The organism is Neorhizobium huautlense (genome assembly GCF_030811685.1).
In the GTDB taxonomy this organism is placed as follows: domain Bacteria; phylum Pseudomonadota; class Alphaproteobacteria; order Rhizobiales; family Rhizobiaceae; genus Neorhizobium; species Neorhizobium huautlense_A.
Genome location: NZ_JAUSRF010000008.1, coordinates 1 through 111498, shown reverse-complemented (window position 1 = coordinate 111498; position 111498 = coordinate 1). Strand labels below are relative to the sequence as shown.

General features: G+C 59.7%; 113 protein-coding genes, 5 tRNA genes and 2 pseudogenes. 51 read left to right on the top strand and 69 right to left on the bottom strand.

What is annotated here, in order from left to right; all coding sequences use genetic code 11:
- Positions 1-189 precede the first annotated feature (189 nt).
- The 4 genes from gloA to J2T09_RS13605 all read left to right on the top strand — a co-directional run bounded on the left by gloA (position 190) and on the right by J2T09_RS13605 (position 2099).
- Positions 190-630 carry a lactoylglutathione lyase gene (gloA, locus tag J2T09_RS13620; RefSeq protein ID WP_306835480.1) on the top strand — a complete coding sequence of 147 codons (441 nt, stop codon included), beginning with the start codon at positions 190-192 and terminating at the stop codon, positions 628-630.
- A gap of 153 nt (positions 631-783) precedes the next feature.
- Positions 784-1503, top strand: a complete 720-nt coding sequence (locus J2T09_RS13615; protein ID WP_306835479.1) for a hypothetical protein — start codon at positions 784-786, stop codon at positions 1501-1503.
- A gap of 173 nt (positions 1504-1676) precedes the next feature.
- A tRNA-Glu gene (locus J2T09_RS13610) sits at positions 1677-1751 on the top strand.
- A 273-nt stretch (positions 1752-2024) separates the two neighbouring features.
- Positions 2025-2099 (top strand) — tRNA-Glu (locus tag J2T09_RS13605).
- An 80-nt stretch (positions 2100-2179) separates the two neighbouring features.
- Here the strand turns inward: J2T09_RS13605 and recJ are convergent.
- The 5 genes from recJ to J2T09_RS13580 all read right to left on the bottom strand — a co-directional run bounded on the left by recJ (position 2180) and on the right by J2T09_RS13580 (position 7654).
- On the bottom strand, positions 2180-4009 hold the full coding sequence (recJ, locus tag J2T09_RS13600; RefSeq protein WP_306835642.1) for a single-stranded-DNA-specific exonuclease RecJ: 1830 nt from the start codon (positions 4007-4009) through the stop codon (positions 2180-2182).
- Between the two features lie 113 nt (positions 4010-4122).
- Complete coding sequence (locus J2T09_RS13595; protein ID WP_306835478.1) at positions 4123-4332, bottom strand: hypothetical protein; 210 nt, start codon at positions 4330-4332, stop codon at positions 4123-4125.
- Between the two features lie 211 nt (positions 4333-4543).
- A complete protein-coding gene (locus J2T09_RS13590) occupies positions 4544-5860 on the bottom strand; it encodes a homoserine dehydrogenase (protein WP_306835477.1) in 1317 nt (438 codons plus the stop codon).
- A gap of 75 nt (positions 5861-5935) precedes the next feature.
- Positions 5936-7156, bottom strand: coding sequence for an LL-diaminopimelate aminotransferase (locus J2T09_RS13585; protein ID WP_306835476.1), 1221 nt, complete (start codon positions 7154-7156; stop codon positions 5936-5938).
- Positions 7157-7255: 99 nt separating this feature from the next.
- On the bottom strand, positions 7256-7654 hold the full coding sequence (locus J2T09_RS13580) for a hypothetical protein (protein WP_306835475.1): 399 nt from the start codon (positions 7652-7654) through the stop codon (positions 7256-7258).
- 124 nt (positions 7655-7778) lie between these two features.
- Here J2T09_RS13580 and J2T09_RS13575 point away from each other — a divergent pair, with 124 nt between their 5' ends.
- Both J2T09_RS13575 and sfsA read left to right on the top strand, forming a co-directional pair.
- Positions 7779-9632, top strand: a complete 1854-nt coding sequence (locus J2T09_RS13575; protein ID WP_306835474.1) for a PHA/PHB synthase family protein — start codon at positions 7779-7781, stop codon at positions 9630-9632.
- A gap of 13 nt (positions 9633-9645) precedes the next feature.
- Complete coding sequence (gene sfsA, locus J2T09_RS13570) at positions 9646-10353, top strand: DNA/RNA nuclease SfsA (RefSeq protein ID WP_306835473.1); 708 nt, start codon at positions 9646-9648, stop codon at positions 10351-10353.
- Here sfsA and J2T09_RS13565 read toward each other — a convergent pair.
- Both J2T09_RS13565 and J2T09_RS13560 read right to left on the bottom strand, forming a co-directional pair.
- Positions 10350-10631 carry a type II toxin-antitoxin system RelE family toxin gene (locus tag J2T09_RS13565; RefSeq protein WP_306835472.1) on the bottom strand — a complete coding sequence of 94 codons (282 nt, stop codon included), beginning with the start codon at positions 10629-10631 and terminating at the stop codon, positions 10350-10352. The two genes, sfsA and J2T09_RS13565, sit on opposite strands and share 4 nt — an antisense overlap.
- A complete protein-coding gene (locus tag J2T09_RS13560; protein ID WP_306835471.1) occupies positions 10621-10869 on the bottom strand; it encodes a type II toxin-antitoxin system Phd/YefM family antitoxin in 249 nt (82 codons plus the stop codon). The genes J2T09_RS13565 and J2T09_RS13560 overlap by 11 nt, the downstream gene beginning before the upstream one ends.
- A gap of 179 nt (positions 10870-11048) precedes the next feature.
- On the opposite strand from J2T09_RS13560, the gene map reads away from it, so the two are divergent.
- Positions 11049-11885: a type I methionyl aminopeptidase gene (gene map / locus J2T09_RS13555; protein ID WP_306835470.1), complete on the top strand. Its 837-nt coding sequence runs from the start codon at positions 11049-11051 to the stop codon at positions 11883-11885.
- 1 nt (position 11886) lies between these two features.
- Entirely contained in the window at positions 11887-12714 is an 828-nt protein-coding gene (radC, locus tag J2T09_RS13550; RefSeq protein WP_306835469.1) for a RadC family protein, read from the top strand.
- A gap of 21 nt (positions 12715-12735) precedes the next feature.
- Here radC and J2T09_RS13545 read toward each other — a convergent pair whose 3' ends face one another.
- From J2T09_RS13545 to J2T09_RS13520, 6 genes are all read right to left on the bottom strand, one after another.
- Entirely contained in the window at positions 12736-14556 is a 1821-nt protein-coding gene (locus J2T09_RS13545) for an ABC transporter ATP-binding protein (RefSeq protein ID WP_306835468.1), read from the bottom strand.
- Between the two features lie 2 nt (positions 14557-14558).
- Positions 14559-16343, bottom strand: a complete 1785-nt coding sequence (locus J2T09_RS13540; protein WP_306835467.1) for a gamma-glutamyltransferase family protein — start codon at positions 16341-16343, stop codon at positions 14559-14561.
- Between the two features lie 20 nt (positions 16344-16363).
- Positions 16364-17236, bottom strand: a complete 873-nt coding sequence (locus J2T09_RS13535; protein ID WP_306835466.1) for an ABC transporter permease — start codon at positions 17234-17236, stop codon at positions 16364-16366.
- Positions 17233-18180, bottom strand: a complete 948-nt coding sequence (locus tag J2T09_RS13530) for an ABC transporter permease (RefSeq protein ID WP_306835465.1) — start codon at positions 18178-18180, stop codon at positions 17233-17235. Before J2T09_RS13530 ends, J2T09_RS13535 begins: the two co-directional genes overlap by 4 nt.
- A 64-nt stretch (positions 18181-18244) precedes the next feature.
- Positions 18245-19753, bottom strand: coding sequence for an ABC transporter substrate-binding protein (locus J2T09_RS13525; protein ID WP_306835464.1), 1509 nt, complete (start codon positions 19751-19753; stop codon positions 18245-18247).
- Positions 19754-19836: 83 nt separating this feature from the next.
- Positions 19837-20604, bottom strand: a complete 768-nt coding sequence (locus tag J2T09_RS13520) for a FadR/GntR family transcriptional regulator (RefSeq protein ID WP_306835463.1) — start codon at positions 20602-20604, stop codon at positions 19837-19839.
- Between the two features lie 224 nt (positions 20605-20828).
- On the opposite strand from J2T09_RS13520, the gene sthA reads away from it, so the two are divergent.
- Together sthA and J2T09_RS13510 are read left to right on the top strand one after the other, a co-directional pair.
- Complete coding sequence (gene sthA, locus J2T09_RS13515; protein WP_306835462.1) at positions 20829-22316, top strand: Si-specific NAD(P)(+) transhydrogenase; 1488 nt, start codon at positions 20829-20831, stop codon at positions 22314-22316.
- Entirely contained in the window at positions 22313-22654 is a 342-nt protein-coding gene (locus tag J2T09_RS13510) for a hypothetical protein (RefSeq protein ID WP_306835461.1), read from the top strand. Before sthA ends, J2T09_RS13510 begins: the two co-directional genes overlap by 4 nt.
- Before the next feature lie 99 nt (positions 22655-22753).
- On the opposite strand, the gene rpsD is transcribed toward J2T09_RS13510, so the two are convergent.
- Positions 22754-23371, bottom strand: a complete 618-nt coding sequence (gene rpsD / locus J2T09_RS13505) for a 30S ribosomal protein S4 (protein WP_306835460.1) — start codon at positions 23369-23371, stop codon at positions 22754-22756.
- A gap of 388 nt (positions 23372-23759) precedes the next feature.
- On the opposite strand from rpsD, the gene J2T09_RS13500 reads away from it, so the two are divergent.
- Together J2T09_RS13500 and J2T09_RS13495 are read left to right on the top strand one after the other, a co-directional pair.
- Positions 23760-24740 carry a TerC family protein gene (locus J2T09_RS13500; protein ID WP_306835459.1) on the top strand — a complete coding sequence of 327 codons (981 nt, stop codon included), beginning with the start codon at positions 23760-23762 and terminating at the stop codon, positions 24738-24740.
- A gap of 323 nt (positions 24741-25063) precedes the next feature.
- Complete coding sequence (locus tag J2T09_RS13495) at positions 25064-25324, top strand: DUF982 domain-containing protein (protein WP_306835458.1); 261 nt, start codon at positions 25064-25066, stop codon at positions 25322-25324.
- A 13-nt stretch (positions 25325-25337) separates the two neighbouring features.
- On the opposite strand, the gene J2T09_RS13490 is transcribed toward J2T09_RS13495, so the two are convergent.
- From J2T09_RS13490 to J2T09_RS13455, 8 genes are all read right to left on the bottom strand, one after another.
- Complete coding sequence (locus J2T09_RS13490) at positions 25338-26861, bottom strand: ATP-binding protein (RefSeq protein ID WP_306835457.1); 1524 nt, start codon at positions 26859-26861, stop codon at positions 25338-25340.
- A 157-nt stretch (positions 26862-27018) separates the two neighbouring features.
- Positions 27019-27657, bottom strand: a complete 639-nt coding sequence (locus J2T09_RS13485) for a LysE family translocator (RefSeq protein ID WP_306835456.1) — start codon at positions 27655-27657, stop codon at positions 27019-27021.
- Between the two features lie 68 nt (positions 27658-27725).
- On the bottom strand, positions 27726-27854 hold the full coding sequence (locus J2T09_RS13480) for a hypothetical protein (protein ID WP_306835455.1): 129 nt from the start codon (positions 27852-27854) through the stop codon (positions 27726-27728).
- 261 nt (positions 27855-28115) lie between these two features.
- On the bottom strand, positions 28116-28586 hold the full coding sequence (locus tag J2T09_RS13475; RefSeq protein WP_306835454.1) for a GNAT family N-acetyltransferase: 471 nt from the start codon (positions 28584-28586) through the stop codon (positions 28116-28118).
- Complete coding sequence (locus tag J2T09_RS13470) at positions 28583-28822, bottom strand: hypothetical protein (protein WP_306835453.1); 240 nt, start codon at positions 28820-28822, stop codon at positions 28583-28585. The genes J2T09_RS13475 and J2T09_RS13470 overlap by 4 nt, the downstream gene beginning before the upstream one ends.
- Before the next feature lie 393 nt (positions 28823-29215).
- On the bottom strand, positions 29216-30016 hold the full coding sequence (gene murI, locus J2T09_RS13465; protein WP_306835452.1) for a glutamate racemase: 801 nt from the start codon (positions 30014-30016) through the stop codon (positions 29216-29218).
- Positions 30003-30845, bottom strand: a complete 843-nt coding sequence (locus J2T09_RS13460) for an RNA methyltransferase (protein ID WP_306835451.1) — start codon at positions 30843-30845, stop codon at positions 30003-30005. Before J2T09_RS13460 ends, murI begins: the two co-directional genes overlap by 14 nt.
- A gap of 93 nt (positions 30846-30938) precedes the next feature.
- The gene (locus tag J2T09_RS13455; RefSeq protein ID WP_306835450.1) at positions 30939-31469 is read right to left on the bottom strand and encodes a hypothetical protein; all 531 of its coding nucleotides are present in this window, start codon (positions 31467-31469) and stop codon (positions 30939-30941) included.
- 206 nt (positions 31470-31675) lie between these two features.
- On the opposite strand from J2T09_RS13455, the gene J2T09_RS13450 reads away from it, so the two are divergent.
- The 3 genes from J2T09_RS13450 to J2T09_RS13440 all read left to right on the top strand — a co-directional run bounded on the left by J2T09_RS13450 (position 31676) and on the right by J2T09_RS13440 (position 34109).
- On the top strand, positions 31676-32887 hold the full coding sequence (locus J2T09_RS13450; RefSeq protein ID WP_306835449.1) for an NADP-dependent isocitrate dehydrogenase: 1212 nt from the start codon (positions 31676-31678) through the stop codon (positions 32885-32887).
- 72 nt (positions 32888-32959) lie between these two features.
- Positions 32960-33412, top strand: a complete 453-nt coding sequence (locus J2T09_RS13445; RefSeq protein ID WP_306835448.1) for a GNAT family N-acetyltransferase — start codon at positions 32960-32962, stop codon at positions 33410-33412.
- Positions 33413-33479: 67 nt separating this feature from the next.
- On the top strand, positions 33480-34109 hold the full coding sequence (locus J2T09_RS13440) for a glutathione S-transferase family protein (protein WP_306835447.1): 630 nt from the start codon (positions 33480-33482) through the stop codon (positions 34107-34109).
- A 20-nt stretch (positions 34110-34129) separates the two neighbouring features.
- Here the strand turns inward: J2T09_RS13440 and J2T09_RS13435 are convergent, their stop codons facing one another.
- Positions 34130-35035, bottom strand: coding sequence for a S1C family serine protease (locus J2T09_RS13435; RefSeq protein ID WP_306835446.1), 906 nt, complete (start codon positions 35033-35035; stop codon positions 34130-34132).
- A 262-nt stretch (positions 35036-35297) separates the two neighbouring features.
- Here J2T09_RS13435 and J2T09_RS13430 point away from each other — a divergent pair, with 262 nt between their 5' ends.
- From J2T09_RS13430 to J2T09_RS13420, 3 genes are all read left to right on the top strand, one after another.
- Positions 35298-35588, top strand: a complete 291-nt coding sequence (locus tag J2T09_RS13430; protein WP_306835640.1) for a hypothetical protein — start codon at positions 35298-35300, stop codon at positions 35586-35588.
- A gap of 129 nt (positions 35589-35717) precedes the next feature.
- Positions 35718-36953 (top strand): peptidase T, encoded by a 1236-nt coding sequence (gene pepT, locus J2T09_RS13425; protein WP_306835445.1) that lies wholly within the window; start codon positions 35718-35720, stop codon positions 36951-36953.
- Positions 36954-37017: 64 nt separating this feature from the next.
- Positions 37018-37386 (top strand): GFA family protein, encoded by a 369-nt coding sequence (locus J2T09_RS13420; protein ID WP_306835444.1) that lies wholly within the window; start codon positions 37018-37020, stop codon positions 37384-37386.
- 15 nt (positions 37387-37401) lie between these two features.
- Here the strand turns inward: J2T09_RS13420 and J2T09_RS13415 are convergent, their stop codons facing one another.
- From J2T09_RS13415 to J2T09_RS13390, 6 genes are all read right to left on the bottom strand, one after another.
- Entirely contained in the window at positions 37402-39024 is a 1623-nt protein-coding gene (locus J2T09_RS13415; RefSeq protein ID WP_306835443.1) for an ABC-F family ATP-binding cassette domain-containing protein, read from the bottom strand.
- Between the two features lie 83 nt (positions 39025-39107).
- Positions 39108-39236, bottom strand: a complete 129-nt coding sequence (locus J2T09_RS13410; protein WP_306835442.1) for a hypothetical protein — start codon at positions 39234-39236, stop codon at positions 39108-39110.
- Entirely contained in the window at positions 39233-39481 is a 249-nt protein-coding gene (locus J2T09_RS13405) for a hypothetical protein (RefSeq protein WP_306835441.1), read from the bottom strand. The genes J2T09_RS13410 and J2T09_RS13405 overlap by 4 nt, the downstream gene beginning before the upstream one ends.
- A gap of 97 nt (positions 39482-39578) precedes the next feature.
- Positions 39579-41060: a trigger factor gene (gene tig / locus J2T09_RS13400; RefSeq protein WP_306835440.1), complete on the bottom strand. Its 1482-nt coding sequence runs from the start codon at positions 41058-41060 to the stop codon at positions 39579-39581.
- Positions 41061-41225: 165 nt separating this feature from the next.
- Positions 41226-41310, bottom strand: a tRNA-Leu gene (locus tag J2T09_RS13395).
- A 229-nt stretch (positions 41311-41539) separates the two neighbouring features.
- Positions 41540-41695, bottom strand: coding sequence for a hypothetical protein (locus J2T09_RS13390; RefSeq protein WP_306835439.1), 156 nt, complete (start codon positions 41693-41695; stop codon positions 41540-41542).
- 699 nt (positions 41696-42394) lie between these two features.
- Here J2T09_RS13390 and J2T09_RS13385 point away from each other — a divergent pair.
- The 3 genes from J2T09_RS13385 (at position 42395) to trmFO (ending at position 45197) form a co-directional block, all read left to right on the top strand.
- Entirely contained in the window at positions 42395-42541 is a 147-nt protein-coding gene (locus tag J2T09_RS13385) for a DUF1127 domain-containing protein (protein ID WP_153359088.1), read from the top strand.
- Between the two features lie 256 nt (positions 42542-42797).
- On the top strand, positions 42798-42941 hold the full coding sequence (locus tag J2T09_RS13380) for a DUF1127 domain-containing protein (RefSeq protein WP_132273419.1): 144 nt from the start codon (positions 42798-42800) through the stop codon (positions 42939-42941).
- 852 nt (positions 42942-43793) lie between these two features.
- Positions 43794-45197: a methylenetetrahydrofolate--tRNA-(uracil(54)-C(5))-methyltransferase (FADH(2)-oxidizing) TrmFO gene (trmFO, locus tag J2T09_RS13375; protein WP_306835438.1), complete on the top strand. Its 1404-nt coding sequence runs from the start codon at positions 43794-43796 to the stop codon at positions 45195-45197.
- A gap of 85 nt (positions 45198-45282) precedes the next feature.
- Here the strand turns inward: trmFO and J2T09_RS13370 are convergent, their stop codons facing one another.
- The 4 genes from J2T09_RS13370 to yajC all read right to left on the bottom strand — a co-directional run bounded on the left by J2T09_RS13370 (position 45283) and on the right by yajC (position 47565).
- Positions 45283-45753: a hypothetical protein gene (locus tag J2T09_RS13370; RefSeq protein WP_306835437.1), complete on the bottom strand. Its 471-nt coding sequence runs from the start codon at positions 45751-45753 to the stop codon at positions 45283-45285.
- Positions 45754-45897: 144 nt separating this feature from the next.
- Positions 45898-46752 carry a phytoene/squalene synthase family protein gene (locus tag J2T09_RS13365; RefSeq protein ID WP_306835436.1) on the bottom strand — a complete coding sequence of 285 codons (855 nt, stop codon included), beginning with the start codon at positions 46750-46752 and terminating at the stop codon, positions 45898-45900.
- A 23-nt stretch (positions 46753-46775) separates the two neighbouring features.
- Positions 46776-47162 (bottom strand): Mth938-like domain-containing protein, encoded by a 387-nt coding sequence (locus J2T09_RS13360; RefSeq protein WP_306835435.1) that lies wholly within the window; start codon positions 47160-47162, stop codon positions 46776-46778.
- A 49-nt stretch (positions 47163-47211) separates the two neighbouring features.
- On the bottom strand, positions 47212-47565 hold the full coding sequence (gene yajC, locus J2T09_RS13355; protein WP_306835434.1) for a preprotein translocase subunit YajC: 354 nt from the start codon (positions 47563-47565) through the stop codon (positions 47212-47214).
- A 200-nt stretch (positions 47566-47765) separates the two neighbouring features.
- Between yajC and J2T09_RS13350 the strand changes: the two genes are divergently transcribed.
- Entirely contained in the window at positions 47766-48638 is an 873-nt protein-coding gene (locus tag J2T09_RS13350) for an ATP-binding protein (RefSeq protein ID WP_306835433.1), read from the top strand.
- 63 nt (positions 48639-48701) lie between these two features.
- Here the strand turns inward: J2T09_RS13350 and J2T09_RS13345 are convergent, their stop codons facing one another.
- Complete coding sequence (locus tag J2T09_RS13345; RefSeq protein WP_306835432.1) at positions 48702-50186, bottom strand: peptidoglycan DD-metalloendopeptidase family protein; 1485 nt, start codon at positions 50184-50186, stop codon at positions 48702-48704.
- Between J2T09_RS13345 and J2T09_RS13340 the strand changes: the two genes are divergently transcribed.
- The gene (locus tag J2T09_RS13340; RefSeq protein ID WP_306835431.1) at positions 50179-50313 is read left to right on the top strand and encodes a hypothetical protein; all 135 of its coding nucleotides are present in this window, start codon (positions 50179-50181) and stop codon (positions 50311-50313) included. The two genes, J2T09_RS13345 and J2T09_RS13340, sit on opposite strands and share 8 nt — an antisense overlap.
- A 163-nt stretch (positions 50314-50476) precedes the next feature.
- Here the strand turns inward: J2T09_RS13340 and J2T09_RS13335 are convergent, their stop codons facing one another.
- From J2T09_RS13335 to J2T09_RS13280, 12 genes are all read right to left on the bottom strand, one after another.
- Positions 50477-51118 carry a protein-L-isoaspartate(D-aspartate) O-methyltransferase gene (locus tag J2T09_RS13335; RefSeq protein WP_306835637.1) on the bottom strand — a complete coding sequence of 214 codons (642 nt, stop codon included), beginning with the start codon at positions 51116-51118 and terminating at the stop codon, positions 50477-50479.
- Between the two features lie 42 nt (positions 51119-51160).
- A complete protein-coding gene (surE, locus tag J2T09_RS13330; protein ID WP_306835430.1) occupies positions 51161-51919 on the bottom strand; it encodes a 5'/3'-nucleotidase SurE in 759 nt (252 codons plus the stop codon).
- Positions 51920-51929: 10 nt separating this feature from the next.
- On the bottom strand, positions 51930-53210 hold the full coding sequence (gene serS, locus J2T09_RS13325; RefSeq protein WP_306835429.1) for a serine--tRNA ligase: 1281 nt from the start codon (positions 53208-53210) through the stop codon (positions 51930-51932).
- 101 nt (positions 53211-53311) lie between these two features.
- On the bottom strand, positions 53312-54139 hold the full coding sequence (gene tatC / locus J2T09_RS13320; RefSeq protein WP_306835428.1) for a twin-arginine translocase subunit TatC: 828 nt from the start codon (positions 54137-54139) through the stop codon (positions 53312-53314).
- Positions 54136-54906 carry a Sec-independent protein translocase protein TatB gene (tatB, locus tag J2T09_RS13315; RefSeq protein ID WP_306835427.1) on the bottom strand — a complete coding sequence of 257 codons (771 nt, stop codon included), beginning with the start codon at positions 54904-54906 and terminating at the stop codon, positions 54136-54138. Before tatB ends, tatC begins: the two co-directional genes overlap by 4 nt.
- A 56-nt stretch (positions 54907-54962) precedes the next feature.
- Positions 54963-55172 carry a twin-arginine translocase TatA/TatE family subunit gene (locus J2T09_RS13310; RefSeq protein ID WP_306835426.1) on the bottom strand — a complete coding sequence of 70 codons (210 nt, stop codon included), beginning with the start codon at positions 55170-55172 and terminating at the stop codon, positions 54963-54965.
- Between the two features lie 176 nt (positions 55173-55348).
- On the bottom strand, positions 55349-55999 hold the full coding sequence (gene scpB / locus J2T09_RS13305; protein ID WP_306835635.1) for an SMC-Scp complex subunit ScpB: 651 nt from the start codon (positions 55997-55999) through the stop codon (positions 55349-55351).
- Between the two features lie 79 nt (positions 56000-56078).
- Positions 56079-56918: a segregation and condensation protein A gene (locus tag J2T09_RS13300; protein ID WP_306835425.1), complete on the bottom strand. Its 840-nt coding sequence runs from the start codon at positions 56916-56918 to the stop codon at positions 56079-56081.
- Between the two features lie 23 nt (positions 56919-56941).
- Entirely contained in the window at positions 56942-57958 is a 1017-nt protein-coding gene (gene nagZ, locus J2T09_RS13295) for a beta-N-acetylhexosaminidase (protein ID WP_306835424.1), read from the bottom strand.
- A 108-nt stretch (positions 57959-58066) separates the two neighbouring features.
- Positions 58067-61024: an SPOR domain-containing protein gene (locus J2T09_RS13290; RefSeq protein ID WP_306835423.1), complete on the bottom strand. Its 2958-nt coding sequence runs from the start codon at positions 61022-61024 to the stop codon at positions 58067-58069.
- Between the two features lie 68 nt (positions 61025-61092).
- Positions 61093-62850: an arginine--tRNA ligase gene (gene argS, locus J2T09_RS13285; RefSeq protein ID WP_306835420.1), complete on the bottom strand. Its 1758-nt coding sequence runs from the start codon at positions 62848-62850 to the stop codon at positions 61093-61095.
- Between the two features lie 60 nt (positions 62851-62910).
- The gene (locus J2T09_RS13280) at positions 62911-64128 is read right to left on the bottom strand and encodes a deoxyguanosinetriphosphate triphosphohydrolase (RefSeq protein ID WP_306835419.1); all 1218 of its coding nucleotides are present in this window, start codon (positions 64126-64128) and stop codon (positions 62911-62913) included.
- A gap of 146 nt (positions 64129-64274) precedes the next feature.
- Here J2T09_RS13280 and erpA point away from each other — a divergent pair, with 146 nt between their 5' ends.
- The 3 genes from erpA to J2T09_RS13265 all read left to right on the top strand — a co-directional run bounded on the left by erpA (position 64275) and on the right by J2T09_RS13265 (position 66283).
- Positions 64275-64619, top strand: a complete 345-nt coding sequence (erpA, locus tag J2T09_RS13275; RefSeq protein ID WP_306835416.1) for an iron-sulfur cluster insertion protein ErpA — start codon at positions 64275-64277, stop codon at positions 64617-64619.
- A 77-nt stretch (positions 64620-64696) separates the two neighbouring features.
- Positions 64697-65485: an exodeoxyribonuclease III gene (gene xth / locus J2T09_RS13270; protein ID WP_306835414.1), complete on the top strand. Its 789-nt coding sequence runs from the start codon at positions 64697-64699 to the stop codon at positions 65483-65485.
- A gap of 21 nt (positions 65486-65506) precedes the next feature.
- Positions 65507-66283 carry a hypothetical protein gene (locus tag J2T09_RS13265; RefSeq protein WP_306835412.1) on the top strand — a complete coding sequence of 259 codons (777 nt, stop codon included), beginning with the start codon at positions 65507-65509 and terminating at the stop codon, positions 66281-66283.
- 102 nt (positions 66284-66385) lie between these two features.
- Here J2T09_RS13265 and exoR read toward each other — a convergent pair whose 3' ends face one another.
- The 5 genes from exoR to J2T09_RS13240 all read right to left on the bottom strand — a co-directional run bounded on the left by exoR (position 66386) and on the right by J2T09_RS13240 (position 74112).
- Positions 66386-67180: an exopolysaccharide production regulator ExoR gene (gene exoR / locus J2T09_RS13260; protein ID WP_306835410.1), complete on the bottom strand. Its 795-nt coding sequence runs from the start codon at positions 67178-67180 to the stop codon at positions 66386-66388.
- Between the two features lie 588 nt (positions 67181-67768).
- Positions 67769-69049, bottom strand: a complete 1281-nt coding sequence (locus J2T09_RS13255) for an OmpP1/FadL family transporter (RefSeq protein WP_306835407.1) — start codon at positions 69047-69049, stop codon at positions 67769-67771.
- Between the two features lie 332 nt (positions 69050-69381).
- Entirely contained in the window at positions 69382-72300 is a 2919-nt protein-coding gene (locus J2T09_RS13250) for a valine--tRNA ligase (RefSeq protein ID WP_306835405.1), read from the bottom strand.
- A 122-nt stretch (positions 72301-72422) separates the two neighbouring features.
- A complete protein-coding gene (locus J2T09_RS13245) occupies positions 72423-73304 on the bottom strand; it encodes a PopZ family protein (RefSeq protein ID WP_306835403.1) in 882 nt (293 codons plus the stop codon).
- Positions 73305-73464: 160 nt separating this feature from the next.
- On the bottom strand, positions 73465-74112 hold the full coding sequence (locus J2T09_RS13240) for a protein-L-isoaspartate O-methyltransferase family protein (RefSeq protein WP_306835401.1): 648 nt from the start codon (positions 74110-74112) through the stop codon (positions 73465-73467).
- 276 nt (positions 74113-74388) lie between these two features.
- On the opposite strand from J2T09_RS13240, the gene J2T09_RS13235 reads away from it, so the two are divergent.
- Both J2T09_RS13235 and J2T09_RS13230 read left to right on the top strand, forming a co-directional pair.
- Positions 74389-74682: a hypothetical protein gene (locus J2T09_RS13235; RefSeq protein WP_306835399.1), complete on the top strand. Its 294-nt coding sequence runs from the start codon at positions 74389-74391 to the stop codon at positions 74680-74682.
- A gap of 354 nt (positions 74683-75036) precedes the next feature.
- Positions 75037-75110 (top strand) — tRNA-Cys (locus tag J2T09_RS13230).
- A 251-nt stretch (positions 75111-75361) separates the two neighbouring features.
- Here the strand turns inward: J2T09_RS13230 and J2T09_RS13225 are convergent.
- Both J2T09_RS13225 and J2T09_RS13220 read right to left on the bottom strand, forming a co-directional pair.
- Positions 75362-75685: pseudogene (locus tag J2T09_RS13225) on the bottom strand (IS66 family transposase); the annotation flags it as partial.
- A gap of 55 nt (positions 75686-75740) precedes the next feature.
- Positions 75741-75971, bottom strand: a pseudogene (locus J2T09_RS13220) (IS66 family transposase); the annotation flags it as partial.
- Positions 75972-76215: 244 nt separating this feature from the next.
- Between J2T09_RS13220 and J2T09_RS13215 the strand changes: the two are divergent.
- The 3 genes from J2T09_RS13215 (at position 76216) to J2T09_RS13205 (ending at position 79289) form a co-directional block, all read left to right on the top strand.
- On the top strand, positions 76216-77325 hold the full coding sequence (locus J2T09_RS13215) for an acyltransferase family protein (RefSeq protein ID WP_306835396.1): 1110 nt from the start codon (positions 76216-76218) through the stop codon (positions 77323-77325).
- 287 nt (positions 77326-77612) lie between these two features.
- Positions 77613-78212 carry an adenylyl-sulfate kinase gene (gene cysC / locus J2T09_RS13210; RefSeq protein WP_373458460.1) on the top strand — a complete coding sequence of 200 codons (600 nt, stop codon included), beginning with the start codon at positions 77613-77615 and terminating at the stop codon, positions 78210-78212.
- A gap of 141 nt (positions 78213-78353) precedes the next feature.
- Entirely contained in the window at positions 78354-79289 is a 936-nt protein-coding gene (locus tag J2T09_RS13205; protein ID WP_306835393.1) for a hypothetical protein, read from the top strand.
- 157 nt (positions 79290-79446) lie between these two features.
- On the opposite strand, the gene J2T09_RS13200 is transcribed toward J2T09_RS13205, so the two are convergent.
- Positions 79447-79731, bottom strand: coding sequence for a hypothetical protein (locus J2T09_RS13200; RefSeq protein WP_306835391.1), 285 nt, complete (start codon positions 79729-79731; stop codon positions 79447-79449).
- Between the two features lie 515 nt (positions 79732-80246).
- Here J2T09_RS13200 and J2T09_RS13195 point away from each other — a divergent pair.
- Positions 80247-80891, top strand: a complete 645-nt coding sequence (locus J2T09_RS13195) for an exopolysaccharide biosynthesis protein (RefSeq protein WP_306835389.1) — start codon at positions 80247-80249, stop codon at positions 80889-80891.
- A 74-nt stretch (positions 80892-80965) separates the two neighbouring features.
- Here the strand turns inward: J2T09_RS13195 and J2T09_RS13190 are convergent, their stop codons facing one another.
- The gene (locus tag J2T09_RS13190; protein ID WP_306835387.1) at positions 80966-81253 is read right to left on the bottom strand and encodes a hypothetical protein; all 288 of its coding nucleotides are present in this window, start codon (positions 81251-81253) and stop codon (positions 80966-80968) included.
- A gap of 146 nt (positions 81254-81399) precedes the next feature.
- On the opposite strand from J2T09_RS13190, the gene J2T09_RS13185 reads away from it, so the two are divergent.
- Positions 81400-81474, top strand: a tRNA-Asn gene (locus J2T09_RS13185).
- 100 nt (positions 81475-81574) lie between these two features.
- Here J2T09_RS13185 and J2T09_RS13180 read toward each other — a convergent pair.
- Both J2T09_RS13180 and J2T09_RS13175 read right to left on the bottom strand, forming a co-directional pair.
- Positions 81575-81865: a hypothetical protein gene (locus J2T09_RS13180; RefSeq protein WP_306835386.1), complete on the bottom strand. Its 291-nt coding sequence runs from the start codon at positions 81863-81865 to the stop codon at positions 81575-81577.
- Between the two features lie 68 nt (positions 81866-81933).
- A complete protein-coding gene (locus J2T09_RS13175; protein ID WP_306835384.1) occupies positions 81934-82377 on the bottom strand; it encodes a MarR family winged helix-turn-helix transcriptional regulator in 444 nt (147 codons plus the stop codon).
- A gap of 315 nt (positions 82378-82692) precedes the next feature.
- Between J2T09_RS13175 and J2T09_RS13170 the strand changes: the two genes are divergently transcribed.
- The 3 genes from J2T09_RS13170 to J2T09_RS13160 are packed head-to-tail and all read left to right on the top strand — an operon-like array spanning position 82693 to position 86335.
- A complete protein-coding gene (locus J2T09_RS13170) occupies positions 82693-83238 on the top strand; it encodes a sugar dehydrogenase complex small subunit (RefSeq protein ID WP_306835382.1) in 546 nt (181 codons plus the stop codon).
- Positions 83239-83264: 26 nt separating this feature from the next.
- Positions 83265-84899, top strand: a complete 1635-nt coding sequence (locus J2T09_RS13165) for a GMC family oxidoreductase (protein ID WP_306835379.1) — start codon at positions 83265-83267, stop codon at positions 84897-84899.
- 2 nt (positions 84900-84901) lie between these two features.
- A complete protein-coding gene (locus J2T09_RS13160) occupies positions 84902-86335 on the top strand; it encodes a cytochrome c (RefSeq protein ID WP_306835377.1) in 1434 nt (477 codons plus the stop codon).
- Positions 86336-86398: 63 nt separating this feature from the next.
- On the opposite strand, the gene J2T09_RS13155 is transcribed toward J2T09_RS13160, so the two are convergent.
- A complete protein-coding gene (locus tag J2T09_RS13155; RefSeq protein WP_306835376.1) occupies positions 86399-87754 on the bottom strand; it encodes a GGDEF domain-containing response regulator in 1356 nt (451 codons plus the stop codon).
- A gap of 125 nt (positions 87755-87879) precedes the next feature.
- Positions 87880-88680 carry a hypothetical protein gene (locus tag J2T09_RS13150; RefSeq protein ID WP_306835374.1) on the bottom strand — a complete coding sequence of 267 codons (801 nt, stop codon included), beginning with the start codon at positions 88678-88680 and terminating at the stop codon, positions 87880-87882.
- A 348-nt stretch (positions 88681-89028) separates the two neighbouring features.
- Between J2T09_RS13150 and J2T09_RS13145 the strand changes: the two genes are divergently transcribed.
- Entirely contained in the window at positions 89029-89193 is a 165-nt protein-coding gene (locus tag J2T09_RS13145) for a hypothetical protein (protein WP_306835372.1), read from the top strand.
- A gap of 32 nt (positions 89194-89225) precedes the next feature.
- On the opposite strand, the gene J2T09_RS13140 is transcribed toward J2T09_RS13145, so the two are convergent.
- The 4 genes from J2T09_RS13140 to J2T09_RS13125 all read right to left on the bottom strand — a co-directional run bounded on the left by J2T09_RS13140 (position 89226) and on the right by J2T09_RS13125 (position 92290).
- Entirely contained in the window at positions 89226-89465 is a 240-nt protein-coding gene (locus tag J2T09_RS13140; RefSeq protein WP_306835370.1) for a hypothetical protein, read from the bottom strand.
- Positions 89466-89608: 143 nt separating this feature from the next.
- Positions 89609-90994 (bottom strand): sensor histidine kinase, encoded by a 1386-nt coding sequence (locus J2T09_RS13135; RefSeq protein ID WP_306835368.1) that lies wholly within the window; start codon positions 90992-90994, stop codon positions 89609-89611.
- 37 nt (positions 90995-91031) lie between these two features.
- Positions 91032-91709, bottom strand: a complete 678-nt coding sequence (locus J2T09_RS13130; protein ID WP_306835366.1) for a response regulator transcription factor — start codon at positions 91707-91709, stop codon at positions 91032-91034.
- 71 nt (positions 91710-91780) lie between these two features.
- Positions 91781-92290, bottom strand: coding sequence for a DUF1993 domain-containing protein (locus J2T09_RS13125; protein WP_306835364.1), 510 nt, complete (start codon positions 92288-92290; stop codon positions 91781-91783).
- 175 nt (positions 92291-92465) lie between these two features.
- On the opposite strand from J2T09_RS13125, the gene J2T09_RS13120 reads away from it, so the two are divergent.
- The 4 genes from J2T09_RS13120 (at position 92466) to J2T09_RS13105 (ending at position 96811) form a co-directional block, all read left to right on the top strand.
- Complete coding sequence (locus J2T09_RS13120; protein ID WP_306835361.1) at positions 92466-93539, top strand: ABC transporter substrate-binding protein; 1074 nt, start codon at positions 92466-92468, stop codon at positions 93537-93539.
- Positions 93540-93748: 209 nt separating this feature from the next.
- Positions 93749-94693, top strand: coding sequence for a Bug family tripartite tricarboxylate transporter substrate binding protein (locus J2T09_RS13115; RefSeq protein WP_306835359.1), 945 nt, complete (start codon positions 93749-93751; stop codon positions 94691-94693).
- Entirely contained in the window at positions 94690-95181 is a 492-nt protein-coding gene (locus J2T09_RS13110) for a tripartite tricarboxylate transporter TctB family protein (RefSeq protein WP_306835357.1), read from the top strand. The genes J2T09_RS13115 and J2T09_RS13110 overlap by 4 nt, the downstream gene beginning before the upstream one ends.
- 112 nt (positions 95182-95293) lie before the next feature.
- The gene (locus J2T09_RS13105) at positions 95294-96811 is read left to right on the top strand and encodes a tripartite tricarboxylate transporter permease (RefSeq protein ID WP_306835354.1); all 1518 of its coding nucleotides are present in this window, start codon (positions 95294-95296) and stop codon (positions 96809-96811) included.
- Positions 96812-96891: 80 nt separating this feature from the next.
- Here the strand turns inward: J2T09_RS13105 and J2T09_RS13100 are convergent, their stop codons facing one another.
- Complete coding sequence (locus tag J2T09_RS13100) at positions 96892-97536, bottom strand: ChrR family anti-sigma-E factor (protein WP_306835353.1); 645 nt, start codon at positions 97534-97536, stop codon at positions 96892-96894.
- The gene (locus J2T09_RS13095; protein ID WP_306835352.1) at positions 97533-97883 is read right to left on the bottom strand and encodes a hypothetical protein; all 351 of its coding nucleotides are present in this window, start codon (positions 97881-97883) and stop codon (positions 97533-97535) included. Before J2T09_RS13095 ends, J2T09_RS13100 begins: the two co-directional genes overlap by 4 nt.
- Between J2T09_RS13095 and J2T09_RS13090 the strand changes: the two genes are divergently transcribed.
- From J2T09_RS13090 to J2T09_RS13050, 9 genes are all read left to right on the top strand, one after another.
- On the top strand, positions 97882-98919 hold the full coding sequence (locus J2T09_RS13090) for a cysteine synthase A (protein ID WP_306835349.1): 1038 nt from the start codon (positions 97882-97884) through the stop codon (positions 98917-98919). The two genes, J2T09_RS13095 and J2T09_RS13090, sit on opposite strands and share 2 nt — an antisense overlap.
- 7 nt (positions 98920-98926) lie before the next feature.
- Positions 98927-99673 carry an alanyl-tRNA editing protein gene (locus J2T09_RS13085; protein WP_306835348.1) on the top strand — a complete coding sequence of 249 codons (747 nt, stop codon included), beginning with the start codon at positions 98927-98929 and terminating at the stop codon, positions 99671-99673.
- Positions 99674-99710: 37 nt separating this feature from the next.
- Entirely contained in the window at positions 99711-101129 is a 1419-nt protein-coding gene (sseA, locus tag J2T09_RS13080; protein ID WP_306835346.1) for a 3-mercaptopyruvate sulfurtransferase, read from the top strand.
- Between the two features lie 76 nt (positions 101130-101205).
- Complete coding sequence (locus tag J2T09_RS13075; RefSeq protein WP_306835343.1) at positions 101206-101673, top strand: DUF1203 domain-containing protein; 468 nt, start codon at positions 101206-101208, stop codon at positions 101671-101673.
- 109 nt (positions 101674-101782) lie between these two features.
- Positions 101783-102115 (top strand): PilZ domain-containing protein, encoded by a 333-nt coding sequence (locus J2T09_RS13070; RefSeq protein ID WP_306835341.1) that lies wholly within the window; start codon positions 101783-101785, stop codon positions 102113-102115.
- Positions 102116-102214: 99 nt separating this feature from the next.
- Complete coding sequence (locus tag J2T09_RS13065; RefSeq protein WP_306835339.1) at positions 102215-104203, top strand: bifunctional 2',3'-cyclic-nucleotide 2'-phosphodiesterase/3'-nucleotidase; 1989 nt, start codon at positions 102215-102217, stop codon at positions 104201-104203.
- 148 nt (positions 104204-104351) lie between these two features.
- The gene (locus J2T09_RS13060; protein WP_306835337.1) at positions 104352-105188 is read left to right on the top strand and encodes a PhzF family phenazine biosynthesis protein; all 837 of its coding nucleotides are present in this window, start codon (positions 104352-104354) and stop codon (positions 105186-105188) included.
- A gap of 36 nt (positions 105189-105224) precedes the next feature.
- The gene (locus tag J2T09_RS13055; protein ID WP_306835630.1) at positions 105225-105797 is read left to right on the top strand and encodes a DinB family protein; all 573 of its coding nucleotides are present in this window, start codon (positions 105225-105227) and stop codon (positions 105795-105797) included.
- The gene (locus J2T09_RS13050; RefSeq protein WP_306835335.1) at positions 105790-106209 is read left to right on the top strand and encodes a CopD family protein; all 420 of its coding nucleotides are present in this window, start codon (positions 105790-105792) and stop codon (positions 106207-106209) included. Before J2T09_RS13055 ends, J2T09_RS13050 begins: the two co-directional genes overlap by 8 nt.
- Positions 106210-106228: 19 nt before the next feature.
- On the opposite strand, the gene J2T09_RS13045 is transcribed toward J2T09_RS13050, so the two are convergent.
- From J2T09_RS13045 to J2T09_RS13030, 4 genes are read right to left on the bottom strand one after another with little or no spacing between them, the layout of a single operon-like run.
- Positions 106229-107086 carry an ABC transporter ATP-binding protein gene (locus J2T09_RS13045; protein WP_306835333.1) on the bottom strand — a complete coding sequence of 286 codons (858 nt, stop codon included), beginning with the start codon at positions 107084-107086 and terminating at the stop codon, positions 106229-106231.
- Positions 107087-107098: 12 nt separating this feature from the next.
- Positions 107099-108037, bottom strand: coding sequence for an ABC transporter permease subunit (locus J2T09_RS13040; RefSeq protein WP_306835331.1), 939 nt, complete (start codon positions 108035-108037; stop codon positions 107099-107101).
- A gap of 21 nt (positions 108038-108058) precedes the next feature.
- Positions 108059-109234: an FMNH2-dependent alkanesulfonate monooxygenase gene (gene ssuD, locus J2T09_RS13035; RefSeq protein WP_306835330.1), complete on the bottom strand. Its 1176-nt coding sequence runs from the start codon at positions 109232-109234 to the stop codon at positions 108059-108061.
- Positions 109235-109257: 23 nt separating this feature from the next.
- A complete protein-coding gene (locus tag J2T09_RS13030) occupies positions 109258-110223 on the bottom strand; it encodes an aliphatic sulfonate ABC transporter substrate-binding protein (protein ID WP_306835328.1) in 966 nt (321 codons plus the stop codon).
- Between the two features lie 227 nt (positions 110224-110450).
- On the opposite strand from J2T09_RS13030, the gene J2T09_RS13025 reads away from it, so the two are divergent.
- Positions 110451-111374 carry an NAD(P)-dependent oxidoreductase gene (locus J2T09_RS13025; RefSeq protein WP_306835326.1) on the top strand — a complete coding sequence of 308 codons (924 nt, stop codon included), beginning with the start codon at positions 110451-110453 and terminating at the stop codon, positions 111372-111374.
- The last annotated feature ends 124 nt before the right edge of the window (positions 111375-111498 follow it).

Here is a 111498-nt window from a genome sequence, read left to right as displayed (position 1 = left end):
CCTCGATACGCGTCACGAAGTTACGGTTAACTGATTCTTGAGAAGTCAGAATAACATTGCGCCGACCGTAGAGCGCAAGCCCCGACTTCTTTTATCTTCTGCTTAAGCTGCATGCCTTGTCCGAGGCTGACGGCTGATGCATATCCCAAGGCGTCGCCACGCCTGACATGACAAGCCTAAGGAGCCCTCATGCGCTATCTTCACACCATGGTCCGCATCAAGGACATCGACGCTTCGCTGAAATTCTACACCGAGATCTTTGGTCTTCAGGAAGTGCGCCGCACCGAAAGCGAAAAAGGCCGCTTCACGCTGATCTTCCTGGCAGCCTCCGAGGACGTGGAAGCCGCCCGCGCCAACAAGGCACCCTGCCTTGAACTCACCTATAACTGGGACACCGAGGATTATACCGGCGGCCGCAATTTTGGCCACCTCGCTTACGAAGTCGACAATATCCACGAGTTCTGCCAGCACCTGATGGACAAGGGCATCACCATCAACCGCCCGCCGCGCGACGGCAACATGGCCTTCGTTCGCTCGCCTGACGGCATTTCCATCGAAATCCTTCAGAAGGGCGCAGCGCTCACCCCGGCCGAACCATGGCTCTCCATGCCGAATACCGGCAGCTGGTAATCTGAAGCGCCACGGCGCTCAAACGGCTTTCCCGAAAGCCTGACACAGGCTTGCATGTGCATCATGCAGGCCTGTTTCTTTTTAATAAAGCGGGGAATGCCGGTGTCGCATCCGTCCACGTTCAAAAAAAGGCTCGCCGTATCGGCGTCCCTGATGATCCTCACCCTTGCCATGTCCGGCTGCTCTCTGACGGCAAAGACGCCGGAAGTCGCGGCAACGGCGGCTCCGGGTCCGCGCGCCTCCTCGGCCGCCGAAGCGATGCAGCAGGCCGCCGCCACCAAACAGCAGCGGCAGAAAAACGGCGCCTCCACCTACGTGGATCCGCTGGTCAGCGCCCGCCCCGGCCAGAATCAGAATGTCAGCCAGACTGACATCGCCGACGGCCAGAATGTTCGCGATTTCCGCGCCTCGGGTCGCAGCGCCATGGCCACCATGCGCTCCGAAAAAGCAACATCGGCAAGGCAGGCGCAGGCCCGCAACACAGCGACGCCATCCGCCGTGCCGGAACTGACGGAATCGGCCATGGCCGGTCTCGTCACCCAGCCGACGGTCATTCAGGCCGGACGCAACAGCATCTTCTCCGCAGCGGCAGCACCGGCAGCAGACCTTACGACCGCAAGCGAACCCTCCGCTTCGGCACAGAATGTCTCCAGCGCCACCGGATCGCTCAGCACGGATGCGGTTGCTTATGCACCCGTCCGCCGCATCAGTGGCACCACCGGCGGCCTGTTTGCCGGCGGCCCGCAAATGGCGTCGAATTCCGACAGCGCCAACGGTGCTGCACCCGCAGCCGTGAACCACACGCCGCCGGGCATCGCCACCCGCCCTGCCGCATCCGCCACCGCCGAACCGGTCGTTCAGGGTCTCTGGTAGGCACGCAGCTTTTCCACAGGCCACGGAAGCGGCTGAAATCCCTTTGTTTTCCGCGTTTTTCGACGGCGCTCACGGGCGCCGTCATTTTTTTGTAAAAAATCATCATTGGGCGCTTGCGGAAAAAAAAAGGCCTGACTATAAGGGCGCCACCGCAGCAAACGCGGACACGGCATGCGCCCTTCGTCTATCGGTTAGGACGTCAGATTTTCATTCTGAAAAGAGGGGTTCGACTCCCCTAGGGCGTGCCACTCCCTCCCTTTATCCTCACGATCAAAGACCGCTTTTGAAACTGGTTATCCCCAGTCCTTCAACAGGCTTTCCACGCTCTATCGCGATGCGGCTCGCTCGCATCAAGCACCTGTTTCCCTTGCAGAATCCCGAACTTCTGGCACCGCCATCCACAGCCTGTTCAGGCCGATGACATTTTTACGAATAAATTCGTGCGAATGATCATTTTACCGCTTGCGGCATTCACAGACCCTGACTATAAGGCACCCACCGCAGCAAACGCGGAACGGCATGCGCCCTTCGTCTATCGGTTAGGACGTCAGATTTTCATTCTGAAAAGAGGGGTTCGACTCCCCTAGGGCGTGCCACTCCCCTCTCCCAAGACAGTATTAATTGCGTACAAAGCAATTCAGGCTGCAGTTGGATTTCCGAAAAAAGATCGCCCCTTTCAGAGCGACCTTGCAGCATCCAGAATGCGCAACTGCACACGCCTGCTCGATTGCCAGTGATCGGCGCTCAGATTGCCGGCCACATGCACCTGCGTGCCGCGACCATTGAGCAGCATCTGCCCAAGAGGCGTGTCGGCCGAACGAAAACTGATTCCATCGAGACGGCTGCCATCGACAGCCTCCAGCGTCACTTTCACATGCGATGTGCCGACCGTGCGCGAATCGACGATTCGATGCGACGGCAGCGCAAACACCGGCTGCGAATGACCCGAGCCATAAGGCCCTGCCTGTTCCATGCGGTTGATCAGCTCCAGCGTCGCACCGGAGGCCGACAGCGCGCCATCTATCTTCAGCACATGATTGGCGACAAGCGCCGGCACATCCTTTTCCGCACGCGCCTCAAAAAAGGCGCGCAGCTTGCCCAGATTGGCGCGATCGACCGTCAGGCCGGCCGCCATGGCATGCCCGCCGCCCTTGGCCAGCAGGCCCTCATCCACGGCGGCGCGCACCATCCTGCCCATGTCGAAGCCCGGAATAGAGCGACCCGAGCCTGTGCCGCGCCCTGAGGGATCAAAAGCGATAGCAAAGGCCGGACGCTTGAACTTTTCCTTGATGCGGGCCGCGATCAGCCCGACGATGCCGGCATGCCAGTTCTGATTGGCGGTGACGATGACGGAGGCGTTTTCGCCATTGCCATATTCGGCCAGAACCTCACCCTCGGCTTCCGCCAGCATGGCGGCCTCCATGGCCTGACGCTCGCGGTTGAGCTCGTCCAGCCGTTCCGCGATCACATCGGCGGCAGGACCGTCATCCAGCGTCAGCAGACGGCTTCCGAGCGCTGCATCACCGATACGGCCGCCGGCATTGATTCTCGGGCCGATGAGAAAACCCAGATGATAGGGCGTCACGGGGCCGGCCAGCCCCGCCTTGCGAAATAGCGCGGCAAGACCTGCATTGCCCATATGGCGCGCCGCCAGCAGGCCCTTGACCACATAGGCGCGGTTCAGGCCCTTCAGCGGCACCACATCGCACACCGTCGCCAGCGCCACGATATCCAGCCATGCCAGCAGATCCAGCCCACCCGCCTGCGGATGTTTTCTCTCACGTAGAATCCGCGCCGTCGCCACCAGAACAAGAAACACGACGCCGGCGGCACACAGATGCCCCTGCCCTGAAAGATCGTCCTCGCGGTTGGGATTGACCAGCGCCAGGCATGGCGGCAGATCCTCGCCCAGCTGGTGGTGGTCGATCACCACCACATCGCAGTTTTCGTCACGCGCCACGGCGAGCGATTCGTGGCTGGTGGAGCCGCAGTCGACCGTAACGATCAATTGCGCGCCATTGACGATCAGCTGGCGGATCGCGGCTGGATTGGGTCCGTAACCTTCAAAGATACGGTCCGGAATGTAGATCTCGCTCGACAGACCAAAATGGTGCAGGAAACGCGACATCAGCGCCGAGGACGAGGCACCATCGACATCATAGTCACCGAAGATCGCTACCTTTTCCCCGCGCATGATCGCATCCGCCAGCCGAGCGGCGGCTTTTTCGCAGTCGGTCAGCGTGTAGGGATCCGGCATCAGGGAACGAATGGTGGGATCGAGAAAGGCCGGAGCCTCGTCCACACCAACGCCACGCCCCGCCAGAACGCGGCAGACCAGTTCGGGAATGCCATGCACCTGCGACATCGCTAAGGCACGGTTGAGACCCGCCTGATCGAGGCGCGCCATCCAGCGCTGGTCACTGACGGATTTTTCGACACCGAGAAAGGCGCGGGCAATCGGATCGACGGGTTCGGATGCGGTGGGCATGATCGGGCTTGGGCTCATGAAAGCCATCTAGCCTATTCAGCCCACACCCCACAATGGGTTCGCGAATCATGGCAACACTCCCTCAATCGAAGAAGTGGACCACGGAGAAATGAAAACGGACGGGAAAAGGCTTAGATCAGCCAGACGATGAGCGAGATTACCATCACGAAAAACGCTGGGATCGACAAAAGAACCAGAAGCGCCGCCCAGTTGCGCGTGCCCTGAAAATCGTCGTCGCTTTCGCTCCCCTTCCAGCCTTCGAGCAATCGAATATCAGCAATGGCGTCCGTTGCCGCTTCGACGATCAAACGTGACAGGTCTTCCGCCACACCCAAAGACATTTCAGAGAGCCTCCCGTATTTTCTGGTTGTAGGTTTTTATATATCAAACCCAAATACAAAACCAGCCCGAGGGATTTACGGGTAAGATCTTACCAAAAATAATCTTAATGCAGTTCGGGCCGCCTGCCGGAAAGCGGCACATGTCTGCATCTCATACTTTAGATGCAGACATGCTACAGAAGTAAAATATCCGTGAGGAGGCTGTTAAGTCTTAAAAAGCCTTGGGGCGCTCGATACGGATCACCTGCGGTTCGCCCGCCAGGTACGTACCCGACTTGATGGCATCAACCGCCTGACGGACGGATTGTTCCGTCGTCGCGTGGGTGACGAGGATGATCGTCTTGGAATCCGTCTCCGCACCCTTGGCGCGCTGCACGATCGATTCCAGCGAAATACCGTTATCCGCCATGCGGGTCGCCACATCGGCAAACACACCGGCACGGTCAAGAACCGTGAGGCGAATGAAATAACCACCTTCGTGGCTCTGCATCTGCGCCTGCGTGTAAGGCGCAAGCGACGCTGCCGGATTGCCGAGCACCGGCACGCGCTGCGCACCCGGGCGGCTCTTGGCGATGTCGGCGATATCACCCAGCACGGCAGACGCCGTCGCATTGCCGCCGGCGCCTGGGCCGACCATCAGCAATTCGCCGAGAATGTCGGACTCGATCGCCACCGCATTGGTGACGCCATCGACCTGCGCAATCACGCTGTCATGCGGCACCATGGTCGGGTGCACGCGCTGCTCGATGCCGGTATCGGTGCGCAGCGCCACGCCAAGCAGCTTGATGCGATAACCGAGGTCGGCGGCTGCCTGGATATCCTCGATGGAAATGTTGGAAATGCCTTCGAGATAGATCTCGTCGGCCGCGATCTGCGTGCCGAAGGCCAGCGTCGTCAGGATGGCGAGCTTGTGGGCCGTGTCATTGCCCTCGATATCGAAGGTCGGATCGGCTTCGGCATAGCCCAGACGCTGCGCTTCCTTGAGGCAGGCCTCGAAGGACAGTCCTTCCTTCTCCATCCGGGTCAGGATGTAATTGCAGGTGCCGTTCATGATGCCGTAGACGCGCGACACGGTATTGCCGGTCAGCGATTCACGCAGCGCCTTGATCACCGGAATACCACCGGCAACGGCTGCTTCGTAGTTCAGAAGCGCGCCCTTTTCTTCCGCCATGACGGCAAGCTCGACGCCGCAACGCGCCAGAAGCGCCTTGTTGGCGGTGACGACATGCAGACCGCGCGAAAGGGCTGCGCGCACCGACTGGTCGGCGGCACCTTCGGCACCGCCCATCAGTTCCACGAAGACATCGATATCAGCCGAATTCGCCATGTCGACGGCCGAATCGAACCACTGGATGGCAGACAGATCGACGCCGCGGTCGCGGCTCTTGTCGCGTGCGCTGACCGCCGTAATCGTAATCGGACGTCCACATGTCCTGGCGAGTTCACTTGCGCGTTCGCCAAGAATGCGCACCAGGGACGAGCCCACAGTGCCAAGACCCGCAATGCCGATTTTGAGGGCGTCTGCCATCTGTCTTTATCCTGATTTTTGATTTCAAAAGGCGGGAGTGGCCGGAAGATCATCCGGCCACGATAGAGATTCCTGTCAGCGATGCGCGTTGAGCGAGATCACGTTGTGCAGGGTTTCGTCTGCGGTCGACAGGAACTTCTTGATGCTGCGCGCAGCCTGGCGGATGCGATGCTCGTTTTCGACCAGCGCAAGGCGCACGTAATCGTCGCCCTGCTCACCGAAACCGATGCCTGGTGCTACGGCCACATCGGCTTTTTCCACCAGCAGCTTGGAGAATTCGAGCGAACCGAGATGGCGGAATTTTTCCGGGATCTTTGCCCATGCGAACATGGTGGCCGCCGGCGGCGGCACTTCGAAACCGGCCTTGCCAAAAGTGTCGACCATGACATCGCGGCGGCGGCGATAGACATTGCGCACTTCGGCAATATCGGTCCCATCGCCATTCAGGGCGTGGGTCGCGGCCACCTGGATCGGTGTGAACGCACCATAATCCAGATAGGATTTTACGCGGGTCAGGGCAGCGATCAGGCGCTCGTTGCCGACGGCAAAGCCCATGCGCCAGCCCGGCATGGAAAAGGTTTTCGACATCGAGGTGAACTCGACGCAGACATCGATCGCACCCGGCACTTCCAGAACCGACGGCGGCGGTGCCTTTTCATCGAAATAGATTTCCGAATAGGCAAGGTCCGACAGCACGATCAGCTCATGCTTCTTCGCGAACGCGATAACGTCCTTGTAGAAATCCAACGAGGCGACATGCGCCGTCGGGTTGGACGGATAGTTGATGATCAGCGCCAGCGGTTTCGGGATCGAGTGCTTGACCGCACGCTCGAGCGGCGGAAAGAAGCTTTCGTCCGGCTCAACCGACATCGAACGGATCACGCCGCCGGCCATCAGGAAGCCGAAAGCGTGGATCGGATAGGTCGGGTTCGGGCACAGGATGACATCGCCCGGTGCCGTGATGGCCTGCGCCATATTGGCAAAACCTTCCTTGGAACCGAGCGTCGCGACGACCTGCGTATCCGGGTTCAGCTTCACGCCAAAACGACGGGCATAATAGGCAGCCTGGGCACGGCGCAGGCCGGGAATGCCCTTGGATGAGGAATAACGGTGCGTGCGCGGGTCCTGAACCACTTCGCACAGCTTGTCGACGATCGCCTTCGGCGTCGGAAGGTCGGGATTGCCCATGCCGAGATCGATAATGTCCGCGCCACCCGCTCGCGCGCTGGCCTTCAAACGGTTGACCTGTTCGAAGACGTAGGGCGGTAGGCGTCGGACCTTATGAAACTCTTCCATGTCTCTCCCCTTGGAAGGATAAAAGCCTTGAACCGCAACCAATGCGGCTCACATCAGGCTGGAGGCGTGCTTTGCGTCCAAATTGGCGCAAACGCAAGCCTAATTACCGGAGATTTTCGCGTCCGCGTCGGTTACGTGACCGGCCGCAACTGCCTGCAGTTCCGCGACGCGTCTCTGGTATTCCTTTTCCGAGATCGAACCGTTGCCGCGCGCACGCGCCAAAGCCGACATCTGGCTTTCCTGACTGCTATATTCGGCATCGCCGATCTGGGTGTTGGCGGCGGTCAGCTTGCCGTCGAAAGTCGGGTATCCCGTACCCTGCTTGCGGGCCACCGGACCGTCAGTCACACTGCGTGCGGGAACCACCGTCGCCTGCGGCGCAGTGTTGGGAATGCCGTCATCCAGCGCAAAGGAATTGCAGCCGGACAGCCCCACCGGAATGGCAATCAGGGCAGCCACGAAAGACAGTCTGCCGAACCCATGCCTCATTTTTTCCATTCCCTGCGTCCACCTTTCATCGAAACGTCTGTTGGCGAACGCCAATCGCTGGACTTGTATTCGCTTTCGAGCGCCATATACAAACGAAAACAGACTTTAATTCAACAGAGACCGGACGGCCAGCGTGAGCGCGAAAAAAGACCAGACCGGCAAGTCGGAAAGTCAGGGTTTCCCGGGCTTTGATCCTGCATCTGTCGATGCCTATCTGGTGCGGGACCCGCAAGCTCTTGCGATGAACCTTGCGCGCGCCGCCGAAAATTTCGGCAAAGCCGCGACCGAATGGCTCGGACCACGCGAGCGTGGCGAACTGGTCGACACGCTCGATCCGCTGACAGACCTCATAAAAACGCTCTCGAAAGTTGCCGAATACTGGATGGCCGAACCACAGCGGACGCTTGAAGCGCAGACCCTGCTTCTCTCCAGCTACATGACCATCTGGTCGCGCTCCGTCGCGCGTTTTTCAGGCGAAGCGGTTCCGCCGGAACCGGAACTTCCGAGAGACAAACGATTCGCCGACGAAGACTGGAGCAAGAACCCGTTCTTCGCGGTCCTGCGACAGGCCTATGTCGTCACCGCCGCCTGGGCCGAACAACTGGTGAAACAGGCGCAGGACCTCGACGAGCATACCCGCCACAAGGCCGATTTTTATCTGCGGCAAGTAACGGCCGCCCTCTCGCCCAGCAATTTCGCCCTGACAAATCCCGAGGTGTTTCGCGAAACGGTAGCGTCTAGCGGCATCAATCTCGTGCAGGGCATGCGCATGCTGGCCGAGGATATCGCCAGGGGCGGCGGCGAGTTGCGCCTGCGCCAGACGGACGAAAGCCGCTACGTCATCGGCGAGGATCTGGCCATCACCCCCGGCAAGGTGATTGCCCGCAGCGAGATCTGCGAAATCATCCAATATGCGCCAGCCACGGAAACGGTTTTCAAGCGGCCGCTGCTGATCATCCCGCCATGGATCAACAAGTTCTACATTCTCGACCTGACCCCGCAGAAAAGCTTTGTCCGCTGGTGCGTCGAACAGGGTCATACCGTCTTCATGGTCTCCTGGGTCAACCCGGATGAACGCCACGCTGCGATGGGTTGGGAAAGCTATATCAACGACGGCATCGACTTCGCACTAAAGACAGTCCAGACCGCCACCGGCGAACGCGACATCAACGCCGTCGGTTATTGTGTCGGCGGCACGCTGCTCGCTACCGCCCTTGCCCGGAAAAGCGACAAGCCGAAATCGCGCCTGCCTCGCGTCGCATCCGCCACGTTCCTCGCCGCACAGGTGGATTTCACCCATGCCGGCGACCTGAAGGTGTTCGTTGATGAGGAGCAGTTGGCCATCCTCGAAAAACACATGAGCGATGTCGGTTATCTGGCCGGCTCGAAAATGGCGACGGCTTTCAACATGCTGCGTGCCTCCGAACTGATCTGGCCCTATGTCGTCAGCAATTATCTGAAGGGCCGCGATCCCCTGCCCTTTGACCTGTTGCACTGGAATGCCGATTCGACACGCATGACACCGGCCAATCACGCCTATTACCTGCGCAACTGCTATCTCGATAACGCGCTCAGTCAGGGACGGATGGAACTGGCCGGCAAACCGATTGCGCTGTCCGACATCAAAATCCCCGTCTACAGCCTCGCAACCCGCGACGACCATATCGCGCCGGCAAAATCCGTCTTCAAGGGCAGCATGCTGTTCGGCGGGCCGACGGAATTCGTGCTGACGGCTTCCGGCCACATCGCCGGCGTCGTCAATCCGCCGGAGCGCAAGAAATATCAATACTGGTCCGGCGCCCCCCTGTCAGGCACGCTCGATGACTGGATCGATGCCGCCTATCCCGAAGATGGCTCGTGGTGGCCGCACTGGCAGGCTTGGATCACCGCGCAGAACGACGCAAAAGCGCCGGCCCGCCAACCGGGGGACGGCAAGCTGAAACCGCTCGGCGATGCCCCCGGCGCTTACGTTCTCGTCCGCAGTTAAGTTCGTCTCAAAAATGCGCTTTGCCTCCCCCCTCGTGCCGGCCACGCTGATCAGCCGTTACAAACGTTTCCTGTTCGATGCCGTTCTGGAAGACGGCACTCATATCACCGGATCCTGCCCCAACACCGGCTCGATGCGCGGCCTGACGACACCCGGCTCCCGCGTCTGGCTCTCCGAACACGACAGCCCGACCCGCAAATATCGCCACATGTTCGAAATGATCGAGGCGGATGGCACCACCGTCGGCATCAATACCGGCCTGCCCAACAAGCTGGCGGAAGAGGCAATCCTCGCCAGCATCGTGCCCGCGCTTTCCGGGTACGATCTTTTGAAGCGCGAACAGAAATACGGCCTGCAATCGCGCATCGATTTCCTGCTGTCCGGCCAAGGGCGGCCGGATTGTTATGTCGAGGTCAAGAACGTGCATTTCATGCGCACACCCGGCCTTGCCGAATTTCCCGACACCACCACCAAACGCGGTGCCCGCCATCTCGATGAACTGGGGGATATGGCAGAGGCCGGTCATCGCGCCGTGATGCTCTATGTCATCCAGCGCAACGACTGCGATGCCTTGCGCATCTGCGGCGATCTCGATCCCGTCTATGCCGCCGCCTTCAGACGGGCCGCGTCGCGCGGCGTCGAAGCCTATGCACTGGCCTGTGAGGTTTCGCCGGAGGAAATCCGGGCAACAAGGTTGGTTGCGGTGGAAGAGTTGATCTAACGGTCTTCGGCGGTGCGATAAGCTGCATTCTTATCGCGCCGACCGATGGCAACGACCAGCACGATCAGTTGTGCGTCACGAACCTCATAGACCACTCGATAACCGGCGGTCCGCAGCTTGATCTTGTACCGGTCCTTGGCGCCGTGCAGTTTCGCGGAGGGTACGTGCGGATTCTCCAGCCGCTCGGCCAGCTTTTTCCTGAACTGGTCGCGAATATTGGCGTCGAGTTTTCGCCATTCCTTTAGCGCTGCATCCAGAAAGGCAAGCTCATAGCTCATCCAGAGCGACCTTGATCACCGGCTCACCCGCCCGGCTGTCGGCAATCGCATTCAGTTCCAGATCTTCCAGACGATCCATCATCGCCTCATATGCTTTGGCCGGAATGCAATAAAAAGCAGGCTCGTTGCGATTGAGAATGGCGACAGGCGCACCGTCACCGGCCGCAACGGTCCCCATCGGATTACGCTTCAACTCGGAAACGCTGGCGGTGATTTCAGCGAGAACGATACTGACCATGCTCTTTTCTCCGCACTCTAAAGAGTACCTTAAATAGCACTCGAACGACCAAAACGGAAGTCGTCGCACGGGTAGCCTTGCCGAACCCCAACACAAATCCGCCTCCCCTAAATCAAGGTAATGGACGAACCCCGTCCCACTCCTTTATGAACGGAGGGAAATCTCATGAAGGCACGGCAATGGTAAGTTACATCGACGCGGTTTCCGCACCCTTGAAGAACACTGGCGCGATCCGGCTTTACACGGCCGAGGATTTCGCCGGCATGCGCAAGGCGTCGCAGCTGACTGCCCGTTGCCTCGATGAACTGGCCGCACTGGTCAAGCCGGGCGTGACGACCGCTGCGCTCGACCGCTTTGTCTTCGAATTCGGCATGGATAACGGCGCGCTTCCGGCCACGCTCGGTTATCGCGGTTACAAATATTCGGTCTGCACCTCGCTCAACCATGTCGTCTGCCACGGCATGCCGGATGACAAGCCCCTGCGTGAAGGCGATATCGTCAATATCGACGTCACCTACATTCTCGACGGCTGGTACGGCGATTCGAGCCGCATGTATCCGGTCGGGCAGATCAAGCGCGCCGCCGAGCGCCTTCTGGAAGTGACCCACGAATGCCTGATGCGCGGCATTGCCGCCGTTCGTCCCGGTGCGCGTATCGGCGCCATCGGCGAAGCGATCCAGACCTATGCGGAGGCTCAGCGCTGCTCGGTCGTGCGCGATTTCTGCGGCCATGGCGTGGGAAAAATCTTTCACGATACGCCCAACATCCTGCATTACGGCCGCGCCGATGAAGGCCCGGAAATGCGCGAAGGCATGATCTTTACCATCGAGCCGATGATCAATCTCGGCAAGCCACATGTGAAAGTTCTGGCGGATGGCTGGACGGCCGTCACCCGCGACCGCTCGCTGTCGGCGCAATACGAACACGCCGTCGGCGTCACCGCCACCGGCTGCGAAATTTTTACGCTGTCGCCCGGCGGTCTTGATCGCCCCGGCCTGCCACCACTACAGGGCTGACATGGCAAAACCTCCCGCCTCCCTCTTGTCCGACGGTGAAAATTCCGCAGATGGGGCGGATGAGGGTTTTGTCGATGAGCGCGGTTTTTTTGCCGAACAGGCCGGCCGACGCGACAATATCAAGAAAGCCATCGAGGAAGGCGGCGCAACCGAGCCGCCCGCGCATTACATCGGCCATCGTGAACGTCTGCGTGACAAATACCGCGATCATGGCGATACCTCACTCGCCGATTACGAAGTTCTGGAACTGCTCCTGTTCCGCTCCATCCCGCGAAAAGATACAAAACCCCTCGCCAAAATCCTGATAGCCCGCTTCGGCAATCTTGCCGGCGTGCTCGGCGCGCCGCTTGGTCTGCTGCAGGAAGTGAAGGGCGTTGGCGAAAACGTGGCGCTGGACCTGAAGCTCGTCGCGACCGTTGGCCAGCGCATGCTCAAAAGCGAGTTGCGCGAAAAGCAGGTGCTTTCCTCGTGGTCGTCGGTCATCAATTATTGCCATGCGGCGATGGCCCATGAAGACCGCGAACAGTTCCGCATTCTCTTTCTCGACAAGCGCAATGCCCTGATCGCCGACGAAATACAGGGCAAGGGCACGGTCGACCATACCCCGGTCTATCCGCGCGAAGTGGTTCGACGCGCCCTGGAACTTTCGGCGACCGCCATGGTGCTTGTCCACAATCATCCCAGTGGCGATCCGACACCGTCCCGCGCCGATATCGACATGACCAAAACGATCATCGACACGGCCAAACCGCTCGGCATTGCGGTGCATGACCACATCATCATCGGCAAGGACGGCCATGCCAGCCTCAAGGGGTTGAGGCTGATTTGAAGCTGGTCTGACCGCCTCCCCTCACCCCACCTGCACGAGATGGCCTTCCGATACTTCACGGTACTGGCGCACCGGCGGCTGGTAATCCATGCCGCGCACCGGGCTTTTCAGCTCGTCATTGGAGATGCCGCGACGGATGCCGCGACGGGCTGGGTCCGGTACCGGCACCGCCGACATCAGCTTTTTCGTATAGGCATGCTGCGGGTTTCCGAACACGGATGCGCGCGGGCCGATCTCGACAATTTCGCCCAGATACATCACCGCCACCCGGTGGCTGACACGCTCGACCACCGCCATGTCATGGCTGATGAACAGGAAGGCGATGTCGAGGTTCTGCTGCAGATCGAGCAGGAGATTGCAGACCTGCGCCTTGATCGACACATCCAGCGCCGACACGCTTTCATCCGCCACGATCACCTTCGGATCGAGCGAGAGCGCGCGGGCGATGGCGATACGCTGGCGCTGGCCGCCGGAAAATTCGTGCGGGTAACGATCCGCCATATCGGCTGACAAGCCGACCTTTTCCAACAGATCCGCTGTCTTTTCCTTTGCCTGTTTTGCAGTACCGAGCTTGTGCTTGATGAATGGCTCGGCAATCGCCGCACCAACACTCATGCGCGGATTGAGCGACGAGAACGGGTCCTGAAAGATCATCTGCACGCTTTTGCGCATATTGCGAAGACCGACCTGATCAAGCCGCATCACGTCATAACCATCGAGCGACACCTCGCCCGAGGTCGGCTCGATCAGCCGCATGATCGAACGACCGGTGGTGGACTTGCCGCAGCCCGACTCGCCGACCAGCGACAGTGTTTCGCCCTTGAACAGATCGAACGAAACGTTTTCGACCGCATGCACCGCGCCGGTCTGGCGCGAAAACAGGCCGGAGCGCACCGGAAAACGGGTGATGAGATTCTTCACCGCCAGAAGCGGCGTCTTGCCCGTATCCACCGTATCGCCAAGCTCGATCGGCTCGGCCGCCTCACCCGTCTTCACATCGACGATCGGGAAACGCGTCGGGCGCTGGCGTCCCTCCATCGAGCCGAGTTTCGGCACGGCGGAAAGCAGCGCCCGCGTATACGGGTGCTGGCCGCGATGAAAAATGTCTTCGGTCGGGCCGGCTTCGACCTGATCGCCACGGAACATCACGATCGTCCGGTCGGCGATCTCGGCAACCACACCCATGTCGTGGGTGATGAAGAGAACGGACATGCCCTCCTCTTCCTGCAAAATCTTGATCAGGTCGAGAATCTGGCCCTGGATGGTGACATCGAGCGCCGTGGTCGGCTCGTCGGCGATCAGCAGCTTTGGCTTGGAGGCCAATGCCATGGCGATCATCACGCGCTGACGCATGCCGCCGGAAAACTGGTGCGGATATTCATCGAAACGCGACGAGGCGTTGGGAATACGCACCTTTTCCAGAAGCCGCACCGTTTCGGCACGCGCCTCAACCGGTGTCATGCCCTTGTGGCGAATAAGAACCTCGGAAATCTGCCGCCCAATGGTGAAAATCGGGTTCAGCGAAGTCATCGGCTCCTGGAAGATCATCGCGACATCATTGCCGCGCACGCCGCGCATTTCTTTTTCGGAAAGCGCCAGAATGTTTTGACCATTGAGGAAAACCTCGCCCTCGATACGGCTCGAACCCTGCGCCAGAAGCCGCATGATCGACAGCGAGGTGACGGATTTGCCCGAGCCGCTCTCACCGACGATGGCAACCGTTTCCCCGGCATGCACGTCGAAGGAGATATCGCGGACCACGGTCTTCCAGCCATCGGCCGTCTTGAACGATGTGGAAAGATTGCGGACGGAAAGGACCGGCGTTCTGGTTTCTGTCGCCATCGTCAACGCCCCACCGCATAGGCCTGCATCAGGCGAGGCGTTGCCGCCGCCTTCAACAGACCGTCTGCCTCGCGCTTGGCAGCCGTCAGGCGGCCAACGCTCCAGGCATCCGACACGGTAACGTCATGGCCGCGCTTGCGCAGATCGCCAAGCACCGCCTCACCGACGCTGGATTCCACCATGATATTGCCCGGCTGGCTGGTGCGCGGGTAGAACGATCCGGGGAAATGCGTGGTGTGGAACAGCGGCATGTCGATGGTCGCCTGCAGGTTCATGCCGTGGTGCACGTAACGCAGGAAGAACGGCAGCTGCCACTGGTCCTGCTGGTCGCCGCCGGGCGTGCCGAAGGCAAGCGTCGGGCGGCCGTGATGCAGCGCCAGCGACGGTGTCAGCGTGGTGCGCGGACGGCGGCCAGGCACCAGCGAGGTGGGCAGGCCTTCCTTCAGCCAGAACATCTGCGCACGCGAGTTGAGAGCAAAACCGAGGCCCGGCACGATCGGCGAGGACTGCAGCCAGCCGCCGGACGGCGTGGTCGACACCATATTGCCCCAACGGTCAATGACGTCGATATGCACGGTATCGCCGCGCTTTTCCGACAGATGCGCCATGGTTGGTTCATAGACGGCGCCCTTGCCGCTGAAACTGGCCAGCATCGACATGGTCAGGTCGTGCTGGTTTTCGAAACCGGGCAGTTTTCCCGGACGCAGTTCGTAGGAGGCTTCCGCACCGATCAGCTTGCGACGCTCGTCGTTATAGGCGTCCGACAGCAGGGTCTGGATCGGCACCTGCGCAAATTCCGGATCGCCGTAATAAACTTCGCGGTCGGCATAAGCGAGCTTCATCGCCTCGACGACGGTGTGCACGAATTCCGGGCCGGTCGGGTCCATCGAGGCCAGATCGATCTTCGAGAGCAGCGCCAGCGACTGCAACAGAACCGGCCCCTGCCCCCAGCTTGGGGTCTTGGCGACGGTCCAGTCGTGATAATCGTAGGTCTGCGGTGCCTCGATCGTGGCGCTCCAGCCGGCCATGTCGGCAGCGGTCAGCACACCCTTGTGCTTGGATCCGCTGGCATCCATCACCTCGGCGGTCTTCAGAAAGTCCTCGATCGCCTCGGCAACGAAACCGCGATAGAAAGCGTCACGCGCCGCATCCACCTGCGCCTCACGACCTGTAACCGCTTCGGATTCGCGGACGATGCGCTTCCAGGTTTCGGCCAGAACCGGGTTCTTGAAGTTGGACAGCGGCTCGGGAGCCGCGCCGCCCGGCAGCCATGTTTCGTGGGAGGTCGGCCATTCCTTCTCAAAAAACTCGGCCAGGCCCTTAATGGTGGCCGATACGCGCGGCAGCACCGGATGCCCCTGTTCCAGGTAATAGATCGCCGGCTCCAGCACCTCGCGCACGGTCATGGTGCCGTAGTCGCGCAGCATCAGCATCCAGCCGTCGAATGCACCGGGAATGACGGTGGAAAGCAGGCCGTCACCGGGGATCAGCTTCATGCCTTCCGAGGTGTAATGCTCGATCGTGGCACCGGCAGGCGCCGGTCCCTGCGCGCAGATGACTTCGACCTTGTCGTTCTTTTTCGAATAGATGATCGCCGGCATGTCGCCGCCGGGGCCGCAGAGATGCGGCTCGACCACCTGCAACACGAAACCGGTAGCAACCGCTGCGTCAAAAGCGTTGCCGCCCTTTTCGAGAATGGCCATGCCGACCGCGGACGCGATCCAGTGGGTGGAGGTGACGACCCCGAACGTGCCGAGGATTTCAGGCCTTGTGGTAAAGTCGCTCATGCGAACATTCCTTGAATTTTTTAGTTTTCACGCGGGTCCAGCGCATCGCGCAGACCGTCGCCCAAAAGATTGAAGCCGATAACGACGAGGAAGATCGCCGCACCCGGCCACATCGCCATCCATGGCGCCTGGCTCAGAAAATTCTTGGCGACGTTGAGCATCGAACCCCATGAAGGTGCCGGTGCCTGCTGGCCAAGGCCGAGGAAGGAAAGCGAGGCTTCGGCAATGATGGCGGTCGCCACCGTCAGAGTTGCCTGCACGATGATCGGCGCAAACACGTTTGGCAGGATGTACCGCGTCATGATGTCGAAATGGCCGAGACCGACCGAACGCGCGCCCTCGACATAATCTTCCGTCTTCACCGCCAGCACCTGCCCGCGGGTCAGCCGCACGAAGATCGGCATGGCCGACAGACCGATGGCGATCATCGCATTGGTGAGGCTCGGGCCCAAGAAGGCGGCAAGCGCAATCGCGGTGATCAGGAAAGGCATGGCCAGCAGCGCCTCGGTGATGCGCTGGATGATCTGATCGACCCAGCCGCCGAAATAACCCGACAGCAGGCCGAAGGGCACACCGATGGCAACCGCAATCGCTACGGATATAACGCCCGCCATCAGCGAGGCGCGTGCGCCATAAATCATGCGGGAGAGAATGTCGCGGCCAAGATCGTCGGTGCCGAGCCAATGGGCGGCAGACGGCGCCTTGCGGATTGCGCCCCAGCTGGTGGCGACCGGATCAGGGATCGGCAGGATCGGCGCCGCAATCGCCAGGATGGCGAAAAAGGCGATGATCACCAGGCCAACCAGCGAGCCGCGATTGGCTTTCATCTTGCGCCAGGCGCGGCTTTTTTCGCGGGGTTTCAGGATCGGAGCTGTCTGTTCGATAACGGTCATAACGTGGCCCTCAGACGCGGGTTGAGAGCCGCGTAAAGCACGTCGGCAATCAGGTTCATCAGGATGAATCCGATGGCCGTGCACATGACGATGCCCTGCACCACGGCATAATCACGGGTGAAAACGGCATCGACGGTCATCTTGCCGAAACCGGGAATGGTGAAAATCTGCTCGGTCAGAACGGCACCGGCCAGAAGCTCGCCGAACAGCAACGCCGACAGCGTGATGATCGGCAAAAGCGCATTACGGAACGTGTGGCTAAGAATGATTTCACGCGGCGACAGCCCCTTGGCTCGGGCGGTACGGATATAATCCGAACTCAGCACGCCGAGCATGGCGGAACGCGTGTGGCGCATCAGCTGGGCGGCCAGCGCCGTCGAAAGCACGAAGGCCGGCATGATCATGGTTTTGATCGAGCGCACCGGATCGACAAAGATCGATTCGTAACCGGATGCCGGCAACCAGCCGAGATGGACCGAAACCAGCAGGATAAGCATGATGCCGAGCCAGAAATTCGGGACAGAAAGTCCAGACAGGGCGAAGATGTTGGCGATGTAGTCGATCGCGCGGTTCTTGTAGACGGCTGCGAGAATACCGGCCGGAATACCGATCAGTAGCGCAAAGATCATCGCCATCACGGCCAGCTGGATCGTGACCGGCAGTTTCTGGCCGATCAGTTCCAGCACCGGCTGGTTGGTGCGCAGCGAGATGCCGAAATCGCCTGTCAGCATTCCACCAAGCCAGCGGAAATACTGGATGATGACGGGATCGTTGAAATGATATTTTTCGCGAAGCAAAGCCAGCACGGCCGGATCGCGCTCTTCACCCGCCATGGCGAGAATGGGGTCGCCCGGCAGAAGTTTCTGCAGGGAGAAAACGAAGATCGAGATGATCAACAGCGTCGGGATTGCAACAAGCAGCCGCTTGCCGATGTAAACAGGCATGTCGCCCTCCTGATATCAGGGGCCGCGCGGGCTTTTGGCTTCCCGCGCAGCAAATTGGTCAGGATTACTTCTTGGAAACGCCCAGAAGACGGATCATGCCATCCGGCGACGGCTGAAAACCTTCGACCTTCTTGGAAACACCGTAAGCATACGGCTGGTGACCGATATAGATGATCGGCAGTTCGTCATTGAGGATGACGTTGGCCGCATCGTACTTTTCCTTGCGGACAGCATCGTCCTGCGAAGCGCGAGCTTCATCCAGCAGCTTGTCGACTTCCGGGTTGCAGTACTTCACGTCGTTGAGGCCGCCCTTGCAGGTGACGAACTGGTGAATGTTGCCATCCGGATCGATACGGCCGGACCAGTCGGAACGGCTCATCTGATAGTTGCCGGCAGTCTGCTCGGAAAGCAGCGTCGCAAATTCGGTCGCCTTCAGCGAAACGTTGAAACCTGCCTCGGCCACCATCGACTGGATGACCTGCATCGCCTGCGTCTGCAGCGTGTTGTTGGCATGCTGCATCTCGATATCGACAGTCTCAAAGCCGGCTTCCTTCATCAGCTGCTTGGCCTTTTCGATATCGCGTGTCGGAACCGGGAGATCCTTGTTGTACCAGGGGCTGGTCGACGGGATAGGCTGGTTACCGGGCAGCGACGTGCCTTCGAACACGATCTGGCCAAGCGCCTCACGGTCGATCGACAGCGAAAAAGCCTGACGCAGACGCTTGTCCTTGCCCATCGGATTGTCGGCGCGCGCACCGTTGCCGACATTGACATAGATGCCCATGTTGCCGGGACCGATGACGTCGGCATAGGTGAGGTTCGGATCGTCCTTCACCGACTGCGCGTCGGAAGCAGCGATACGCTCGGCGATATCGAGGTCACCCGAACGCAGGTTGGCAAGCTTTACCGTCGTGTCCGGGATCGGCAGGAAAGTCACCTTGTCGACGAGGATACGGTCCTTGTCCCAGTAGTCGGCGAATTTTTCGAGAACGATACGGTCCTGCTGGATACGTTCAACGAACTTGAACGGACCGGCGCAAACCGGGTTGGAGCCGAAATTGGCGCCGAGTTCCTTGGCAGCCTTGGGGCCGACGATCATGCCGGCGCGGTCGGTCAGCTGCGCCAAAAGCGTCACGTCGGCGGTTTTCAGCGTGAACTTCACTTCCAGCGGGCCGGTCGCCTCGACCTTTTCAACCGAGGAAAGCTCGCTCTTGCGGCGCGATTCGGTCATGGTCATGTTGCGTTCGATCGTAGCGACGACGGCTGCGGCATCCAGAACCTCGCCGTCGTGGAATTTCACGCCGTCACGGATCTTCATCGTCAGCGCCTTGCCATCTTCCGACCAGGCCCATTCGGTCGCCAGCTGCGGCACGATCTTCATGTTCTGGTCGATATCGACCAGCTTGTCGCACATCGACGTATAAACCAGACGGCCGACGAAGCTGCGCGACTGCGCCGGGTCGAGAACGTCGGCGTCATCGTTGATGCCGATGCGCAATTCTGCAGACATCGCTGGAAACGCCAGGAAGGCGCCGGCCAGCAGCGCCGATGTCAGGGTGGCAAACTTTTTCATGTTCTATCCTCTGGTGTGGTTTTATTTTCGGCGAAACACTGCTCTTTCCGGCAGCCCGAAAGGTGGAAAAGCTGTTCAGATGGTCAGGAGGAGGTGATCAGACGGTCATCGTCCTCCACGATCTCAAGGGCCGTACTTTGCGTCTCGGTCATGCCGGATGCGTCCAGCGAAGTGGCGCGGATCAGCCGTTCCTGGTGCATCAGCAAATGCTGACGCATCGCCTCGCCCGCCCTGCCCGGATCGCGCGCTTCGATCGCATCGATGATCAGGTGGTGCTGCTGATGCGAAGCCTCGACGCTACTGCCGGCACGGCGGGCGCGCTCGCGGATCGCCTGCCAGGCGGCATCCTGGCGAATACGGTTGACCACGTCGAAAATCGACAAAAACAGCTGGTTACCCGCACTCTTGGCGATCTGCCGGTGCAGCTCTCCATCCCAAAGCTCCTTGGCGTCGGCATCGGTCCTGTCTTCGATCTTCTCCACCAGCATGCGCATGCGCTCGATCTCGGCAGGCTTGGCGCGCATGGCCGCGAGTTGCGCCAGTTGCGGCTCGATGCGCAGGCGCACTTCCATGATCTCCATGATGTCGGTGCCATCGACCAGCGCGTCGACATGACTGCCCCATTCATCCGGCTTTTCGCCGACAAAGGTGCCGGCCCCCTGGCGGCGCCAGATCAGGCCTTCCGATTCCAGCACTTCCAGCGCACGCCGAACCGAGCGGCGTCCCACGCCCAGCGTTTCGGTCAGGGCGCGCTCCGTCGGCAATTTGCCGTCCGCCAGATCGCCGCTGCCGATCAACGTCCGAAGCCGCTCGAGCGCATAGGCGGAATTATCATGAAAGGTTTCGCTCAAGGGCAGACCAATTTATGAACCAATTGTGAATTGGTTCCAAACAACGGCAATTTCTTGCATTCGTCAAGCGCATTTGTGCCCACATTTGCGCACTGCACAAACGTTGTGCACATGCGCAAAATTCGCGGCCCGACTTATCAAACGGTAAGAAAAATCAGGTAGAAATTGCGACAATTGGTCGCCATATTGCGCATTCGACCGAGCACACCAAGCCGGAGCTTTTTATGAACCATTATGATCTGATCGTCGTCGGCAGCGGCCCCGCAGGCCGCCGCGCCGCCATCCAGGCAGCCAAACTGGACAAGAAAGTCCTTGTCATCGAACAGGGCAAGCGGGTCGGCGGCGTTTCCGTCCACACCGGCACCATTCCATCCAAGACCCTGCGCGAAACGGCGCTCAACCTCTCCGGCTGGCGCGAGCGCGGCTTTTACGGCCTCTCCTACCGCGTCAAGCAGGAGATCAGCGCCGAAGACCTGCGCCGCCGCCTGCTGATCACGCTCGACCACGAGGTCGAGGTGCTGGAACACCAGTTTTCGCGCAACCGCGTCCAGCTCATGCGCGGCAAGGCGACCTTCGCCTCAAAGGATACGCTGGCGATCGAGAAGGAAGACGGCGAGATCCTGCATGTGCAGGCCACGAGCATCCTGCTTGCGGTGGGCACAAAACCCTTCCGCCCCGACTACATCCCCTTCGACAACAAGACCGTCCTCGATAGCGACGAACTGCTGGACATCGAACAATTGCCGCGCTCGATGGTCGTGATCGGCGCCGGCGTCATCGGCATCGAATATGCCACCATCTTCTCCGCACTGGACACCGCCGTCACCGTCATCGATCCGAAAGCGACGATGCTGGATTTCATCGACAAGGAAATCGTCGAGGACTTCACCTATCAGCTGCGTGACCGCAACATGAAGCTGCTGCTCGGCCAGAAGGCCGACAAGGTCGAGCGCCTGCCGGACGGCAAGGTCAGCGTCACCGTCGACACCGGCCGCCGCATCGTCGCCGACATGGTGCTTTTTGCCGCCGGCCGCATGGGCGCAACCGATAACCTCAACCTCAAGGCCGCAGGCCTCGAAGCCGACAGCCGCGGCCGCCTCAAGGTCAACCCGGAAACATTCGAAACATCCGTACCCGGCATCTTTGCCGCCGGTGACGTTGTCGGCTTCCCGAGCCTCGCCTCCACCTCGATGGAACAGGGCCGCATCGCCGCCCGCGTCGCCGTTGGCGCCATGACCAAGGAACCGCAGAAATACTTCCCTTACGGCATCTATGCCGTGCCGGAAATTTCCACCTGCGGCCTGACGGAAGAAGAAATGAAGGAACGCGGCATTCCTTACGAATGCGGCATCGCCCGTTTCCGCGAAACCTCGCGCGGCCATATCATGGGCCTCGACAACGGCATGCTGAAGCTGATCTTTTCGCTGAAGACCCGCCGGCTCCTCGGTGTCCACATCATCGGTGAAACGGCGACCGAACTCGTGCATATCGGCCAGGCCGTGCTCAACCTCAAAGGCACGGTCGAATATTTCGTCGAAAACACCTTCAACTACCCGACGCTGGCCGAAGCCTACAAGATCGCCGGCCTCGACGCCTGGAACCGCATGGGCCCGGCCGTATCGAAGGACGACACGGTTGCCGGCCAGGCAGCCGATAAGGTGACAGCCGCCGAAACCACCGAGCCAGCCAAGAAAAAAGCAGCCGCCAAGTGAGGCGTCCGCTCGGCAAGGAACGTCCGCGTTTTGGCCAGCGCCATCCGGTGCTGGCCTATTTCGCCACGGTCACCGCCATCGCGCTGTTTGCGCTGTTCCCGCTGATATCGGCACTGATCAGCATTTCCGTTGCCGATGCCAGCGGCTGCCGCGTCGATGAGGCCGGCAGTTATCCGTGCATGATGTTCGGCACGGATATCGGCGAGCTCCTTGCCTTCCTGTTCATCCTCGGCTGGCTGGGCATGGCGACCGTGCCGCTCGGCTTTCTGGGTTTTCTTGCCTGGAGCGCCTTCGTCATCACCCGCATCATCCGCAAGCGCCGCCACGCACAACAGTAAAAACGAAAAAGCCGCCTCCGAAAGGAAGCGGCTTTTTTTCATGCGGCAGATACAAAAATGGCCCCTTGCGGGGCCATTTTCGAGAGAGTGTCGTCGCGATTAACGCGAGTAGAATTCGACGACCAGCGACGGTTCCATGATGACCGGGTACGGTACATCCGAAAGAGCCGGTACGCGAGCGTAGGTGGCAACCATCTTGTTGTGGTCGACTTCGAGGTAGTCCGGAACGTCGCGTTCAGCGAGCGAAACGGCTTCGAGAACCGTAACGAGCTGCTTCGACTTCTGGCGAACTTCGATAACGTCGCCGGCCTTGCAACGGTAGGAACCGATGTTGACGCGGATGCCGTTGACCGTGACGTGGCCGTGGTTGACGAACTGACGGGCAGCAAAGACCGTCGGTACGAACTTGGCGCGGTAGACGATGGCGTCCAGACGCGACTCCAGCAGACCGATCAGGTTTTCACCGGTGTCGCCCTTGCGGCGGTTGGCTTCTTCGTAGATCGCGCGGAACTGCTTCTCGCGGATGTCGCCGTAGTAGCCCTTCAGCTTCTGCTTGGCGCGCAGCTGCACACCGAAGTCCGAAAGCTTGCCCTTGCGGCGCTGGCCGTGCTGGCCCGGGCCGTATTCGCGGCGGTTGACCGGGGACTTCGGACGGCCCCAGATGTTTTCGCCCATACGGCGGTCAATTTTGTACTTGGACGATTCGCGCTTGCTCATCGCATTTCCTTTCGAACAGTTGCACCGGCCTGTTGCCAGACCGGATGAAGGAAACACGCCCTCCTCTGAACCTCGTTTTGGAAGTTCTGACAGGCTTCTCACGATAGCGACCGGAGAAAGCCACGGGACATGTCAATCAAGCGCATATCCATTTTCAGCGAAGCTGGAAACAAGGGAATATGCGCCATTAAAGAAGACACCGGGCATTTCGGCCCGGCGTTGGCGCGGTGATTACGGACATGTCATCAAAATGTCAACAGGCGGCCATTGAAATGCTGTGCGCCACGGCCCATTCTTCATCGTGGGATCCGGGCCCCTCTGGCGTATACCGGACAATACGTGATGTCGGATCCCTTCAAAGCCAACCTCGTCCGGATAAGGTTGACTGATGGATCTCCTTTACATGGATTTTCTCGGCACGCCCACATGGATGTGGGCGATTTTCATTTCGCTCGTTCTCGGCCTTCTCGCGCTGGATCTCGGTGTTCTCCATAAAGAGAGCAAGGAGATCGGCGTGAAGGAAAGCATGCTGATGTCGGCGTTCTACATCGCCATCGGCATCGCCTTCGGCGGCTGGATCTGGTTCCAGCAGGGCCAGCAGCCCGCCGTCGAATACCTCACCGGTTTCGTCGTCGAAAAAAGCCTCGCGATGGACAATATCTTCATCATCGCGATGATCTTCTCCTACTTCGCCATTCCTCGCCTTTACCAGCACCGGGTTCTGCTCTGGGGTATTCTCGGTGTGATCGTCCTGCGCGGCATCATGATCGCCGGCGGTTCGATGATCGTCGAAAACTTCAGCTGGGTTCTGTACCTGTTTGCCGCCTTCCTCGTTTTCACCGGCATCAAGATGCTGGTGTCGTCCGACCATGACGAAAGCGATATCGGCAACAACGCGATGCTGAAATTCCTGCGCCGCCGCCTGCCGGTGACGAAGGAACTGCATGGCGAACGTTTCTTCGTCAAACAGCAAGACGACAAGACCGGCAAGCTGAAAACCTTCGTCACGCCGCTCTTCCTGGCGCTGATCATGGTGGAACTGGCCGACCTCGTGTTTGCGGTCGACTCGATCCCGGCGATCTTTGCGATCACCACCGATCCGTTCCTGGTCTACACCTCGAACATTTTTGCCATCCTTGGCCTGCGCGCGCTCTATTTTGCGCTGGCAGCCCTGATGCACCGTTTCGCCTATCTGAAATATTCGCTGGCGGCCGTGCTGATCTTCGTCGGCTCCAAGATTTTCGTCGCCGACATGCTGGGCATCGCCAAGATCCCGCCGTCGATCTCGCTTGGTGTCACGGTCTCGATCCTTGCCGCTGGCATTATCGGCTCGCTCTGGGCGACACGAAACGACAAGCAGGAAGCATAAGGGCAACCGCATAAGCCCATGCTCGAACCGAGAGGCCCCGGCATGACTTGCCGGGGGCTTTCGCTCGATGACGACTTTCCAATCGCCGGCATCGTCATCCTAGGGCTTGTCCCTAGGATCTAACCACGTCACCGATATCTGGCCGCAGCAGATCCTCGGGACAAGCCCGAGGATGACGGCGGTGAGGTTTTCGACCTTTCTCCAGTGGCCTGACACTCCGGCCTCGACCGCTCGCAAAACACTTACGCTTTGTTAAGCGCATAAGAAGGTGCTGATTGAACACCCTCGGCCGCTCCCCATCTTGATATGAGGAGGAAATCGACATGCCCAGACACAAGAAAACCGAAAGCTGGACGGCACCGATCCATATCGAAGATCCGGACACGGGTCAGGAAGCCACGATCGGCAATACGGAACAGGCAAAGGACGTGCTCGACCATTCATGGCCGGCCTATCATGGCAGCCAGTTCGAACGCGCGGAACATGCTTGCGAGGAAGCCCTGAACGGCCACGCCTCACCGGAGGAAGCGCGCCGCGCCTTCATTGCCGCAGCGGTCGAGGCGCATCTGCACCTGCATTCGTGACGGTAAACGCGCCTTATTCGGCAGCGATCTTGGCGTCATCGCCATCCGGCGCTTCGGCGCTGCCCGGCGTTGTTTCGGCCTGGAGATCCGGGAAGGCAACGATGCGCTTGCCGGTAAAGTCCGTATGGACCACGATCAGCCCTTGCTCCTCGAAATAACCGAGAAGACGACGGGCGCGACGCGCCGAATGCGTGCCATAGGCGCGGGCGATGCGCGCATCGGACGGGCAAGGCTCTGCACCGAGTGCGGCCTTCGCCATCATCAGGAACACGCCCTGAAGATCATCCGAAACGCCGTTGGACAGCGACAGCACGGTCGCCCAGGCATCGCTTGCCGCCATCGTCGCATCGACACCTGAGCGCGCAATCGCGGTGCGGCGGCGGAAATCGCTGAGCGAGATCGGCGCCCCCGGCAGACGGCGCATACGGGCACGCACCAGAAAATCCTGATAGAGCACGGCATCGGTGCGGTAGGCCGATTGCGGATCGTCGAGAATTTCCGACATCACCGCCATCAGGCGCTCTTCTCGCTCCTCTTCCGACAGTTCCACGACCGGTACACGCGGCTCGGAAGGTGCCGGCTGCATGATCGCCGGCGTGGAGCGCGAAAGTTCGGCCAGAATATCGGTGGTCGGGCGTGGCGCCGGTGTCGGTCGGCGCACGGCCGTCAGCGGACGGGCGAACTCTTCCGGGTCCGGCGTAAAGATCAGGTCCTCGACATCCTGCGGCGCATCCGGCAGCGGCATCAGCTTGGGGCTGGAGGAGCGCGCGGATGTTTCCACCGCACCGATGACGATCGGAAGCGGACGACGCGACAAAGCCGGCCCAAGCGCAACAAAATTGCCGCGCTTCAGGTCGCGGAACATTTCCGCCTGGCGACGGTCCATGCCGAGCAGATCGGCCGCACGCGCCATGTCGATATCGAGAAAGGTACGGCCCATCAGGAAGTTGGAGGCTTCGGCCGCAACATTCTTGGCAAGCTTTGCCAGACGCTGTGTGGCGATGACGCCGGCCAGACCACGCTTACGGCCACGGCACATCAGGTTGGTCATCGCGCCAAGCGACATTTTTCGGGCGTCTTCGGAAACATCGCCGCCGACCGAGGGCGCAAACATCTGCGCCTCATCGACCACGACAAGTACCGGATACCAGAAATCGCGGTCGGCATCGAACAGGCCGTTGAGGAAGGCGGCGGCGGCTCGCATCTGCTCTTCGAGGTCGAGACCTTCCAGCGTCAGCACGCAGGAAACGCGGTTCCTGCGGATACGGTTGGCAATGCCGGAAAGCTCGGCTTCGGTGCGCTCGCCATCCACGACCACATGGCCGAACTTGTCGGACAGCGTGACGAAATCGCCCTCAGGATCGATGACGACTTGCTGCACCCAGGGCGCGGATTGTTCCAGCAGACGACGCAGAAGATGCGATTTTCCCGAACCGGAATTGCCCTGCACGAGAAGACGCGTGGCCAGCAGCTCTTCGATATCGAGCTTGGCGGCGTCCCCTCCCGCCAGATTCCCCATATCGATGCCGACCTGCAATGCACTGCCCTCGTCTGAAATGCTAATCAGTTGATATCGTTGAAGTCGCGATCATTTGGCGCTCTTTAGCGCATACGCGACTCCCGCCCTATAACAGAGATCGGGATTCGTTTCGCGGTGCAAGAGACGAAATGCACAGTCTTTGCTTATGTGACTTTCAGGCCGCAGCCCGCTTGAGGCCGAGCGACAAGACCCCTGCCCCGATCATCAACGAACCGCCGGTGCGGTTGACGATTTTCTGGACTTTTGACTTGCGGATCGTGTCACGCGCCATCGATGCCAAAAGACCGTAAAGTGCTGCATTGACCGTCGCCAGAATGAGGAAGGTCACCTCGAACACGGCCATCTGGAAAAACAACGGTTTTGTCAGATCCAGAAACTGCGGCAGGAAGGCCACGAAAAACACGATGCTTTTCGGGTTGAGCGCGGTGACGGCATAGGTATGCAGGAACACCCGCAGCGGCTTGACGGATGGCACATCCGCCTCCCCCTCGGCCGACGGCTGCACAGATACCGGCGCGCGCCAAAGCTTGATGCCGAGATAGATGAGGTAAGCAGCACCGACCCATTTTAAGACGGTAAAGAGCAAGGCCGAGGTGGCGAGAAGCGCACCAAGTCCCAGCATGGAAGCCGTCATCGCGGTAAAATCGCCAAGTGCCACGCCAGCCACTGTCGCGCTTGCCACCTTGCGGCCATGGCTCAGCGAATAGGAAATGACAAGCAGGATCGTCGGGCCGGGGATGGCCAGAAGAACGGCGGATGCGGCAACGAAGGCCAGCCAGTGTTCAAGCGACATGGATTTTTCTCCTCATACGGAGGAGAGCAAGCCATGGAATACGTGAACTGGCAAGCGGCCTTGAAAGATCAGGCCGCTTCATCGTCCAGTCGCCGTATTTTCGGCTGTTCTCGATCCATCGCCTGCGCCAGATCGTAGTTCGCCTGCATGGCAAGCCACGCCCGCGCCGTGCTGGCCCCGGCCCGTTCAAGGCGCACCGCCCGATCGGGACTGACCGCCGCGCGGATCTCCCCCTCGACGGCAGGGTGATCGCATAAGGAATTGTGAGGCTGCGGCTTGCTTCTTCTCCCCGCGCGCGGGGAGAAGGTCCGGAGCGAAAGCGAGGGGATGAGGGGCTGCCGCAGGCGCTGAGTTTAAGGCTTTTGCCCCTCATCCGCCTGCCGGCACCTTCTCCCCGTTTTGACGGGGAGAAGGGTCTACGCCGCGCCGTGCGAATCCCATAGGCAATAGCCCGCCCCTCATGGAGATGGCGATGAAGGCAAGCGCCACCACCGATACAATACATCCGGCTCCCGCTCCTCGTTCCCCGCGCCATCCGTCTCCTCGATAGCGCGAAAACCATGCGCCTCATAAAAACGGCGCGCCAGAACATTGCACTGAAACGTCCACAGACCGAGTTCACAATTGTCCGACTTGGCCCGCTGCAGCAATTGCGAGCCGATCCCACGCCCCTGCCATTGCGGCAGGACATAAAGCTGTTCGATCCAGTTTTCGCGAAACGCAATGACGCCGACAAGCGCCCCGCCATGCTGAAAACCCCAGATCTCGCAGGATACGGCAAGCGCCCCGCTCCAATAGGCATGGTCCTCCGCAGCCGTGTGCAGACCGGCAAGCCGCGGCAGGCGCGCATCGAATGCTGTCCGATGCACGAGTGCTGCAGCCGCCATGTCGTCTGGACCAAGGCGGCGCAGGCCGCCTCGATCACTCACAGGAACCGCCGTAATTGCAGCGCCCGTTCCTCGTTGTCATCGACCACTTCCTTCAAGCCGATATCCCGGCGCATGTAGTTGGTCAGATCACCGATGCGGTTTTTCGCCCAGGGCTGAGACCGCCGCAACGACGTGCCGATCAGCCCTTTCACGATTGCCCAGGGACCGTGCCGACGCCACAGCGCCTCCAACTGATCCTCGAGGACATCATCAACCATTAATTGCATTTCACGCATAGCTTTTCCGTCCCGGCGCGCGCAAGCGGCCAGGTCCTTTCGAAGGTGGCGACGCGCGCGGACATGCGGACGGCAAGAGGCGCCGAACGGGTAAGCCGGTTACGTCAGATTTTGAGAAAAATGGATGCCGGAAGGCGGATTTCGGGCGTTATCAGCCCTTAAATGCCACTCGACGCATATGCCACGGGCGATAGCCGTGCATCATTCGAATGGATCCGCCATGGAGGCGATTATGTGCAAAACGTGCTGTCATGTCAGGCCTCCTATGTTTTGAGTTGCGGATGCCGGGAACATGGCACGCGTTTCTTGGTCGCGCAAGTCCCCGCAATCGAAAATTGTATTCGGAGTGAAATTTGTTGCAAGAGCGCAACACCGGACTGCAGGCGGCGATGATCAATTCGTGCTGAGGCCAAAACCCTGCATCAGACGACGCGTCGCAAAATCCGGATTGCCGGAAGTGAAAACGGCAAAGTCGAAATCTTCAGGGTGCTCGGCCCCATCGATCAGCGGCACCTTTCGACGCGCCTGCCTCGCGATCGCCTCGGCCGGATCCAGCCAGTCAACCGGCCATGGCGCAAGGCGGCGAAAAAGATTGGCCATGAAGGGATAATGCGTACAGGCAAGAACGACGATATCGGTCTTTTTGCCGTCCATCTCGACGAAACAGGGCGCGATCTCGGCGCGGATATCGTCATCGGACAGCGCTTCGCCGCGAATATAGGCTTCCGCCATCCGGGCCAGATTTTCAGAACCGACCAGCCGCACATGGCATTGCGTGGCAAAAGACTGGATGAGATCGCGCGTATAGGCGCGTTTGACGGTACCAGGCGTCGCCAGAACCGAGACAAGGCCCGACCGCGTCCGCTCCGCCGCCGGCTTGATCGCCGGCACGGTGCCGACAAAGGTCATGTCCGGGAATTTTTCGCGAAGCGCAGCGCCTGCCAGCGTGAAGGCCGTGTTGCAGGCGATGATGCAGAGTTCCGGTCGATAATCGGAAAGCAGTTTTTCGAACAGCGCGAGAATACGCGCGGTCAGCGCCTCCTCCTCCCAACCGCCATAGGGAAAACCGGCATCGTCGGCGACATAGATGAAGCCGCGTTCCGGCATCAGCACGCGCGCCTCGCGCAGCACGGTCAGCCCGCCAATGCCCGAATCGAACACCAGCACCGGCCGCGAAACATTATTCGCCGTCATTCCCCTCGATCTCCGCACTCTGGCTCTTGTCTACCTTCTGCTGCCTCGGCACGTCCTTTCGCGGCCACTGCCGCGGAAAGCGGTCGAGCGAGTTGATCACACCGCGAAACACGCTGATTTCCTGTTCTGTGAAAGCGCGGCGCGTCAGCACGGCACGCAGATTGTCGATCATGCGTGGCTTTTTCGCGGGCGGATGGAAATAGTTTCTGGCATCGAGCGCCTCTTCCAGATGCTCGAACATGCCAAACACCTGTTCCTTGGTGGAGGGGCTTTGCTCGACGGCATCGAACAGCGTCTCGGCATGATCCTCCATGCCGCACTTCATCCATTCATAGGACATCAGCAGCACGGCCTGGGCGATGTTGAGCGAGGCAAAGGCGGGGTTGACCGGAAAGGTGACGATCTCGTCGGCCAGCGCCACTTCCTCATTGGTCAGGCCCCAGCGCTCGCGACCGAACAGGATGCCGGTCTTTTCACCGGCCTTGAATTTCTGCTGCAGCGTCTGGCAGGCAACCACGGGCGAACGCACCGGCTTGAAGCCGTAACGTTCGCGCGCCGTCGTGGCATAAACGAAGTTGAGATCGACGATCGCCTCCTCCAGCGTCTCGTAAACCTTTGTGCCATCGATGACGTGATCAGCCTTGGAGGCGGCGGAACGCGCCTTCTCGTTCGGCCAGCCGTCGCGCGGGTTGACGAGGCGCAGTTCGGCGAGGCCGAAATTGGCCATGGCGCGCGCCACCATGCCGATATTTTCGCCAAGCTGCGGCTCGACGAGAATGATCGCGGGGCCTTCGGCGATCAGGAGGCGTTCGCTATTGGTGCCAGACATGGATGCTTCCGGTTCTTCTTATAAAACAGTCAGCGGGCAATAGCGCGCATGGCCGCGCGCTTCAAGCATCGAGGCGCGGTCTGGATGCGGGCATCACTGCCCCTTGGCCAGTTCCTGCATTTCCGCATAAACGCTGTCGCTCTCGTCATCCTCGTAACGGTGGATGTCATCGATGACCGGATGACCGTCTTCGCTGATCACGTCGAAATGCACTTTTTCGACGGAATTCTTGATCTCGTCATCGTCCATGCAGGTCCAGAACTTGAAGCTGACACCGACATCGGTCGCGCCATCCTTGCCTGACTTTTCTTCCACCTTCAGGTCCTGCAACGGACAGCCGTCCTGCGAATTGGTGATCACGTCATATCCAAAAGGGTCGCCCGGCTGGCCATTATCGGTGTCATAGGCGGGGTGTTTTGCCGCCTCGTGATAGGCCGCCTGAAAGCGTTTGCTGAAGAGTTTTGAAAGCGGCTCGGCATCGAAGATGAACTTCCATTCGCTTTCGGCGCTCTTCCAGTTTTCGGAGGTGATTCGCATCACCTCCTTCACCGGATCGGCGGGGTCGGCAGCCTGGGAAACAGAGGCTGCGACAGAAAAAAGCAGCGCGAGCGAAAGGGTGCGCATCAAAATCAGTCCTTGAGGTGGAAGCGTTGGCCGAGCTTAGCCCGGCGCCGCATTTTGGCAATCATAATCATGCAGGAGATCGTCGCCCAAACTCTTTGCGTCACGTCAATGCGATGATATAGCGCATGCGCAAAGACCGTTTTTCCATCGGGGTGTGACCGTTTTTCAACGGCCATCCCACCCAATCTCTCGAATGAGGCAGATACATGAAAAAGATCAAGGTCGCCAATCCCGTTGCAGATCTCGACGGCGATGAAATGACGCGCATCATCTGGCAGTTTATCAAGGATAAGCTGATCCACCCGTATCTGGACCTTGAAATCGACTATTACGACCTCTCGGTCGAAAACCGCGACGCCACCAACGACCAGGTGACGGTTGACGCCGCCCACGCCATCAAGAAGCACGGCGTCGGCATCAAGTGCGCGACGATCACGCCGGACGAAGACCGCGTCAAGGAATTCAACCTCAAGCAGATGTGGAAGAGCCCGAACGGCACGATCCGCAACATTCTCGGCGGCGTCATCTTCCGCGAGCCGATCATCTGCCAGAACGTGCCGCGCCTCGTTCCCGGCTGGACCAAGCCAATCGTTGTCGGCCGTCACGCTTTCGGCGACCAGTACAAGGCAACCGACTTCAAGTTCCCGGGCAAGGGCAAGCTGTCGATCAAGTTCGTCGGTGAAGACGGCCAGGTCATCGAGAAGGACGTGTTCGACGCGCCGAGCGCCGGCGTGGCCATGGCCATGTACAACCTCGACGAGTCGATCCGCGAATTCGCCCGCGCTTCGATGATGTACGGCCTGATGCGCAAGTGGCCGGTCTACCTGTCGACGAAGAACACCATCCTCAAGGCCTATGACGGCCGCTTCAAGGACATCTTCGAAGAAGTCTACCAGACCGAATTCAAGGCCAAGTTCGACGAGGCCGGCATCATCTACGAACACCGCCTGATCGACGACATGGTCGCCTCCGCCCTGAAATGGTCCGGCGGTTACGTCTGGGCGTGCAAGAACTACGACGGCGACGTTCAGTCCGATACCGTCGCACAGGGCTTTGGTTCGCTCGGCCTGATGACCTCGGTTCTCCTGTCGCCGGACGGCAAGACCGTCGAAGCCGAAGCTGCCCACGGCACCGTGACCCGTCACTACCGCCAGCACCAGAAGGGTCAGGAAACCTCGACCAACTCGATCGCCTCGATCTTCGCCTGGACCCGTGGCCTCGCACACCGCGCCAAGCTGGACGACAATGCCGAACTGGCCAATTTCGCATCCACCCTGGAAAAGGTCTGCGTCGACACGGTCGAAGCCGGCTTCATGACCAAGGATCTGGCGCTGCTGATCGGTCCGGATCAGCCGTGGCTCTCCACCACCGCCTTCCTCGACAAGATCGACGAAAATCTTCAGAAGGCCATGGCGTAAGCCTTGGATTTCGGTCTAGATTTGAACGGCGGGATTTTTACCCCGCCGTTTTCTTTTGCGCCGGAGGCAAGCATGGCCAACACCCCGATTGAAATCCGTCCTCTGGTGCAGTCCGATCGTGCCGGCTGGGAGCCGCTGTTCGAAGCCTATCTGCGCTTTTACGACTCCGAGCTTCCAAAAGAACAATACGACATCACCTGGTCCCGCTTCCACGATGAGGCCGAACCGATGCATGTGCTCGGTGCCTTCGATGACGGCAAGCTGGTCGGCATCGTGCATGCCATCTTCCACCGCTCGACATGGCTGCCGGACACGACCTGCTATCTGCAGGATCTTTATGTCGATGCCAGCCAGCGCGGACGCGGCGTCGGTGAGGCGCTGATCGAGAAGGTGGCGCTGCTGGCGCGCGACAAGAATGCCGGTCGCCTCTACTGGCTAACGCAGGAAGACAATGAAAAGGCGCGGCGTCTCTACGACCGCGTGGCGGTCGCCCCCGGCTTCATTCAATACCGCAAGCCGCTATAGACATTCCCAGATCCCGGAGCGGCCTCCCTTGCTTCGCGCAGACTTTTGAAAGCCGATGGAGGAAAAAATGGCTGAAAAGATCCTGTTCTATACGCATCCCATGTCGCGCGGCCGTATCGTGCGCTGGATGCTGGAGGAAGTCGGCACCCCTTATCAGGCCGAGATCATGCAGTTCGGCACCACGATGAAGGACCCCGAATACCGGGCGGTCAACCCGATGGGCAAGGTGCCGGCCATCGTGCATGGCAAAACCGTGGTGACCGAATGCGCCGCCATCTGCGCCTATCTCGCCGATACATTCCCGGAGGCCAATCTGGCGCCGCCGGTCAAGGAACGCGGCGATTATTACCGCTGGATGTTTTTTGCCGCCGGCCCGCTGGAAGCGTCCGTCACCAACCGGACGCTCGGCGTGGATATTCCCACGGAGCGGCAGCGCATGGTCGGTTACGGCAATTACGCCGAGGTGATCGCGACGCTGGAGCGTGCCGTCGGCAACAACGACTATATCGGCGGCTACCGTTTTTCCGCTGCCGACGTTTATGTCGGATCGCAGATCGCCTGGGGCCTGCAATTCGGCACGATCGAAAAGCGGCAGGCCTTTGTCGATTATGTCGCCCGACTGTCGCAACGCCCGGCTTATAGACGCGCCACCGAGATCGATGATGCGCTGGTGCGCGAGATGAAAGCGGCGAGTTGAGCCCTCGCCTCTTCGACACGCTACTGGATCGACGGCTTTTTCAAAAAACTGTTGCGGTCGGCCGAGTTGATGCGCAGCCATGCCTCGCGCCCGTCGCGCAGCACCCGCATGGGGATCTGTGCGCCGGCCGGGCCGCTGCTCCAGACCTTGCGGTAGAAGTCGGCCAGGCCGTCGACTTCGCCATCGCGGATTTCCGAAATGACGTCACCGCGCTTCAGGCCACCCTGTGCCGCCGGGCTGCCCTCGGCAACGCTCATCACCACCACCTCGCCATCGCTTTCGGCGGAAAAGGCGCCAAGCCATGGTCGCGGTTCGCGGTCGATCTCGCCGCGGTTCAACAGGTCATCGAGAATGGGCCGCAAAATGTCGATCGGCACGACCATGTTGATATCGGTCACCTCATTGCGCTGGCTCATCTGCAGCCGCAGTGAGCCGACGCCGAGAAGCGTGCCTTCCGCATCGAACAGGCCCGCACCGCCCCAGGACGGATGTGCCGGTGAGATAAAGATCGCCTCATCCAGCAGATATTCCCAATAACCTGCGAATTCCTGCTTGGCGACGATCGCCGCCTGCACATACTCGCCGGTACCATCGACAATCACCACCGGCTCACCGACCTGCGCCTTGGCGGACTCACCAAGAGGCACCGCGGGCAGATCAAGCGGCCCCAATGCCTGCACGAGGCCAAAGCCGCTTTCCTGATCGTAGGCCATGGGATGCGCCGGCACGACACGGCCGTCCTGCAAAGTCAGCCAGACATCTTCCGCCTCGGTGATCAGGTAACCGATGGTCAGAACCAGCCCGTTTTCCCGGATGACGATACCGCTGCCTTCACGTCGTGTTCCGAGCGCCCCGGCCGTGAAGGCATCTTCGGGAATGGTGGCACGCACGGCCACGACGGACCGCATGATTCTCTCGATATCCATGGTCGAACCCCGAACATTGCGCAGACGCAGGATCGGCGTCCGCCGGATGATTGACTTCGAAGGTAAGAACTCATGATGCACCGCGCAAGAGGAAGCGCCAAGGCTCACAACCACGGCGGATGCCGAATATTAAGCATTCACTCACGGATTTATTGCCGAAATTCACGGTCATGTTACTAATATTGCGTCCAACTTCGGGCCTGGGAGGCTTTCCGTGAATAAAATTCTCGTTTCCGCCGCAGCCATTGCTGCCGGCGCTTTTATGTCTGTCGTGCCGGCGCAGGCCGAAGACCTTGTCTTCATGCTGACCAACGACACCAATTCCACGCTTGAGCGGTTTTACACTTCGCCGAGCGGCGTCGATAACTGGGAAGACGACGTTTTTGGTCAGGACGTTCTGGAACCCGGCCAGAGCGTCAAGATCACCATCGCCGACGGTCGCCGTGTCTGCAAATACGACATGCGTTTCGAGTTCACCGAGGATTCCGACCTCGATACGACCGAGGATACGCAGGATCTCTGCCAGATGGGATCCTATACGATCCACGAATGATCAGGGCCAACCGACCTTGCCCATGAAGTCTGCGCGGCTTCATGGGCGCCATGCCAATATCTGGGCATTTCCGATCTCGACTGCGGCCGCTATATCTTTGCCATCACAGGCAATGATGAGTCCCCCGCTATGTCCGACACCGTTCTCGATCGTTTTCTCCGCTACGTCGTCATCGACACCCAGTCCGACGCCTCCTCCCCCACACAGCCCTCGACCGCCAAGCAGCTGACGCTCGGCAAACTTCTGGTGGAAGAACTGCAGGCGATCGGCATTTCCGACGCCCATCTCGATGAACACGGTTACGTCTATGCGACCATCCCGGCCAATAGCGGCAAAAACAATGTGCCGGTCATCTGCTTTTGCTCGCACATGGACACCGCCCCGGATTTTTCCGGCACCGGCATCAAACCGCAGGTGATCGAAAACTATCAGGGCGGCGATATCGTTCTGCCGGGCGACAAGAGCCGCATCATCAAGGCAAGCGACAACCCGGAACTGGCCAAAAACATCGGCAACACGATCATCACCTCCGACGGCACCACCCTGCTCGGCGCCGATGACAAGGCGGGGCTGGCGGAAATCATCACTGCCGCCGAAATCCTGATGAACAACCCGGATATCAAGCACGGCGCCATCCGCCTCCTCTTCACGCCGGACGAGGAAATCGCACGAGGCGTCGAAAAGGTGGATCTGAAAAAGCTTGGTGCTGACTTCGGTTATACGGTCGATGGCGAAACACCCGGCCATATCGAGGATGAAACCTTTTCGGCCGATGGCGTCGATATCGAGATCAAGGGCGTCGCCATCCATCCCGGCTTTGCCTTCGGCCGAATGGAAAACGCCATCCGCATCGCCGGCGACATCATCGCCAGACTGCCGCGCGACATGGCGCCTGAGAGCACCAAAGGCAAACAGGGCTTTATCCACCCGACCGGCGTCTCCGGCGCCATGGAAGGCGCCTCCATCCACTTCATCATCCGCGATTTCGTCGATGCGGGCCTGACCGAAAAGGAAGAACTGCTGGAAGGCATCGTCAAGGATGTCATGGCCACCTACCCCGGCTCCACCTACACGTTCAAGGTCACAGAGCAGTACCGCAACATGAAGAACGTGCTGAACGATCATCCGCAGATCATGGATTACGCGCTGGAAGCGGTCGAGCGCGCCGGCATGAAGGCGGTTCGCGGCAGCATTCGCGGCGGCACCGATGGCTCGCGCCTCACCGCCATGGGCCTGCCGTGCCCCAACATCTTTGCCGGCGGCCATGCTTTCCACTCGCCGCTGGAATGGGTCAGCCATCAGGACATGAACAAGGCCGTCGCGACATTGGTGGAATTGGCAAAGATCTGGGAAGAGCGCGCCTGACAGGCAAATGAGCGCCGGACGGATTTCAAACGCCGCCCGGCCCGCCATGAACGACGGATAGACAATGACCGCGATCATCCATACCGGCGGCTGCCTGTGCGGCGACATCAGGTTCGAAGCAACCGGCCCCGCCGATAACCCGCACAACTGCTCCTGCAAGTTCTGCCAGAGACATACCGGCGCTTTGACAGCGGCATGGGTCGAATTCTCGCGCGACAACGTGCGCTGGGTCGGACCGGGCGGTGCGCCGGCAACCTATCGTTCTTCGGAAATCTCCAGCCGCGCCTTCTGCCCGACATGCGGTAGTTCACTCGGCGCCATCGACGACGCACCGACAATCGCGCTTCTGGTCGGAACATTCGACCAGATCGACAGCCCGGAACTGATCCCGGACCATCATTCCTTCGAGGACGGCAAACCCGACTGGGCCTGAAGGCTCAAACCTGCCTCAGACGTGCAGGCCGGGGGCCTCGTAACCGGTGCGCTCGACATATTCGGTATAACCGCCGCCATACTGGTGGATGCCATCCGGCGTCAGTTCCAGAACACGGTTGGACAGTTCCGACAGGAAATGACGGTCGTGGCTGACGAACAGCATCGTGCCCTCATATTCCGACAGCGCCTTGATCAGCATTTCCTTGGTGTCGAGATCGAGGTGGTTGGTCGGTTCGTCGAGAACGAGGAAATTAGGCGGATCGAACAGCATGGCCGCCATCACCAGACGCGCCTTTTCACCGCCGGAGAGAACACGGCACTTTTTCTCGATATCGTCACCGGAAAAACCGAAGCAGCCGGCCAGCGCCCGAAGCGAACCCTGCCCTGCGCGTGGAAACTCGCTTTCCAGCCATTCGAACACGGTCTGCTCGCCATCCAGAACATCCATGGCATGCTGCGCGAAATAGCCCATCTTGACGCTGGCGCCGAGTGACACCGACCCTTGATCGGCCTCCGTCGTGCCGGCGATCAGCTTCAGCAGCGTCGATTTTCCGGCACCGTTGATGCCCATGATGCACCAGCGCTCCTTGCGGCGGATCATGAAATCGAGGCCTTCATAGATCGTGCGACTGCCATAGGCCTTGTGCACGCCCTTGAGGTTGACCACGTCTTCCCCCGAACGCGGCGCCGGCTGGAACTCGAAAGCCACCGTCTGGCGACGTTTCGGCGGTTCGACACGTTCGATCTTGTCGAGTTTCTTCACACGGCTCTGCACCTGCGAGGCATGGCTGGCGCGCGCCTTAAAACGCTCGATGAATTTGATTTCCTTGGCCAGCATGGCCTGCTGGCGTTCGAACTGCGACTGCTGGTGTTTTTCGTTCAGCGCACGCTGCTGTTCGTAAAACCCGTAATCGCCGGAATAGGAATTGAGCGAACCGGCATCGATCTCGATGATCTTGCCGACAATACGGTTCATGAACTCGCGGTCATGCGAGGTCATCAGCAATGCGCCGTCATAGCCCTTGAGGAAGGCTTCGAGCCAGATCAGGCTTTCGATATCCAGATGGTTGCTCGGTTCGTCGAGCAGCATCACATCCGGCCGCATGAGCAGAATGCGGGCCAGAGCCACACGCATCTTCCAGCCACCCGAAAGCTTGCCGACATCGCCGTCCATCATTTCCTGGCTAAAGCTTAGGCCATCCAGCACTTCGCGGGCGCGGCCTTCCAGACCATAACCGTCCAGTTCCTCGTAACGCGCCTGCACATCGCCATACCGCTCGATGATGGCATCCATCTCATCCATGCGATCAGGATCCACCATGGCCGCTTCCAGCTCGCGCAGCTCGGCCGCGACGATGCTGACCGGCCCGGCACCTTCCATCACTTCCGCAACAGCGCTGCGGCCGGACATTTCGCCGACATCCTGGTTGAAATAACCGATGGTCACACCCTTATCGACCGACACTTGCCCCTCATCGGGCTGCTCGCTGCCGGTGATCATGCGGAAGAGCGTCGTCTTGCCGGCGCCATTCGGCCCAACGAGACCGATCTTCTCGCCCCTGTTGAGGGCGGCGGTCGCCTCAATGAAGAGAATACGGTGGCTGTTCGACTTGCTGATGTTTTCGATGCGGATCATGGCTGCCGGTTCGGAAATTGGAAATCGGCTGCCTTATGTCATGCGCGGAGGCTTGTGTCGCGGGGTTTCCGCGAGAAAGCGCTTTACTCACCGGGATGACGGTTCGGGCGCGTCTTTTTTTCCACGTAACGGGAATAGAAGGCGATCGCGAGGCCCAGCGCGCCGACGATCAGAGGCAGGATGTACCAGAAAAATATGTATGCGGACGTCATGACCTCAATCCTCCAAGAACAATCCGGCCTGCCAAATGTAATGCAAGAGCGCCGACAAACCAACTGGCGATATCAATGATAACGGACCACCCCACATTCATGGCCATCAGCGCGGGAAGTTGAGTAACGACACCCACGGCCAAACAAGCGGTGGACAACCGATCGAAAGAGGCCGCGAGATATTTCGTACGTTCATTGTGAATGAGATCCATCGAAACGCCCCCCAGCACGAAATGCATCAGCATTAATGCAACTGCGACGGAGCAATGCAACCCACCCACAAAACACAAAAAAGGCCGGGCTGTTTCCAACCCGGCCTTCGTTATTCCAATCCGAAGAGGATTATTCGGCGCTGTCTTCAGCGGCCTTCTTCTTCGGAGCAGCCTTCTTCTTCGGAGCGGCTTCTTCGCCCTCAGAAGCGTCGTCAGCCTTGGCAGCAGCCTTCTTCTTCGAAGCAGCCTTCTTGGCCGGCTTTTCAGCGCCTTCTTCCTCGTCGTCGGCCATCAGCTCTTCCTTGCTGACGGTCTTGTCGGTGACGTCAACTTCGGAAAGCAGCTTGTCGATGACCTTCTCTTCGAAGATCGGTGCGCGCAGCGAAGCGGAAGCACCCGGCGTGTTGCGGAAGAAATCGAGGATTTCCTTCTGCTGGCCCGGGAACTGCTGCAGCTGTGCGTAAAGCGCGCGCTGCATTTCTTCTTCGGTCACTTCGACGCCGGCCTTTTCGCCGATTTCGGAGAGAACGAGGCCGAGACGAACGCGGCGTTCAGCCAGCTTGGTGTATTCGGCGCGGGCTTCTTCCTCGGTCGTGTCTTCGTCGGCAAAGGTCTTGCCGGACTGAGCGAGGTCGGTGTTGATCTGGCGCCAGATGTTTTCGAACTCGGCGTCGACGAGGCCCTGCGGGCTGTCGAACTTGTAGAGTTCGTCGAGCTGGTCGAGGATCTGACGCTTGACCTTCTGACGGGTCACGCTGCCGTACTGGCCTTCGATCTGGCTGCGAACGATTTCCTTCAGCTTGTCAGCCGATTCGAGACCGAGCTTGGAAGCGAGATCGTCGTTGATTTCGAGTTCAGCAGCGGCAGCGACGTCCTTGACGGTGATGTCGAAGGTGGCTTCCTTGCCGGCGAGGTTGGCAGCCGGGTATTCGGTCGGGAAGGTGACCGTGATGACCTTTTCATCGCCAGCCTTGACGCCGACCAGCTGGTCTTCGAAGCCCGGGATGAAACGGTTGGAACCGATGACCAGTTCGGCATCTTCGGCAGCGCCGCCATCAAAGGCTTCGCCGTCGACCTTGCCGAGGTAGTTCATGGTAACGCGGTCGCCTTCAGCCGCCTTGCCCTTCTTGGTTTCGTAGGAACGGGCGCTTTCGGCGATCTTGAGGATCTGCTCGTTGACTTCGTCTTCCGAAACTTCGACGACTTCGCGCGTGACCTTGATGCCGCTGGTGGGCTTCAGTTCGATCGGCGGAATGACTTCGTAAGCGATGTTGAATTCGAAATCGGCCTGTGCGGACAGGATCTTGTCGGCTTCGGCTTCGTCTTCGGTCATCGAGATCGACGGCTGGGTCGCGGACTTTTCGCCACGATCCGACAGGATCTGCGTCGGGCGCTCGCGAACGATCTCGTTGACGAGTTCGGCCATGATCGACTTGCCATAGGTCTTTTTCAGGTGCGCAAGCGGCACCTTGCCCGGACGGAAGCCGTTGATGCGGACCTTATCCTTGGCGTCGGCGAGGCGCACGTTCATCTGCGCTTCCATGTCCTTGGCCGGAATGACGACCTTGAGTTCGCGCTTCAGGCCCTCGGAGAGGGTTTCGGTAACCTGCATTGTCTAACCTTCATATCAAACGGCTGTGTGCACACGGCCGTGGTTTCGATCGCACGGTCCCGGAAACACAGCCGGCCGTGGCTTCAGATACAATCTCGGACGCAACCGGGGAGCAACAGCAGTTCTACGGCCTGTAAAAGGCTCCGACTGCCAACTCCGCGGCTCTGGTGCGGGTAGAGAGACTTGAACTCCCACGCCTTGCGGCACCAGAACCTAAATCTGGCGTGTCTACCAATTTCACCATACCCGCGCACCGAACCGCGACGAAAATCCTCAAATCAGAGGCCTTCCGGAGCGCGCGTCTCTATATCACCCGTTTTTCAGCACGCAAAGGAAAAATGACAGGTTTTGCACGGCTGAACAGCGCGGGTTCACTGCCTGTAATACAATTGACCAACCGACCGAGCACAAACTCAAGCTAATCGTATTGCCGACGCAGCCGATGTTCGTCCGCTTTCGCGCCTCGGTGACGGAGATCCTCAGGCATTGAGCGCAGCGTTCCAACTGATGACGACAGCTTCGAAGGCCTCATCGACCTGTATTGGTTGAGCAACGCCCTGCACGACGAGAGACGTACCGCCTGCGGTGATTGGTTCGGCGGAAACGACCAGGCCTGCATTAACCGAAATCGGCATCGGTCTACCGGCCGCATTTTTCTTGTTCAACCTGAAAGACTGCATAGAAAACCCCTCAAAGATGATTGCTGACAGACGCGATACTAACGAGCGCCAGCGATCTATGCACCCCGGCATTTGGGGGAATGCAATGCCGCCATCAATCGTGGCTTAAGCATTCAGGACGGCGCCGACCGCCTAGCCTTCTCCGACGTGAACCCGAAGCCATGCGCAAACGGCATGTCTTGTTGGCTGGCTTACGCTCCACATCCACAGGTAGCGATAGACATCCAGGCCGTGCAAGCAACATGTGTCTCTTGCAACAGCCGAAGCGGCGGTGCTTGATCACCTTCGAGCACAACTCGCGAACGGAAATTCGAGGTCACGCATATCCTCCCCCCCAAGCGTAATCTCGATAGACCTCGCGACCCTCCTCTTCCCGATCGCCAGCCGTTTCCTCCGACGCCCACCGGACCGTCTCCTTGGCGGGCGTTTCTCATTCCGCAAAATCGACTGGATTGCCGCATTCGCCGCCATTTGGTGATGCAACTGCCTCTATTTTGCACATTTCCCTAATGCCACTTAACCAGGCCTGCACAAAACGCATGGGTGCGCTGCGGGAAACGCGCTTTTCTCCCGCCTAAATCGATTTATATTCCGGCTCATGGAATTGACACCGGTCAAGACAGGTACCGGTCAGGCACAAAAAAGGAATAGGCCATGAACATCGCTCGCTCGCTCACCAACTGGCGCAAGTATCGTCAGACCGTTACCGAACTCGGCCGCATGTCGGACCGCGAACTGCACGACCTCGGCATCGGCCGCAACGACATTCGTCGCGTTGCCCGCACCGCCGTCGGCAACTGATTTCCTCAAGCCCGCAAGGGTTTTGACGGAACCAAAAGAGCGCCCCTCGCCGGGCGCTTTTTTTGTGCTTTGTTCTTGCCACAATTTCGCCCGGCGCTGCTCGACAAAGCATCAAAGCGCGTTTTTTGTTCAACATCATGCACATTTGCATGGCAGTCGCCGATTTTTTGCACTCCATGCTCTTGTTGTCTGCATGTATAAGGTCCTCATCCGCCGATGCACGAGGCATACGGCACTTAAACTCTTGAGGAAGACCATGAACCCGATCCGCATCGCCAAGAACTGGATCAGCTACCGCCGCACCATGAACGAGCTCGGCAACCTGTCGAACCAGGCCCTTACCGATATCGGCCTGACGCGCTACGACATCCGTAACGTTGCTGCCCGTTCCTACCGTTAAGTTTGTCCTCGCGGCATGAGGCCGCGTTCATGGGATTTCGAATGATCGACATCCCCTCGACGGCGCCCACGTGGCGCCGTTCGCATGTTTGGACCGAAGCCTGCGCCCGATCCGCCATTTGCTTCGTATTCGCCAAAACTCACCGAAAAAATCTCGCCAGACAGCCAACATCGCTTGGCAACCGTGAGGCAATCAGCCTCCGAGGCGTGCTCCGCCCTTGCTGGCGCAGATGCTTTGTCGCAAACAGACCATTCTTACAGTCCGTTTGCGACGCCTCTGAAAATATAGACAAGCCAAATCAATCACTTGTAAAATAGTTACACCCTACTTCGTCCACCCTCCCAAAACCCGTGCCTACAATTCTCCCGTTCCATCGTGGATACACCGGGAGGCGTCCCGGCGAGTTGGAGCCGGCGCTGGTGTTGGAGAAACGACGTAAGTCTCCAGCAACAGGGTTCGCGGAAACTGGTTCTCCTCCGGCGACACGGGGGAGGTGTTGCGGGTGTCAAACCTCGCAATGCCTCTGAAGCCCGAAAGAAGCGCGCCGGGCGTGCCTGTGCGGCACACATGATCGCCAGTCGGTTGGCAACAACCGGGATGGCTTTCGCAGAGGAACCGAAGTCGCGGGCAAAAACCGTCGAACGGGGCACTGAGAGGTGTCACATAAAAACTAAAGTACGAGGCAGCTTTCAGTGCCCCGACCGCATGACCCGCAAAACGCGGGTGTTTTTTGAAAATCGAAGATCGCCAAGGGACAAATCCGCCCTGTTCCCGGACACGTTCCACGCCGTAGCGAAACCGGACCGTGCTTTCCAGTTGGATGGTGAATGCGCCCATGATAATGAGCGCGCCATGACAAACACGCTCCCTTCCCCCATTCACGTTATCGGCGGCGGCCTTGCCGGTTCCGAAGCCGCCTGGCAGATCGCTCAGGCCGGCGTTCCAGTCATCCTGCACGAGATGCGCGGCACACGCGGCACCGATGCCCACAAGACCGACGGCCTTGCCGAGTTGGTCTGCTCCAACTCCTTCCGCTCCGACGATGCGACCGCCAATGCCGTCGGTGTCATCCATGCGGAAATGCGCCTCGCCGGTTCGCTGATCATGGCCTGCGCCGACAAGAACCAGGTCCCGGCCGGCGGTGCGCTCGCCGTCGACCGCGACGGTTTTTCCGATGCCGTCACTGCCGCCATTCACGAACACCCGCTGATCACGGTGGTCCGCGAAGAAGTCACCGGCTTGCCGCCGGAAGACTGGGATCTCGCCGTCATCGCCACCGGCCCTTTGACATCACCGGATCTCGCCGGCGCCATCCAGAGCGAAACGGGCAAGGATGCGCTCGCCTTTTTCGACGCCATCGCGCCGATCATCCATCGCGATTCGATCAACATGGATGTCTGCTGGTACCAGTCGCGTTACGACAAGGTCGGCCCCGGTGGCACCGGCAAGGACTATATCAACTGCCCGCTCGACAAGGACCAGTATGACGCCTTTATCGACGCGCTGATCGCCGGCGATACGGTCGGTTTCAAGGAATGGGAAGGCACGCCCTATTTCGACGGCTGCCTGCCGATCGAAGTCATGGCCGAACGTGGCCGCGAAACGCTGCGCCACGGCCCGATGAAGCCGATGGGCCTCACCAATGCGCATAACCCGACAGTAAAAGCTTATGCCGTCGTGCAGTTGCGACAGGACAATGCACTCGGCACGCTCTACAACATGGTCGGTTTCCAGACGAAGCTGAAATACGGCGCGCAGGCGGAAATCATTCGCCTCATCCCGGGCCTCGAAAACGCGGAATTTGCCCGTCTCGGCGGCCTGCACCGCAACACCTATATCCAGTCGCCCATCCTGCTCGACAATTCGCTGACGCTGAAAAGCCGCAAGGGCCTGCGTTTCGCCGGCCAGATCACCGGCTGCGAAGGTTACGTCGAAAGTGCTGCCGTCGGCCTGCTGGCCGGCCGCTTTGCCGCCGCCGAACGCAAGGGTCAGGAACCATCGCTGCCACCGGCAACAACCGCACTCGGCTCACTGCTCAACCACATCACCGGCGGCCACATCATGTCGGACGATGAGCCGGGCAAACGCTCGTTCCAGCCGATGAACATCAATTTCGGGCTTTTCCCGGAACTGGAGCCGGGCTCGATCGTCAAGCCGGAAGGCGTCAAGCGTTTTCGCGGCAAGGACAAGACGATCATGAAACGCCAGCTGATTTCCGCCCGTGCGCTGAAAGACTGCAAGGAATGGCTCGGTTAAAAACCAGGCCGCGGAATAAATCGATCACGAACAGAAAAGCCCGCTGACGCGGGCTTTTCCATGCATATCGATCAGTAAAACGACATCAGGCCGTGGGCTGCTCGCCGGCCTTGGCATCTTCCGCAGCGGCCTTGTCTTTGGCGCTGACATAATTGCCGAGCAGCCACAGGCCCACTTCGGCGGCAATTTCCTGGCTCGGAAAGCTGAACTCGCCATTCTGCGTGGGCGCATCGAGAAACTCGATGACGAAACCCTTGCCATCCGCCGTACTCGTCGCCCGTGCCCGTCCGGGCTGGATGACATGGCAGGAATAGTGGCGGCCGTAATTGCGCATCACGCCGGCCTTGCCGTCATGCAGGCGAATGAACACCGCATTGCCATCGACCGTCTCATGCAGTGCGCGGATTGCTTCGTTCGGAAACGCCCGACCGAATTCGAGGATCGCCAGCCCCGGATCATGGCGTTCGCCATCTTCGCGATCCTTGGCCATGCGCGTGACATAATAGGCCAGCGCAATAACGATGACGCCGATGATCAACCAACTGACGAGGCTCATCTTTCCTCCCGAGAAAAACCCGCACCGTCGCGGGCATCTCGGCACTAGCGCATCAGGCTTGCGCGAGCTTGGCCCTGCGAAGACAATCCGGGAAGTTTAACAGAAATGTTGCCGGCCGACAAAAGTCTCTGAGGAACAGGCCGTCTAGATGCTTCGGCGCATCAGTGCCGTTACCATGCGCAACTGCCGGCGCCATTGCAGCGGCAGAATGGATTGCTGCAGGACATCTGCACCGAGCTTCTGCGCCTTCTTCAAAACGGCATCCGCCGCCGTTGCCGGCAGGAAGGCAGGCATGACAGCAGCCGGTATCTTGCCGCCTGCCCGCGCCTTTTTCAGATGATCGAGGCCGAGGCCCGCGAAAGCCTCGATGGCGGCGGAAATGCGCACCTTGTCATCGCCGGCCAGAAATTTTTCGCGGTCGAGCCCGACGGCGGACAGAATATCGAGCGGAATATAAAGCTGGCCACGCGCCGAATGGCCCGGCATCAGAAGCAAAGCGCCCGATATGGCATGGGCCACACCGGCATGGCCGGCGGCTGTTGCCGAGGCTGCCGCATCGGCAGGCGACAGAACAAGCCCGGCAAGCTGGATCAGCGCCGAAGCCGTTTCACCGGCATACCCTTCCAGCGCATTGCGATCCGGAAACGGGTCGTCATAGAGATCGAAGATGCGGGCATCCAGCATGTCGACAAACGTCTGGCGCGGCAGGCGGTATTTTTCGACCGCAGCGAACAGCGCAGCCGAGACCGGGTTTGCCTCCGCCTCTTCGTTCGGCCCCTCTTCGAACTGGCCGCGCCACCATTGCAGACGAATCTCGCCGGCCAGCGGCTGACGGATCACGTCGCGGATCTTTGCTATTTCGGCATTGAACGCATAAAGGGCTGCCAACGCACCACGCTTGTCTTCCGGAGACAGCAGGCAGGCGAGATACCGATCGCGGTCGGTTTCGCGAAGCGTGGAGAGGCAGATGTCTGAATTGGCGTCGGCCGATGCGCTCACGGAGCCTTGTCCCTTATGGCGCTTCAGTCGACCGCGATCAGGGCCGCTGCCACCGGTCGCGATTCCATCAGCATGATATTGTAGGTGCGAACCGCAGCGCCGGTGTTCATCGGGTCCGAGGCAATGCCGTGTTCGTTGAACACCGCCTTCAGCGCTTTCGGAATGGGTCGCAGATCATTGCCGGTGCCGAGGATCAGGAATTCGATCTCGCCGGCATCCGCCAGCACCTTTTCGAAGGCGCTCGCGTCAAGCGGGTCGCCTTCCGCAAAATCCCAGCCGTAGATGCCGGATGGAAGGCAGAGGATCGAGCCGCGATGCGACATGTCGGCGAAGCGGAAACCGCCATTGCCATAAACATCGATTTCGGCCCGGCCCGGAAAATGTGCGTCGCGGATCTGTAGAGGTTTCATCGGAAAGGATGTCCTTGCTGGATGTCGCGACGCGCCGGATTAAAAAGTCTTACTTCGCGGCTTCGGTCTTGACCGGCTCACCCTTGACGCGGACTTCCGCGATATAGGAGCGCTGAACGCGAACGCGGACGTTTTCTGCGATTTCGACTTCGACTTCGTTGTCGTCGATGACCTTGTTGACCTTGCCGGAAATGCCGCCGCCGAGAACGACCTGGTCACCACGACGGATCGCCGACAGGGTTTCCTGACGCTTCTTCATCTGGGCGCGCTGCGGCCGGATCAGGAAAAAGTACCAGACCACCATGAGCGGCGCGAAAAGGAAAAGCATTTCCAGACCCGAGCCGAATGCGCTGCTGCCGCCGGCAGCAGGAGCGGTTTGGGCAAATGCCTCAGTAATGAACATCGAAAACTCCCAGATTGACGCGATACGCGTAGAAAGCCGTAAAGGCCGCCGAAATATAGTAACCACCCACCCGAATGCAACAGAGACACCGGGTCGCGGGCTTGTTCGGCGTACCGTTTCAAAGCCTCCTACCCTTTCGAGCCATCAAACGCCATGCTACCGCCGGTCGAATACACAAAAAACCCGCACGGGAGCCTGATATGACCGACGAAAATACCGCTCTTCTGCTGGCCGAACTGCGCCGTCTCGCCGATGCCGTGGAGCGGCTGGCCGGCCCGCCGCCGGCCGTAAACGACTGGAATGCCGCGGATTGTTTCGTCTGGGTACCGGCCAACCAGTATCTGCAGCCCGTTGCCCGCCCCAATCGCGTGGCACTGACGCTGATCCGCGGCGTCGATCATGTGCGCGATATCCTGCATGAAAACACGCTGCGTTTCGCTGAAGGTTATCCGGCAAACAATGTGCTTCTCTGGGGGGCACGCGGAATGGGAAAGTCGTCGCTGGTCAAGGCCGTTCACGAAGATGTGCGCAAGGCAACGGGCATGGCTCTCAAGCTGATCGAGGTGCATCGCGAGGATATCGCCACGCTGCCGACGCTGCTGGACGTGCTGAAGGCATCCGAGCAGCGCGTCATCCTGTTCTGCGACGACCTCTCCTTCGACCATGACGACACCGCCTACAAGTCGCTGAAGGCGGCGCTCGATGGTGGCATCGAAGGCCGGCCGGACAATGTGCTTTTCTACGCCACATCCAACCGCCGTCATCTGCTGCCGCGTCACATGATGGAAAACGAGCAGTCGACAGCCATCAACCCGTCGGAAGCGGTCGAGGAAAAAGTGTCATTGTCGGATCGCTTTGGTCTCTGGCTCGGTTTCCACAAATGCAGCCAGGAAGACTACCTGACCATGATCGAAGGTTATGCCGACCATTTCGACCTCGGCCTCGATCGTGAAACCCTGCACCATCAGGCGCTGGAATGGGCAACGACGCGCGGTGGCCGTTCCGGTCGTGTGGCCTGGCAGTACATTCAGGATCTCGCCGGCAGGCTGCGCAAACCCCTTACAACCAAATAAACACCAGACGCAAAAAAGCCCGGCACTGCCGGGCTTTTTCGTACAACCTTGAAACGCACTACATTATTCAAGGAAAGTGATCGGGTTGACCGGGGTCGCATCCTTGCGAACCTCGAAATGGACCTGCGGACGCTTGGCATCGCCGCTCATGCCGGAGGCTGCGAGCGTCTGGCCGCGCTGGACCTTCTGGCCACGGCTGACATTGATGCTGCCCGCGTGGCCGTAAACGGTGACCTTGCCGTCGTCATGGCGCACGAGAACTGTATTGCCGAGCTGCTTCAGGCCGTTGCCGGCATAGATGACCACGCCGTTTTCGGCGGCCTTGATCGGCGTGCCTTCCGGAACGGAGATATCGATACCGTCATTGCGGCTGCCGTTGACGTTAGCACCGTAACCGGCAACCACCGCACCATTGACCGGCCAGCGATACTTGCTGATGCCCGTGGACGCAGGCGAGATCGATGCAACGTCCGATTTCTTCTCGACATCAGAAACGCTCGCGGTGGCGGCCGGCGCCGGCTCGGTGGGCTTGGCGGCCTGCTGCGGAGCAACCGATGCCGTTTCGACCTTGGCCGGTGCAGCCGGCTTTGCAGCAGCCGGCTGGGCCGGGATCGACGCAGTCTTGAGCGTATCGGAACCTGCACCCGGCAGCGTCAGCGTCTGGCCGATGCGGATGTTTTCGGTCGAAAGATTGTTGGCAGCCTTCAGCTGGTCGATCGGCGTGCCGGTGGCGCGCGAGATCTTGGCAAGCGAGTCACCCGGCTTCACCGTGTAGGTGCCGCCGACAGGCTTGCCACCACCGGAGGGCGGCGTCAGCTTGCCGACTTCGCCCTGCGCCTTGTCACGAGCGGCCTGTGCGCCCGGCAGGACGGCAACCTTCTGCTCGGATTGCTGCTGCGGCAGCGGCGTCTGGCCTTCGCGGGCAAGATCCGTACCGTCGGCTGCGGCCTTCGCGACGTTGCGCGGCGTGCCATAGGTCGGAATGATAGCGATCTGGCCGGCCTGAACCCTGCCACCATTCGCCTTCAGGATTTCCTTCTCCGGAACGCCATAACGCTTGGAGAGCGAGGCAGCGCTTTCGCCGGGACGAACCGTGACCTTCGGTGCATTGGCCGTCGTCCAGCCGGATGTCGATTTCGTGGTATTGGTCACGACATTGTTGGCAGACGGCGCGCTGAGCGAACGCGGCGCAAGGCCTGCGCTCTGGTTGCCCGGCATGGGCTGCGCCATGGCCTGCTGGCGATTTGCCGGCTCAGCGCTTCCCGTCGGGGCAGCGAGTTCGGAACGCTGGATGCTACTCGGGGCAGACGCCGCACGGGCCGGCGACATGCCGCCGCCGTAACCGCCATTGTTCTGATAACCGCCGTTACCCTGATAACCGGCATTGTTCTGGTAGCCACCATTGTTCTGGTAACCGCCGCCATTGCTATACTGATTGTTGTTGGCCATCGGCGCGGACATGCCGCCGCCGTTCAGATCCCCCTGCGGGATCGGAGCCTGACCATAGGCACCACCACCCTGCCGCTGCGGGATGGATGCCGTGGACATGTTGTCCGTTTTGGAAAACAAATTATCGAAGCGTGTCGCGTCAGAGCTGCAGCCCGTTGCGGCGCTTGCCAGCAAGGCCAAAGCAGCAAACCGCAAGCTCGATTTTCCGACTTTGTATGAACTCTGAAAACGCATGACTGACCTACTCGTGACGCAACCAAGTGATAGTCATTAAAGCGCGTTAGTCTTACCGTCGGGTTAAAGCCGGCGAAAACTCAGTTTATTTTTTGTCAAATTGCTAACCATGTCGCCGCGATTGCGACAAAGGCTCGGAGCGCCGCCCTCTGAAATTAAAGCTGGGCGGCAGTGTGCGGCACGAGCGGCAGGTAGGGAACAGTGAAAAGATCCTCGCGTTCGAAACGGCTGCCGGTCTTGGTCAGGCGCACCATCATGCAGGTCTCTTCGTCCATCATCAGCGGTGCGAGCATCGACCCGCCATGGGTCAATTGATCCGCATAAAACCTTGGCATCGTTGGGAAAGCAGCCGTTACCAGAATGCGGTCGAACGTGCCCTCGCCCGGCATGCCATTGCCACCATCGGCCTGACGGATGACGACACCGCGAACGCCAAGCGAATCGATACGCCCTTGCGCCTGGGTGACCAGCGTCTTGTAACGTTCGACGGAAAGAACACGCTCGGCCATGCGACCCATGACGGCCGTCATGAACCCGCTGCCTGTGCCGATTTCGAGCACACGCTGACCGGGCTTGACCTGAAGGCGGGCAAGGATGCGCACCGCCAGATCCGCTCCCTCCATGAAGGAGCCGCAGTCGATCGGAACGGTGCGACTGGAATAGGCGGCTTCGGAATATTGCGCCGGAACGAATTGCGAGCGCGGCGTCTGCTCGACGGCCGTCAGGAGATCGAGGTCGGAAATACCCTCGGCCCTGAGACGCAGGACAAGCGCCGCAAAACCTTCCTTCTCGACCATTCCCGGCTTCAAGCAGTTACTCCGTTACAAAACCAAAGGGCCTTAGCCCAGAACCTTCGTCAACTGATCCTGCACCGAATAATCGGTCAGGTCCAGCTTCAGTGGCGTCACCGAAATTCGGTTCTCGCGAATGGCATAGAGATCGGTGCCCTCGCCCGGACGACCGGCGCGGGACGCGAAATAAAGCCAATAATACGGGAAACCGCGGCCATCCTTGCGCTCGTCGACGGACAGGTCGAAATCGGTCTTGCCCTGCGCCGTCACCTCGATGCCGGTGACTTCGTCCGGCGTGCAGGCCGGGAAATTGACATTGAGCAGCGTGCCGGCGGGTACTTCGGCTTCAAGCAGTTTACGGATCACACCGACGGCATGCGCTTCGGTGGTTTCCCACGGCACAACCTTGGCACCATCCTGCTTCACATACGCCTGGCTGAGCGCGATCGAACGCACGCCCTGCAGCGTGCCTTCCATGGCACCCGCAACCGTGCCGGAATAGGTAACATCGTCGGCGAGGTTGGCACCGACATTGACGCCGGAGAGAACCAGATCGGGTTTAGCCCCCATGACCTGACGCATGCCCATGATGACGCAATCGGTCGGCGTGCCGCGCAGCGCGTAATGCCTGTCGCTGATCTTGCGCAGCCGCAGCGGCTCCGACAGCGTCAGCGAATGGGCAAAACCGCTCTGGTCGGTTTCCGGCGCGACGATCCAGACATCGTCGGAAAGCTGGCGAGCAATCCGTTCGAGAACCGCGAGGCCTTCTGCATGGATACCGTCGTCATTGGTCAGGAGAATGCGCATTTGTCAGGCCTTATGCTTTTTCGATTTTTGTAAGGCCGCCCATGTAGGGCAGAAGTGCATCCGGAATTGTGACAGAACCGTCTTCGTTCAGGTAATTTTCCAGAACCGCGATCAGGCAGCGACCGACAGCCGTGCCCGAGCCGTTCAGCGTGTGAACGAAACGGGTCGCCTTGTCTTCCTTGCCGCGATAACGCGCATTCATGCGACGGCCCTGGAAATCACCGCAGACCGAGCAGGACGAGATTTCGCGATAGGCGTTCTGGCCCGGCAGCCAGACTTCCAGATCGTAGGTCTTGCGCGCGCCAAAACCCATGTCGCCGGTGCACAGCGTCATGGTGCGGAAATGCAGACCGAGGCGCTTCAGCACCTCTTCGGCGCAGGCGGTCATCCGCTCATGCTCTTCCAGCGAGCTTTCCTGATCGGTGATCGACACGAGTTCGCATTTCCAGAACTGGTGCTGGCGCAGCATGCCGCGCGTATCGCGACCGGCAGAGCCTGCTTCCGAGCGGAAGGACGGCGTCAGCGCGGTGAAGCGCAGCGGCAGCTTTTCCTGATCGAGAATTTCGTTCGACACGAGATTGGTCAGCGTTACCTCGGCAGTCGGAATAAGCCAACGGCCATCGGTGGTCTTGAACAGGTCTTCCGAAAATTTCGGCAGCTGGCCAGTGCCAAACATCGCCTCGTCACGCACCATCAGCGGCGACGATACTTCGGTATAGCCGTGTTCGCCGGTATGCAGGTCGATCATGAACTGGCCGAGCGCACGCTCGAGACGCGCCAGCTGGCTGGTCAGCACAGTGAAGCGCGAACCCGAAAGTTTGGCCGCGCGGTCGAAATCCATGTAACCGAGGGCTTCGCCGATTTCGAAATGCTCCCTGGCGACGTGGTTCCAGCGCGGCTTTTCGCCGACAACGCGGGCAACGACGTTGCCGCCTTCATCTTCGCCGACCGGCACGTCATCGTGCGGAATGTTGGGAATGCGCGATAGCATGTCGTCAAGGGCAGCGCTGACTTCGCGCTCTTCCTGCTCGGCTTCAGGCATGGCGTCCTTGATCGTCGCCACTTCGGCTTTGAGCTTTTCCGCCAGTTCCATGTTCTTCTGCGCCATGGCGGCGCCGATTTCCTTGGAGGCGGCATTGCGACGGGACTGCATGTCCTGCAGGCGTGCAATCACCGCGCGGCGCTTTTCATCCAGCGCTACGAGGGATGCGGCCTGCGGCTCGGCGCCACGCTTGGCAAGGGCTGCGTCGAGCGCCTGCGGGTTCTCACGGATCCACTTGATATCGAGCATCGTCGTTCCACGTCATCGGTCTGGGTATCGGTATGGGCCGCGCCAGCCGGCTCGGCCGTGAGTTTTGCTCCGGCCTGAGCTGAACAGTGTTCCGGAACGAATTAGGCCTTGTCCGCTTGGGAAACGTCAGAGCTGTCGCCGGATTCAGCCAATTCCTGATCCTTGCGCTTACGCTCCACGAGTCGTGCGGCATAGATGGAAATCTCGTAGAGAAGGATCGTCGGCAGCGCAAGACCGATCTGGGACAGCGGGTCCGGCGGCGTCAGCACGGCTGCGACGACAAACGCGATGACAATCGCGAACTTGCGCTTCTCACGCAGCCACTCGCTGGTCAGAAGGCCAACGCGGGCGAGCAGGGTCGTGACGACCGGCAGCTGGAACACCAGGCCGAAGGACACGACCAGCGTCATGATCAGGCTGAGATATTCCGAAACCTTCGGCAGAAGCGAAATCGCCACGCCGCCTTCTGTTGGCGCCTGCTGCATGGCCAGGAAGAACCACATGACCATGGGCGTGAAGAAGAAATAGACGAGTGCTGCGCCGAGCAGGAACAGGATCGGTGAAGCGATCAGGAACGGCAGGAAAGCCGCCTTCTCGTTCTTGTAGAGGCCCGGTGCCACGAACTTGTAGAGCTGCGAGGCAATGATCGGGAATGCGATCACCAGCGCGCCGAACATCGCCACCTTCACCTGCGTGAAGAAAAATTCCTGCGGCGCGGTATAGATCAGCTCGGACTTCGACAGGTCGAGACCGGCCCACAGCACAGCCCATTTGTAAGGCTGAACGAGGAAATTGAAGAGCGCCTTGGCAAAAAAGAAGCAGACGAGGAATGCCGCAAAAAATGCGGCCAGCGACCAGATGAGCCGCGTGCGCAGCTCCATCAGATGTTCGATCAACGGCTGTGGCTTGTCGTCGATATCGCCGGTCATGCTTCATCCTTCGGCGCGGCCGCCTTTTTGGGTGCGCGCGGTGTCTTTACTGCGGCCACTGCCGTGTCCGGCTTTGCGGCTTTCTTGGCGGGCGCCTTGGTCGCGGTGGCTTTTGCAGATGCCGGCTTTGCGGCGGCTTTGGGAGCAGAAGCGCCTGTCTTCTTCGCGACCGGCTTGACCGGAGCCTCGGCGGTGACAGGCGTCTCGGCCTTGCTGCGCGAAGCGCGCGGCTTGCGGACGGGAACTTCCGGGGCGGAGGTCAATGTGTCCGGCACAGCAGAGCTCGCGGCAGGCTTGGCCGGCGCTGCTGCAGCCGTGGCAACGGGCGCAGCAGCAGCCGTGGCCGCAGGCTGAACCGGTGCTGTCGCCGTCTGCGGGGTAGCCACGTCGGCGGCTTCATCCGCGTTCTCGCCCGTCAGTAACGGATCGTCAGCCGACGTCACGCTGTCTGCGGGCTTTGGCACCGCAGTCGCCTTCTGAAGGTCATCGCGAATCTCCTGCCCCATCTGGCGCAGGGGATTGATGGCATCGCGCAACGCATTGGCGGGGTTCAGGCTCTTGGCGTCAGAGATCGTCTTACGCACATCGTCCATGTCCGCTTCACGCAGCGCCTCATCGAACTGGGTGCGGAAATCGCCGGCCATCTTGCGCAGATTGCTCGTCATTTTTCCGAACGCCCGCAACATGGGGGGCAAATCTTTCGGCCCGACCACAACGATCAGGACGATCGCTATGACCAAAAGCTCGGTCCAGCCGATATCCAACATTCACAAGGCTCCCGCCGCTTCGCGCCCGCAATCCGCTGAGCCCGAAGCCATTTCGCTTACTTGGTCTCTTCGGCCTTGTGGTCGACGGTACGGCCATCAACGGTCTTGCCGTTATCCGCAGGAGCGTCGTCGTCAGCCATGCCCTTCTTGAAGCTCTTGATGCCCTTTGCAACGTCACCCATCAGGTCCGGGATCTTGCCGCGACCAAAGAAGATCAGCACGATGACCAGAACGATCAACCAATGCCATACACTGAAAGTACCCATTATTTAACTCCATGGATCGCGCGGCAACCGCGCATTAGGCCCGATGTAAGCTTATTATCGCGATTTTTCAAACACGAAATCGGTCCATACACCGCGTAAGGGGCTTCTATGTGAGCCAACCGATAACGACTGCGTCATCAAAGCCGCACCGGGCGGCAGCCTTACCGGTCGCATGGTCAATCGTCACCGCCGCTTGGCGCCAGAAGGCCGAGCTCCTCCAGATCCAGCTGGGTGATCGGATCCTCGTCCTCGGTCAGGTCATCGCCCATTGAGGGAACCGGAATATTGAAGTTCGGCGGAATACGGCCGGACAGCAGCCCTGCCCCCTTCAATTCCTCAAGGCCCGGCAGATCGCGCAGCTCCTCCAGACCGAAATGGTCGAGGAAACTGATTGTCGTGCCGAGCGTCACCGGACGCCCCGGCGAACGGCGACGGCCACGAAAACGCACCCAGCCCGCTTCCATCAGCACGTCTAGCGTACCCTTGGAGGTCTGAACACCTCGGATTTCCTCGATCTCGGCGCGTGTCACCGGCTGGTGATAGGCAATAATCGCCAGGACCTCCAGCGCGGCCCGCGACAGCTTCTTCACTTCCGTCTCATCACGGCGGATCATGAAGGACAGGTCGGCGGCCGTGCGAAATGCCCAGCGATCTTCGACGCGCAAAAGATTGACGCCACGGCCGGCATAAAACGCGGCAAGCTGATGCATCGCCGCGGCCACATCCGTGCCACGCGGCAGGCGGTCGGCAAGATAGGCTTCGGATACGGGCTCTGCAGAGGCGAAGACCAGCGCCTCCACCGTGCGCTGGATATCGAGATCGGACATGGTGAAGCGCGCGACCTCGCCCTCCCCGCTCTCTTCGTCCGGTTCCGGCATCAAGAATTCCTTGGTTCCCGCCTGCACTCTACTTCTCCTGTGAGGCCGGCCTTACCGGCGCTGGATTTTTCTGCCCCTGACGCATGTAGATCGGCTGGAATGCGCCATCCTGACGGATTTCCAGCTTGCCCTCACGCACCAGCTCCAGAGAAGCGGCAAAGGCACTGGCCGTCGCCGTTATCCGTTCTTCTGCCGGCATATATTGCAGGAGATAATCCTGCAGCGCCGTCCAGTCTCCGATCTCGCCGATCATGTCGGTGAGCAATTGCCGGGCCTCGACCAGCGACCACACCTTTCGGCGCTCGATCGTCACCTGCGTGACCGCCTGCCTTTGCCGCAGATTGGCATAGGCCGACAACAGATCGTAGAGGCTGGCATCGAAGGCAGATTGGCTGCGCTGCGGAATATGTTCAGGTGCACCACGCACAAAAATATCTCGGCCAATGCGGTTCCGATTGACCAGCATGGTCGCCTGCTCGCGCATCGCCTCCAGCCTTTTCAGCCGGAAGGCCAGGATCGCGGCCATTTCCTCACCTGTCGGGCCATCATCACCACGGACCTGTTGCGGGATCAGCAGCTTGGATTTGAGATAGGCAAGCCAGGCCGCCATCACCAGATAATCGGCGGCCAGTTCGATGCGCACTTTTCGTGCGCTTTCAATGAACAGCAGATATTGCTCGGCCAGCGCCAGCACGGAAATCCGCTGCAGATCGACCTTCTGGGTGCGGGCGAGATGCAAAAGCAGGTCGAGCGGGCCTTCGAAGCCACTGACATCAATCACAAGTGCGGGATCGGTGACCGCACGGTCCTCCGCATCCTGCCAGAGCTTTTCCATCGGCGTGGCGCTCTTCGATGTATCCGTCGCCATTCGCCTCTCCTGTGCCGCGGCCTTTACGATGCCGGCAGCAGTGACCAGAATTCCGCCCGGATCGCCGCTTCATCGGCAGAATCGGGTGTCTTGAAACCGGCCTCGACCGCCTTAGCGCGCCGCAGGGCTTCACCAGCCAGCAGCGGCACCTCGGCCACGACCTGTTTCATTTCCTCCATCACGCCATTGCAATGCAAGACAATATCGCAGCCGCCCGCGACAATGTTTGCGGCGCGTTCGCCAAGCGTGCCCTTCAGAGCGTTCATGGAGCTGTCGTCGGACAGCAGCAAGCCGTCAAACCCGATCGTGCCGCGAATGATCTCGTCGATCACCTTGCGGGACGTCGTCGCCGGCCGTTCCGGATCGAGCGCCGTGAAAACGATATGTGCGCTCATCGCCATCAACTCGTCCTTCATGGCGACGAAGGGGCGGAAATCATGCGCTTCGAGATCTTTGCGCGAGACGGTCACCACTGGCAGTTCGTGATGCGAATCCGCCATGCCGCGACCATGGCCGGGGATGTGCTTCATGACCGGCAACATGCCGCCGGCCTTCAGGCCTTCCGCCGCAGCCTTGCCCATCTCGGCCACCGTCACCGGATCGAAACCGTAGGCACGGTCGCCGATCACATTGCTCGCGCCTTCCACCGGCACATCCAGCACCGGCAGGCAATCGACATTGATGCCGAGCTTCATCAGATCAAAGGCGTGCAGGCGCGACATCAGCCAGGCGGCGCGCAACCCCTTGTCCCGGTCAGATCGATAGATATCGCCCAGCACCTGCGCAGACGGATATTTTTCGATCATCGGCGGACGAATGCGCTGCACGCGTCCGCCTTCCTGATCGATCGAAACCGGCGCGTCCGGCCGCCCCACCGCATCCCGCATGGCAGCCACCAGATCCTTGATCTGCTGCGGCTCCTGAAGATTGCGGGCAAACAGGATGAACCCCCATGGCCGTTCGGCCTTGTAAAGGGCAATCTCGTCATCGGTCAGGGTGGTCCCGGCACAGCCGAGGATCATTGCTTTTGATTCGCTCATGGCAATGAGCATAATGGCCGCAACAGGAAATGCGAGCGCCCTTGCATTGCCCTGAAACGCGAAACGGGGCCTTTCGGCCCCGCTCCTGATCTTGACGTTTCACTTCGGTCAGCGTGCAACGAGGCAACTGCCGCCGGCGGAACGATAGCGTTCGCAAAGCTGCACGGCTTCATCCTTCGAGCCGGCCGGAATACGGACACGGTAGAAGGTACCCTTGCCGGCAATAGCAGCAGCCTTGATATCGACGCCGCGGCCACCGATGACGTTACCGAACTTGTTCGACAGGTTCTGGTAGGACTTCTGGGCATCGGCCTGCGACGGCAACGAGGCGACCTGGATGAAATAACCACCCGGGCCAACGGCGGCCGCCTGCTGTGGCGATGCCGAAGCCTGCTGGACATTGCCGCGATCGGATACCGACGCCACGACATTGACCGGCTGGTCAGCCGGACGCGATGCCGGAACCGGGCGTGCCGGAGCGGCAGCCGCCGGTGCACTGGCGGTCACGACCTGAGCCGGAGCGGCAGGCGCCTGCGGAGCACTCATCGGAGCGGGCTGCGTCGCCGACTGGGCCGGAGCGACCTGAGCGGCGCGCGGAGCGGTGGTCGGCTCGGCAAGCGCAGGCTGGGCCGGCAGCTTTTCCGGAACGGACGTGCGGATCGGGGCCGATGCCTGCTGGACCGGAGCTGCCGGGGCAGTCACTTCCTGTTCGACCAGCGTGCCATCCGGACGCACGACCATCGTGCGCACCTTGCGGGGCATCACGCTCACGGGATCGCCTTGCGTCGCTGCATTTGCCTGCTGCGGCAGAAGACGTTCGTCCTGCGTGTCCAGATTTTCAGTCATCGCCTCTTCTTCACCCTGCAAAGGCAGGTTGTCGGAAGTCAGCGTGCGCTGGACAACGTCCATCGGCTCTTCATTGCTGGAAATCAGCGTTTCCTGACGCGGCGCGTCATTGGCACCACCGGCAACACGTTCATAAACGGCCTTGTCCTGGTTCGGCACGGTCTTGCCGCCCGGATTTTCAGGAGCAACCTTGACCGGATCCTTGTCGGCGGCGATGACCAGCGGCGCGCCGCTCTCCGCCTTGCCGGGAAGACCGCTGGCATAATAGGCATAAGCGGAAAGGCCACCCATCAGCAGAACACCGACGATTGCGGCCGGGGCACCCCAGCGGATCGGACGGCGCGCGACCGGTGCCGCGTAACCATCATCACCTTCATCGGCAAGTCGGCCATTGTCCGGCAACGGGTTGGACAGGCTGCGGCGGAAATCCTCTTCCAGAGCGCGTTCGAAATCATCGAGATCGGCATCGTAGGAGGATTTTGCAGGCGCGGCTGCAGCAGGCTGTTCCGGAGCAAGTGGAGGCGCGATGGTCGGTGTTGCACGCGGCATCGGCTGACGTGCCTGCGTTGCATTCTGCGCAGCCGCAGCACTGCCGCGCACCAGAGATGGCGCGCTCGCAGGACCTGCCTGCAACAGATTGGCCAGTTCGGCATCCAGATCGATATCGAAATCCGGATCATGCTTGGCAGCAACAACCGGCTCTTCCACCGGCAGTTCCGGCACATCGACCTCGCCCATGCTTTCGACATGCTCTTCGCCATCGGCGATCAGCGTGGGGTCGAAATGGTCGGCATCGAATTCCGGCACAAACGCCTCGACGGACGGGGCGACGGCGACGGGAGCAACGGTTGCAGGCGCGATATTCGCCGAAGCATAAGCGGCGGCTGGCGCATAAGCCGAGGCCTGCGGCGCAGAAACCGGTGCCGGACGATAGGCGGGCGCCGGCTGGCTTGCAGCATAGGCAGGCGCGGAAGGTGCCGGTGTCGCGACGGGCTGAGCAGCAGCAACAGGTGCCGGCTGGTCATTGCCCAGCGACATGTCGGAGAAATCGAGGTCCAGATCATCGAGCGCCAGCTCGAAATCGTCGTCGATCAGATCGGCATCGGTTGCCACCGGCTTTGCAGCCACCGGCTGCTGTGCAACCGGCGCAGGAACCGTCTTTTGCGAGGAGAAATGATCCACATCGTAGACCATTTCTTTCAGCTGCGAGAACGGCGCTACAGGCTCGGGCTTGGCCTCGAATGCAGGTTCTTCACGAACCGGTTCTGCACGCATGGGCGCTTCGGCGACAATCGGTTTTGGCGATTCGAAAGAGGGAAGCTCCGCCGGCTTTTCAGCGACAGGCAATGCGACCGGCTTGTTTTCGACGGGTTCGAACCCCTCGCCGGTCAATTCGCGCTCAAGGCTGCTCCAGATCGATTCGTTCGACGCGGCAGCCGTTTCCCTGACCTGTTCCACAGGCTGGACAGCGGCAACAGGCGCAACAGCCACCTGGGCTGGCTCCACCGGCGACGGGCGATAGGCCTGGCGCGGCGCAATATCGACGCGCTGGAAATTGGCGATCGGCATGCGAAAGCCCGGCGTGTAACCCTTTTCGACAGGGCGCGGCGCAGGCTCGGCTTGAACCGGAGCCTCGACGGCAACCGGTACGGGCTGCTGGATCGGCTCGACCGGAACGGGTTGGGCTTGTGCGTATTCAGGCTGCTGGTATTGCGGCTGAGGCGTCGGAGCCAGCGACGATTCCAGTTCGGCAACCAGATCCGCATGGGAAAACTGCGGCCGCTGCTGGATCGGCATGGCCGGCGCGCCGGCGGTCAGATCGAACGGCAGATGCTGAAGCGGCGGCGACGCGCGCTCCACCGTCGGCTGGGCCGGCTGGAACGCCGGCTGCTCAAATGTCGGCTCGGCGGCAACCGGACGCGGCACATCCACGACCGGTGCATCGAACACAGGCTCCGGCTGACGTGGCTGCGCGGACGCTGCGACGGAACCGACATCGTTTGCAGGGTCGAGGCGCGGAGCGTCGTAACGCTCGAACTCGCGCATCAATTCGTCTTCGAGATTAAACTCGGGTTCACGGCGCGGTGCCGCAGCCTGAGCAGATGGGCGCGCCGATCTGTCCTCGTGACCAACGATCCGGGCGAGTTCCGCCAACGGGTCGTCTTCCGCAAAGATATCCGGGCCATCGTGCCGGCCGAGTGCAAGGTTGTTGTCTGCCATTCCCTCGTCCACTTACCTACGCGTAACAATTGCATATGCCAGCGCAATATGGGGAAATGGTGGCAATCCTACCGCATTTCTACCGGAGCGTCAGTGCCCGCTATGGCGAGCCCTGACTTCAACACGGAAGCAACGGCATGCACCAACCCCAGTCTGGCTATACTCGATTCTCGTGTTTTGTCGTTAATAAATCGTAAGTCTACGTTTTGATTGCCTTTGGCCCAGTGTCCGTGGAAGGCACTGGCGAGGTCATAGAGATAGAAAACAACGCGATGCGGCTCCTGCGCAAGCGCTGCCGCCTCGATGATCCGCGGGTATTCGGAGAGCTTGGCAACCAGCTGCAACTCGTTCGGATCGGTGATTCCGGCGACCGAATCGGCGAGATTGAGCGAATCGATATCGAGATCCGGAAACGCCTCGCGGGCCTGCCGGAAGACCGACATGCAGCGGGCGTGTGCATACTGCACGTAGAAGACCGGGTTGTCCTTCGACTGTTCCGTCACCTTGGCGAAGTCGAAATCAAGCGGTTCGGAATTCTTGCGATAGAGCATCATGAAGCGGACACTGTCCGAACCGACTTCGTCCACCACTTCACGCAGGGTCACGAAGTTGCCCGAACGCTTCGACATCTTCACCGGCTCGCCGTCACGCAGAAGGGAGACCAACTGGCAGAGCAGCACCGTGAGCTTCGACTTGCCCTCGGAGACGGCCCGCGCCACGGCTTCCAGCCGCTTGACGTAACCGCCATGGTCGGCGCCGAGCACATAGATCATCTCTTCGAAGCCACGATCGAACTTGTCCTTGAAATAGGCAACGTCGGCCGCAAAGTAGGTATAGGAGCCATCCGACTTGATCAGCGGACGGTCCATGTCATCGCCCACTTCCGTGGAGCGGAACAATGTCTGTTCGCGATCTTCCCAGTCTTCCGGCAACTGCCCCTTCGGTGGCGGCAAAGCGCCACGATAGACATGGCCCTTGAAGGTCAGGTCGTTGATCGCCGTGCGGATCTTCTGGGCACCCTCGGCATGCAGAGTGCGTTCGGAAAAAAACACGTCGTGATGAACGTTGAGAGCGGCGAGATCCTCGCGAATCAACGCCATCATCGCATCAATCGCCCTGTTCTTGACGATCGGCAACCAGTCTTCCTGCGGCATATTGTGCAGACGCGTGCCGTATTCCTTGGCCAGCTCCTGCCCCAACGGCACAAGGTAGTCACCGCCATACGAATCTTCGGGCCACTCGCCGATCGTTTCGCCAAGCGCCTCTCGATACCGCAGGAATACCGACTTCGCCAGCTTGTCGATCTGGCCGCCGGCATCGTTGATGTAATATTCCTTGGTCACGTCGTAACCGGCAAAACCCATCAGGTTGGCGAGCGCATCACCAACCACGGCGCCACGGCAATGGCCGACATGCATGGGTCCGGTCGGGTTGGCGGACACGAATTCGACATTGACCTTCTTGTTGCCGCCAATCTGCGAGCGGCCGTAATTAGTGCCCTCGCTGATCATGACGGCCAGCACGCGCTGCCAGTAGCCGGTAGACAGACGGATATTGATGAAGCCGGGGCCTGCCACCGACACTTCGCTGACATCGGCATCAGACCGCATCGCCTCGGCAATCAGGTCAGCCAATGCACGCGGATTGGTGCCGAGCGGCTTGGCCAGCACCATGGCGGCATTGGTCGCGACATCGCCATGGCTCTGGTCTCGCGGCGGCTCGATGGTGATGCGGCCGAAATCCAGCTCGGCGCGCTTTTCCTTCACGATATCCAGCGTTTCCAGGGCGGCTTTGATCCGCAGGTCGAAATCGGCAAAAAGGTTCATCGTCTACAATCCGCGCGGCAGGCCGTGACCTCCGCGATAAAGGTTCATGTGGCGGGGTGCCTAACGCAATTCGGGGGTACGGTCAAACAGCCGCTGATGGGCTTTCACCGCATAAGTGTCGGTCATGCCGGCCAGATAGTCACCGACATGGCGCGCCCTTGCCGCCTCGCTGAGGTCGGGCATCTGGCTGACCCAGTAGTGGCTCTGCATCTCCTGCGGCGCCACCATATAGGCGCGGAAGAGGTCGCAGACGATATCGGCGGCGCCGGCGCGGATGCGCATGATATCCGGATGGTGATAGATCCGGCTGAACAGCATTCTCTTGATCTGGCGATCGGTCTCGGCCATCTCTGTGGAAAAGGTCGCGACGGCCTGATCGGCGCCGCGAATGTCTTCCGCGCGCTGCGGCTTCAGCTTCGCCAGACGCTCCTGCGCCACGCCGATGACGTCCTCGACCATATGGGTGATCTGCCGACGCATGATTTCATGGGCAAAACGGCTGGGCTCGAGGTTCGGATAACGGTCACGCACCTCGCGCATCATGCCGGCAAGGAACGGTACGTCCTCCAGCATGTCCAGCGTCAGGAAACCGGAACGCAGACCATCATCGATATCATGGGTGTTGTAGGCTATATCGTCGGCGATCGCCGCCACCTGAGCCTCAAGGCTGGCAAAGCTTGCAAGCTCCAGATCGTGGATCTCGCAATAATCGAGGATCGGCTGCGGAACCGGCCCCTTGATGCCCTCACCCGCCTTGGTCATCATCGGGCCATTATGCTTGACGAGGCCTTCGAGGCTTTCCCAGGTGAGGTTCAAGCCGTCGAAATCGGCGTAACGGCGCTCCAGCTTGGTGACGATGCGCAGCGACTGGGCATTGTGGTCGAAACCGCCATAGGGTTTCAGCATCTCGTCCAGCGCATCCTCGCCGGTATGGCCGAACGGCGTGTGACCAAAATCGTGAACCAGCGCCACGCCTTCGGCCAGATCCTCATCCACCTTCAAGGCGCGTGCCAGCGCACGGGCGATCTGCGCCACCTCGATCGTGTGGGTCAGACGGGTCCGGTAATGATCGCCATCGACACCGATAAACACCTGCGTCTTGTGTTTCAGGCGGCGAAACGCCGTCGTGTGGACGATACGGTCGCGGTCACGCTGGAATTCAGAACGCGTCAGGCTCCCTCCCTCGGGAAACAGCCGGCCACGCGAACTCCAAGGGTCGGCAGCGAATATCGCCCGCTCGCCACTTCCAAAACCCAGACTGCGTGTATCAATCGTCATTCAAAAGCCTTCCCACACGGCACTAATCCGCAAACACGACAACGAAGCATTGACGTGTCATTTAACCCTTCATACCTATAGTGCAACAAGCAGCAATTGCTGATGACGACAATCTCGCCGGACCTTCAATCCGGAAGGAGCCAGAAATGACGACCGCCACGACAAGCACAGATGTCACCCTTTCCGATGCCGCCGCCAAGCGCATCGCCCAGATCGTCGGCGCCGATGCCGGCAAGCAGGCACTGCGCGTGTCCGTCGAAGGTGGCGGCTGTTCCGGTTTTTCCTACAAGTTCGACCTCGTGGAAGACCAGTTGGACGACGATGTCGTGATCGCCAAGGGCGACGCCAAGGTTCTCGTGGACAGCATGTCGCTGATCTACATGGCCGGTTCGGAAATCGATTTCGTCGATAATCTGCTCGGCCAATCGTTTCAGATCAAGAATCCGAATGCTGTCGCAAGCTGTGGATGCGGCACGAGTTTTGCCATCTGAGGCACGGCTGAAAGTCTTTTTCCTTCCAATGCGCCGGCCTTGCGATAAAAAGGCCCGAACGGAAGGAAATCTGGCCCATGAAAATCGCGACCTGGAACATCAACGGCGTCAAGGCACGTATCGATAACCTGCGCGCATGGCTGACCGAGTCTGCGCCGGATATCGCCTGCCTGCAGGAGATCAAATCCGTCGATGAAGGTTTTCCACGCCTCGAGATCGAGGCGCTCGGTTACCATGTCGAGACCCACGGCCAGAAGGGTTTTAACGGCGTCGCGATCCTGTCGAAGATCAAGCCTGACGAAGTGATGCGCGGCCTGCCGGGAGACGACAGCGACGAACAGTCGCGCTATATCGAGGCGGTGTTTTCCGTGCCGGGCGGCTCAATCCGCGTCGCGTCGATCTACCTGCCCAATGGCAACCCTTCCGACGACCCGGTCAAATACCCTTACAAGCTCGCATGGATGGAACGGCTGCGCCTGCATGCCGCCAATCTTCTGCTGCTGGAAGAGCCGCTGATTCTCGCCGGCGACTACAATGTCATCCCCGAACCGCATGATTGTTTTGATCCAGCCGTGTGGGCCACTGACGCGCTGTTCCTGCCGCAGACCCGCGCCGCCTTCCGCCGCCTGGAGGCACTTGGCCTGACCGACGCCGTGCGTGCCACCACGGATGCGACAAAACTCTATACGTTCTGGGATTATCAGGCCGGTGCCTGGCAGAAGAACAACGGCATCCGCATCGACCACCTGCTTCTGTCGCCGGAAGCCAGCGACCGGTTGAAATCGACAACTATCGAGAAGACCACCCGCGCTTGGGAAAAACCCTCCGACCACGTGCCGGTATCTGCCGAATTCGATTTCGCCTAAGTCGCGATACGGAGCGACTCAATGCGCTTCTACCTCCCCAAATTTAAGCTCGCAGCCTCACAGCCGCCTCAGGATCGCCTCGTGTCGAAACTCGGCGGTAGCCCTTGGGGCTTTCCAGAATCGCGCTGGTCGACCTGCAGCGATTGTGGCCACCCAATGAGCATGGTGGCGCAACTCGAACACGCACCGCCGATGATCGATATCGGCGTCTCTGGCAGCGTGCTGCATCTCTTCTACTGCGCCAATCTGCTCTGCATGAGTTATGGCGACCCAAGCTCGTGCGAGGCGGTCATTCTCACCTGCGAGGAAATAGGAACGGGACTAACCGAACAACCGCTGAACAAGGACGGCGAACGGGTTGTCAATGACGAGATCTGGATTTCCGGCTGGGATGCATATGACGACATCGTAACGGCGGAGCAGATCCCTTCATTCTATGACGAGCAGATTTATACGAGCCTTCCGGAAGATACGGCTCATCCCTACGATTTTGATCTTGCCTGGCATACGAAAGCCGGCGGTGTCCCGTACTGGACCGGTCATGGCGTGACGCTCGACCCGGCTCATACGCCCTGCCCGTCTTTCGAGCTTCTGCTGCAGTTGCACGAAACGGTCTATCTCGAAGGTGAAGTGGCGATCGAGGAACTGGCAGACGCGTCAATCAACCTCTACCAACACGAAAGGTTCGGAGAAGCCTCCTATTGCGTCAATTTCGCAAATCTGGGAACAGGTACGGGATTTGTCTTCATCAATCGCACAGCTAGCCCTCCCTTGGTGAGATGGCACTGGAGTCCATGACCTTCACGTATATCCAAAAGCATCGAGATATCTTCGCTTAACGAAAATTGGGGCCCCACGGGCCCCATTCTCGTCTTCATTCCTGCATCTCTTTGAGCAGAATCAGTCGCCGCTGCGCTCGAGGCTCTGCGCCAATGCCACGGCATTGCGACGGTCGTTTTCCGTCGACAGCGAGAAGGCATCTTCCTGCATCTGCTGCATCCAGGGGCAGTCCTTCTTGCTGCAGCGATCGAGCGCTGCCGTCATGAAGGCGAGGCCGCGCAAGGTCTGCCCCTCATCGAAGAGGACATTGCCGAACACTGCCATTGCGCCGGCATGACCGCTCTTGCGGGCCTGGTTCAGCCATTTCTTGGCCTGCTGCACATCGGCGCGACCGCCCTCGCCTGCCAGCATCATCCGGGCAAGCCGGAACTGTGCCTCGGCGACGCCGAATGCGGAAGCTGCCTGAAAATAGAGCTGGCGGGCCTGAAAAAGGTCAGCCTTCACCGGCGTGCCGGTGATACCGTCGCGATAATAACCGGCCAGAGCCATGAGCGCGTTGATGAAGAAGCCGGTATCTTCCGAGCCGGGCTCCACGCCCTGGCTGGCGATGTCGCTATAGATTTTGAAGGCCTCAAAATCGTTCTGCACGACGCCATCGCCATAGGCATACATGTTGGCAAGCGCCCAGCGCGAACCGGTATGGCCCTTTTCGGCGGCATAACGATAGGCTTCGACGGCATCCTTTTTCTGACCGTTCTTGTAGGCCTTGAAGCCGAACTTAAAGAGGTCGAAAGGACCGGATTCCTTGTTGACGCCGGCATTGATGTCGAAAGCGAATGCCGGGGCAAGCGGGGCTGCGGTGAGTGCAAGGCCGATCAGAACGGCGCGGAGCGAGAATATATCAGACTTCAGCATGGGTCAGACTTCTTCCGACTCGCGAATGTCCGGGCGCAGCGAAACGCCACGCTTTGCCGGTGAAGCGGCGGCTGCACCCAAAGCGGGTCTACAGTCCCATCCCATGCTCATGCCGATACTCCAATACACACTCTGGCCCCTACGCTCAGGATGGAAACGGTCGTGTCCGACCGACGCCTTCCAGGGGAGTTGCACTCTCGTTCTATCGGCAAAACAATAATCTTGGTTTTCGGCAAGACTGCGACCTTGAGCCGCATTAGCAAGCATGAAAACGCCACCGAGGGTCGCAGAAGCCTGCGCGCCTTGATTCAATGGCATTTCTTTCGAATAACCGCCCATGTTTCCCCGACTACGAGCCCCGCCCCCGAGGTCCGCAAATTTCGTTGCCACTATCGCTGCGCTCTGTTTGTGGCGGGAAATGGACAAATTCCACCACAAAGATGCTGGCGATAATCGTTGCAGACAGATGTTGCCAAATCGTCACATTTACACTGTGTATTCCGACTATTTGTCATTATTTTCTGCGTGCGAAAAAGGCCCGGCAAGAACCGGGCCTTCGTTTCCATTTCAGGCTGATGCAGCCGAAATTTAAAACTTTACCTTAACCGAGGTGGAGATTGCCGCGACGAGATCGTTGCCGAAGTCGTAGTGGACGTCGTCACCGGCCGGCTCGCCGTTGATCATTACCTCGCGTGATGAACCGCTGGTCAGAATACCGAGAACGCCTGCCAGACGGAATTCGACATTCTCGGTCGGCGTATAGGACACGCCCGTTCCCACTGTCCAGGTATCGGTCTGTGTGCCGAACCCTTCAGATGTGCCCCGATCCCAAGTCAGCGAGACGGCGCCGCTCCACTGGTCATTAAACTTGTGGCCAATACCGCCACTGACCGTCCAACCGTCCCGGTAACCCAGATCAAGAGAGGTTGCGGTGAGAGTGGGGCCACAAAGAAGAGGTGATGCAGGATCGTTACATCTGAAACTAACCCTCTGCAGCTGGCTCCAGTCTGTCCACTTCACTGAGCCGAAAGCAAGCCAATCCGGCGCGATACCGGACTGGACCTTCAACTCGAGGGAATCTGGCATCGCCTGCGATCCGAAAACCGGCAGAACGAGCCCTCCTACGGGAGCAGGAACCTGGGTCAGATTAAGTGTCCCAGTAATATTATCCAGCTTCACTTCACTGTTATAGACGAGGCTCGCACGTAGTGCGTATTCAGGAATCTCATACGCTACACCAGCGCGCCAACCCCAACCGTCTCCCTCAAGATCCAGACGACCAACGCCAGACAATGGCGCCAAACCTGTCAGATCCTGAACAAGCCGCTCTTTAAACCCATAGACTTCCTGGTAGAAGCCACCGCCTATTACGCGAAGTTGGCCCGGCCCGACATCGAACCTATAAGAACATGTTAGCGCATAATTGCGGCTTTCAACTTTCGTCTCGATATTTTGGTTGGCACCAGCCCAATTTCGTCCCGGCTTCAGATGCGCGCCCCATGGCTGCGAATAATCGAACATGCAGTCCGTGTTTTCGTAGCCGACTTTGACGCCAAGGCGCGTGCTCCAGTAGTTCTCGCTGTCGTTCGCAGAATTTGGAAGACCATTAAGGTCGCCACCACCGAAACCAGGCCCTGTTCCATTTCCTGGAAAGGCAGCAGAAGTTGTATCTACATCCTCGACGTTTTTAAGCTTGCGCTGCGGCGCAACGAACGTCGTCGCCGCTTCCACAGCCACCGAAGACGGATCGAAAAGCAGATCGATATTATAACCGCCGCGTTCAAGGCCGCCCGCAAAAACAGGCGCCTGTGCAGCCAGCAAACCGCCGGCAGCAAGGACAATCGTGGCAGTCTTTTTGTTGAATGTCATAAGAACCCGCTCCTCCCAGCAAGTGATGGGAATCAGTGTGATGCAGTCCATGCCAAATAACAACTTTGCGTGACATACGGAATATAGCCACCTGCAACCGAAACTTTGACGTGGGCATCTGAACAGCGGGTCAATTCGGCACATATGCGAAATTTCATTTTAACATACCGCAATAATACCGGTCCTTTTAGAATTTTATCACACAACTTCCGGTGGATGTGCCTGATCCGCAACAGCGTGGCGATTTCATGTCATCCCCAGACAATAAGGGCGCGCCGCTTTCGCGACGCGCCCTTTGAAAGCAAAAATCCATCAATTTCAGCGGTTAAGACTCAGTCGGCCTCGTTCAGGCGCTGCAGCGCCGTCAACAGGCTGGCACGCTGAACCTCAAGTTCGGCCAGGCGCTCGCGTTCTGCCGCCACCACTTCGGGGTCGGCATTGGCGACGAACTTTTCGTTCGACAGCTTGCCCTTGGCGCGGGCGATGTCCGCATCGACCTTGGACAGCGTCTTTTCGATCCGCGCGCGCTCGGCGGCAAAATCGATCAGGCTGCCGAGCGGCAGGCAGGCGGTCGCCTCGCCGACCACGACCTGTGCTGCGCCCTTCGGTGCCGTATCCGCAAGCGAGATGGCATCAACGCGGGCCAGACGACGGATTGCCGCGTCGTGGCGCTGCAGGCGCCCCTGCGTCAGTTCGCTGGCGCCAACCATGATCAGCGGTGCGGTTGCCGACGGCGGCACGTTCATCTCCGAACGGGCCGAGCGCAGACCGGTAACGAGATCGACCAACCAGTTGATTTCGGCAGCAGCCTTCTCGTCGGCAAATTCCGGCGCCGGCCAGTCGGTATGGCAAAGCAGATTGTCACGGCTATCGGTATGCGCCCACAGCTCTTCCGTCATGAACGGCATGAACGGATGCAGCAGCTTGTAGATCTCTTCGAGAACGTAAGCTGCGCAGCCCTGCGCTTCCTTCTTGGCCGCTTCGTCCTCGCCCATGAAGATCGGCTTCAGGAGTTCCAGATACCAGTCGCAGAACTGATTCCAGACGAAACGATAGAGCGATGACGCTGCCTCGTTGAAACGATGGGTCTCGATCGCCTCGGTGACGTCACGGATGGTGATGCCGAGTTCGGTCAGGATCCAGCGGTTGATCGTCAGCGTCGTGGCATCCGGAATGAAATGCGGATCGCGCTTCACGCCGTTCATCTCCGCGAAACGCGTCGCGTTCCACAGCTTGGTGCCAAAGTTGCGGTAACCGGCGATGCGGGCCGGGTCGAGTTTTACGTCACGCCCCTGCGCCGCCATGATGGCAAGCGTGAAGCGCAGCGCGTCGGCGCCGTATTCGTCGATCAGTTCCAGCGGATCGATGACGTTGCCCTTGGACTTCGACATCTTCTGGCCGTTCTTGTCGCGAACCAGCGCGTGGACATAAACCGTGTTGAACGGCTCGACGGCATTGCCCTCTTCGTCCTTCATGAAATGCATGCCCATCATCATCATGCGGGCAACCCAGAAGAAGATGATGTCGAAACCGGTGACGAGCGTATTGGTCGGGTAATAGCGCGCCAGTTCCGGCGTCTTGTCCGGCCAGCCAAGCGTCGAGAACGGCCACAGGGCGGACGAGAACCACGTATCGAGAACGTCCTCGTCACGCGTCAGGATCGAACCCGGCTCGTAGTTTTCGAGCTTTTCCTGAACCCAGGCCTTCCACGGGCCTTCATGAGCGAGATAATGCTGGACGGCGGCGTCGAGCGCCTCTTCCTCGGATTTTTCGACAAAGCACTGGCCATCCGGGCCATACCATGCAGGGATCTGATGGCCCCACCAGAGCTGGCGCGAAATGCACCACGGCTCGATGTTTTCCATCCAGTCGAAGTAGGTCTTTTCCCAGTTTTTGGGAACGAAGTTGGTGCGGCCTTCGCGAACGGAAGCGATCGCCGGCTCGGCCAGCGTTTTTGCATCGGCGAACCACTGGTCGGTCAGCATCGGTTCGATGACGACGCCGGAGCGGTCGCCAAACGGCTGCATGATCTTCTTCTTCTCGACGTAAGGAATGTCGCTGCCTTCGGCATCCTTGACCGTGACAGCAAGGCCTTCGGCATTGATCGTCTCGATGATCTTTGCACGGGCAACCATGCGGTCGAGGCCACGATATTCTTCCGGAACGAGGTTGATCTCGTCGACCTCGGATTCGCTCGGCAGTTCGCCGGTCCTGGTGATGGCGGCAGCCTTTGCCGCACACTCGGCATAGCTTTCGCCATCAGTACGCATCGCCGCGATGGTGTCCATCAGACGGTAGAGCGGGATCTTGTTGCGCTTGGCGACCTGATAGTCGTTGAAATCATGCGCGCCGGTAATCTTGACCGCACCAGAACCAAAATCCTTCTCCGGGTATTCGTCGGTGATGATCGGGATCAGGCGGCGATGTTCTTTCGGACCGACCGGGATTTCGCAGAGCTTGCCGACGATAGGCGCATAACGCTCGTCGGACGGATGAACGGCAACAGCACCATCCCCCAGCATGGTTTCCGGACGGGTGGTGGCAATCGAAATGTAGTCGCGCTCTTCGGAAAGCGTGATGTTCCCGTCGGCGTCCTTCTCGACATAGGTATAGGTTTCGCCGCCCGCCAGCGGGTACTTGAAGTGCCACATATGGCCGTCGACTTCCTTGCTCTCGACTTCGAGATCGGAAATCGCCGTTTCAAACTTCGGGTCCCAGTTGACCAGTCGCTTGCCGCGATAGATCAGGCCCTGCTTGTAGAGCGTGACAAAGACTTCGAGAACGGCCTTGGAAAGCCCCTCGTCCATCGTAAACCGTTCGCGCGACCAGTCGCAGGAAGCGCCGAGACGCTTCAACTGGTTGAAGATCAGGCCGCCCGACTCTTCCTTCCACTCCCAGACTTTTTCGATGAACGCCTCGCGGCCAAGGTCACGGCGCGTAACGTTGCTGCCATTTTCGGCCAGCTTGCGCTCGACAACCATCTGCGTGGCGATACCGGCATGGTCCATGCCTGGCTGCCACAGCACGTCCTTGCCGCGCATGCGCTCGAAGCGGACCATGATGTCCTGCAGCGTGTTGTTGAGCGCGTGGCCCATATGCAGCGAACCGGTAACGTTCGGCGGCGGGATCACGATGGTGAAGGTTTCCGCGCCCGGCTTGGCATTGGCACCGGCACGAAACGCGTTGGCTTCGTCCCATGCGGATGCGATTTTCGGTTCGACGGCGGCGGAATCAAAGGTCTTATCGAGCATTTCCTGACCCGTTTTTCTTTTATGAATGAGATGGTGGGTTGTTACGTATGTGGGGCGGGTGAAGTCAATAAAAAAGCCGCCCCGTTGCCGGAGCGGCTCTTGAAATGACGCCGATACGGCGATTAACGACGAGGACCGCGAGCCACGCGTTCGATTTCCTCGCGCACGAGACGCTCGACGAGCGTCGGCAGATTGTCATCGAGCCATTCCTGCAGCATCGGGCGCAGCATGTCCTGAGCGATCTCCTCGACCGACTGCTGATTGAAGCCATCGAGCATATCGGCGAGTTCGCCGAAGGAACGGGCAACCTGCGCACCAGCTTCCGCCGACATCAGACTAGCAGCAGCCTCGATCTTGGCTGGCAGGCTTTCTGCCTTCGGTTCGGCAAAGGGGTTTTCCGCCTTGGCTTCCGGCGCGTCGATCACGGCGGCAGGCTCGGGCATCACCACGTCAGGCGTCTTCGGCTCGAAAATAGATTCCACGATGCGAGGCATCCTTTCAGGTTCGGCGGAAGCACCTTCCGGGTTGAACCCGGCAACACCCAATTCCGGAATGGGCGGCAGGATCGGGCGCGGCAGTGTCCGCGGAGCCGGAGATGCTGCGAGCTGCTCGACCGCCTGCGATTCTTCATTCGCGGTTTCGGATGGCACTTCCGGTGCGCGGCTGGACGCAGCCCGAACGCGAGCGGCAACATCTGCGAGCGACAGCGAGCGCTCCGGAACGGCGGCAGCCGCCGCTGCGGCGTGACCGGAGAAGTCATGCGCCTGAACCGCCGGCTTTTCGGCCGCAGCTTCGCGAACCGGCACGCCCGGATCGTTCGCGGCCATTTCCGGCGCGAAAGCGTCATCGCCGGCATCTTCGGACGCGCGGTCACCGTCGCTGTACTCGGCAAAATCATTGCGCGCGGAACCGTCGGCCGCAGGCTCGTTGCTTTCGATGATCCGGCGTATAGACGCCAGGATCTCTTCCATGGAGGGTTCACGCGCTACGCTTGGCTGAGCCATACTCTTCCCCGATCTGACGGTTCATGGATCCGGAGCCTCAAGGATACGCGAGGACGAATCACCGGCATTTTAACGGAAAAGCCCGCCTCGAAACAATCGAGGGCGGGCCAGCCATACTGCGCATGCACAGATTTGTTCGGCGCGGTCGCACCGATATTTATCAGAAAACGAATTCTTTCGTTTTAAGGAAACCCGGCAGCGGACGGATCGAGGAGTTGAACTGCGGGGTCGCCGAAACGCCGCCGCTCTCCTTGGTGAACAATGTAGCGAATGCCGAATTGCCATGTCCGACCACCGCGATCAGGCGACCGCCATCGCGCAACTGGTCGAACAGTGCAGCCGGCACTTCTTCGACGGCACCACTGATGACGATGATATCATAGGGGCTTTCGGCATAATGGCCCTTCGCCATGTCGCCGGCGACAGCAACGACATTGCCATAGCCGGCAAGCGAGGCCTTGGCCTGTTCCACCAGCGCTTCATCGCTATCGATGGTGACCACACCGCCAGCCAGATGCGAAAGCAGGGCTGCGGTGTAGCCGGTGCAACAGCCGATCTCGAGCACGGCATCTTCGCGCGTGATGGCGGCAAGCTGAAGCAATTTGGCCAGCGGCGAAGCGGCCAGCACATAACGGCCCGGCGCCACTTCGATATCGTTGTCGATATAGGCGATCGGCTTGACCGCATCCGGCACAAAATCTTCACGCGGAACGGCGAGAAACGCCTTGAGAACCGAGTGGGACGTCACATCGGTCGTACGGATCTGGTTATCCACCATGGTGATCCGCGCTTTTTCGTAATCGGTCATGCTTCTGCGCCTCTTAAAAGCGGTCCAACTGCCCCCGTATTACTGAGGCCGTAACCGGCTTTCAAGCCATGGCTTGAAGCCGAAGGCAAAAACACAAGGGGCAAAACACAAAGCATCTGCGAATGTACCCCTGCAACCGCCTCGCCCGGACAGGTGCCCGGCGCGGGGCACAGATGGGAAACGGGCCAACTCGCCATCATTAACGTAAAATTCACTATGCGCTGGACGCCGACGCAGCCTCACATTGATAATCTGTCATGTTTCAAGGAGATCGAAATGCCCGACACCGCCATGCTTCATGACAGTTCAGAAAGGGTATCCAGCAGCAAGAATTTATGGTCCGTGCGCGACGAAAGCGTTCCGGTGAAATTCGTCGACATGATCACCGAATGTCGGCATCACAACAATATTGCCCATATCTCGCTCGGCTCAGCCATCATGGATCTCAACGGATCGCCGAAAGTGGACGTCGCGACGCGCCTGAGGTTCGATCTTGCCACCGCGAGAAATCTGCATGCGATGCTTGGAACGATGATTGCCGAAATGCTGCGTACTCAGGACCGAATTTGAGCTTTCCTGTACCGGCCTTTTCAAACCGACGTCCGAATACACCTCCTGTACGTGCGACGCTTGCCGTCAGCCACAGTCCCGTTGACATCAACGCTTGGGGCAACTGAACTCAAAAGCGACACGAGCGCACAGGCGCCCGGAAGCCGCTGCGCGGACACATGTTGAGGCAAATATGCCTGAGAGATTGGTGTCTCCAAGCCGCTTGTCCGGACGACTGTTGAATCGTGGTTTGGCTGCGTCACAAGGCGAACCTGCCGTCACGATGAAAAAAGGATGCAAGTTCAGAATGAAGGGGCTTGCGTGACCCATAGATTCGTTCTAAACGCCCCTTACCGCACGCTAAATACCCCGGATGGCCTCGTGGCGGAGTGGTGACGCAGAGGACTGCAAATCCTTGCACCCGAGTTCGATTCTCGGCGAGGCCTCCATCCCTTTTCCCAGACGATTACAAGACGTTGTCAAACCTCGATATTTTTTGAGGTGTGGCAATATGGGCCTCAAACGTTCCGCCACACCAAAATCAGGTGTGGCAATCTGTTCTCCATTTCTCTCGCTTGCACCTGTACTGATCTGCGGAACCCATGACTTGGCAGAAGAAATGTAAGCGCGATTTTCCATGCACATTGACGTTGGCGGCATCACCGGATCGGCCCCGTTTGCGAAGCGATATCCGGGTCTATCAATTGGCTGAGATTTTGAAGAAGCTGAACGGAAGCAGGTCGTCGATGTCGTCGGCTTCCTGACGCTGAGGCAGCTCTGTGAGCACGTGGCGCAGCCAGGTGAGTGGGTCAACGCCACAGGCGCGGCAGGTCAGCATCAGACTGCAGATCACAGCGCTGGCCTTGGCTCCGTCAGCGGTATCGCTGAACAGCCATGATTTTCTTCCGGTCGCAAAAACTCTGATGTCGCGCTCCAGAATATTGTTATCGATCGGCATCCTGTCGTCGCTGGTGTAGCGCGTCAGATAATCCCATTCGTTCAAGGTGTAGGACACGGCATCCCCGTAAGCAAGGCAGATTTGGTGGCGATGCCAGCGCAATGAGCAGAGCGGCAAGTCTTCAGCTTCGTCCTGCAAAAAGAGCGGCGAGAGATGGAACGGGCTGGTCTTCGTTGCTGATCCCCAGCCGGTCGCAGAGATAGTGCCAGAACGATAGGCCGAGTTTCTGGCAGGTCTTCATCAGCCCGAGCATGCTGTCACGCGCCTGCCGGCCGTCGCGGCTGACCGTGCCGCCTGAAATCTTCCGCTTGATCACATAGCCGCGCAGATCTCTTTCCGAAGCGTTCGTATGTGCCCGAACGCGATCGAGCGTCGCTGCACTTCCTGCAACGTCTTGTACATGTCAGATTTCCTTGTGATTTCAGGTCAGGACTTCACGGCCCGCAGCGCTCGTGCGTAGCGTGGTCATGAGTACCCCGGGTTGACGGACCAGTTTTCGGCTTGCGCAGTCGTTGGAATGAGAGACTGCGACAACACAGGCTTGCGCCAGGGCACGCGCTGTGGTTGAAGATTCGCCGAGACACAAGGGGGAAGCAATGCAGCCAAAGCAGATCGATACACTTACCTCGCTACGGTTCCTCGCCGCCGCGAGCGTAGTTGTTGCTCATATGATGGGATCGATAGTCCCGCCTTTTTTTTCCGGCGCACCGCTAGCGCTGGGCGTGTCGTTCTTCTTCGTTCTGTCCGGCTTCATCCTTACCTACGCTTATCAAGGAAGGTTCGACGCCCGGAGGTTCTATATCAGTCGATTCGCCCGTCTTTGGCCTGTTCACATCGTCACGGGGCTGCTTGCTTTTGTGCTGCTGTCCCCCTTTCTAGCAAAGCATCCGGAGTGGTTGGCTCCCAGCATCGCTAACGTTTTACTTCTGCACGCGTGGGTTCCAGTAGTAGGTTACGTCTTCTCCCATAATGCGGTTTCATGGAGCATTTCAGCTGAAATGTTCTTTTACCTGTTATTCCCTGTCGTGCGCGGACGCTGGCTGAAACTCGCCTTTGCGGCGACAATTCTCGGGACGGCGACGACTTTAGCGGTTCTCGACACCGTGCCCATTCCGCAAGGTCAGCCAAACATATGGAGCTTCTCGCCGTCCAATCTCGTGCTGCAGCATCCCGTCATGCGCCTTTTGGAGTTTCTCGTCGGAATAGCGACTTGCCGGCTCTATCTTTCGTCGAGAAACGACGTTCCTTTCGCAACGATCGCTGAAGCGGGTGCCCTGATATCAATCTTGCTCTTCGGCATCTCTTCGAATGGTATCGCTGCCGAATTAACGCGATACGGCTGGCGCCATGTCGGCATGTGGATTTCTCAAACGGGCGGCATGCTGCTTTTTGCCGTGACGATCTTTATTTTTGCGCATCAGCGTGGCCGGATAAGCGTTCTGCTAAAGCACAGAACCATAGTCTGGCTCGGAGAGATTAGTTTTTGCACCTACATGGCGCATCAAATCATAATCAGGCTGTTCGTGAAATACAGCGTCTCAGATCGACTGGGATGGATACCAGCCTCAGTGCTTGTCCTTGCAACCGTCTATGCCGCTAGCCATATTCTTTGGCGGTACTGGGAACTGCCAGCAAGGTTACGGATACTGGAATTAACGAAAGTCAGACGCGCTTCTACTGAAAGCGCACAAGGCTCGTTTATGTGACGGGCCGTATCCTGTTGCGGCTTCTGCAACCCAGTACATCGTTTTCAGGTGTGTTAATTTTCCGCCTGAAACCTTCAACTTCAAAATCCGGTTTTGCAGGTCGTTGCCCTCCCCGATCGCGCCAATACGTGGCCGATTTTATGGCAAAAAAGCAATAATCCCGAAATAAATGACATTTGGTCAGCTTTTTCTTTGTGACCGCTTGTTGCGCTCGCAGCTCACAACTAAAGAGATTGAAGGAGAATTTTATACTTTAAAGGTTGTTTCTGGTGGCGGATATTCACACGATGGGGCCAAGCGCTCCTCAGGACATCTTTTCTCAGCATTTCAACGTCAACCGCGGCATGCGGGAACGACTGAACGGGCATCCCGGAAAAGTCATCTGGCTGACAGGCCTTTCCGGAGCCGGCAAATCCACTCTGGCAAATGCCATGGAAATGGAACTGCACAGGTTCGGCAGAAAGACCTATCTGCTGGATGGTGACAATATCCGTTCCGGGCTCAATAGAGACCTCGGCTTCAGTGATGCCGACCGGGTAGAAAATATTCGACGCGTCGCGGAGATCGCCAGACTGATGCTCGATGCGGGAATGATCGTCATTTCCGCCTTCATATCCCCCTTCCGCGCCGAGCGTGAAATGGCAAAAATGCTGATTGGCCCGAATGATTTCCTCGAGATCTACGTCAACACGCCGTTAAGGGTCTGCGAAGAACGCGACCCCAAGGGCCTCTATAGAAAGGCCAGGCAGGGTAGGATCACCAACATGACGGGACTTGGTAGCCCTTACGAACCTCCAACTGCGCCTTTTGCCACATTCAACGGCTCGGGAGAGATTGCGGTTGAACAGGCCGCGCGTGATTTGGCGAGAGCCGCATCTCTCATCTGAAGCACGCCCCCCTAAAAAGGATTTCAAGCCCGTGGGACAAATACGTGCGGAAAACGCGAAGCCAGACGCTGGAAGCCAATCTGAGATATCGTGGGGCGCCGCCTGGAGACTTTCAAAACTGCAGCATCGGATACGACCTCAATGACGGTAATTCTGCATATCGGCCTGCCAAAAACCGGAACGACATATTTGCAGGAGTGGCTCAGTCTCAATCGCGAGCGATTGGCGCAAGACGGCATCTCGGCAATCTCGTCAGAATCCTCACACCGTTTTGCGGCCGAAGCGCTCTCCGATCCCGCGCTTTGCAAGCGATCGGATGTCGTCGCCATCCGGGAGACGAGCACATTTGACTTTGCCATCGAAGAACTCCGCAACTGCGGCGAACAGTCTTCAGTCATCTCGTCCGAATATTTCTTTCATTGCGATCCAACCCTTGTTGCCGACATGATGAAAGCGATCGGAAATCCGGTCAGCAAGATCCTGTGCTTCGTACGCCGTCAGGACCGCATTTCGGCCTCCGGTTATGCGCAGGAGGTCAAGACACTTGGCATGACGACGCGCATCTCCGATTATTCGGAGGTTTCCTACACACCCTTTCTCGACTGGAACAATATTGCCGAAACCTGGCAACAAGCGTTTCCATTGGCCGATATCGCCTTTCACAATTTCGACGCCTGCAGCGCCAATGGTTCACTGCTCGACATTTTCCGTTCGGAGATTGGCGACGTCGGCGCCGAGCCCCTGATGCTGACGGAACGGGTGAATGAAAGCCTGTCGGCACACCTCACCGAATTCGTCCGGATGATGAATGAAAAACGGCAACGGACCAGCCTTTCCCGGCTGATGGAAATCCAGAAGGGCACCAATTACCCGCCCTATTCCTTCGACCAGCGGTTCACGCAGCTGTTTGAGGAGACCTATATTCAATCCAACAGGGCTTTAGCGGACCGGTTTCCGAACCGATTCGATGAGTTCTGCGAGCCCGGCTGGCGGCCGACCGGAATAGATATGACCGACAAGCTCGGCCCCGAGGAGATCGCCAGGATTCTTTGTGATTACGTTTCCGTAGCAGAATGAGGAAACCGTCCGAGACTGGACGGATAGGCTTCCATCTGTCACAAGCGCGGCGAGAACGCGACCGCCGTTAGCTTTAGAACGGGGTCGGGCGACCGATTGACGTCACGTTGCTGCCGCGAGATCACGCAGGCCGTTCTCGATTTCCAGTAAAAGCGGTTCACGCGGGCCAATAACTGTCCGAGGCAAAATCGGCCGGGATTTTCACGAAACGCCCTATCGCCTGCGCTGCATATTCGATCTGCATGCGCAGATAGCGGATCTCGATCGGCATGGATGCGCCCGTCGCCAGTTCGCGCACGCGCCAGTCGTCATAACCGGAGGCATGGATGCGCCGTTCCGCTTCCTTGCGTACATCCTCTGCCGTCGGATGCACGCCTCTCTTCGTCTCACGCGATGTTGCAGCGCTGCTCCTGCCGCCCTCGATCACCGTCAGCTTCACCATGCCCTGCCGCCTTTCCCGTCTGGCGCCTTGAGAAAAGCCAAGTCTGCGCCCGGTTTCTTGACCGATCCTGACCAGATCACTCCTGAAAACCATCTAGGAAAAATCACAGAAGTCGTCGGCTATGGCGGGGCATGATCAAATCTGCTAACATAAACGTGTTCCGAAGGCCTGAGGAGACCTTCGGCGCCGCACCGACAAGGCCGGTGCGAAACAGGGAGAAAGACTTGCGGCGGATCAATGCCGCTCTTCCTCCCCAAACGTAAGTTGTTCATGCGGTAAGAGGAGAAGCCGTCATGCAATATCTTGATTTTGTCACCACCATAAATCCGTTTGTACTCGGCGTGCTCGTGCTAGTCATCTGCGTCGGCATGTACGATCATTTCGTTGCGCACAAATAAGACCTGCAAACGGTGCCACCTTGACCGTCGGTTCGCCAAACGGCGAACCGCGCAACCGGTTTTCGCGTCGCAACAAAACTGCTAGACAATCGCAACCGCATCAACACGGAGGTGAATGTGCAGCAGTCGGTCGAATTCGAAGATACCTCGCGCTCCCTGACGGAGACTTTGCAGGCGCTGGTCAGCGGCATACGTGGTCAATCGATCACGCTGCGTGAACTGATGGATGCCGTCGGCGAACAGGGGCTGCTGCTGCTTTGCGCGATTGCCTCCCTGCCCTTCCTTATTCCTGTCTCCATTCCGGGTGTCAGCACCGTGTTCGGCGCGGCGATCATCCTGGTCGGCATCGCGGTCTGCCTGAACCGCCTGCCCTGGCTGCCGAAACGTATTCTCGACCGCAAGCTCGACACCGCCAAACTGGTTCCCGCCCTTGAGCGCGGCATCGGCATCGTCGGCAAGTTCGACCGCTTCGTGAAGCCGCGAATGACGCATCTGACCGGCAGCGCCATTGCCAATCGCATCAATGCGCTGGCGATTACTGTCGGCGGCATTCTGCTGATGTTTCCTCTCGGTCTCATTCCATTTTCCAACACACTGCCGGCGGTCGCCATCCTGCTTCTGGCGGTTGGCATGATCCAGCGTGACGGTCTGATCGTTCTTGGGGGCTATGCATTCCTCGTCGGCACGAAGATCTATTTTGCCGCCCTCGCCTATGCCGCCTTCAGCGCCGGCCAGGGCCTGATGTCGATATTCAGTTCCTGACCGACATCCAGCGACAGAATCGCCAGAATCAGAAAGCCCGCGAAAATTTCAGAAATTTTCGCGGGCTTTTCTAATCATCGGGGATCACGAGGACGTCGTTTTGCCCACCAGACGGCAATCCTGCGCCGCCTGCGGCGTACGAAGGCGAGATCGACGGAAAGAACGAGAAGACCGAGCGGCACCATCCAGAAGCCAAGGATGGGCAGAAAACCGAGACAGCCGCCGATGACAAGCAGCACGCCTAGCGTCACCCGCCCAAACCGGCTGCGCGGCATGGGAATGCGAAAACGCCCCAGCATCAACTTGCCATCTCTGGGATCGATGCCGAAACCAGCCTTTCTTTCCTCATTTACCGCCGTCATCTGGCCTCCATTTCCAAGGTTATGCACAGGCGGAGGTGGGAAGTGGCGGTGGATAAAACAAGTTCTGTCATTTTTTTGAAAAAACCGCTTGGCAAATCGCCCAAGCATTTGTATTACCCCGCTCAACGCCGCGGCGACGCGGTTTTTCCCTGGTAGCTCAGCGGTAGAGCATTCGACTGTTAATCGACAGGTCGCCGGTTCGAATCCGGCCCGGGGAGCCAATTCAAAAGATAAACGCCTGCTTTCGTTGAGAAATCCGAAAGCGGGCGTTTTCTTTTTTATCCCTCACCAATGCTGCCACCCACGCTTTCGACGTGCCGATTATGTAATCTGCATGAGAAGCGATTTGATCCTCTCGGATTCCGGCAGTGCCGGCGCATGGTCGAGCTTGGCACGCGAACGATACTTTTCATCCGAGGCGTACCAGTCGATCAGGCTTGAAGCCACGTCGAGCGCCTCCGCGTCCGTTTTATCGACGCCGTTCTCTTCGCACCAAGCCGTGTGAAAGCGATCGATCTCCTCCAGATCATCGGAAGAGAGTACCGTCGACGAAAGATTGTTGGAAAACATGGCCAGTCCCTGCGCGCGCATCTTTTGCGTATGTGTGCGCATAACGGCATCGGAATCATTTTGTTCCAGACTGAACGAGGAACCGCACCATCTGGCGCTCGGCCCTCACCTCACCCCTTGTCATCCAGGATTGCGCTGAACACTTTCATGTCCTCCAGAAAATTCTGGAAACGGTCCTTGCCCATCACCTCGTAGATCCGGCTTCTGGCTTTCAGCGCCGCGTCATGCACGGTCTGCAGCACCTTTTCCCCCTCGGGCGTGATGTAGAGCATGCGCGCACGGCGGTCGTTGCGATCCACCTCCCGGCGGATCAGACCATCCCTTTCGAGAATCTCCACACATTTGGTCACCGATGAACGGTCGAGTGCGATGCGCTCGCCCAGCGCATTCTGCTGGATGCCCGGCTCGATATAGGTAAAGGCCAACGCGCTGTATTGGGTCGGCGAAAATCCGTGCTCGGCCGCCTGCTCGGTAAACAGTGCCAGCGCCACCTGCTGGCAACGCCGCAGCAGGATCCCGTGGGTATTCAGCATATGTTCGGCAGTTACGATCACAGAAATCCTCTCCCATGCGACAGATTGACATAGGTCAATTGGTGGCGTAACTGATCATCAGCTATCCAACTATTTGGCGCGGTGGAGGACTGCGCTGTCTCGCGACAGCGTCAGTGAGTCCGCTCGCGCCTTTTTTCGTGACTTTCGCATGCCCGCATTCCGTCCGCATTGTACCGCTTCCAGACGCCAGGCGCTCAGCGCCACGGTGAAGGGCGCGACATTGCCCGACATTGCCTGTGGATGCAACGCGCCGGCCGTGCCGGAAATTCTTTTCTCGTGGGCAGAAGGCCCACTTCTTTGATGGCCAGGAAAACGATGACGAGACAGTCGAACGATCCCAACGGCAAGCTGATCATGTCGCGCCGCGGCATGCTGCTCAGCGGCGCCACCCTTCTTGCCGGCAGCCTTGCTGCCTCGCTCTGTCCGAGCATGGCGGTCGCAGCCGCCGATGCCGACGCACAGAGCCGCTTCATGCAGCTCTCCAGCCTGCTGATCAATCACCGGCTCAACCCCGCCGTCGGTGCCCGCATCGCTGAAACGGCAACCGGTGAATACAAGAATTTTGCCGGCATGCTCGATGCCATCATCGCCATTGCCGAAAAGAAACAGGCAAAGACGGTCGAGGATTTTTTCGGTGACATTCCGGAAGGTGAACTCAAGGACTTTGCCCACTGGGTCATCTTCGCCTGGTATAGTGGCTGCTCTTCGGAAAAGCGCAATGCCAAGGTGTTCACCTACGAGGAAGCGCTGATCTTCAAACCCACCAGCGACATCCTCACCATACCGTCCTATGGCATTTCCGGTCCCAACCTGTGGACACGGCCCAACCTGCCGCTCTCGGCCCCGATGCCGACCTTCTGACGCCCCTATTCAAAAGAAGTATTCCCATGGTTACCAAGACTAGTGCCGACGTCGTCATCGTCGGAACGGGTGTCGTCGGCGTCGTGATCGCCGAACAGATGCTCGATGCAGGCCATTCCGTCCTCATGATCGAAGCCGGCCCGCGGGTCACCCGCGCCGAAGTGGTCGAGAACTGGCGCAACGCGCCGCTCGGCGTCAAAGGCGACACATCGGTCGCCTACCCGATCCGCCCCTGGGCCCCGCACCCGATGGGTGGCGAAAAGCCCGAGGACGCCTATCTCCAGTTCAGCGGCCCCGACGCCTACGACCAGACCTATATCCGTTATGCGGGCGGCTCCACATGGCACTGGGCCGGCACGTCCTGGCGCCTGACGCCGGAAGACATGCGCATCAATTCGCTTTACGGCGTCGGCCGTGACTGGGCGTTCGACTACGACACGCTGGAGCCCTACTACGTTCGCACCGAGCACAAGCTCGGCATCTGCGGCCCGTCGGATCGTTCGCAGCAATGGCCGCAGACCGGCGCCCGCTCGGCAGATTATCCGATGCCGGCCCTGCCGTTTTCGCCAGGTGAGGTAAAATTCACCGAGGTCGTCAAGACGCTTGGCTACAACAACATCCCCGTCTCGCAGGCCCGCAACAGCGGCATGCCCTATGACGGCCGCCCGGCCTGCTGCGCGAACAACAACTGCGTGCCGGTCTGTCCCGTCGCCGCCAAGTACGATGCCGAAACGGCACTGCATCGCCTGGAAAAGAAGGGCGCGACGCTGCTCGTCGATTCGGTCGTCTACAAGGTCGAAACGAACGCCCAGAACAAGATCGAGGCGGTCCATTTCTACGACCAGCACAAGGAGACGCACCGCATCACCGGCAAGCTTTTCGTGCTTGCCTGCAATGGCCTGGAAAACCCGAAACTGCTTCTGATGTCGACCGACGACCGCAACCCGAACGGCGTTGCCAACTCGTCCGATCAGGTCGGCCGTAACATGATGGACCACCCGGCACGCACCTTCACGGTCACCACCAAGGAGCCCTTCTGGTCGGGCATCGGGCCGGTCGTCAATTCGGGCATCATGCAGACGTCGCAAGGCGCGTTCCGCTCCGAACATGCCGGTGCCTATTTCCGCTACAACAATTTTGCCCGCAACCGCTACATCACCTTCGCGGCGCTGAAGAAGGGGCTCGTCGGCAAGGCACTCGACGAGGAAATCCGCCGCATGACCGCCTGCACGGCCGATGTCGTCGCGGCACACGAAATTCTCGCGGATCCGAACAACCGCCTCACCCTGTCGGACAAGAAGGATTGGCTCGGCCTGCCCCGACCGTCGATCCATTATGATGTCGGCGATTACGTCCGCAAATGCTGGGAGGTCTATTCGCAGCCGATCGGCAAGCAGATCGCCGAGGCGATGGGTGCGACCGACGTGAAGATCTCGCCGAAATTCAACAACAGCAAGCACATCATGGGCGGCACCATCATGGGTACCGATGCAGCAAACTCGGTCGTCGACGTGGATTGCCGCGCCCATGACCACGAAAACCTGTTCATCCCGGGCGGCGGCGCAATGGCCGCAGGCGCCTGCGGCAACAGCACCATCACCATGGTCGCACTTGCCATCAAGGCCGGCGACGCGATGGTCGAACAGATGCGGGGAGCATGATCATGAAGCCAGTCAAATCTCTCGTGCTTGCGGCCCCGCTCGCGCTTGCAGCGCTTGCGCCAGTCAGTGCCGGCGCTCAGGAATTCTCGAAGGAACTGATCGAGAAGGGCCGTTACCTTGCGACGGCATCCGACTGTGTAGCCTGCCACACCAATCATCACGGCGGCAAACCGATGGCCGGTGGCCTGCCGATGGCCTCCCCGGTCGGCACGATCATGTCGACCAACATCACCCCGTCGAAGGAATTCGGCATCGGCACCTATTCGGAAACCCAGTTTGCCGATGCGGTGCGCAAGGGCATTCGCGGTGATGGCGCCAATCTGTATCCGGCCATGCCCTATGTGTCCTATTCCAACATGACGGATGAGGATATTCACGCACTCTATGCCTATTTCATGCAGGGCGTGCAGCCAGTCGAGGAAAAGGCGCCGGAAACCAGCCTGCCCTTCCCGATGAACATCCGCGCCTCGATGATGGGCTGGAACATGCTGTTCCGTCCGAGCGAGATGCACAAGGACGATCCGGCGCAATCGGCAGAATGGAACCGCGGCAAGTATCTGGCGGAGGGCGCTGCCCACTGCAGCACCTGCCACACGCCACGCGGTGTGTTCATGCAGGAGCAGAAGGACGTGAACCTCACCGGCGGCCAGATCGGCCCCTGGTATGCTCCTGACATCACCAATGACAAGGTGCACGGCATCGGCTCCTGGACGCAGGAAGATCTGGTCACCTACCTGAAGACCGGACGGCTCGATCATCGTGCCCAGGCGGCCGGCAGCATGGCGGAAGCCATCAGCTATTCGTTCCAGCACCTCACGGATGCGGACCTGAACGCCATCGCCACCTATGTCCGCAGCGTGTCCAACCCGAACGCGGCGCAGGCGTCCGCCCCGACCCGCTTCGATCAGGGCAAGCCTGCCAACGAACTGGCCGCTTATCGCGGCAAGCCTTATGCTGACGGCATCAAGGGCGACCACGCCGGTTCAGCGCTCTACACCGCCAACTGCGCCTCATGCCACGGCGTCAGCGCGCAAGGCACGGCTGACGGCTACTACCCGAGCCTGTTCCACAATGCCGCGACGGCCGGAGACAATGCGACCAATATCATCGCCGCCATTCTCTACGGCGTCGACCGTCACACCAAGGACGGCCATGTCTTCATGCCGCCATTCGGCGACCAGCCGAACACCGTCAACGCGCTGACCAATGTCGAGGTCGCCTCGCTGTCGAACTACATCCTGAAGGATTACGGCAATGCTAAGCTGACGGTAACGCCGGAGGATGTGCAGGTGATCCGGGATGGCGGGCCGAGTTCTCAGCTGGTGCTGTTCGCGCGCATCGGCATGGGCGTGGGTGCAGGCGTGGCGGTGATCGTGCTGGGCGCGGCCGTATGGCTGTTGCGCCGCAAGCGGTCCCGTGCGCAGGTAGCCGCTTAAAGCGGCTACAGACCTGCCCTTGAACAAAAACCTCCCGTTTCGCGACGGGAGGTTTTTTATTTGTCAGAAAAGTTCTGCAACGGCCGATGCATTGGCGGCCACCATGGCTTCCGGCAGGGTCAGCGTCGAATAGACACGGTTTCTGCCATTGCTCTTGGCGAGGTACAGCAATTGGTCGGCAGCGTTGAGATTGTTGTCGAAACTTTCGCCCGTCTCGGTCTCGACCACGCCGATGGAGATGGTAACGGCTATCTCGTGCTTGTTGACCTCCATCACCAGTTCCTCGATCTGCTGGCGAATGCGCTCGCAGAAGGAATGCGCCTGGAAGGCATCGGTATTGCGCAGGTAAAGCGCGAATTCCTCGCCGCCCAACCGGGCGGCAAAATGTTTTGCCGGCGCGCAGGTCTCGGCGAGCGTATCAGCCACCATCTTCAGCACCCGGTCGCCTGCCTCGTGGCCATAGGTATCGTTGATCTTCTTGAAGTGATCGATATCCAGAATGGCAACGCTGCTGCAGTGGTCCGACAAACGCGCATCTTCCATCTGCCGCGTCTTTTCGAAGAAACAGCGGCGGTTTGAAAGCCCGGTCAGGTAGTCGCGGTCGGCAAGATAGCGCAGCCGCTGGATCTGTTTGAGCGTCTCGATATTGTTGTCGATACGGCATTGCAGTTCTTCCGGCACGAAAGGCCGGTAGATGAAATCGCAGGCACCGGCCTTGAGAAAACTGGCCGAAAGCCAGCGATCGGTCGAGGACGACACACCAACGATGCGCATCTCTTCCGAAGACCGTGTCTCGCGGATGCGGCGGGTCAGCTCATAGCCATCCATATCGGGCATGTGATAATCGGTAACAACGAGGTCGATCTTTTCTTCGGCCTCGAGGATTTCAAGCGCCTGCTTGCCGGAATGCGCTTCCAGAACACGAAAATTCTGGCGCGCCAGGATTTCCACGAGACCCGAGCGCGCCGATCGCGCATCGTCCACGACAAGGATGGTGAAGGCACTGTTGGACAGGATGCGCGCCACCGTCTCGATGACGGTCTCGATCGTCCGCGGGCCGTCCTTGACGATATAGTCGATGATCTTTTTCTGCGCGTAACGTTCACGCGATTCCGGGTCGAAGATCGCGGTAAAAACGATTGTCGGCACGCTGAAATCGCTCAGCAGCCCCAGGATCTCTCCACGTGGAGAATCCGGCAGGTTCAGCCCCGTCAGAGCCAGCGTGAAGTGTTCGTTTTCCAGACAGACACGTGCAGAGGCCTGACTGTTGCAGCAGACGACCTCAGCTCCGGTTTCTTCCTCCATGCGCTGCCGAAGCAGCATGGTCATGGCCGGAGAATCCTCAATCAGCAGTATGCGATTATATCCGTCTTTTTCTGTCACGGCGCTTGCGCGACGTGCATCTTTTCTCGCTGCCATCAACCCCACCGCAATAACAGACACCCCAGATCTGCTCGTTTGTAGAGGGCAACCTGTTACCAAGCGATTATAGTGGAAGTAAAATTGCGAGCGGAGGCAGCATTTTAGAGCAAAAGCTCATGTTCTTATGGACACCAATTGGTAAAACGACCACCTCGGGGTTGCGCCAAACCTTCTCGCACAAGCTGATCACCAATCGACTTTCCACCACGCATAGCAACTCGCAGCTTGGCACCCGACTGTTCTCGGTCTCCACTGTCGGAAAGAACGAGGTCGAAAGGACCCGCATCGAGAAGTTCACGCAGGCGAACCTTGGCGCGGAAACCACGCTGGCGCTCCGCGTCGCATTTCGCGGATTCGGCCCCCGGCACATCGACATCGGCCAGACGCACCGCCGTCTTGTCGTGCCAGAACACGCCGGACTCAGCGATGCAATTGTTCAGGCCGGACCGACCGCAATAATAGAATTGTCCCTTGAAGCCAGCTCCGACCATCCTGGCACCGCCATCCGGCGCAAGTGCTTTCGCGCCGCTACTCGACGGGATCACCGGCGGCGGCAGCGAGGCCAGCATGGGTTTTGCCATCGGCTGGGGAGCCGTCGTCGGCACCGAGCGCGAAGGAATAGGCGCCGGCGGCACCGGCACATTGCGGGGAGGCGTGGTTGCGGCCGATCTGCTGCCGGGCATGGCAGCGGGCGGAGACGGGCGCGGCGTCGGCTGCGGCTGCGGCCTTGCCGTTTCCTGTCGGGCCGTGCTGGTGGCAGCAGGCTTTGCCGGCGGCAGGTAGCGCGCAAGGTCATCGCGGTGATCATAGGCGATGATGCCGACAACGACGAGAGCAGCGGCCCCGTACCAAGGCGCCATTCCGCCCTTGGCTTTGCTCGATCGACGCGTCTTGCGCCCCCTGCCCGTGGCTGCCTTTGCCATTGCATGCTCCTTCACATCTTTTGCGATGGAGTATCGTTAATAAATCTTTCCGAATGGTTGGCATGGCGGCACCGGACGTGCCGTTTCAGTGCAGATTTTTTTAGGCATCCACAGGCTTGATATACAAGGCATCTCGCGAAATGCGGCGCTCGCAGGCCCGCAAACGTGACACAGACCTCTGGAAATGCGGTTTTCCCCTCTATATGCAGGGGTCTACAGATTCCTGTGCCAGATTTGATCACGTGCGTATGCCGCGAGTTTCGCGGCTGTGTTGAGCCAGTTTTACGCAAGCCCTGAGTTCTAGGGTCTCGTCACCGGAATGAGTCCGGCCCCAACGAGGACAATGATATGTCGAATGAGACGGACCATAACCGCCACGAGCCGAGCGATTCGGCGATTGCACTTTTCCTGCAGGATAGCGATCCTGATCAGCTGACGGATATCCTTGTTGCAGCGCTCGACGAAGCCTTCCGCATCATGGAACAGGATATCCGGACCGAGACCTTCCACTAAGATGTCACGTGCAAGCCGGCGGCACTGCCGGCTTATGCTGCCAGCAGTGCTTTCAGTTTCTCAAAGCGCCTGCGGGCCCGGGCAAGCCGTTTCGCCTCCGCAATCGGCTTGTCGATGAGATCTTCCAGCGATTCCACCAGAAGGCTGGCGGCACCGTTTTCCTCGCTCCCGAATGGTGCGCTTTCAACAATCTGGCAGGCGAGATTGTACATCTGTCTATAGCTGGCGATTTCCGCTGCGATCTCCTGCCAATCGCGCTTCTGTCTGCTCATATCCATCCGCATTTTTGACCATCAAATCGGGACGGAAACGCGCCAACTGACTAAAATGCCCAGTTTTTTCGAAATCGTTAGTCAATCTCGGATTAACCTGTAACCGCTGCGCGAATTAGGATTCACTGAATAATCGCAGGGCCTTAGCTTTTGGCCGGCAACCGGACCCGCACCGTCAGGCCTTCTCCGCCAGGGCCATCGGCAAGCTCCACGCTTCCGCCATGCAGAACGGCAATCTCCTCCACGATCGGCAAACCAAGCCCGCTTCCCGGCCGATCCTGGAAAGCACCTCGCTCGAAACGAGTCAGCGCTTCCTCTCGATGCGTGGCGGGAATGCCCGGACCATTATCCTCGACTTCGAGCACGGCCTCATTTGCGGCCCTGAGCGTGCGCAAGGTCACCACCGCGCCCTCACCCGCATAAAGCACGGCGTTGGAGATCAGGTTCTTCATCAGTTCGGTCAGAAGCAATGGTTCCGCCTTCACCAGCACAGGCGCCTCACCTTCGAAACCGAGATCGATACCGGCCTCGGCCGCCAGCACGACATGATCGGCCGTGGTGGCCCGCGCAAGCGCCGTCAGGTCCACCGCGGCAAACCCGTCCCTGCGGGCACGCGCCGTCGCATCGATTCGCGCCATCAACAGCAATTGCGCGAGCGTCCGCTCGGCATCCGCAACCGCCTCATCCGCCTTCCACGCTGCGCGGCGTGCCTCCTCCAGATCGGTCGCTCGCGTCGCCAGCGCCAACTGGGTACGAATGACGGCAAGAGGCGTGCGCAACTGGTGACTGGCATTGCCGGTGAAATGCCGCAGCGCATCCAGCGCCGATTGCAACCGCACCATGAAGGAATTGACCGTATCGACCAGTTCCTGCACTTCCTTCGGCACCCGGTCGGCGATCGGCGCCAGATCGTCGGGGCTGCGATGCGCAATCGCACCGCCAAGACGGCTCAGCGGCCGCAGCGATACGGTCACCGCGATCCAGACGATCAGCGCCGCACCGACGATCAGGAAGGCCAACCTCAGCGCCGAATGCAGCAGGATGGAATTGGTCAGCTGCCGGCGGGCAATCGTCGTCTCCGCCACCGTCACCATGAACGGCATGGAATTGATGCCGGTCGAGGCCGAGCGCGCCAGCGTCGCTACCCGGATCGGTTCGCCACGAAAGGTGGAATCGAAAAACGCCGTCGGCTGCCCTTCGTAGCGCGCCAGAAACGGCAGGTTCTTGTAGCCCGTAATGAAGGTGCCCGGCGGCCCGTCGACGCGATAGAATACCCGGTCCTGTGCCGCCGACGTGAGCATTTCCAGCGCCACATAGGGAATATCGACTTCCAGCTTGCCGTCTTCCGAAACGACCACCCTTTCCGCAATGGCAAGTGCAGAACCGGCAAGAACCCGGTCCGAAACATCGTCGGCCGTCTCGCGCGCTTCTCGCCACGTATCGGACAGCGCAAGCGCACCCAGTACACCGGCCGAGGCCAGCAGCCACGCCAGCAGGCGCCGTCGGATGGAAAACAATCCCCGCCTCATGCGGTCACGATATTTCTGGAAAAGCGGACACCAAAAGTCACCGGCCCGCCGCCGCGCCTTCGAGATAATAGCCGATGCCGCGTGCGCTCTTCACCGTCAGGCCGTGCGGCTGCAAGCGGCGGCGCAGGCGACTGACATATTGCTCGATGGCATTGGCCGACAGATCCTCATCGAACCCGGTCATGGAGCCGATGATCGCTTCCTTGGAGACGACCTTGCCGGCCCGCATGAACAGCAGTTCCAGCAGGCCAAGTTCGCGGGCGGGAATATCGAGCGGCCGACCTTCGCTGGAAAAACTGCGAGAGGTGAGATCGAAGGTGACGCCGCCATACCCGATCTGCGAGGACCGCATGCCCGCCTGCCGGCGCAGCAACACACGAATACGGGCTTCCAGCTCTGAAATATCGAAAGGTTTGGTGAGGTAGTCGTCAGCGCCGAGATCGAGACCCTTCACACGCTCTTCCGGCGCACCACGGGCGGTGAGGATTATAACCGCCGCGCGGTTCTGGCGCGAACGCATGGCGCGCAGCACGTCCAGCCCGTCCATTTCCGGCAGGTTGAGGTCGAGAATGACGAGGTCGAAATTCTGCGCGGCGGCCACGGCTTCGGCGGATGCGCCGTCATGCACGACATCCACCACATAACCGCTGCCACGCAGGATCGTTGCCAACCCATCGGCCAGCGCGCCATTGTCCTCCACCAGCAAGATACGCACCGGCGACACCTCCCTCTTCGCAAGGCCGAGAATAGCGGCAATGCGACGAATTGTCACCGGTGCTCAGCAGGTTATGAACGGGGACCGAGATAATCCATCTTGCCGACCGGAACGCCCTTGTGGCGCAAGATGGCGTAGGCCGTCGTCACGTGGAAATAGAAATTCGGAATGGCGAAACCGAGCACGTAATCGCGCGCCGTAAAGGTCATCGAACCGCTGCCGGTCTTCAGCACGACTTCGGCCTCGTCCTTGCCCTCCATGGCCGAAGCCTCGACCGCCTTCAGAATTTCGACCGTCCTGTCGATACGCGCATGCAGGTCGGCAAATGTCACTTCCTCATCGACCATCGGCACGTTGTCGATACCGGCAACACGCACGGCCACGAACTTTGCCGTATCGCTGGCACGCTGGATCTGCGCGGTCAGTGGCGCCATGTCGTCGATCAGACGTGCTTCCAGCAGTTCCTTATGGTCGAGGCCGTTTTGATCTGCAAAGGTCTCACCTTTCTTCAGAATGGCGGAGAGGTTCTCGAAAGCGCGAATGAAGGCGGGGAGCGTAATATCATAAAGCGAAAGCGACATGGGACAGGTCCTGAGAGTGGCCGGCGGCGGAATGCCGATGGCGGAAAGACCGAGCACAGGTAGGCACACGGATTTTCGCAAACAAGTTACGAAAAAATTGTTTTTCCCAGCAGTTGTGTTTGCGCAAGCTGCACCCATGCTTGTCGTTTGTCGGGCAGTCGGGCATGTTCTGAAGATGAAGGCTTTTACGCTCCCGCTGTTTTTCACGCTCCTCTGTCCCATCGCCGCGTCGGCGACGGAGGAAACGTTCTTCCCTGCCCTTTCCGGCCACACGGATGCGCGCGAGCTGAAAGTCTATTCCTCGCTCGACCGGCCGCTCGCAACACCGATGATCGCCGGTTTCCAGAAGGCCAACCCGGATATCGCCATCCGCTACGAGGAAATGCTGACCGGCGAGATCTACGACCGTATCGTTCACGAAACCGATGCCGGGCAGAAAACCGCCGATTTCGCCTTTTCCTCGGCCATGGACCTGCAGGTCAAGCTCGCCAATGACGGTTACGCTCAGGTCAGCGAAATGCCGATGAGCGAACGCTGGCCGGAATGGGCCAATTGGCGCGACACGGTCTATGCACTGACTTTCGAACCGGCCGTCTTCGTTTATCACAAACCGAGTTTTGAAAAGTCACCGCCGCCCTCCACCCGCGCCGAACTCGTGGATTATCTGGAAAGCCAGGGTGATGCCGTGCACGGCCGTATCGGCACCTATGATATCGAGCGGTCCGGCGTCGGTTTCCTGTTCATGTCGCGCGATCAGGAACAGTTCGGCGATATCTGGTCGGTCGTCAGGGCCATGGGAGCCGCCGGCGTAAAACTTTATTCCACCAGCGAGGCCATTCTCGAACGCGTCGCCGACGGCCGATTCGTGCTGGGATATAATATTGTCGGCTCCTACGCCTCGAACTGGGCAACCCGGCATCCGCATATCGGCATTCTCCTGCCCAAGGATTATACCGTCGTGATGTCACGCATCGGCCTCGTGCCGCAGGCGGCGGCGTCTCCCGATCTCGGCCGAAAATATCTGGAATTCTTCATGTCGAAGGAAGGCCAGACGATCCTCGCCGTCGACGTGCAGATCCCGGCCGTCAGCCCGGATGTCGCCGGCGCCAATACCGGCACGGCACTGCAGAAGATACTTGGCGGGCAACTAAAACCCGTCCCAGTCAGTCTCGGCCTCATGGTTTACCTTGATCAGGTGAAGCGTGCTCGCCTGATTTCGCACTGGAACGACGTTCTGCGACGCCAATAAACACTATTTCCACTTGCCAAACGCCAAGCACAGGCGAAGTGTCAGTTAGATGTCAGCTTCATATGTTGGCTTAACAAATGATCGGTGGACGCGTGGAGGCGGAAACCGGTGGATATGGGAGAGAGACTTTTAAGCTGGGCGAACCCGGCACCGCTCCTCCTGTCTCCAGCAAAGACACCGCGCCTGAAGGCGCCTTTGGAGGAAGACACTTGAAACACTTTTTGATCGCCTCGTTCATGGCTGGTGCAATGGCACTGCCGGCCTATGCTGCCGATTACACCATCGTGGCACCGGCAGCTCCGGGCGGCGGCTGGGACCAGACGGCCCGCTCGCTGCAGGCCGACCTGCAGAAGGAAAAGATTTCCGGCAAGGTTCAGGTCGTCAACGTACCGGGCGCCGGTGGCACGATCGGCCTCGCCCAGTTCGCCAGCCAGCAGAAGGGCAACCCGAACTCGCTGCTCGTCGGCGGTTACGTCATGGTCGGCGCCATCCTCACCAACAAGGCTCCGGTCACGCTCGACGCCATCACCCCGATCGCACGCCTGACCGGTGAATACGAAGCCGTCGTCGTTCCGGCCGCTTCGGAAATCCAGAATATCGGCCAGCTGATCGAAAAGCTGAAGGCCGATCCGGGTTCGGTTTCCTGGGCTGGCGGTTCGGCCGGCGGCACCGACCATATCGGTGCAGGCCTGATCGCCAAGGCAGCCGGCGTCGATCCGACCAAGATCAACTACATCGCCTATTCGGGCGGCGGCGAGGCCCTCGCAGCCATCCTCGGCAATCAGGTTACTGCCGGCATTTCGTCCTACGGCGAATTCGAACCGCAGGTTAAGGCCGGGACGCTGCGTCTTCTCGCCGTCTCGAGCGCCGAGCGCATCGAAGGCGCCGACGCCCCGACGCTGAAGGAATCCGGTCTCGACGTCGTTCTCGAAAACTGGCGCATGGTTGCTGCTGCTCCCGGCATCACCGAAGAGCAGAAGGCCGCTATCACCGCCGATGTCGAAAAGCTGGTAAAATCCGCCACCTGGCAGGAAACGCTGAAGACCAAGAAGTGGCAGGACACGTTCCTCGCCGGCAAGGCGTTCGAAGACCAGCTCGCCAAGGACATTGCCGCGACCGAAACCATTCTCAAGGACATCGGACTGGTTAAATGACCACTGGTAATCACAACCACAAACACGCGCGCCGCCCTGATTGGGCGGCGCTTGCCGTGGCTCCCGTTCTTGCCGCCATCGCGGCCGTCATCTTCTTCGATGTGAACAGACTGGAAAGCGGCGGCGGTTATTCCGGCATAGGTCCGGCAACCGTTCCCGAAGTCATCGCCTTCTGTCTTGTCGCCCTGGCGATCTGGACGGTCGTTGCGGCTTTCCGTGGCGATTTCCCCGAACGCGAACACCAGGAAATCTCGCCGATCGCCTGGATCGTCGGTGGCCTTGCCGCCCAGATGATGCTGCTCACCACCGCAGGTTTTTCCATCGCGACGGGCATCCTGTTCGCCATGACCGCCGCCGGTTTCGGCAAGCGCAAGGTCTGGTTTTCCATCCCCGCAGGCATCGCGCTTGCCTTCGTCGTCTGGATCGCCTTCGCGCAGCTTCTGCAGCTGTCGCTGCCGGCCGGCCCGCTCGAACGACTGTTCTTCTAAGGCGTGATGCATCCCGCATCAGCAGTCACGCCTTAGGCCTTTGTTTTCTCGCATGTCGTGACTGCAAACCGCTCGTCCGGTTTGTCTGGCATGCTCTAGGAAGTAAGCCTCGATGAATACCTTCGATTTCCTCTTGCAGGGCTTGTCCATCGCCGCACAGCCGATGAACCTGTTCTATGCGCTGATCGGCGTCACGCTCGGCACGCTGGTCGGCGTCCTGCCCGGCATCGGCCCGGCGCTCACCGTGGCGCTGCTCCTGCCCGTCACCTACCAGCTTGATCCGGCCGGTTCGCTGATCATGTTTGCCGGCATCTATTACGGCGGCATGTATGGCGGCTCGACCACCTCGATCCTTCTGAATACGCCCGGCGAAAGCGCCTCGATCGTCACCGCGCTCGAGGGTAACAAGATGGCCCGCGCCGGCCGTGGCGGTCCCGCTCTGGCAACGGCTGCGATCGGCTCCTTCGTCGCCGGCCTCATCGCCACCGTGGCGCTCGCCTTCATTGCTCCCTTCGTCGTCAAATTCGCGCTCGCCTTTGGCCCCCGTGAATATTTTGCGCTGATGGTTCTCGCCTTCGTCACCGTGTCGGCCGCCTTCGGCGATTCGACCCTGCGTGGCCTCACCTCGCTGTTCATCGGTCTCGCGCTCGCCATCATCGGTATCGACCAGCTGACCGGCCAGACGCGCATGAGCTTCGGCATTCCCGACCTGCTCGACGGTATCGAAGTGACGACGCTTGCCGTTGCCATGTTCGCCATCGGCGAGACGCTCTACGTTGCCGCACAGGGCAGCCGTGCGCCTGAAAAGGTCGAGGCGGTCAAGGGCTCGCTTTGGATGAACAAGCAGGACTGGGCCCGTTCGTGGAAACCCTGGCTGCGCGGCACGGCGATCGGCTTTCCGATCGGTGCCATGCCGGCCGGCGGCGCCGACGTTTCGAGCTTCCTCTCCTATTCGGCGGAAAAGCAGTTTTCCAAGCACCCGGAAGAGTTCGGCAAGGGCGCCATCGAAGGTGTCGCCGGCCCGGAAGCCGCGAACAACGCTTCTGCTGCCGGTACGCTCGTTCCGCTTCTGACGCTCGGCCTGCCGACGACGGCGACCGCTGCGATCATGCTCGCCGGCTTCCAGCAGTTCGGCCTGCAGCCGGGCCCCCTCCTGTTCGCCACCAATCCGCAGCTCGTCTGGGGCCTGATCGCCTCGCTGCTGATCGCCAACCTCATGCTGCTGGTTCTCAACCTGCCGCTGATCGGCCTGTGGGTGCGTCTGCTGACAATCCCGAAGCCCTGGCTTTACGCAGGCATCCTGATGTTCGCGACGCTTGGCACGATCGGCGCCAATCCGTCGGTGTTCGAGCTCGGCATGCTGCTCGCCTTCGGTGTCCTCGGCTACATCATGCGTGTCATGGGTTATCCGATCGCGCCTGTGGTCGTCGGCCTCATCCTTGGCCCGATGGCGGAACAGCAGCTGCGCCGTGCGCTGTCGATCAGCCAGGGCGATCCGACCGTGCTGGTCAGCTCGCCGATCGCCGCCACGCTTCTGGTGCTGGCCGTGATCGCGCTCGTCGTGCCGCTGATCATGCGTGCCCGCGGCCGTGGCGAAGTCCTGTCGCAGGTCGCCGGCGCTGAAGACTAATCAGACAAAGCCTCCCAAGGCAAAAAACACCCCGCCCGGTTCGCCGGTGGGGTGTTTTCTTTTGGAGGAAAGATAAGGGCTCAAAGCCCCAAAATGTCGCCGAGCAGACCCATCTTGGAGCCGGAGAGGACAATCGGCGCAAACAGGACCGACAGGCAGAGACACGGTTTCCCCATGCCCGCCACCGGGCGATGATCGAGATCCTCATCCGCCACCGACACATCACCACGCCCGAACGAGCCGCGATGATCGTGAAAATCACCGTCCAGCACCAGCGTCAGCTCCAGCCCCTCATGGGTATGGTTCGGCAGCGCCCTGCCCGGACGCGCCCATAATAGGCTCATTTCCGAGCCGTCATCCTTGTCGTGTTCGATCATGTGCTGTTTCAGACCCGGCAGCTTGGTCTTCCACGGCACCTCGTCCAGATCGTAACCGAGATGCGCATGGAGCGCCCTCGGCAGAACGGACTGTTTTTCGCGCGACTGCACCAGACGCAGATGCGGCGGTGTGGAGCGCATGATGGAGTCGATCTGGCGTTCACCGTTGACCAGCGCCCGTGTCCTCGTCGCCTCAAGCGTCTGACCCGCAAGCGCCTCCAGCGTTCTCGCCATCATCGCGGAAGACGGTTTCATTTCGATATGGGACGCGATCAGCACACGCGCGGGTTCGGGCAGATCGCCCGCTACATATTCGGAGATAAGCGCGTCGAGCATGGCGACCGTCATGCTGCCACCTCGACAACTGTTTCGGCTCCAAGCACGCAGGCACTCAAGCCTTTAACCGCACAAATTTTCCAACACTGCCAGGCGAATGCCTGCATCACTTCGCAACCTTCCTGTGTCCCTGCCTCTGCAACAGGGGAAATTTCCCCTAATGTGGGGATATTTGCGGCAAGCCGCCAGTCCTGAAAATTAGGGGGTGAATAAGAAATTAAGCCTGTCCCGTTTCCAGAAACAGAATTTCTTGCGTCTTCGCCATTGTCCGTAGACAAGACGGTTACTAGGTCGTGTACTCTCGCCTTCGCCTGTAGAAACACGGCACGCCCATTAGTCGAAAGAAAAGGCATTTCCATGACCCCGCATTCCTCGGTGCTCAGCGTAATCGGCAACACTCCCCTGATTCGTCTGAAAGGCGCCTCGGATGCCACGGGCTGCGAAATCCTCGGCAAGGCGGAATTTCTCAATCCGGGACAGTCGGTCAAGGATCGCGCCGCGCTCTACATCATTCGCGATGCGGAAAAGCGCGGCCTCCTGCGTCCGGGCGGTGTCATCGTCGAAGGCACGGCCGGCAATACCGGCATCGGCCTGACGCTGGTGGCCAAGGCACTCGGTTACCGCACGGTCATCGTCATTCCCGAAACCCAGAGCCAGGAAAAGAAGGACGCCCTGAAACTCATGGGTGCCGAACTGGTGGAAGTGCCGGCGGTTCCGTACAAGAACCCCAACAATTACGTCAAAGTCTCCGGCCGCCTTGCCGAACAGCTGGCCAAGACAGAGCCGAACGGCGCCATCTGGGCCAACCAGTTCGACAATGTCGCCAATCGCCAGTCGCATGTCGAAACCACAGCCCAGGAAATCTGGCAGCAGACCGGCGGCAAGATCGACGGGTTTATCTGCTCGGTCGGTTCCGGCGGCACGCTGGCGGGCACGGCCGAAGGTCTTCGCGCCCACAATCCATCGATCAAGATCGGCCTTGCCGATCCGGATGGTGCAGCCCTTTATGATTATTACGCCAATGGCGAACTGAAATCCGAAGGCAGTTCGATCACCGAAGGCATCGGCCAGGGCCGCATCACCGCCAATCTCGAAGGTTTTACGCCCGATTTCAGCTACAAGATCAGCGATGCGGAAGCCCTGCCTTATGTCTTCGACATGGTCGAAAACGAGGGCCTTTGCCTTGGTGGCTCCACTGCCATCAACATCGCCGGTGCGGTTCACCTCGCCCGCGATCTCGGCCCCGAGCATACGATCGTCACGATCCTGTGCGATTACGGCAATCGGTATCAGTCAAAGATGTTCAACCCGGAATTCCTGAAGTCCAAGGGACTGCCGGTGCCTCAGTGGATCGCCAAGGCCAGCAAGATCGCCGCTCCCTTCGAAGCCGTTTGAGATCCAGATGACCACGAAACTCCTGTTCCGCGACGATTTCTATCTCTCGACCGCCGAGGGCACGGTCACCGTTCTGCATGAGGACGGCGCCATCGAACTCGACCAGACCTGCTTTTACGCGACCTCCGGTGGCCAGCCGGGCGATATCGGCTTTTTCGAGCGTGCCGATGGGTCTCGCATCGAGATCGCCACCACAAAAAATGGCGCCACCAAGGACATCATTCTGCATGTTCCGGCCGAGGGCCAGCCGTCGCCGCTGGTGGGCGAAAAGCTGACCATCCACATCGACTGGCCGCGCCGCTACAAGCTGATGCGCATGCACACTGCCTGCCACATCCTGTCGGTCGTCTGCCCTTACCCGGTCACCGGTGCCGCCGTCGGCGAGGATGAATCGCGCATCGATTTCGACATGAGCGAAATCCCTGATCCGCTCGACAAGACGACAGCGACCGAACGGATGATGGCGATCATCAATCAAAATCACCCGGTCTATCTGCAATGGATCACCGACGAAGAACTGGCCGCCAATCCGGATCTGGTCAAATCCAAGAACGTGCGTCCACCGGTCGGGCTCGGGCGTGTCAGCCTCGTCTGCATCGGTGAAAATTCCAGCATCGACAGCCAACCCTGCGGCGGCACGCATGTGTCGGAAACGCAGGAAGTCGGACCCGTCTACATTTCCAAGATCGAAAAGAAGGGCAAGGAGAACCGCCGGTTCCGTATCCGCTTCGGCACGCCTGAAGAAACAGCCTGACCGGTACTCTGAGATTGCCATACAAAGGGAGACTGCCATGAGCGGAGCAAAAAGCCGTTTCGTCGTATCCGCTGACTGGGTTGAAAAGCAGCTCGGCACAAAGGGTTTTCGCGTTATCGACGCCGCCTGGTATCTGCCTGCGCATAATCGCAATGGTGCTGCCGAATATGCGAGTGGCCACATTCCCGGCGCCGTCTTTTTCGATCAGGACGTGATCGCCGACCACACGACCGGCCTGCCGCACAGCCTGCCCTCGCCGGAATATTTCGCCGAGGAGATCGGCAAGCTCGGCATTTCCCAACACGACACGATCGTTGTGCATGATGGTCCCGGTTTCTTTTCCGCGCCGCGCGTGTGGTGGATGCTGCGCACGATGGGTGCCGAAAACGTCTATGTTCTTGATGGCGGCCTCGACGGTTGGAAGGCGGAAAACCGCCCACTCGAAACCGAACTGCCGGAACCGGTGCCGACAACCTTCACCCCACATTTCCGTGGCAGCCGCGTTACCGGCTTTTCGGAAATGCGCGCCGTCGTCGATACCGGCGTGCGGCAGGTGGTCGACGCCCGTGGTGCCGGCCGCTTTACCGGCGACGAGGCCGAACCGCGTGCCGGTATGCGCTCCGGCCATATGCCCGGCGCCCGCAGCCTGCCCGCCACCAGCCTTTCCGCCAATGGCCGTTTCCACGATCTCGCGACGCTGAAGCGCATGATGGACGACGCCGGTATTGATCTTTCGCAGCCGGTCGTCACAAGTTGCGGTTCGGGCGTCACCGCCGCAGTCGTCACGCTGGCGCTGGAATCGCTCGGCCATACCGACAATTCTCTCTATGACGGCTCTTGGTCGGAATGGGGATCCAAGAGTGACACCGCCATTGTCACCGGTCCGGCCGAACCGATCGAGCGCAAGGAGCAGCAGCCGCTGAAGGCGCATATCACCCGCCTGGAAATGACGGCTGCGCCAAAAAACAGCCTGCCGATCCCCGCCAACATCCAGACGGCACTGATGAGCGTGCAGGACATGCCGCTCAGCTATTACCGTTATCTCTACCGGCAGGTGGGAAAACGCTGGCACTGGTATGAACGTCTGCGCATGAGCGATGCGGAACTGTCGGACATTCTCCACAGCCCGAAGGTCAGCGTCACCGTTCTTTACGTCAACGGCGCACCGGCCGGCTTTTTCGAACTGAACAAGCTGAACGACGATCTCGTCGAACTTTCCTATTTCGGCCTGTTCGAGCGCGCCATCGGCATGGGCATCGGCAAATGGTTCCTGCTGCAGGCGCTTTACGCCGCATGGCAGGACAATCCGAAAAAGGTCACCGTCAACACCAACACGCTCGACCATCCGCGTGCCCTGCAGCTTTACCAGATGATGGGTTTTTCGCCGGTCGGCACCAGCGAAGCCTGGGTTCCGCCGATGTCGGATGCCGAACTGCTGATGGCGCTTGATCGCTAAGACATGTGACGCAAGAAACGGGTGGCGGCTAATCGCCATCCGTTTCATCTCTCCCGAAACCGAACGGGAGACCGACATGACCATCACCTTCACCGCCATGCCGACTGATTATGCCGAAAACCTCCGTAACGGCGGCACCGACGCCTATGGCAATCCGCCTGAAACAGCCACCTCTGACGGCCCCGGCCATCCCTGCCGCCATTGCCTGAAAAACATCGACGCCGGCGAAGCGTTTCTGATCCTCGCCCACCGCCCCTTCCCGTCGCTGCAGCCCTATGCCGAAACCGGGCCGATCTTCCTGCATGCCAAAAGCTGCGAACGATACGAAGCGACGGAAGTATTGCCGCCGATGCTGCAAAGCCCGGAATATATCGTGCGCGGTTACGGTGCGGATGATCGTATCGTTTATGGCAGTGGCGCTGTCACACCCACCACCGAAATTACTGACCGTGCGAAAATGCTTCTGGCGCGAGAAGATATCGCCTATCTGCATGTGCGTTCTGCCCGCAACAACTGCTATCAGTGCCGTATAGATCGGGATTAATTGGGCTTTTCTCGAATTACATTCGGATTGCTATAATTTTACAGATGCAATGAAATGTAATTCAACAGCTTATCTCTATACCTCCCATTACAAGATGGAGAGATACAGCATGGCTGTCATTGGTATGAAGACCCGCAGCGCGCAGCGCCGCAAAACCCGCATTTACGGGACCGTAAAATATTACAATCAGGCCGCCAAGGGCCGCATCGTCGATCTGTCGGATACCGGTCTGGCGCTCGATCTCGGCAGCCCTTTCCACGCCGCCACCGGCAGCGCCGTCAAGATCGAGACCGAAGAACTCGGCATTCTCGAGGGCACCGTAAAATGGTCGCATCGTGGTCGTCTCGGAATCCATTTCCGCCCGAACTCGAACGCGTCTGCGCAGGTTCAGTCCTATTTCCGTTTCTTCCATCAGGAAATCCGTCCGGTCCTGACGCGCTGAACGGCGGCATTCGAACTTATCCAACCCTCTGTCATTTTACTGATGCAACCCCATGCAATTGCGCTTAGGTTGCCTCGATAAGCACCAGGGGAGATTTTTATGTCGCAATTGTCCGGTCTTCATCCCATCAGCCGCCGCGCCCTCATCGGCGGCTTTGCCGCTTCTTCGGCCCTCGTGGTCCTGCATCCATTCGCCGCCCGCGCCGCCAACAATCAGGCGCATCTGCGCATCATGGAAACCACGGATATCCACGTCCACGTCTTCCCTTATGACTATTACGCCGACAAGCCGAACGACACGCTGGGCCTTGCCCGCACCGCCTCGCTGATCGACGGCATCCGCGCCGAGGCCGGCAATTCCATGCTGATCGACAATGGCGACTTTCTGCAAGGCAACCCGCTCGGTGATTACGTCGCCTATGAGCGCGGCATGAAGGAAGGTGACAAGCACCCGGTCATCTCCGCCATGAACGTGCTCGGTTATGATGTCGGCACGATGGGCAATCACGAGTTCAACTATGGCCTCGATTTTCTGAACAAGGTTCTGGCCGGTGCCGGTTTCCCCTTCGTCTGTGCCAACCTCACCAAGGGCATGCTGGCCTCCGATCCGAAAAAGGATGAACTGATGTTCAAGCCTTACGTGATCATCGAAAAGCAGATCCGAGACGGTTCGGGCGCCACCTCGCCGATCAAGGTCGGCTTCATCGGTTTCGTGCCGCCGCAGATCATGACCTGGGATGCGAAAAACCTGGAAGGCAAGGCGCAGACCCGCGATATCGTTGATGCCGCCAAGGCCTGGGTTCCTGTCATGAAGGAAGAAGGCGCCGATATCGTCATCGCGCTCTCCCATTCCGGCATCGATGGCTCCGGTCAGAGCGAGCGCATGGAAAACGCCTCGCTGTATCTTGCCGGTGTCGAGGGCATCGATGCGATCTTCACCGGTCACCAGCATCTGGTTTTCCCCGGCCCGAAGGATTTTGACGGCATAACCGGTGCAGATGCCAAGAAGGGCACACTGATGGGCAAGCCCGCCGTCATGGCCGGTTTCTGGGGTTCGCATATGGGTCTGATCGACCTGCTGCTGGAAAAAGACGGCAATAGCTGGAAGATCATCTCCTCCACCTCCGAAGCCCGGCCGATCTATCACCGCGACGATAACCGCAAGATCGTGGCCGATGTGAAGGACAAGTCCGAGGTTCTGGCCGCAGCCCAGACCGATCACGATGCCACACTTGCCTATGTCCGCCGCGCCGTTGGCAAGACGTCCGCGCCGCTCTATTCCTATTTCGCGCTGGTGGCCGACGATCCGTCCGTGCAGATCGTCTCCAATGCACAGACCTGGTACATCAAGCAGATGCTGAAGGACGGCGAATACAAGGATCTGCCGGTTCTCTCAGCCGCCGCTCCCTTCAAGGCCGGCGGCCGAGGTGGCCCGGACTATTTCACCGATGTCGCGGCCGGCGATATTGCCATCAAGAACGTCGCCGATCTCTATCTCTACCCGAACACCGTACAGGCAGTTCTCATCACCGGCGCGCAGGTAAAGAACTGGCTGGAAATGTCGGCCGGCATGTTCAATCAGGTTAAAGCCGGCTCCAAGGATGCCGTCCTAATCAATACCGGGTTCCCGTCCTATAATTACGACGTGATCGATGGTGTCACCTACCAGATCGACCTCAGCCAACCGGTGCGTTTCGACAAGGACGGCAAGCTGATCAATCAGGATGCCAACCGCATCGTCGATCTGGCATTCGATGGAAAGCCGATCGATCCGGCACAGAAATTCGTGGTCGTCACCAACAATTATCGCGCCGGCGGCGGTGGCAAATTCCCGGAGATCGCCGGCGACAAGGTCATCTTCGTTGCCCCCGATACCAACCGCGACGTCATCGTCCGCTACATCGTCGATCAGGGCACGATCAACCCGTCGGCCGATGCCAACTGGTCGTTCAAGCCGCTCGCCGATACGACTGCCGTGTTCGAAAGCGGTCCGAAGGGTCGCCAGTATGCGGCAACGGTCAAGGGCGCAAAGATCGAGGATGCCGGAGACGGCGAAAACGGATTTGCCAAATTCCGTCTGGTGCTTTGATACCCTCCGGCATCATCAACTCCGACGTCATCCTCCGGCTTGTCCCGAGGATCCAATCACGTCAATAATCACAGGCAGTTGCAGATCCTCGGGACAAGCCCGAGGATGACGGCCGCACCGTTTATCCGAAACAACTCCCGTGATCCCCATGCCCACATTTTCCTTCCAGCAGGTCGACGTCTTTTCCGCGCAAGCCATGCGCGGCAACCCTTTGGCCGTCGTCATCGGCGCCGATGGGCTTTCCGATGCCGACATGCAGGCCTTCGCCAATTGGACAAACCTGTCCGAGACCACCTTCCTGCTTCGACCAACGACACCGGAAGCGCATTACCGCGTCCGCATTTTCACGCCGACACAAGAACTGCCCTTTGCCGGCCATCCGACGCTCGGCAGCGCCCATGTGTGGCTCAGCCAGGCAGAAAACGCTCCCGAAGGTGAAGTCGTGCAGGAATGCGGCGCCGGCCTCGTGCGCATCCGCCGTGATGGTGACCGATTGGCCTTCGCCGCCCCGCCGCTTGTTCGCTCCGGCCCGGTCGATCCGGCAATCGTCGAGCGCATCGCGCGCGGCCTCAATCTGCCGGATGCGATGATCAGGGACAGCAACTGGGTGGAAAACGGCCCAGACTGGATCGGCGTTCTCCTGCCCTCGCGCACCGACGTATTGGCAGCCAAGGCAGACTATTCCATCCTCGCCGGCACACGCGTCGGCCTCGTCGGCCCTTTCGATCCCGATCTGGATGGCACCGACGCCCAGTTCGAAGTGCGCGCCTTCACCCGCAACGGCTACGAGGACCCGGTCACCGGCAGCCTCAATGCGGGCTTGGCCCAATGGCTGATCGGCTTCGGTGTCGCGCCGGACCATTACATCGCCGCACAGGGCACGGCTCTCGGCCGCGCCGGTCGTGTCCATGTCGATAAGGTGGGTGACGATATCTGGGTGGGCGGCAATGTGACCACCTGCATATCCGGCACACTGACGTTATAGTCCTTGGCAAAGGCTAAGCGTTGGAGGGGGAGTTGGATGGACATACGGCGCTATTTTATCGCCCAGGCCTATAATAATGCCTGGGCCAATCACCGGCTACTGAAAGCCTGTGGGCAATTGTCTGCACAAGAGCTGGCCGCCGAGCGTCAAAACTTTTTTCCGTCGATCATCCACACGCTCAACCACATCCTCACCGTCGACTGGCTCTATATCAGCGCGCTCGAAGGCGATTGCATCGGAGCGACCGCCTTCGAACCGGAAATCCCTTTTCCGGCCTTTGCCGATCTCGACCGCGAGCAACGCGCCGCCGACCACCGCCTGATCGACCACTGTCGATGCCTCGGTGAAGACGGCTTCGCAACGGAGGTGCGGATTCCGCGCGCTACGCATATTCAAGTGGAAACAGCCGACCGCACCCTGCTGCATCTCTTCCAGCACCAGATCCACCATCGCGGTCAGGTGCATGCCATGTTATCGGGAACACGGATTCGCCCGCCGCAGCTGGATGAGTTTTTTACCGCCGATCCGGCAGAACAGGCGCTTAGGCGTCAGGATTTTGCCGAACTCGGCTTTACCGAGGCCCTTATCTGGGAAACCGACCATGCCTGATCTTTATCTCTGTCTCAGGGCCCTGCACCTGATCTCCGACTTCGTGCTGATTGCCGGCATGCTGGTGAACGCATTTGCCATCGGCATGGTGCCGCCGGCCATCCGCACCGGCGTCATCGAGGTGCTGCGCAAATACGACCGTATCGTCAACACCACGGCGCTGGCCGGCGTCTGGATCTTTGGCCTGTGGCTGGCCTTCGCTTATACCGGTTTTGCCGGCAATGGCTGGCTGCACGCGAAACTGCTGTTCGTGGTGCTTTTGTCGGCATTGCACGGCATGCAGCAGGGCTGGATGCGCCGCATGGCCAAAGACCCCAAGCTCGATCCGCCGGCCTTCGTGCGTGCCGGCATGCCGATCATTCTCGTATCGACGGTGATCATCGTGGCCCTAGCGGTTCTCAAGCCGTTCTGACCAACGAGTCCGGCTATCCTCAGCTTTCGCCGAGGACAGCCGCCAGAAGCCGGCCCTCCAGCAAGGCCAACTCCGGATCTCCATGGTGGCGCGGATGCGGTTGCGGCACCGCAAGATCCAGCGTCACCTGCCCCTCGTCCAGCACGATCACGCGGTCGGCCAGATGCACGGCTTCCGTTACGTCATGCGTGACCAGCACGGCGGTAAAACCCAGTTCCCGCCAGACCCTTGTCAGCAATTGCTGCATGCTGATGCGCGTCAATGCATCGAGTGCGCCAAGCGGCTCGTCCAGCGCCAGCAGCCCCGGTCTACTCACGAGCGCGCGTGCCAAAGCCACCCGCTGCCGCTGTCCGCCCGATAGTTTTGCCGGCCATTCCTTAGCCTTTTCGGAAAGCTGCACCTCTTCCAGCACGAGTTCTGCCTCACGCCGTGCAAACGCTTTCGGCACCCCATCGCCCAGACCAACGGCAACATTGTCCGCCACAGAAAACCACGGCAGAAGACGCGGCTCCTGAAACACGATACGCGCATCCGGCGCGACGCGATCACCACCATCGTCGATGAAATCGATCTCGCCACCGGTCGGCTCATCCAGCCCGACCAGCAGCCGCAGAAGCGTGCTCTTGCCGCAACCGCTTTTGCCGACGATGGCCACGAACTGCCCGGCCGGCACATCGAGATCGATGCCGCGCAGCACACGATTGTCACCGAATGCCTTTTCGACACCGCGCAGGCGAAGTCCGGCCGGCGCCTTTGGCAACACCGGCGGCTCGGCAATCGGCCGCACCTCGGTGCCGTCGGGAAAATAGGCTCTTTCCTGAAGCTCGAACGCGTCCCACACCATGGCGGTCGGGTGCAGATAGGAACTGACTGGCATGATTATCTCTCCTCAGGCCTGGTAGGCCGCGTTCCAGGACAGCGCCCACCGCTCCAGCGCACGGGCAATGACATCGGCGAGCTTGCCGAGCACGGCATAGATGACCAGCGCCAGCACCACGACCTCGGTCATCATGAATTCGCGGGCGGTATTGGCCATATAGCCAATGCCGGAATTTGCGGCGATCGATTCGGACACGATCAGCGTCAACCACATGATGCCGAGCGCATAGCGAAGCCCGACAAAGATCGACGGCAGCGCGCCCGGAAAGATCACCTTGCGGAACAGCGACCAGCTGCTCATGCCGTAGATTTTTCCCATCTCCACCAGATCGCGATCGACATTTTTCACACCGTGATAGGTGTTGAGATAGATCGGAAACAGCACGCCGAGCGAGGTGAGAAACAGCTTTGCCTCCTCGCCGATGCCGAACCACAGGATGACCAGCGGGATCATCGCCAGATGCGGAATGGTGCGCAGCATCTGCAAGGTGGTATCGGTCAACTGTTCCGACAGTTTTGAAACGCCATTGGCGATGCCGAGCAGAAAGCCGATCGAGCCGCCGATCAACAACCCGCTCAGCGCCCGCGCGCCGCTGACCGCAACGTCGCGTCCCAACTCGCCGGACAACAGCCGCTCCCAGAAGGCAGCCACCACCGCCACCGGCGATGGCATGATGCGGTCGGAGATCAGGCCGGTCGACGACAGGACCTGCCAGACAAGCACCAGCCCCACCGGCACCAGATAAGGCAGCCATGTCCCGCGCGAGATGGTGCGCAGGCCAGCCGGTTTCCCGGCTGTTGCCTGCACACTGTCCGCCGCGCCCTTGGGAGGGTTTTGGGAAGCCTGCGTCCTGTCTTCGGTCAGCGTGCCCTCGGTCAAAGTTCTGGGTGTGCCACTGGTCGCCCGCCGCAGCTTTCGACCTTCGGAAAACGTATCGATCGTCGTCATCGGCCAAGCCTCCATCGGTTATCAGGATGCCGCAACGGCACGCACGGTCGCGTGCCCGCCGCCGCCAAAGATCGGTTTCGCCGTAGCAAATTCGTTGCCGAAGCCTGCCCGCTGTTCTTCGCGCACGATGCCGAGTTCCGGGAACAGCAGTTCCGCCACGCGATAGGCTTCTTCCAGATGCGGATAACCGGAGCCGATCACCGTCTCGATGCCAAGCTCCTGATATTCGCGAAGCCTCGCCGCCACCGTTTTCGGTGAACCGACGAGCGCCGTACCGGCACCTGAACGCACCAGCCCGATACCGGCCCAGAGGTTCGGCGAGACTTCCAGCTTGTCGCGACGACCGTTGTGCAGGGCCGCCATGCGGCGCTGCCCGACCGAGTCGGATTCAGTTGCAAAATGCGCCTGAGCCTTGGCGATCGTCTCATCGGAGAGTTTCGAGATCAGCTTGTCGGCCGCCTCCCATGCCTCCTCGTCGGTTTCCCGCACGATGAAATGCAGGCGTATGCCGAAGGAGACCTCCCTGCCCTGCTTTTCAGCCGCCGCCCGCACCGCCTTGATCTTCTGTTCCACCTGCTCCGGCGGCTCGCCCCAGGTCAGATACTTGTCGGCGCGACCAGCAAAAAACTCGATACCGGCATCCGACGATCCACCAAAATACAGCGGCGGACGCGGCTGCTGGATGGTCGGGAAACCGAGTTTTGCGCCCTTCGCCTTGATGTGCTTGCCATCGAGATCGGCATGACCGGTGGTGACGAGATCCTCGAAAACCTGAAAGAATTCTTCGGCATGGGCATAACGCTCGTCATGCTCCAGAAAAATGCCGTCGCCGGCAAGTTCCGAAGGATTGCCGCCCACCACGATATTGAGCAGCAGCCGCCCGTTCGTCACCCGGTCGAGTGCTGCCGCCAGCCGCGCGTAATAAGCGGGCGACGCCGTTCCGGGGCGGATCGCCACCAGAAACTTCAGCTTTTCCGTAAACGGTGCCAGCGAGGCGGCGGTCACGAATGACTCTTCGCAGGAGACGCCGGTGGGCAAAAGCACGCCGGAATAACCGAGCCGGTCCACCGTCTGCGCCAGTTCACGCAGATAGCGGTTTTCCGGCGGCCGGTTCAGTTCGGAACCACCGAGATAGGTGCCGTCGCCACCCGTCGGGATGAACCACAGAAAGTCGATCGGTTTTGCTGGATTGCTCATGGTCGTTCTCCTGTCTGCACGGTTCAGCTGGCTTTCGGACGCCAGACGATGCTGGCGATATCGAGTTTGCGGGGAATGATCTTGAGATCGTAAAATTCGTCGGCCAGTGCCTGCTGGTATTCGATCGCCGTTTCAGGCAGCGTCGAGACAGCCCCAAGATCGGCGCCACGGCGTGACAGCACCACCTTGGTCACATTTTCCGGCACGCCGGTAATCGAGGCGATCGCCTTCACCGTCTCATCGAAATTGCTCTGCGCGGCAGTACCGACCTTCTTCAGCTCGTCGATGATCTCGACGATCAATTCGCCATTTTCGGCGACGAAATCGCCATTGCCGAGAAAATAGCTCCAGCTGTCGACCACGCCTTCCGCTGTCGTCAGCACCCGTGTGTTCGGGTCGGCCTCCGCAATCGCCGTGTAGGGATCCCAGATCGACCAGGCGTCGATCGAACCGTTCTTGAAGGCTGCGGCCGCATCCGGCGGCGCAAGGTCGAGCGAGGTGACATCCGCCAAGGACAGGCCCGCCTTGCGCAACTGCTTGACGGTGACGTTATGGGCACTCGATCCGCGCTTGAAGGCGAGTTTCTTGCCCTTCAGATCCGCCACCGACTGGATCGGGCTATCCTTGTGGACGAGAATGGCCGAACCCTGCCCGCTGCCGCGATAGGTGCCGACATAAAGCAGGTTGCCGCGCGCCGCCTGCGCAAACAGCGGCGGCACATCGCCGGTAGGGCCAAAGTCCAGCGCACCAGCCCCGAGTGCTTCCAGAAGCGGCGGGCCGGAGGTGAATTCCGACCACGTCACCTTGATGCCGCGATCGGCAAAACGTTTTTCCAACGCGCCCTGGCTTTTCGCCAGTGCCAGCACGCCGTTCTTCTGCCAGCCGATGCGCAATTCCTTCGCGGCCGCCTTCGCCTTGCCCGCGATCGGAAGAACCGTCGAAACCGCTGCCGCACCGATCAGCCCGAGTGTCTGCCTTCGTGTAACCATGGAACCCATCCCCTGTTCGACCCCGCGGCAACAATCACCGTCGGCGGCTCATCCATGGTCAAAGGCTCCCATACTCTATCGAATTGGTCGACATTCGCGCATTTCAAAAAACACCCCATTTGCGAGTTTTCATTTCTCAATTCCGGCCCTGTCGGAATGCGAAACTCCTAATCTCGCCAATCACACCGCTTCTCGGAAAATGATTTTTCGCATCAGCACGCTTCCCGATGCTCCCGGTTTGTTCTAAGCCTTGGAGCATCGCATCATTGGAGGTTGGCATGGCGAAAGTGGCATTCATCGGTCTTGGGGTCATGGGGTTCCCGATGGCGGGACATCTTAAGCAAAAAGGCGGTCACGACGTCACCGTCTATAACCGCACCGCCGCCAAGGCCGAAGACTGGGCCAAAAAGTTTGGCGGCAAGACCGGAGCCACACCGGCGGAAGCGGCAAAGGATGCCGATTTCGTTTTCACCTGCGTCGGCAATGACGACGACCTGCGCTCGGTCACGCTCGGCGAAACCGGCGTGCTTTCCGGCATGAAACCCGGCGCCATCCTGATCGACAACACCACGGCCAGCGCCGATGTTGCACGCGAACTCGCCGCAGCCGCCACTGAGAAAAATATCGGCTTTATCGACGCCCCGGTTTCCGGCGGACAGGCCGGTGCGGAAAACGGCGTGCTGACGGTCATGTGCGGCGGCGATGAGGCAACGTTCAACAAGGCCAAACCGGTCATCGACGCCTTTGCCCGCATGGTCGGCCTGATGGGCCCGGTCGGCTCCGGCCAATTGACCAAGATGATGAACCAGATCTGCATCGCCGGCATTGTTCAGGGACTGGCGGAATCCATTCATTTCGGAAAACGGGCCGGTCTCGATATCGAAAAGGTGGTCGAGGTCATTTCCAAGGGCGCCGCCGGCTCCTGGCAGATGGAAGCGCGCCACAAGACGATGAACGAAGGCAAATACGATTTTGGTTTTGCCGTCGACTGGATGCGCAAGGATCTCGGTATCGTGCTGGAAGAGGCCCGCAACAACGGCGCAAAACTGCCGCTCACGGCGCTGGTCGACCAGTTTTATGGCGACGTGCAGGACATGGGCGGCAATCGCTGGGATACGTCGTCGCTGCTGGCGCGACTGGAACGGAAATGAACGAAAACAGAAAGGGCCGCGCGATGCGGCCCTCAGACTGCTGACAAACCCCTGGCTGGTCCAGGGGTTTTGTGATTCACTGGGTCATGTTGAAGAAACCTGCTCCCGAACAGACGGCTCTCGA

What these genes read in the sequence shown, in the direction of transcription:
- gloA (WP_306835480.1), top strand. Translation starts at nt 190, where the DNA reads ATGCGCTATCTTCACACCATGGTCCGCATCAAGGACATCGACGCTTCG.
- J2T09_RS13615 (WP_306835479.1), top strand. Translation starts at nt 784, where the DNA reads ATGATCCTCACCCTTGCCATGTCCGGCTGCTCTCTGACGGCAAAGACG.
- recJ (WP_306835642.1), bottom strand. Translation starts at nt 4,009, where the DNA reads ATGAGCCCAAGCCCGATCATGCCCACCGCATCCGAACCCGTCGATCCG.
- J2T09_RS13595 (WP_306835478.1), bottom strand. Translation starts at nt 4,332, where the DNA reads ATGTCTTTGGGTGTGGCGGAAGACCTGTCACGTTTGATCGTCGAAGCG.
- J2T09_RS13590 (WP_306835477.1), bottom strand. Translation starts at nt 5,860, where the DNA reads ATGGCAGACGCCCTCAAAATCGGCATTGCGGGTCTTGGCACTGTGGGC.
- J2T09_RS13585 (WP_306835476.1), bottom strand. Translation starts at nt 7,156, where the DNA reads ATGGAAGAGTTTCATAAGGTCCGACGCCTACCGCCCTACGTCTTCGAA.
- J2T09_RS13580 (WP_306835475.1), bottom strand. Translation starts at nt 7,654, where the DNA reads ATGGAAAAAATGAGGCATGGGTTCGGCAGACTGTCTTTCGTGGCTGCC.
- sfsA (WP_306835473.1), top strand. Translation starts at nt 9,646, where the DNA reads ATGCGCTTTGCCTCCCCCCTCGTGCCGGCCACGCTGATCAGCCGTTAC.
- J2T09_RS13565 (WP_306835472.1), bottom strand. Translation starts at nt 10,631, where the DNA reads ATGAGCTATGAGCTTGCCTTTCTGGATGCAGCGCTAAAGGAATGGCGA.
- J2T09_RS13560 (WP_306835471.1), bottom strand. Translation starts at nt 10,869, where the DNA reads ATGGTCAGTATCGTTCTCGCTGAAATCACCGCCAGCGTTTCCGAGTTG.
- map (WP_306835470.1), top strand. Translation starts at nt 11,049, where the DNA reads ATGGTAAGTTACATCGACGCGGTTTCCGCACCCTTGAAGAACACTGGC.
- radC (WP_306835469.1), top strand. Translation starts at nt 11,887, where the DNA reads ATGGCAAAACCTCCCGCCTCCCTCTTGTCCGACGGTGAAAATTCCGCA.
- J2T09_RS13545 (WP_306835468.1), bottom strand. Translation starts at nt 14,556, where the DNA reads ATGGCGACAGAAACCAGAACGCCGGTCCTTTCCGTCCGCAATCTTTCC.
- J2T09_RS13540 (WP_306835467.1), bottom strand. Translation starts at nt 16,343, where the DNA reads ATGAGCGACTTTACCACAAGGCCTGAAATCCTCGGCACGTTCGGGGTC.
- J2T09_RS13535 (WP_306835466.1), bottom strand. Translation starts at nt 17,236, where the DNA reads ATGACCGTTATCGAACAGACAGCTCCGATCCTGAAACCCCGCGAAAAA.
- J2T09_RS13530 (WP_306835465.1), bottom strand. Translation starts at nt 18,180, where the DNA reads ATGCCTGTTTACATCGGCAAGCGGCTGCTTGTTGCAATCCCGACGCTG.
- J2T09_RS13525 (WP_306835464.1), bottom strand. Translation starts at nt 19,753, where the DNA reads ATGAAAAAGTTTGCCACCCTGACATCGGCGCTGCTGGCCGGCGCCTTC.
- sthA (WP_306835462.1), top strand. Translation starts at nt 20,829, where the DNA reads ATGAACCATTATGATCTGATCGTCGTCGGCAGCGGCCCCGCAGGCCGC.
- rpsD (WP_306835460.1), bottom strand. Translation starts at nt 23,371, where the DNA reads ATGAGCAAGCGCGAATCGTCCAAGTACAAAATTGACCGCCGTATGGGC.
- J2T09_RS13500 (WP_306835459.1), top strand. Translation starts at nt 23,760, where the DNA reads ATGGATCTCCTTTACATGGATTTTCTCGGCACGCCCACATGGATGTGG.
- J2T09_RS13495 (WP_306835458.1), top strand. Translation starts at nt 25,064, where the DNA reads ATGCCCAGACACAAGAAAACCGAAAGCTGGACGGCACCGATCCATATC.
- J2T09_RS13485 (WP_306835456.1), bottom strand. Translation starts at nt 27,657, where the DNA reads ATGTCGCTTGAACACTGGCTGGCCTTCGTTGCCGCATCCGCCGTTCTT.
- J2T09_RS13470 (WP_306835453.1), bottom strand. Translation starts at nt 28,822, where the DNA reads ATGCGTGAAATGCAATTAATGGTTGATGATGTCCTCGAGGATCAGTTG.
- murI (WP_306835452.1), bottom strand. Translation starts at nt 30,016, where the DNA reads ATGACGGCGAATAATGTTTCGCGGCCGGTGCTGGTGTTCGATTCGGGC.
- J2T09_RS13460 (WP_306835451.1), bottom strand. Translation starts at nt 30,845, where the DNA reads ATGTCTGGCACCAATAGCGAACGCCTCCTGATCGCCGAAGGCCCCGCG.
- J2T09_RS13455 (WP_306835450.1), bottom strand. Translation starts at nt 31,469, where the DNA reads ATGCGCACCCTTTCGCTCGCGCTGCTTTTTTCTGTCGCAGCCTCTGTT.
- J2T09_RS13450 (WP_306835449.1), top strand. Translation starts at nt 31,676, where the DNA reads ATGAAAAAGATCAAGGTCGCCAATCCCGTTGCAGATCTCGACGGCGAT.
- J2T09_RS13445 (WP_306835448.1), top strand. Translation starts at nt 32,960, where the DNA reads ATGGCCAACACCCCGATTGAAATCCGTCCTCTGGTGCAGTCCGATCGT.
- J2T09_RS13440 (WP_306835447.1), top strand. Translation starts at nt 33,480, where the DNA reads ATGGCTGAAAAGATCCTGTTCTATACGCATCCCATGTCGCGCGGCCGT.
- J2T09_RS13435 (WP_306835446.1), bottom strand. Translation starts at nt 35,035, where the DNA reads ATGGATATCGAGAGAATCATGCGGTCCGTCGTGGCCGTGCGTGCCACC.
- J2T09_RS13430 (WP_306835640.1), top strand. Translation starts at nt 35,298, where the DNA reads ATGTCTGTCGTGCCGGCGCAGGCCGAAGACCTTGTCTTCATGCTGACC.
- pepT (WP_306835445.1), top strand. Translation starts at nt 35,718, where the DNA reads ATGTCCGACACCGTTCTCGATCGTTTTCTCCGCTACGTCGTCATCGAC.
- J2T09_RS13420 (WP_306835444.1), top strand. Translation starts at nt 37,018, where the DNA reads ATGACCGCGATCATCCATACCGGCGGCTGCCTGTGCGGCGACATCAGG.
- J2T09_RS13415 (WP_306835443.1), bottom strand. Translation starts at nt 39,024, where the DNA reads ATGATCCGCATCGAAAACATCAGCAAGTCGAACAGCCACCGTATTCTC.
- J2T09_RS13410 (WP_306835442.1), bottom strand. Translation starts at nt 39,236, where the DNA reads ATGACGTCCGCATACATATTTTTCTGGTACATCCTGCCTCTGATCGTC.
- J2T09_RS13405 (WP_306835441.1), bottom strand. Translation starts at nt 39,481, where the DNA reads ATGCTGATGCATTTCGTGCTGGGGGGCGTTTCGATGGATCTCATTCAC.
- tig (WP_306835440.1), bottom strand. Translation starts at nt 41,060, where the DNA reads ATGCAGGTTACCGAAACCCTCTCCGAGGGCCTGAAGCGCGAACTCAAG.
- J2T09_RS13390 (WP_306835439.1), bottom strand. Translation starts at nt 41,695, where the DNA reads ATGCCGATTTCGGTTAATGCAGGCCTGGTCGTTTCCGCCGAACCAATC.
- J2T09_RS13385 (WP_153359088.1), top strand. Translation starts at nt 42,395, where the DNA reads ATGAACATCGCTCGCTCGCTCACCAACTGGCGCAAGTATCGTCAGACC.
- J2T09_RS13380 (WP_132273419.1), top strand. Translation starts at nt 42,798, where the DNA reads ATGAACCCGATCCGCATCGCCAAGAACTGGATCAGCTACCGCCGCACC.
- trmFO (WP_306835438.1), top strand. Translation starts at nt 43,794, where the DNA reads ATGACAAACACGCTCCCTTCCCCCATTCACGTTATCGGCGGCGGCCTT.
- J2T09_RS13370 (WP_306835437.1), bottom strand. Translation starts at nt 45,753, where the DNA reads ATGAGCCTCGTCAGTTGGTTGATCATCGGCGTCATCGTTATTGCGCTG.
- J2T09_RS13360 (WP_306835435.1), bottom strand. Translation starts at nt 47,162, where the DNA reads ATGAAACCTCTACAGATCCGCGACGCACATTTTCCGGGCCGGGCCGAA.
- yajC (WP_306835434.1), bottom strand. Translation starts at nt 47,565, where the DNA reads ATGTTCATTACTGAGGCATTTGCCCAAACCGCTCCTGCTGCCGGCGGC.
- J2T09_RS13350 (WP_306835433.1), top strand. Translation starts at nt 47,766, where the DNA reads ATGACCGACGAAAATACCGCTCTTCTGCTGGCCGAACTGCGCCGTCTC.
- J2T09_RS13345 (WP_306835432.1), bottom strand. Translation starts at nt 50,186, where the DNA reads ATGTCCACGGCATCCATCCCGCAGCGGCAGGGTGGTGGTGCCTATGGT.
- J2T09_RS13335 (WP_306835637.1), bottom strand. Translation starts at nt 51,118, where the DNA reads ATGGTCGAGAAGGAAGGTTTTGCGGCGCTTGTCCTGCGTCTCAGGGCC.
- surE (WP_306835430.1), bottom strand. Translation starts at nt 51,919, where the DNA reads ATGCGCATTCTCCTGACCAATGACGACGGTATCCATGCAGAAGGCCTC.
- serS (WP_306835429.1), bottom strand. Translation starts at nt 53,210, where the DNA reads ATGCTCGATATCAAGTGGATCCGTGAGAACCCGCAGGCGCTCGACGCA.
- tatC (WP_306835428.1), bottom strand. Translation starts at nt 54,139, where the DNA reads ATGACCGGCGATATCGACGACAAGCCACAGCCGTTGATCGAACATCTG.
- tatB (WP_306835427.1), bottom strand. Translation starts at nt 54,906, where the DNA reads ATGTTGGATATCGGCTGGACCGAGCTTTTGGTCATAGCGATCGTCCTG.
- J2T09_RS13310 (WP_306835426.1), bottom strand. Translation starts at nt 55,172, where the DNA reads ATGGGTACTTTCAGTGTATGGCATTGGTTGATCGTTCTGGTCATCGTG.
- scpB (WP_306835635.1), bottom strand. Translation starts at nt 55,999, where the DNA reads ATGTCCGATCTCGATATCCAGCGCACGGTGGAGGCGCTGGTCTTCGCC.
- J2T09_RS13300 (WP_306835425.1), bottom strand. Translation starts at nt 56,918, where the DNA reads ATGGCGACGGATACATCGAAGAGCGCCACGCCGATGGAAAAGCTCTGG.
- nagZ (WP_306835424.1), bottom strand. Translation starts at nt 57,958, where the DNA reads ATGAGCGAATCAAAAGCAATGATCCTCGGCTGTGCCGGGACCACCCTG.
- J2T09_RS13290 (WP_306835423.1), bottom strand. Translation starts at nt 61,024, where the DNA reads ATGGCAGACAACAACCTTGCACTCGGCCGGCACGATGGCCCGGATATC.
- argS (WP_306835420.1), bottom strand. Translation starts at nt 62,850, where the DNA reads ATGAACCTTTTTGCCGATTTCGACCTGCGGATCAAAGCCGCCCTGGAA.
- J2T09_RS13280 (WP_306835419.1), bottom strand. Translation starts at nt 64,128, where the DNA reads ATGACGATTGATACACGCAGTCTGGGTTTTGGAAGTGGCGAGCGGGCG.
- erpA (WP_306835416.1), top strand. Translation starts at nt 64,275, where the DNA reads ATGACGACCGCCACGACAAGCACAGATGTCACCCTTTCCGATGCCGCC.
- xth (WP_306835414.1), top strand. Translation starts at nt 64,697, where the DNA reads ATGAAAATCGCGACCTGGAACATCAACGGCGTCAAGGCACGTATCGAT.
- J2T09_RS13265 (WP_306835412.1), top strand. Translation starts at nt 65,507, where the DNA reads ATGCGCTTCTACCTCCCCAAATTTAAGCTCGCAGCCTCACAGCCGCCT.
- exoR (WP_306835410.1), bottom strand. Translation starts at nt 67,180, where the DNA reads ATGCTGAAGTCTGATATATTCTCGCTCCGCGCCGTTCTGATCGGCCTT.
- J2T09_RS13255 (WP_306835407.1), bottom strand. Translation starts at nt 69,049, where the DNA reads ATGACATTCAACAAAAAGACTGCCACGATTGTCCTTGCTGCCGGCGGT.
- J2T09_RS13250 (WP_306835405.1), bottom strand. Translation starts at nt 72,300, where the DNA reads ATGCTCGATAAGACCTTTGATTCCGCCGCCGTCGAACCGAAAATCGCA.
- J2T09_RS13245 (WP_306835403.1), bottom strand. Translation starts at nt 73,304, where the DNA reads ATGGCTCAGCCAAGCGTAGCGCGTGAACCCTCCATGGAAGAGATCCTG.
- J2T09_RS13240 (WP_306835401.1), bottom strand. Translation starts at nt 74,112, where the DNA reads ATGACCGATTACGAAAAAGCGCGGATCACCATGGTGGATAACCAGATC.
- J2T09_RS13235 (WP_306835399.1), top strand. Translation starts at nt 74,389, where the DNA reads ATGCCCGACACCGCCATGCTTCATGACAGTTCAGAAAGGGTATCCAGC.
- J2T09_RS13215 (WP_306835396.1), top strand. Translation starts at nt 76,216, where the DNA reads ATGCAGCCAAAGCAGATCGATACACTTACCTCGCTACGGTTCCTCGCC.
- cysC (WP_373458460.1), top strand. Translation starts at nt 77,613, where the DNA reads ATGGGGCCAAGCGCTCCTCAGGACATCTTTTCTCAGCATTTCAACGTC.
- J2T09_RS13205 (WP_306835393.1), top strand. Translation starts at nt 78,354, where the DNA reads ATGACGGTAATTCTGCATATCGGCCTGCCAAAAACCGGAACGACATAT.
- J2T09_RS13200 (WP_306835391.1), bottom strand. Translation starts at nt 79,731, where the DNA reads ATGGTGAAGCTGACGGTGATCGAGGGCGGCAGGAGCAGCGCTGCAACA.
- J2T09_RS13190 (WP_306835387.1), bottom strand. Translation starts at nt 81,253, where the DNA reads ATGACGGCGGTAAATGAGGAAAGAAAGGCTGGTTTCGGCATCGATCCC.
- J2T09_RS13180 (WP_306835386.1), bottom strand. Translation starts at nt 81,865, where the DNA reads ATGCGCACACATACGCAAAAGATGCGCGCGCAGGGACTGGCCATGTTT.
- J2T09_RS13170 (WP_306835382.1), top strand. Translation starts at nt 82,693, where the DNA reads ATGACGAGACAGTCGAACGATCCCAACGGCAAGCTGATCATGTCGCGC.
- J2T09_RS13165 (WP_306835379.1), top strand. Translation starts at nt 83,265, where the DNA reads ATGGTTACCAAGACTAGTGCCGACGTCGTCATCGTCGGAACGGGTGTC.
- J2T09_RS13160 (WP_306835377.1), top strand. Translation starts at nt 84,902, where the DNA reads ATGAAGCCAGTCAAATCTCTCGTGCTTGCGGCCCCGCTCGCGCTTGCA.
- J2T09_RS13155 (WP_306835376.1), bottom strand. Translation starts at nt 87,754, where the DNA reads ATGGCAGCGAGAAAAGATGCACGTCGCGCAAGCGCCGTGACAGAAAAA.
- J2T09_RS13150 (WP_306835374.1), bottom strand. Translation starts at nt 88,680, where the DNA reads ATGGCAAAGGCAGCCACGGGCAGGGGGCGCAAGACGCGTCGATCGAGC.
- J2T09_RS13145 (WP_306835372.1), top strand. Translation starts at nt 89,029, where the DNA reads ATGTCGAATGAGACGGACCATAACCGCCACGAGCCGAGCGATTCGGCG.
- J2T09_RS13140 (WP_306835370.1), bottom strand. Translation starts at nt 89,465, where the DNA reads ATGAGCAGACAGAAGCGCGATTGGCAGGAGATCGCAGCGGAAATCGCC.
- J2T09_RS13135 (WP_306835368.1), bottom strand. Translation starts at nt 90,994, where the DNA reads ATGAGGCGGGGATTGTTTTCCATCCGACGGCGCCTGCTGGCGTGGCTG.
- J2T09_RS13125 (WP_306835364.1), bottom strand. Translation starts at nt 92,290, where the DNA reads ATGTCGCTTTCGCTTTATGATATTACGCTCCCCGCCTTCATTCGCGCT.
- J2T09_RS13120 (WP_306835361.1), top strand. Translation starts at nt 92,466, where the DNA reads ATGAAGGCTTTTACGCTCCCGCTGTTTTTCACGCTCCTCTGTCCCATC.
- J2T09_RS13110 (WP_306835357.1), top strand. Translation starts at nt 94,690, where the DNA reads ATGACCACTGGTAATCACAACCACAAACACGCGCGCCGCCCTGATTGG.
- J2T09_RS13105 (WP_306835354.1), top strand. Translation starts at nt 95,294, where the DNA reads ATGAATACCTTCGATTTCCTCTTGCAGGGCTTGTCCATCGCCGCACAG.
- J2T09_RS13100 (WP_306835353.1), bottom strand. Translation starts at nt 97,536, where the DNA reads ATGACGGTCGCCATGCTCGACGCGCTTATCTCCGAATATGTAGCGGGC.
- J2T09_RS13090 (WP_306835349.1), top strand. Translation starts at nt 97,882, where the DNA reads ATGACCCCGCATTCCTCGGTGCTCAGCGTAATCGGCAACACTCCCCTG.
- J2T09_RS13095 (WP_306835352.1), bottom strand. Translation starts at nt 97,883, where the DNA reads ATGGAAATGCCTTTTCTTTCGACTAATGGGCGTGCCGTGTTTCTACAG.
- J2T09_RS13085 (WP_306835348.1), top strand. Translation starts at nt 98,927, where the DNA reads ATGACCACGAAACTCCTGTTCCGCGACGATTTCTATCTCTCGACCGCC.
- sseA (WP_306835346.1), top strand. Translation starts at nt 99,711, where the DNA reads ATGAGCGGAGCAAAAAGCCGTTTCGTCGTATCCGCTGACTGGGTTGAA.
- J2T09_RS13075 (WP_306835343.1), top strand. Translation starts at nt 101,206, where the DNA reads ATGACCATCACCTTCACCGCCATGCCGACTGATTATGCCGAAAACCTC.
- J2T09_RS13070 (WP_306835341.1), top strand. Translation starts at nt 101,783, where the DNA reads ATGGCTGTCATTGGTATGAAGACCCGCAGCGCGCAGCGCCGCAAAACC.
- J2T09_RS13065 (WP_306835339.1), top strand. Translation starts at nt 102,215, where the DNA reads ATGTCGCAATTGTCCGGTCTTCATCCCATCAGCCGCCGCGCCCTCATC.
- J2T09_RS13060 (WP_306835337.1), top strand. Translation starts at nt 104,352, where the DNA reads ATGCCCACATTTTCCTTCCAGCAGGTCGACGTCTTTTCCGCGCAAGCC.
- J2T09_RS13055 (WP_306835630.1), top strand. Translation starts at nt 105,225, where the DNA reads ATGGACATACGGCGCTATTTTATCGCCCAGGCCTATAATAATGCCTGG.
- J2T09_RS13050 (WP_306835335.1), top strand. Translation starts at nt 105,790, where the DNA reads ATGCCTGATCTTTATCTCTGTCTCAGGGCCCTGCACCTGATCTCCGAC.
- J2T09_RS13045 (WP_306835333.1), bottom strand. Translation starts at nt 107,086, where the DNA reads ATGCCAGTCAGTTCCTATCTGCACCCGACCGCCATGGTGTGGGACGCG.
- J2T09_RS13040 (WP_306835331.1), bottom strand. Translation starts at nt 108,037, where the DNA reads ATGACGACGATCGATACGTTTTCCGAAGGTCGAAAGCTGCGGCGGGCG.
- ssuD (WP_306835330.1), bottom strand. Translation starts at nt 109,234, where the DNA reads ATGAGCAATCCAGCAAAACCGATCGACTTTCTGTGGTTCATCCCGACG.
- J2T09_RS13030 (WP_306835328.1), bottom strand. Translation starts at nt 110,223, where the DNA reads ATGGTTACACGAAGGCAGACACTCGGGCTGATCGGTGCGGCAGCGGTT.
- J2T09_RS13025 (WP_306835326.1), top strand. Translation starts at nt 110,451, where the DNA reads ATGCTCCCGGTTTGTTCTAAGCCTTGGAGCATCGCATCATTGGAGGTT.